The sequence below is a fragment of the Gracilimonas sp. genome, assembly GCF_017641085.1.
Taxonomy (GTDB): Bacteria; Bacteroidota; Rhodothermia; order Balneolales; family Balneolaceae; genus Gracilimonas.
Window position 1 is genome coordinate 115,343 of the sequence record NZ_JAEPPI010000001.1, and the last position, 115,343, is coordinate 230,685.

Genomic DNA, 115,343 nt, shown 5'->3' on the forward strand with positions numbered 1-115,343 from the left:
TCTCCGGTATTGTTTGGGAAACGACTTTGGGCTGAAACCAGGGTAGCCCTATTTCATCAGTCTATTGATACACGGCAGGTGGGAGAACATTTGCGTGATTCCAGCCCGCGTGTGACATTTGGGAACGAATGGTTGCAAGACAGCATACTGGATATCTATAAAGAAGACATCTCCAGGTATCGGGTTATGCTAAGTGCTGAAGTAGAAGAAGAAGTGGAGAAACTAATTGAGGAAGGTACAGCTCCGGAACTTATGGCGCTTAAAGTGCATAATTCTTCAGTGTACAGGTGGAACAGGCCTTGTTATGGTATTAGTAACGGAAAACCTCATTTAAGAATTGAAAACCGAATATTTCCATCGGGACCCACAGTTGTAGATGAAGTGTCAAATGCAGCTTTTTGGCTTGGACTTCTGAATGGTTTTGAAGATGAGTATAAAGATATTACCGAAGAACTTGATTTTGATAACGCCCGGATGAACTTTTTTGCAGCATCCAAAATGGGACTGGATACCAAATTTATGTGGACCGGTGACCGGAAAGTATCGGCGGTTGATTTGATTAAAGATGAACTGTTACCGATTGCACGGAACGGATTAATGAAAGCTGATATCAATTCTTCTGACATTGATACCTACCTTGGTGTGATAGAGGAGAGAGTGAATTCAGCCCAAACCGGTTCTTATTGGGTGGTAAAATCGTATGGAAATTTAGTTAAAGAGAGTAACAGAGACCAGGCACTTACAGCCATCACTTCAGCAATGATGAAAAATCAAAACAAAGGAGAACCTGTTCATAAATGGGGGTTAGCAAAGTTGGAAGATTTGGAAAACTGGAAACCGTCATCCCTGATGGTTGAAGAGTTTATGACTACCGACCTGTTTACCGTTCATAAAGATGATATACTCGAATTTGTTGCAAACCTGTTAGACTGGCGAAAGATCAGGTATTTACCCGTAGAAGATGATCAGAAGCACTTAATAGGGTTGATCACCATGAGGCAGTTGTTACGGGAATACTCAAAAGCTGAAGGGGAAGGCGAAGACACAGGTACCAAAACCGTAAGCAATATCATGCTTCAGAATCCCATTACGATTCACCCGGAAGCATCTATAATGGAGGCTATGAGAATACTGAGGGAGCAAAAGATTGGTTGTCTCCCGGTAGTGAAAAACAGCCGGCTTATAGGAATAATATCGGAGGGTAACTTTATGAAGATTACCATTCGTCTTCTGAAAACACTTGAAAACCAAAAATAATTATCAGCACCGAAGTATTGACCGTCAACTTAATGCACATCGAAAAGGAAACAGAACAAAAAAAAGATGATACAAGCAGGATAATATGGAGTCATGAAGCAGAAGTAGGTCCCATATTTGTGGTTTTTGCGGGAGTGCATGGAAATGAAACGGCAGGGATAAATGCTTGCAAGCAGATTGCCAATTCCCTGGAATCCATGAAAGGTGATATACAGGGTTCGGTGTATATGATAAGCGGTAACAAAACTGCGATAGAAGAAGGGGTAAGGTATATTGATTTTGACCTGAACCGAATTTGGAACGAGCTCGACTCAGGTTCTGAAGAATTGCGTGAATCAGCTGAATGGAAGGAAGCCCTGGAAATAAGGGAGATTATTAAGGGACTGATTGGCAGATACAGTGATGATATGAAGGAGGTTTACTTCATTGATTTACATACTACATCGGCTAAAAGCTGTGCATTCATTCCTTTTAATGATACGCTTGAAAACCGTAGAATTGCTTTACGGTTTCCGGTACCCCAAATTCTGGGAATCGAAGAATCTATACACGGAACATTACTCAGTTATATCAACGATTTAGGCTATCCTGCAATTGGTTTTGAAGCAGGCAGTCACACCGATCCACTATCCATCGAGCGAACCGAAGCCTTTCTTTGGATATATCTCGATTACGTCAATATTGTGAATCTGGGAATTAAGAAGCTAAGGCACCTTGAGGAGAAACTGAGGCCTGAGTCGGATATTCCCATTAAATACTATGAAATCAATCATCATTATATGGTTGAGGATCCTGAGGTATTCAGGATGAAAAAAGGATATGTGAATTTTGACAGTGTCAGAAAAGGAGATTTTCTGGCCTATGACGATTACAAGAGAATACTTGCCCCTGTATCCGGATTCATATTTATGCCTCTATATCAGAAGAAAGGAAATGACGGCTTTTTTATTCTTAAAGGACGTTCACCTTTCTGGCTCGAAATATCTTCTATTTTCAGAGACAGCTTCCTCAACAACTACCTGCACTACCTGCCCGGGGTAGAAGAATTTCAACCCGGTGCTTATTCCGTAAATCTTACCATTGCGCGATTCTTCGTGAAGGAAATTTTTCACCTTCTGGGCTACAGAGTTATCAGAAAGGATGAAAACAGGTTGATTTGCTACAAACGCATTTAATCTTTCACGGTACAGTTTTTTTGTTAGCTCTTTATTAGGCTGTATATTAAAATCTTTGTTAGCCGGCATTCTGTAAAGCCGGCAATTTTGAATTTTATGACCACTTTCGATGAGAAACGATTATGAATTTGTTGATGGCACCCGGCTTTCATCGGTGATTGAAGCCCTGATTTTTGCCAGTGAGGAGCCTATTCCCGGTTCCAAAATCCGGGAAATCATTGTTGATAATGAAGAACAGATTGAAATTACTGAAGAAACGGTATCTGATTTCGTTGACAAGCTGAACGAACGCTATGATGAAAATGGACTGAGCTTTCGCATCCAGGCGCTGGGTGGGGGCTATACTTTTGTCACGCAGAAGAAATATCATTACTGGCTCAGTATCTTCCAGCACGAAAATGCCTACCGGAAGTTGTCGCAATCGGCTATTGAGTCGCTTGCCATAGTAGCTTATCGCCAGCCCATCACCAAGCCGGAAGTGGACCAGATACGAGGTGTTGATTCCGGGTATATCTTGCGTCAGCTAATGGAGAAAGCTCTGATTGAAGTTTCCGGCCGCGCCGACAGCCCCGGAAAGCCGCTCTTATACCGAACTACAAAGCATTTTCTGCGTCATTTTGGAATTAACTCGGTGGATGAATTGCCGAAGCCACGCGAGATCGATGAAATTCTGAAGGATGATGACATGGCTGAGCATCGTCAGTTATTGATGGAGCGCCAGCTTATGATGGAGGAAATGAATGATGAAGATGAAGAAGTAACCAAAGAAGATGTTGCCGAAGAACTGTTGACTGAATACCAGGAAAAGAAGGCAGCCAGAGAATCAGAAGAACATGAAGAGGTTGAGGAAGAACAAGCTCAACCTGAAAATGAAAATGAAGAAAGAGAAAATAACGAGGAAGAATGAGTAACCATAAAGGTGGAAATAAATCAGGAAAGAGAAGACCCAAAAATAAGGCGGATTCTAAAAAAGCAGCCACCGCAGACCAGAATTATTCCAAAGACGAGGAAATCAGGTTAAATAAATTTATAGCCCATGCCGGGTTTTGCTCGCGCCGTGATGCAGACGAGTATATTTCTGCGGGTAAGGTCCAGGTTAACGGGCAAGTGACTACAGAGTTAGGCACAAAGGTCCGGCGCAAAGATTCGGTTGTAGTAGACGGCCAAAACCTGAGTTTGGAACCATTTGTATATCTGCTGCTGCATAAGTCCAAAGATGTAATTACCACAACCGATGATGACCGCGACCGGACAACGGTGATGGACCAGATTGAAGATGCCACCGGTTATCGCGTATATCCCGTGGGCCGGCTGGATAGAAACACCACCGGGTTACTCGTGTTAACAAACGATGGCGACCTGGCTCACCGGTTGATGCACCCCAGTTATGAAGTTCGAAAAACCTATCAGGTTTCCACTGAAAACCCTCTTTCGGAAGGGCAGCTTGAGCAGTACCTCGAAGGTGTAGAACTTGAAGACGGGATCGCAAAAGGATATAACATTACCCAATTTGTGGATGACCCATATACCTTTGAGATGTCAGTTTTTGAAGGCCGGAACCGATTGATTCGCCGCATGGTAGAATTTCACGGAACAGAAGTAACCAAACTCAAACGGATTGAATATGCAGGACTCACGCTAAAAGACGTTCCGATGGGGAGATGGAGATATCTTCGCCAAAATGAAATTAATAACCTGCGAAAATTGGTTAAGCTTGAGACATTAGACTTTAATAAAGGCAAATAAACACATATTACATGGAGATTAGCAGTATTTCGATTTCATCCGGACAGGTAGAATCTAATGAAGGGTTGCCGATCCGTTATGATTTGTATTCACCTATTTCAAGAAACGGACTGAGCTTTCCGGTCATTATTTTCCTGCACGGATTAAAAGGTTTCAAAGACTGGGGGCCATTTCCGGATGTTTGCGAAGAACTGGCACGGGCCGGGTATGGAGTAGTTGCCATGAATTTTTCACTCAATGGAATCGGAGACAACAAGACCGAATTCACTGAGTTGGAGCTTTTCGAAAGGGAAACACTTTCTCAGGACCTGGATGATGTAGGAACTGTAATTGATGCGCTGCAAAAAGGTGAGATTACAGATAACCACTCCAATCTAAATACAGATGTGATAGGATTGTTGGGGCATTCCCGTGGTGGGCAAACGGCTATCGCGGCAGCTGTTGAATATGCTCCTGTACACTGTTTGGTCACATGGTCAGCTGTGGCTGATTATCGAGAGCGCTGGACCGAAGAAATGAAAAAAGATTGGGAAGAACAGGGTTATACTGAAATTGAAAACAGCCGGACCGGACAGAAGATGAAGGTCGGGAAAGTGGTATATGAAGACTCCGTGGATAATGCAGAACGGGTTATAGCGATGGAGCGGGTGAAGGATTTGAGAATCCCCACTCTTTTTATTCATGGCAGAGATGATGAAGCTGTGACTTATACCAACTCTGAAAAACTGCATATTGCATGCGAAGCCCGGGATAAAGAGCTTCGGTTGGTTGCCAATGGCACGCATACCTATGGCGCTGCACATCCTTTTGAAGACCAGGATTTCCCCAAACCATTCGCTGAAGTGCTTGAATGGACCGAAGGCTGGTTCGTGGAACACCTTCGCTGAGAGGGCTCTTTTAATATTTTTACACATCAATTACCCGCTACTACTTGATTAGCAGGCAAAGTAGCCTCACTTTCACCTATCTGATTATTTACCAATTAAGAACTAACGAGGAACCATGAACTACGGAAAAAATACTTTTACCAAACTTGCCGTATTGCTTCTGAGTTTTACCTTTGTATTTGCAGGGTGTAAAACAGCAGAACAAGCAGCAAGTTCTTCAGAAAAATCAACACGAGGAATGCGTGGTGGGCCTGGCAGTGATGACGGGATGAAGAAATACAGTGATGTAATCACCAAAGATGCCGAAACAGACGAAGGTCTGTTTGATGTGCATAAAGTTGACGACAAATATTATTACGAAATTCCCGATGACCTTTTAGACCGCGAAATGCTATTAGTGAGTCGTATTGCTAAAACGGCTGATAACCTGGGATACGGCGGTGAAAAGCTGAACACCCAAATCGTGCGGTGGCAAAAGAAACAAGACAAGATTTTGCTCCGCCACGTTTCCTACGAGAACGTCGCCTCAGATACGATGCCTATTTACGAAGCGGTAAGAAATTCGAACTTCGAGCCCATTATCGCAACGTTTGATATTGCCGCTCTGAACGAAGACTCAACCGGTTCCGTAGTTGAAATCACCAGCCTGTTTACCGATGACATCCCATCTTTAGGATTGGATAGCGGTGACAGACGAGAGTATCAGGTGCGCCGTGTTGATGGCAGCCGAACTTTTATTGAGCACATCAACAGTTACCCTAAGAATATTGAAGCACGGAACCTGATTACCTATGACGCCAGTAACCCTCCTTCAAACTCTTCTACCGGAACCATTTCTCTGGAGTTGAACCATAGTATGATTGTACTTCCGGAAGAGGAAATGAGATCTCGTTCGTACGATCAGCGAGTCGGATTCTTCAGTGTCCAGAAAACCAAGTACACGGATAATGCTCAAAAGGCGAAGCAAATCCGCGATATCACCCGATGGAAACTGGTTCCTAAAGATAAAGAAGCCTACATCGCATGGTTAAACGGTGAAAGTGATGAGCTGGTAGAGCCTGAAAATCCGATTATTTATTATGTAGATCCGGCTACACCTAAGAAATGGAGAGAATATCTGATTCAGGGTGTGGATGACTGGCAAGTGGCTTTTGAGGCCGCCGGTTTCAAAAATGCTATCATGGGTAAACTTCCTCCTACCAAAGAAGAAGATCCTGAGTTCAGCCCTGAAGATGTGCGCTATTCTGTAATCCGCTACTTCGCATCTCCGGTACAAAATGCCTACGGTCCGCATGTACATGACCCAAGAAGCGGACAGATACTGGAAAGTGACATTGGCTGGTACCACAACGTGATGAACCTGCTTCGCAACTGGTTCTTCATTCAAACGGCCGCAGCCAACCCGGATGCCCGCGGTGTGGAATTTGATGATGAAATTATGGGTGAACTGATTCGATTTGTATCTGCTCACGAAGTAGGTCACACACTTGGTTTCCCTCACAACTGGGGTTCAAGTTATGCCTACACGGTAGATCAGCTTCGCGATCCTGAGTTTACCTCAAACCACGGAACCGCACCTTCCATTATGGATTATGCCCGTTTCAACTATGTGGCTCAGCCCGGTGACGGAGTTACAAACTTCTATCCTGCTGTTGGTGAATATGACAAATGGGTGACCAAATGGGGTTATACCTGGTTTCCGGATGACATGAGTGACGAAGAAATCGAAGCTACTCTGAATGAGTGGACTATCGAAAGAGCTGACGATCCGGTTTATTTCTATGGTCGTCAGACAGGAAGTAAAATTGATCCTCGTTCTCAGAATGAAGACCTCACCAACAACGCTATGGAAGCCGGTGAACTTGGTCTTGCCAACCTTCAGGTTATTACTGAAAACCTGATTGACTGGACAGAGAGAGATGGAGCTAACTTCGAAGAGCTGGAAGAACTATACGGCAATGTCCTCAGCCAGTGGTACCGTTATATGGGGCATGCACTCAGCAATATTGGCGGTGTGTATGAGAACCACAAGACCTATGAGCAGGACGGTGCGGTTTACGAGCCGGTACCCGAAGCCACACAACGTGAAGCCATGGAGTTTCTTCAGCAGCATGCATTCAGTTCACCAACCTGGGCATTCAGTGATGAAATCCTGAGCCGCGTGAACCAGTCATCTGCAATTGATAACTTCAGAAACTACCAGGAGAATGTACTTGGTAGTGTAGCAGATGCTCAACGAATTGCTCGTCTGATTGAATTTGAGCGACGAGCTTCCGGTGATGTTTACACCGCTTTTGAAATGATGGATGACCTGCGAAACGGTATCTTCACTGAAGTGCGTGCAAACGAAAATATTGACGTGCATCGCAGAAACCTGCAGCGTGCATACATCGAACAGATGGAATCGCTGATGAACAATGAGCTTCCAAGTATTCCTGCTCAATGGAGACAATTTCTTGGCTGGACCCAGGTTGATGTAAGTCAGTCTGATATCCGACCAATCGTTCGAAATCAGCTTACAATTCTGAACCGCGATATCGCTCGTGCGCTCAGAAGTGGTGGATTTGACCGATCAACCCGTGTGCATCTTGAGGACGCGCAAATGAGAGTTGAAGACATTTTAGATGGTGACGATTAATTTCTAAACCAGCTAAGTAATTTTTTAGCCCCCGCTCATAATTTTGAGTGGGGGCTTTTTTTATGTTTTGATTTTGAAGATCAATCACTGTTTTAGCATCTTTGGCAGGTAGCTAATTATCACTCTGTTTCTATGGAATCATTAATTGAATTTTTTGAAGATGTCCCCACGGTTTTCCGGGCAGGCATGTTGGTGGGCGGAATTTTTCTGTTCTGGATTATTGAAGGTGTTTTTCCGCTCTTCGAGTTTGGATATAAAAAAGTACGCCATGCAGCTATAAACCTGGTGCTGAATGGTTTTTTTGTGGTGATAGGTCTGGGTTTTGCCGGTCTTTTGGTTTGGTCTTCCAATTATGTGACGACTAACGAATTCGGCGTTCTTCAATGGATTGAAATGCCGGTGTGGGCTCAGGCCATAGTTGGGGTTATGCTGCTCGATTTTTTCGGTGCTTACCTGATTCACTGGATAGAACATAAAGTTGTGTTCATGTGGAAATTTCATCTCGTTCACCATAGTGATACTACTGTAGATGTAACCACCGGACTCCGTCACCACCCCGGCGAAGCTGTTTTTCGAATGATTTTTACCATTATTGGGGTGATAGTTGTAGGTGCGCCAATCTGGATTGTCTTCCTTTATCAAAGTATATCGGCATTATTCGCGCATCTAACCCATGCGAACATCAACATGCCAAGAAAGATAGACCGGGCTTTATCATGGGTATTTATCACACCGTTGATGCATAAAGTTCACCACCATTATACGCAGCCGTTAACCGATACTAACTATGGGAATATCTTTGCCGTTTGGGACCGTATGTTTGGAACTTTTGCCCAGGTAGATGAGATGACTGAACTCAAGTATGGCATCGATACGCATATGGATCCGGCTGAAAATGACAACCTGGGCAATCTGCTTAAAATACCCTTTCAGTCTTATCGCCCACCGGTAGGATCTAAGTTTGGGGATGAAGCAGATATCCGTGAATCTGACAATGATTAATCATCAATCATGAAATCCTTTCCCTTCCATGATTTTTGGAATGTATTTCTCAATTCTTCGTTGCCGGGTTGAAGACTGCTTAGCTCCGGAGAAGTGAATGATGTAGCCGCGCTGACGTCCGGGCGTTAACGCCTCAAAAGCTTCTTGTAAAACAGGATCCTCATCGAATTTTACCTGTAGCTCTTCAGGAAAGGGTTCCGGGTTCTTCTTGAATTTCACCTTCTTTCCGGACTTCTCAATCTCAATAGCTTCCCGGATATATTCCTTTATACTGTTCTCAGATTCATTGATTTGTTCAACATTCGTGAACTTAAAAAGGCGGGCTGCCTGTGAATTTTTCCCGGGTTTAACAAGCATCTTGTTTTGATCCTGGAGCAGAGATCCTTTAAAAAAGCTGACCGAACAATAGTTTTTGAAGGCGCTGAGGATAAGTACGTTGCTGCCTTCATAAGTATAGCAAGGCACACTCCATTTCACTTCTTCTGTAAGCCCCGATTCAAGGATGATAAGCCGTAGCTGTTTCAGTTCCTCCTGCCAGTCATGGACTTTGCACTCGGGAGTGCCGCCCAGCGGACAGCGCCCACAGCCGATATCGAGATATTGATCAACTTCTGGGTTCATTTTTCTTTAGTCATGTAATCCTTTTCCCTCCAGAATGTCTGGAATGGATTTTTCTACTCTTCGAGAACGTGTTTTGGATTGTTTAGCCCCTGAAAAGTGAAGAAGGTATCCGCGCTGACGTCCCGGAGTTAACGATTCAAAAGCCTTTTCCAAAGCGGGGTTTTCATCAAGTTTAGATTGAAATTCTTCAGGCACATCAAACTCTGAAGTCTTCTTCATTTTTACTTCTTCTCCGGATTTCTCCACCTCAACTGCTTCATTGACATAAGCCTGAATGATGTGTTCCTGATCTATAATTTCTTCAGCATTGGTGAATCGAAGCTGGCGGGCTGATTGGACATTCTTTGTTTGCTGAACAAGAATGTCCTCAGGGTCTTTCAGCAACACTCCTTTGTGAAACAGAAGAGCACAGTAATCTTTAAACCCATGGATGAGTACTACATTATTTTTGTTAACCGTATAACAGGGACAACCCCATTTCAATTCCTCGGTGAGTCCACATTCCAGGAGGAGCATTCTGAGTCTTTCATATTCTTGTTTCCATTGAGTGTCTTTCTCAAAAAACCAGTCAACCTCAGGATTCATAAGCAAACAGCTTGTATTGATGTGTTATTCAAATAATAACAAAATGAAGAGAAAACTTATGGCAGCAATAATTTTACCTATTCTTAAAAGCTATACTCACTAAAAACCCAACCAGAACAACAACTGCCGTTCCCACGGGATTCAGCCACAGAAACTCAATGGCTTTGGCGTATCCATCAGGCACCTCATTCCAGGGAAAGATGAATGAATAATCAGCGGTTGTGGCATTGTAGAAAAGCCGGTCGAAGGTAAAAACGGAGAGCATCCCGGAAATCAAGCCAACCAAAGCACCGGTTCCTGAAGCTCGTTTCACCCAAAGCAGCAGAACAAAAACCCCAAGGATGGAACCGTAAAAATAACTACCAATCTGGTTCACCAGTTCGATAATAGATTTCGTTTCCCCAAGTAAGAGGGCAGAGACGGTGGCAATGGCTCCCCACATAAAAGTGACTCCACGTGATGATTTTACATAGTGTGCTTCGGTATGAACGTCTCCTTTCAGGCGCTGATACCAATCGACGATTGAAACCGTGGTTAATGCATTCAGTTCACTGTCGATACTACTAAGTGCGGCCGCAAATATTCCGCCCACGATCAACCCGATAATCCCGATGGGCACATGGTTCAGGATGAAATAGGGAAAGATATAGTTAGTGTCGTTTACATCAGCCTGTCTGATTTCAGCTTGCAAAGCGAGGTCGGCATGACGAGCTTCATTCATCTCTTTGTCGGCATTGACAAACGCCTGTTGGGTTTCCGGATTTCGGTTTTGGACGGCTTCAAGTGCCGCATCTTCACGGGCAATATGAGCCAGCTGATACTCTTTCAGGATTCGTTCTTCTGCCAGTTGGTATTCCTGCGTTTCGGCCACCGGTTCGGTAGCACGGAAAGAAGCAGGTGCCGGATTAAAAATGAAGAATACGTACAGCATCACGCCAAGAAGCAGGATAAAAAACTGCATGGGCACTTTGGTATAAGCTGTCAGAAGCAATGATTTTCTGGCATTTTTAACGGAGTCGGTTGTGAGGTAACGCTGAACCTGCGTTTGGTCGGTCCCGAAATAGGAGGCCATCAAAAAGAAAGCCGCAATAACTCCGCTCCAAACATTGTACTTCTCAGAAAGGTCAAAATTCAGGTCGAGGGCGGTCAGCTTATCCAGGCTTCCGGCAAGATAAAGAGCATCATTAAAATTGACTTCTTCCGGGAGGTTGACCCAAATCAACCCAAAAGAAAAAATGAGCCCGAACATCATAATGGCCATTTGTTTCACATCGGTGTTAATAACGCCGGCAATTCCGCCAACAGTGGTATAAGCTGTAGCGATTACCCCGATAATGATAATGGTGACATTCAGCGGAAGTCCAAGCAGCAATGATAAAACATAAGAAGGAGCCGCAATCACAACGCCCAGTGCCAGGCCTCTGGATATCAGAAAAAGCCCGGCTGTAGTTAGCCTCGTTTTCAACCCAAAGCGTTCTTCAAGGACTTCATAAGCCGTAAAATTCTGCATTTTGTTGAAGAAAGGGACCAGGAACATGCAGATGAAAATCATGGCAAAGGGAATGGCCAGGTAGGTTTGTACAAAGCGCATGTCTTCTACATAGGCAATTCCGGTGGTCCCGATAAAAGTGATGGCCGAAGCCTGGGTTGCCATGACCGAAAGTCCGGCCGCCCACCAGGGCATCGAGCGGTTGGCAAGCAGGTAGCCTTCAATGGTGGAGGCATCTTTACCCTGACGGGTTCCATCCCAAACGGTATATCCAAGAAAAGCGATTAAAACCGACCAGTCAATCCAGCTCATAAATCAGGGTAGATTGAAGGTTGTGGTGAAGATCAGAAATAGCAAGATGTAAGCAACGCCCAATACCAGTACGATGGTGTAGTCTTTGAGCCACTTGGGTTCTGAGGTCGGTTTATTTTCCATGCCCGATAATAGCTAATGTGTCTTTCTTTTGAAAGCGGGAGAATATCGAACATTCAACAAGGAACATCGAACATTGAACTATTCCTTACTTGGTTTATGAACTTTAGTTAAAAGTTAAATCTCCTCAAAAACCTTAAAACTTTCTTTCCCGCAGTTCATCAAAAGATCAATGATGGAGCACTCGGGGAGGAAATCATTGCCTAACAGGGGAATATTTAGCTTGGGAGCTCATTCAAGCATATTTAAGGAACCAGAAAAAGTTTTTTGTAACATTTAATAATCACAATACTCTTACTTTTATTAAGCATAATAAAAACAAGAGTTGGCTTATGGGGGAAAAGAGAAGAGTGCGAATTTCAGAGGCAATTCATGTATTAGAAAAAAATTACTTGGATATTTTGACCGTATATGAGTGGGCAGATGCGATGGGATATTCCAGATCTCATTTTTGCCGAATTTTTAAAAAAGAATTTGGTACGAATCCTAAGGATAAATTGAAGGCTTTTCGGCTTAAATTAATTAAAGAAGAGATTAGAAAAAACCCTCAAGCCATTGGGTATGAAATTGCTGTAAATACTGGTTTAACTGATAGTAAGTCGCTCCATAAATTTTTATACACGCATTTTGATAAAAATCTAACGACTCTAAAATACGATTTGGCAGTAGGTTAGAGGTAAAAGCACAGATTGGAGGGGTAAATATTTGTGTGTTTTATTGGGGTGCTACATATTAAAGTATATAAATGCAGTATGGGCACTCTAACACATCACAAGTTGGCAAATTTCTAAATTATTTTCATATGGGTTTAAAAAAATCATTAGATCGGATAGAGTATTTGGATTATTTGATAAGAAGGAAATGCACAGGTACGCCCAAAGAACTGGCTGAAAAATTGGGTATTTCGGAACGATGGCTCTATGAAATACTAAATGAATTGAAGCATGATTTTGATTGCCCTATCAAGTATTCAAGGAGGAGAAGGAGTTATGTTTATACGTGTAGTGGCAGTCTTGTGATTGAGTTTATGAATAAGGAAGAACAAAGTGATTTGAATGCAGGTTTTAAAATTATTTCGAGTTTTTCTGAATTTTTTTCTTTCACTGCTGTATAAGTGCACTGTAAAAAGCTACAATATGATTAAGTAGTAATTTTAACCAATGGAATGAGGTATTAGTTATGCTTAAAATCGATGACTACAATTTTGATGTACTATCGGAAAGAGAGTTAATCAAGGTTAAAGGTGGAAACCCAATAGTAGGTTGGGGTGCCTTAATATGGTTTGGCAATCAAGTAGTAAGCAATTGGGAGGATATAAAACGAGGAGCTATAGATGCTTGGAATGAAATATCATATTAAACATAAATTTAAAATAACATATCATGGAACATATAACTAAAAAGTTATCACTAATAGAATTAACCGAACTTGAGAAAAGTAATATTTCTGGAGGAGAGCCAACACCCGATACCCCTTTTTGGTATGATGTAGCTTGGGTAGTTGTAGCTAGTTTTAAAATCATGGCACCGGTTAGAAAAGCCACATCTATGACAATGACCTATTAATTAAATTTGCGACATTTGATATATCAAATGTCGCTTTTTATATGTATGGCTGATAATAATAAAAGTAAGAATCTAAGTTGGAAAGATATATTCAAGATTGCTTGTTTGTGGTTAGTTCTATCATTTTTAGTACATGAGTTATATCCAATTCTAAAAAAGCTAATATTTGAGATGCTTAAATAGAAATAATTGATTTTAATCATATTCAAACTTTAAAATTTTTTTTGATGCTTTTCCCAAAAGAAATTTTCGAACAAACCACGCAAAGCTTATCTGTACGTCACACCGTCAGCTCCCAAATTTTATACACTGCAACACTTTGTTTTTTGGCAGGTTTATTTGTGTCACTTCCCTTCATTCAGGTAGATGTTAGTGTAAAAAGTGATGGAATGATACGGGCCAATACTGAAAGGCAAGTTCTTAAAACTGCAGTTTCGGGAATAATATCAGAATTTAGAATAAAGGAAAATAATCTTGTACAAAAAGGAGATTTGCTGGTTTCTATTGACTCTGAAGAAATAGAGCAAAGTTTGGAATACAATCGGCAAAGGCAGTCATTACTTCGGAACTATATATGGGATTTGAAATCTATTAAGAGGAAATTGTCTGAGAGTGTAGAAATTTCTTTAAGCACTTCTTTATATCATTCAGAGTGGTTGGCTTTTGAACAGGAAAAAAATGACTTGGAGGCAAGTGTCCACAATATTGAGTCTGAATATAATCGCCAAAAGCAACTTTTCGATAAACAGCTAATCAGTCAAGCCGAATTAGAGCAACAAACATTTCAGCTTGAATCTGAAAAAAGAAGATTAGAATTACTGCATAGATCAAAATTAAATAGTTGGCAGCAGGAATTGGATAATTTTGAACAAGAATTAAAAAGGCTACAAGCTGAGCTTACTCAATTAAAAAAGGAAAAAGAACGACACTCTCTATACGCTCCGGTAGATGGAGTCATTCAAAATGTAGCAGGCATTTCTGAAAACAGCATGATTTACGTAAATGAAAAAATTGCTGAAATTTCACCGAATACGGCTTTAATTGCAGAGCTGTATGTTTCTGCTCGGGATATAGGTTTGCTGAAAGAAGGAATGCAGGCCCGATTCCAGATTAACGCATTCGATCATAATCAATGGGGGAGTTTGTATGGTTCTATTTCAGAGATATCAAATGATGTAATCGTTATACAAGACCAACCTGTTTTTTTGGTGCGATGCAAGTTGAATCAGGATTTTCTGGAGCTACCTAATGGTTATAAGGGCAATCTAAAAAAAGGAATGACACTCCAGGGAAGGTTTACTGTAACTGAAAGGAGCCTTTTCCAACTGTTATATGATAATGTAGATGATTGGTTGAATCCGGCATAAAAGAGAGTAGAAATGAATATTAATAGAGTTGGGGTCAAACAGCATGATATAACCGATTGCGGTGCGGCTTGTCTTGCTTCCGTGGCTGCACACTATGAATTAAATGTTCCTATCGCGAGGATACGGCAATATGCTTCAACGGATAAAAAAGGCACCAATGTTTTAGGAATGATTGAAGCCGCTGAAAAATTAGGCTTCGAAGCCAAGGGCGTAAAAGGTGAAATGGACAGCCTTATCCAAATTCCGTTACCTGCTATCGCCCATGTTGTGGTAAAAGAAGTCCTCCATCATTTTTTGGTGATTTACCAAGTGACAAAAAAGCATGTAGTGGTCATGGATCCAATGGATGGAGAGAGGCACAAGGTCGAACGTTCGGATTTTGAGCAGCAATGGACGGGTGTGCTTATTTTACTTTTACCGTCAGAAGAATTTACCCCTGCTGATGAGAAAGTTTCTGTACTGAGCCGGTTATGGTTCCTGATGAAACCGCACAAATGGGTATTGCTTCAGGCCTTTTTTGGGGCATTAATTTATGCCATAATTGGATTATCAACAGCTATTTATGTGCAGTTGATTATTGATCATGTGCTCACAGGCGGGAATATGAATTTATTGAATTTGCTAAGCGTGGGCATGATCACCCTTCTAATATTTCAAATTTTCATTAGCGTGATCAGAAGTTTGTTCGTACTTAAAACCGGGCAACTTATGGATGCACGATTAATATTGGGTTACTACAAACATTTGATACGCCTTCCCCAGCGATTTTTTGACACTATGCGGACCGGTGAAATTATTTCAAGGATTGGAGATGCTGTTAAGATTCGTGCTTTTATTAACGACGTATCTATTAATCTTGCCGTAAGTGTGTTGACAGTAGTTTTCTCATTTGGCTTGATGTTTACATACTACTGGAAATTAGGTTTAGTGATGCTTTTGATTATCCCTATTTATGGTATCATTTATTTGATTACAAATTACATAAATAAGAAAACGCAGCGCAAGGTCATGGAGAGCGCTGCAGATTTGGAATCCCATTTAGTAGAGTCAATAAATTCTGCATCTACCATTAAGCAATTTGGCCTGGAAGGATTCGCAAACATGAAAACGGAAATCCGTTTTGTTGGTTTACTAAAACATATTTATCAATCTGGATTAAATTCAATCTTTTCTGGGAATTCAACCCAATTTTCATCCAGACTATTTACAATAATTCTACTATGGGTCGGAGGGTACTATGTTTTACAGCAATCTATAACCCCAGGAGAATTGTTGTCATTTTATGCACTGGTAGGGTATTTCACAGGGCCGGTGAGTCAATTAGTTGGAATGAACGTGCAAATACAAGATGCCCTTATTGCAGGTGATCGCTTATTTGAGATCATGGATCTTGAAAAGGAAAAAGAAGGTCAGGAAATAGATATAAATTCAGAAAATATTGGTGATATAGAGTTTAAAAATATCGAATTTAGATATGGAACACGTGTAACCGTATTTGAGGATTTTAATGTTGCTATACCCAAAGGAAAAATTACGGCTTTTGTGGGTGAAAGCGGTTCTGGAAAAACAACGCTAATTAATATTCTCTTGAAATTATATCCTATTAAAGATGGCCAGGTTTTAGTTGGAGATATAAACCTTGACTATGTAAGCAACAAAAGTTTAAGAAAAAATATAAGCGTAGTTCCTCAGGGCATTGATCTTTTTGATGGTAATGTTACTTCAAATATAGCCATTGGTGAATTAAAGCCAGATATGGAAAAGATCATTAGAATCTGTAAGAAATTGAATATTCTTGATTTTATTGAAGAACTGCCAAATAGCTTTAATACGTATTTAGGGGAAAATGGGGCATCATTATCAGGAGGACAAAAACAAAAAATTGCCATTGCAAGAGCATTATACAAAGACCCTGAAATTTTGATTCTGGATGAAGCGACTTCTTCGCTGGACTCTTCCTCAGAGAATTATATCCAAAGAACAGTAGAAGAACTTAGGAAGGAAGGGAAGACCATTATTCTGATTGCACACAGACTTAGCACTGTACTTGGAGCGGACAAAATTTGTGTTTTGGAAAAAGGTAAGCTAATTGAAGAAGGGAATCATGAAAGCCTTTTTTCAAAAAAAGGAGCTTATTATGGAATGTGGAATAAGCAATTACCGATAGACCTAAACAAACTTCTTAAGAAGAACGGTATAAAAGCCTGAGTATATATATCTTATGTGTCTTTCTTTTGAAAGCGGGAGAAAATCGAACATTCAACAAGGAACACTGAACTTTGAACTATTCTTTTCTTTGAGAAAAACTGTTAGTCCCCATCTGAATGTTAATCAGGAGTTTCTACTCCAGTAGGAGATTAAAAGGTGTGCAGAGTGTTTGTCAGGGTTATGGACTTTAGTTAAAAGTTAAATCTCCTCAAAAACCTTAAAACTCTCTTTCCCGCAGTTCATCAAAAGATCAATGATGGAGCACTCGGGGAGGAAATCATTGCCTAACTGAACATATTCGGGATGCTCTTTTAAAGCAGGTTTGGCCTGTTCGCTCAGCCACTGGTAGTTTTTGGCGTCATACTCCTGGTAGAGAATATCGGCTCCGGTTTTTTCCAGAAAGACATCGGGGTTGGGATCGAAGCCTGAAACCTGACTTGCCAGCTCGTACTCAATATTCAACTCCAGGTAAGTCATAATCCGCTCAAAAAAGTAGATGTTGAAATCGAGGAGCTTTTCAAATTCAGCAGCTTGATCAATGTCGTGCTGCAGCTCATCTACAAAAAAATCAAACCAGGTGGCTTCGGAGTAGGAGTGATAGATGGCATTCCAAAACGGCTCTATCCAGTCTTCTCCATGTTCAATACATACTTCACCGATAGCCTTTTTTTTGTCCTCCGTTTTAATAGGGATGTTTATCCACTGTTTGCCTTGTTCCCCTTTAATAACTGCTCTGTGGGTTCGTCCCTTTCTCGACCACTGCTCCAGATCATTCCAGATAACCCGGTCCGCTTTACGCATGGCAGCAAGGTCATACAGGTTAGGCGCAAATTGAGGTTGTACTATTGTAAGTTTCAAGAGAAATAGTGAATTAGGAAAATCATTAACACGTAAGCACTTCTTTTTTTAAAAGTACGAAAGTGTTTACGTGTTAAGGTAGGTTGTTTGAAAATCAACGTCCAAATAGGTACTGTAATTTTCTTATCTTTGAAGACTATAATATTTGAATTTAAAACATTACAAAAAACGAGATACTAAATGAGCGTTCGCGTACGATTTGCGCCATCACCCACCGGATTTTTACACATTGGCGGACTGAGAACCGCACTTTATAACTATTTATTTGCCCGTCACAATGAGGGCACTTTTGTGTTGAGAATCGAAGACACCGATCAATCCCGATATGTAGAGGGAGCCGAGCAGGATATTATTGATTCCCTGGAATGGGCCGGAATGGAAATTGACGAAGGTCCCGGAAAAGGCGGAGAATTTGGTCCGTACCGACAAAGCGAGCGAAAGGATATCTATCACAAATATGCCGAGCAGCTGATTGAAGCCGGGCATGCGTACTATGCTTTCGATACCGTTGAGGAAATTGATGAGATGCGGGAGCGACTGGAAAAATCCGGTAATCCTTCTCCCAAATACGATTCCATCACCCGTCAGTCTATGAAAAACAGCCTGACGCTCTCTCAGGATGAAGTTCAGAAACGACTGGATAACGGCGATGAATATGTGGTTCGCCTGAAGGTTCCCCGAAAAGAGAATATTCGCTTTGAAGATGAAATTCGCGGGCATGTTTCTTTCGATACTGAAGGACTGGATGACCAAGTGCTATTGAAGTCAGATGGAATGCCGACCTATCACCTGGCAAATGTGGTGGACGATCACACCATGGAAATCTCTCATGTAATCCGTGGAGAGGAATGGCTGAGCAGTACGCCAAAACACATTCTTCTGTATAATGCTTTTGGATGGGAGCCACCGAAAATGGCTCACTTGCCTTTGATTATGAGTCCAAGCGGAGGAAAGCTTTCCAAGCGTAAAGCAGAGAGCGAAGGAATTCCGGTGAACACCAAAGATTATATGAAAGGACATTACGAGCCGGACGCCCTGGTGAACTTCCTGGCTTACTTAGGATGGAGCCCCGGCGACGATTCTGAAATTCACGACATGAAAGAATTGTGTGAATTATTCACGCTGGATCGTGTGAGCAAGGGCGGTGCAGTATTCAATTACAAAAAGCTGATGTGGTACAATGAAAACTACATCCGGGAGCATTCGGTAGATGAGCTAAAGCCCAGAGTAAAGGCTCTTTTTGAAGAGTCTAAGTTTGAGATCCCAAGCGATGAGTTTCTGACACACGTGATTGAATTACTCCACGAGCGCGTTTCTACCATCGAGGAATTTGTAAGTATGGGGGCGTTCTTTTTTGAAGCTCCAACTGAGTATGATGAAAATGCACTCAAGAAATGGAAGGATGACAGCCCCGTGATCCTCAAAGCTTATCGTGATAAAATCGAACAGCTTTCCGAAGAAGAGTTTGAAGCGGTTACGCTGAAGGACAAAATCAAAGAAACCATCGAAGAGCATGAAGTTGGTTTTGGAAAACTGATGATGCCTCTCCGTGTGGCCGTCAGTGGTCAGGGTTTTGGTCCGGACCTGACACCGGCGCTTGAGCTCATCGGAAAAGAAGAAGTACTGGATCGGATTGATACAGCCATCGACAAACTGGGGTGATAGAACACGGATTAGCCGGATTTAGCGAATAATCGCAGATAAGTTTATTAGATAAGTCAGTGACTAACAGCAATAGAGCAAGCGTTGCGCTTGTGCGGTGTTGAATTCGGTTTTGTTGGCAGTTTATAAAGTCCAAGCGGACGCTTGAACTATGGCGCACTACACCGTGTTATCTGCATCCCAATTCCATTGAAAAAAATATGATGTAAACCTTTTCAAAGTTAAAACGGGAAGGTTTACACTATTTGCATGAACAACTTTGGATAGGTTGGTTAAAAGCCAAAAAGCCAAAAAGCCAAAAAGCCAAAAAGCCAAAAAGCCAAAAAGCCAAAAAAAGGAGATCGCGGGCCCGGACCCACGATGACTCTCTTTACTTCATTTTATTATTTCTTTCGGGAAACCAGTCCGCCTTTCTTACTATCTACGGTGATAGTGTAATTGTTGCCACGGCTGATAATCCACCGAACCGTTACCGAATCCATTCCGGGGATGTTATCCACGGCCAGTTTCTCGGGATTGTGTTTTTGCTCTATGGTTTGATTCAGGGCTCGGTTCGTAACAATCATACCGGCTTCAACCCGGGCTCCGTCAATACTGATGTAATTCGGAGGGGTAATCTTGTATTTCAGATCCTGGCTGGCATGAGTAGGAATCATGCGGGTGTTGGTAATAACGGCTGTTACTTCCTTAAGGCCACCACCTAAATCCCTTTCAGAAATCTCATCAATAACCAGTTGAGGGGTGTGATAAGCGTGGTAAATGGTGAAGGCCATATTTCGGTGTGCCATCTGCTCAAGTAGAAACCCGGGGTGGGCACGACCGAGGTTTTTCTTAAGCCCGCCTATTTCAATCTCTCCGTACTGAGGGTGATCATAGGGCTCCCATTCCACGAGGGCATCATTGAATAGAAGGTATTTGTTGAATTCATATACTTGTTCGCCATACCGGCCACCGCCATCTTCATTAAACATCTCGTAGGGAGTCCACAGCTCGTTGGTAAAAGTAAACGCTCCACGGCTTCCGTAGAACCAGTCCAGTTCTCCGCCAAACACACTGTAGAGATCTTCAAAAACAACCAGGTAGTCATAGCCGGGCATTAGTCGTTCTCCCATTTCTCCGATGGCGTCATACACCTGAACGTCCGATCGATTGTAGGTATCGCGATCTTCTTCGGCACCCGGTCCGCGCAGCATCATACCACCGGCGTTATGGTAACTCTGTCCGGCCGCGATGTTGGGGTGATCCATCACAAATTCCATCACCGCTCTGTTCTCAGGCAGTGAAAAAGGATATTTGTGCGCTCCGCGTTGAATATAATCGGGTTGCCAGTTCCAGCCCCAGTCACGGTTAGGATCGTAATAGCCTTCGGCATCTTCATTGATGCGACCATCGTTGTCGTTATCCAGCCCTTCTGATCCAAGCAGTTCATATTCGCCGAACTCGCCTTCTCCAACACGCTGCATCAGTTCGGGATATTCAGGGTGAGGATTAAACTGTCCACGCGGATTCTTGCGGCGCATGTAGGTGATGCTTCCGTCGCCATTCAGATCATCGTATTTATCTTCATTAACCTTTCCGTCCAGGTCGTTGTCGATGGGCTTCATTCCGGAACGGGGAGAGCTTGCTGTGTTCGGAGCCTCAAAGAAGTTTTCGCGTCCATCCGGGTTGATGGTTGGTGCGATATAAAACGTCTTCTCATTCAACAGCTGCGTGATGAACTCATTCTTTCCAAACATCTCAGCGAGATACCAGGCGGTGTAAAGCGAGACTTCCGTTCCTTGTATTTCGTTAGAGTGAATGTTTCCGTCTATATACATAGCCGGCTTTCGGTCTGCGTTGCCTTCCCTGAAATTGGTGACGGTCAATAACCAAATGTCACGCCCTTCATAAGACTTTCCAATAGATTCTCGTTTAACGAGGTTTGGATGTGCATCAGTCAGTTCTTTGGTGAAATCAGTGATGGTCTCGTAGGTATAATACCGGTTCCAGCTGGCTTCCACTTTGGGGGTGGCCGGTGAGCCGGCTGCCTGGAAAAATCCATCGGTAATTTGAGCATGAACCGTTGACGGCTGCATCCAGACAAGACCAACAAGGGCTGTAAAAAGTAAAAAGTGTGTTAATTTCTTCATGGCTAACTCTATCGGATGGTATGTTCTTTGGTTGAAATTCCGGTATTCGGGGCTCCGGCTGAGAGGCTGAAAGTACCTTTTCCTCGAACAAGCCAGGTTTTCTGAATGCTTCCGTCTCCTTGAATCGACTCAATGGTATCCAGCCTTTCACCACTTACAAGTTCAAGTCCGTTTGAAAGGCTAATCTCCACAACTACTTCTTTTACCCAGTCAGTGCGTTCTCCCAGTCGGGAGGCTGTCGGTAAAATTCCATCATTGTGGATATCAACGGTGATACGGGTCAGATTCCGGCCGGCTTGTTGTGCTTCAAAATTCACCAGTTTAACGGATGGCTTCATGGAAGCAAGTTCCAGGATGAAGTCGGTATGTTTTTGAGCAAGTGAATCCACCATTTGGTAAGGAGGATTTAACCGTGCATAAGGTTTGATACCACCCACCTCCACGGTTTTATTTGGAAAATCGGGGTGATCAACTTGCTGCCATTCTGCAAAGGCATTCAGGTTATTCTGCTCAGCCCAGGCAAGGAATCGGGCATCTTCGCTGTCAAGTTTAAGAGGTTCTCCTTCCTCATCGGTTACTTCGGGTGTCCACCAACCGGGAGTGCTGAAGCTAAACCGGCCATAGTGGAAATACGCCCACTGGAAAAAGTCGCCGGGCTGTCCGTTCATCTCCGGAGCATTTTTGAGTCCGGTTATGTCGTTGTATTTGTCGGATACGAGTTTATTGATGGCTACATCATCTTCATACCAACCTTTGATCACACGCTGACTAACAGCTCTCCGATTGAACTTAACGGGCGAACTCAGGTTATTGGCCGGGCCAAACGATACAACGGAAAAAACGTTCGGTGCTTCCTCAAACAAGAAGTCTAAAACGGCCCGGGTCTCAATCTGAGAAGCCATATTCTCTCCGGCACCCGGTTCAAAGTAGGGATAGTCGTAGGTGAAGTTCATGTTGATATTGACGCCACCAGGGTTGTCTTCATTGAATGCCCCGTCTCCATCATCGTCGATGCCCTCGGTGAATAATTTATACGAACCTTTTTCCCCTTTGGTGATGTCGGCCTTTTTCAATAACCGCTCATCTTCGGGATGAATCATCCACTTACCGGTTTCGTCCTGCACCCGCATCAAGGTTATAAGGTTATCGTTGTTCAAATCGTTAAACGGATCTTCATCAAAAGCATCGTCTCGGTCTTCGTTGGTGGAGGAGGTGTTTACATCCCGCTCATATTTCAGCGAAGCAAAATACTGCTCGGTGGCATCCGGGTTAATTCTCGGAAGCACATAAAATGTGGTGGTTTGGAGAAGCCGGCTGACTTCCTCTGAAGAAGTATTCGCAAGCAGTTTCTCCGCAAAAGTTAAGGCAAGCTCGCTTCCAAGAAGGTGTGAGCCTTTAGCCCCGCCCACCACTGCAACCGCCGGATGGTTTTGGATATCGCCGGAACCAATGGTAAGCAGCCAGATATCCCGGCCATCTTTAGTTTTGGCAAGAGAGGTAAGTTGGGCAAGGTTTTCATGATTGTCTTCAAGCTCATTCAACCGGTCGGTAAGCGTGTTGAAGTTGCTGTAGCTGTTCTGAGCGACGGTAAACCCCGATAAGCAGAGTCCCCATCCCAAGATAAACAGCATCGATCGCAGTATCCTGTTATTCATATTCCGTAATTAGATTTTAAAGTATAGCGAGATAGTAACCTGTTGAACGCTGCAATTCAAAGGCAGAACTGTTAAAAGTTAATAAGCAGGCCCAACTTAGCATCTTGGTTTTAACTTAATAGATGTTATTTTCTGAGCGGCTTAATAATCAGACACGATAATCACGCATGAAAAAGAAAATAGCAGCACTCATTGGGGTGGTTTCCCTATTCATTTTAGCGTCTCAGTATGCCTGGGCAGATGTACAAACGGCTCAGGCTTCCTCATCCATAGTAGGTAGCTGGCTCAGTATCCTTCCACCACTGGTAGCTATTGGAATCGCCCTGATCTTCCGTCAGGTACTGTTTGCGTTATTTTTAGGGATCTGGATGGGAGCATACCTGGCCGGTGAACTTACCTTTTTAAATGTATTCGACAGTTTCTTTGCTTCACTGAGTGATTACATCGTGCCGGGGGTTTCAGATCCGGACAGAATGAGTATCGTAATTTTTTCCATCCTGATTGGCGGTATGGTAGGTATTATCACCGATAATGGAGGAACCCGCGGGGTTATTAAGGCCATTACCCGGTTTGTACGCACAAAAGTGCAGGGACAGTTAGTGACTTCACTCATGGGTTTTGTAGTATTTTTTGATGATTATGCCAACACCATGGTGGTAGGAAATACCATGCGTCCGCTTACCGATAAACTTCGCATTTCGAGGGCAAAACTGGCATACCTGGTGGATGCCACCGCTGCACCCATTGCCACCATTGCCCTGGTGAGTACCTGGATTGGCGCTATGGTAGGTTTTATTGCCACAGCCGAAGCAGAAATGGCCAATTTTAATGAAGCAGCCTACTCGGTATTTATCAATTCACTGCCATATAACTTCTATGCGTTCTTCACCATTTTATTTGTGATCCTGATTGCCGCTTCCGGGCGAGATTTCGGTACCATGCTGAAGGCCCGGATAGACCTGTATAAGGCCAAACACGATTCCAAGCTGGATAAATACAATCTCTACAAAGATAAAATTGAGGAAGACGAGGCCAAGAAATCTGAATCGCATTGGGCAAATGCGGCCATCCCGATTCTGACGCTTGTATTCGGAACCATTATCGGGTTGTTTGTAACCGGTGAAGGAAACAGCATTCAGGCTATTGTTGAGACGGCAAATTCATATGATGCTTTATTATGGGGATCGCTGGCTTCCGTAGTGGTAGCCATTGGGATGACGCTGGCTCAGAAGCTGCTGGATATCGAAAAAACGCTGGAAGGTATGATGAATGGCATGCATGTGATGTTTGACGGAGTGCTGATCCTGGTACTGGCATGGGGATTGAGTGATGTAACGGTAGCATTGGGTACTGCCGATTACCTGGTTTCTGTTTTCGGAGAAACGCTGAATCCTTATTGGATGCCGGCTATAGTATTGGTGCTTTCGGCGCTGACAGCATTTGCAACCGGCTCAAGCTGGGGAACCATGGGAATTTTGATGCCGCTGGTTGTTCCGTTGGGTTGGGAGATTGGCAATAATACCGGAGTGCCTATGGAAACCACACTGGAGATTATTTATGCAAGTGTGAGTGCGGTATTAGCCGGATCGGTTTGGGGAGATCACTGTTCACCGATTTCAGACACCACTATTTTGAGTTCGTTAGCCACGCAGTGCGATCATGTGGAGCATGTAAATACACAGCTTCCTTATGCGATGATTGTGGGGACGATTAGTATTCTGGCCATGATTGCGGCGATTGTTTTAAATATCTCCGTTTGGATTATCTACCCGGTTGGGGTGGCTATCATTGTGGGGATTATTTACAAATTCGGGAAAATACCTGATCCAGAAACCTACACACCGGAAGGCAAAGAACCGGCCATCACCAGCCTGGATGGATAATATTAGCCTGACAGGTGAGTTTTTGGTTTAGTTAGTAATCAAACAAAACGGGTATGAGAAATCTATTAATTGTGCTTTTGCTAACTGTGCCACTCGGTTGTGATCTATTTGAAAACGAGCAAACCGTTCCGGTAGCAGCCATAGGCAATTGGGAGTGGACCCACTCTGCCGGTGGCTGGGGCCCTCATGTTGATGCAGACTCTGTGGATTACACAATGAAACTGACTCTATACGCACAAGAAGCAATCTGGTACAGAGATGATGAAGTTATGGATGAGTTTTGGGTACAAGAAAAGAAGAAGGGGTGGCAGGAAAACTCATTTTACATGAAATTGAAAGATAAAAAAGGGTGTAATATGAGAGGGATTTATAGCAGCGCCGAGGACCTATTGACACTTAGTAGTGTGGATTGTACGGACACGCCCACCCATTATTTTAAAAAAGCAGGTGATTAAATACTGAAGTGCTGTTCACCTTCAACCTGAGTGGTTCCCGGTTTAAACCTTCGCTCGGTAAAATCGATGGTTCCTTCTTTATCAATTAGCAGAACGGTAGAACAGCGGGAGCCATAGTTTTCGGTTTTGATGAAAATGGAGGAGACCGCTTTTTCTAATTCTTTGGGAATGCCGGTTACAGGAAGTTCAGTATCGGGTGCTTTTCGCTCATCAGCCAGAAGCTTGAACAGCTCTTCTTTATCAAAATTATCTTCAGAAATGATAGTTTTTAATTGCTGATTGGCTCTCTCTAACTTCGGCCAGGGCGTGTCGAGCAGGGCATTGCTCAACCCATGAATACCCGGTTCAATCCGGCTTACTTTTTTATTCTGGTTGGAATAGTGGTAAAAGTCCTTATGATCCCACACCAGTAAATTAAAGCCGTTATACAATTCGGCCTTTTTCGAAAGTCCGGCCAGGTAATCCATTGCCGTTTGCTGGTTCTTCAGGTAATCGAGAACAATTTCCCCTCTGCTGGGTGGGTCTTCTTTTTTGATGGAAGGGTCGCGATAGTTGGTAAGGGCACTCCATCTTCCGTCTTTGTTTACGCCCAGCCAGGTACCGCCCGCTTCAAGGTCTTTACCGGCTAAGATATTTGGTTTACCTTCATCTGTCCAAAATTGTGCTTTACGTGTTGGCCGCCCATAGAACTCATCCCGATTGCCGGCTAAGATAAGGTCGTATTTGGGGTGAGCCTTGTATGCGAAAGTGATTAAGCACATAAATAATACCAACGGGTTTCGATATTTGCCTGAATCTAAGCATATTCATGAAACCTAATACAAGTTTTTCGTAAAGAGATACATGCAACAGAGTAAAAAACTCTTTAGGGATGTTTTGATTTTTCTATTCGGGGTGGCCGGGATAGGGTGGTTCTTCTATTCATTTCAAAATCATCATCCATTTACTATTACCCACACCAAAGTGCCTAAAGGCCACATCATTGAAAAAGCAGATTCTGTTTTTCAAAGCTGGCAGTACCAGGCGCTGGACTTTTATCCTCAAACTGAATTCAACACCGAAGAGGATGTAATTGATTCACTCCAGGTAAAATGGGGAATCAGTGAGTTCAAGAATAAACTGAGGGAATCCGAATTCCTGCAAAACCTGCCACTGGCTAAATGGGAAGTCCGGGAATATAACTTACAAAGTGAAAATAATGATTACTCGGTAGAGGTTGGGCTGACCCCGGATGGTAAAGTGGTGGATTTCCTGGCAACTACCGAATTAATAAACCAGCAGCGACCATTTAACCGTTATGCGGTGCGGACGGTATTTCAAAACCAGGTTGATAATTACTCCCGAGGATTGGAGGACTCATTACTCACCGGCCTCTCGGATTATCAGCATCTGAATACGGAGTCGGGTTCCAACTCCCAGGCACTCACCATTATTGAACGGCTGCGGGAGATTCGCGGAACGCAGGATGAACGTGTTTATGAGATGAGCAACATCTGGAATCTGGCAGATTTCTATCTGGGCAGGACGGCCTGGCGCTCAATGGATCTGCAACCGGATACGGCGGAGTTGGTAGATCAGGCAGGCTTACGTTTTGCCAGGGCAACTTATTCCGCATCAGATTCTGCCACGGGTGTTAATGTTGAGCTGACCATGGAGTTGCTGCCTGCCGGGTCCATGAAATCCATGGCGTACCGGATTTATCCGCGTCTTGAAGAAAGCAGCTCAAAAGTAACCGATATCCTGGAGGGTACGTCCCTGTTTGTGATCCTGGTATTTGCTCTGTGGCTGCTGTTTGTTTTTTATTTAAGGATTAAAGCCCGCGCTATTGATACAAAGCCTGCAATCATCATTGCAGTGCTGGCCGGATTTCTAGTTCCCGGTTTTTGGCTGCTGAACTTCATTGATCAAATGGGATGGATGTACGGGTTCAACGGATCGGTTACCATCTTCCAAAACCTTATGATGCTCGGTATCATGGGGGCGATTGGTGCTGTAGGTTTCTTCGTATTAACGGCGGTTAGTGATTCCATCACCCGGCAATACTGGCCCGAAAAATTGAAAACCTGGGACTTGGTGCGCCGTGGTTTATTCATGAATAAACCTGTAGGATGGGGAATGGTTAATGCAATTGCCATCGGGGGAATTTTAGTGGGAATCGTAGGGCTGTTTTTATCGGTGTTTGATACCACCTACATATCTGCTAATACGGGTTTGATGTCGGATGATTATTTTCTTCCCTCTATAGCAAACCTGATGGTTACCACACTTTTCGTGCTAATGATCGTAGTTCCCCTTTATTTGATTATCGGAAATCAGATCAAAGGCATGGTTGGGCGCGACTGGATTATTCCGATTGTAAGTGCCGTGCTTTTTGCGCTGATTGATCTTCTCCCATTTAACATTGAGCCGGATGAACTGGACCGTTTACTTAGGGGCGTCCTTGGATTTGTGCTGGGTTATTTCTACCTCCGTTACGATTTTTTGACCATCGTTTTCGGAGCCTTTTTGTTTGTCAATTTTCTAACTACTTCCAAGGGCTGGCTACTTGAAGGCTCACCCGATGCAAACACCTTTTACATGTTCATGATGGTGCTTCTGACCTTTGCAGTAGGAGGTATCTATTTTGTGTTTAAAGGAACTGAGAGGGATGAACTTCCCGAATATGTACCGGGCTATATCGAAGATCAGGCGAAGGAACAGCGCCTTAAGCAAGAGCTTTCGATTGCCCGTGTTGTACAGCAAACGTTTTTGCCATCAAAAATCCATCATCTTCCGGGAATCGATATCGCCGGAATTTGTATCCCCGCCCAGGAAACCGGCGGGGATTATTACGACATGATTTCGCTGGGTGATCAGCGCACGGCACTGGCCATCGGCGATGTGAGCGGGAAAGGAATTCGGGCCGCTTTCTACATGACCTTTACCAAAGGTGTGCTTCACAGCTTAAGTGCATTGATCCTGTCTCCGGTAGAGCTGCTCAACCAGCTGAACAGGTTGTTCAATGAAAACGCAACCCGGGGTACCTTTATCTCTATGATTTACGGAATTCTTGAAGCTGACAAGAGGCAATTCACCTTCGCCAGAGCCGGACACAACCCGATGCTTGTGGTACGTGCCAATGGGGATACAGAATGGCTGAAGCCAAATGGGGTTGGCATTGGAGTTGCTCAAAAAGCGGAAGCTTTCATTAAATGTACCGAAGAAGCTACCCTCAAGCTGAAAGAGGGTGATGTGGTGATCATGTACACCGATGGCATTACAGAGATGCTGAATGCCGGCAATCACTTTTATGGAGAGGAACGGCTTGAGCGACTGGTTAAAGGGGTGAGAAAAGCTTCATCCGAAAAAATCATGGAGATTATTGTGGATGATGTAAACGAGTTTAAAGGCGTTGTTAAACAACACGATGATATGACCTTGTTAATTATCAAAGCCGATGCCTCAGTAAATCAGTAAATTTTGTATTTTAGCCACTGCTAAGAACTTCATACACCGCTGTTAAACTTAAACGGTGTTCAATTCCTTAAAAAATTTCATCCATTGCGAGAATCATTAAAAAATAACATGGGCTTAAGTCAGTCTGTAGAAGATTACCTGAAAGTCATTTATGTGTTAGAATCTGAAGGTGAAGGTACTACTACAACAAGAATTGCTAATGCGCTGGACGTTTCTTCTGCTTCGGTAACCAATATGCTGAAGCGCCTTGCAAAGATGAATTTACTGGAATATGAATCTTACAAAGGTGCTAAGTTAACCGATGCCGGAAATAAAATTGCCTTGGAGATCTTGCGGCATCACCGGCTGTTGGAGTTATACCTGAAAGAAGTGATGGGCTATTCCTGGGATGAAGTACACGATGAAGCCGAGAAGCTGGAACATCATATTTCGGAGCAATTTGAAGATCGTATTGCTGAATTACTGAACCACCCCACACACGATCCTCATGGCGATCCCATTCCTTCCAAAGACGGAATTATGCCAACTATGGCCCAGCTTTCCATATCCGAAGCGGAGGAAAATACACCATACATCATCGGTCGCGTGAAAGACCAGGACCCGGAATTACTGCGTTATCTGGAGAAAATCGGGGTGCTGCCCGGGTCAAAAGTAGAGGTTATCGAAAAAGCTCCGTTCGATGGACCGGTTAAAATCCGCCTGGAAGATAACATAGAGCAGATGCTGGGTCAGGCCGTTGCCAGCGAAGTGTATTTAATTGAAGCTGACAACCCTGTATAGACCACAAATCTAAGGCTTCGATTTGATTGCGGAAATGATAATCAGGTTTGCCGTACTTCGATATTAGCAGCCTTCATCTTCTCCTTAAGGTCTTTGATCTCAATTTCTTTAAAGTGAAAAATACTGGCTGCAAGCACAGCATCCGCGTTTCCTTTGGTGATGGCTTCAATACAGTGCTGAACAGTACCGGCACCTCCACTGGCAATCACGGGTATATGGACGATGCCGTTAATTTTATCCAGAATATCGATATCGAAGCCGCTCTTGGTGCCATCGCGATCCATGCTGGTGAGCAGAATTTCACCGGCTCCCCGTTTTTCTGCTTCCTGCATCCATTCAATAGCATCTAAGCCGGTATCTTCGGTGCCTCCTTTGATGTACACATTCCAGCTTTCTCCGTGTCTTTTGGCATCAACGGCGGCTACAATAGCTTGGGCGCCGAAAGCCGTGGAGGCTTCGTTAATGAGCTCCGGGTTCTTCACTATACTGCTATTCAGGGAGACTTTATCGGCACCGGATTTAAGCAGCTCTTCAATTTCAATTACGGTTTTGATGCCACCGCCCACTGTGAATGGGATGTTAATTTCGGCAGCAATTCTTTTAACCAGTTCAACAAGGGTTTTTCTCTTTTCAAGCGTTGCGGTAATATCAAGAAAAACCAGTTCGTCGGCACCTTCCTCGCTGTATCGTTTGGCTAATTCAACGGGGTCACCGGCATCCCTTAATCCTTCAAAATTGACGCCTTTTACGGTTCGTCCGTCTTTAATATCCAGGCAGGGAATGATTCGTTTCGTGAGCATAGAGTTTTGAAAATCTGCTTAACCTCTGCGGGTACACAATTGGGTGTAGGTGATAAATTTCCAGATCCCGCTTGGCTAAAAATTAGATTCAGAATATAGAAAATTCTTAAAACGTGTGTTAGTGAAATAAGGATAAAGATAGACCGGCAATGAACCCAAAGTCCTGATTTTGAGTTACACTGCAAAAGAAATAATGACATGAAGTTTAAAACCACAGACGTTTCAAAACCGGCCGGTGAAATCCTAAGCGAAGTGATGGGGAGTTCGCATTCTCAACTGTTGATTCCACCCAAACTGGCAGACGAAAATCCACCTGCGCAACATCCTGAGTCCGATGAAAAGTATATCGGACTGTTTTCCAGTGGTACAACCGGTTCACCAAAAGAAATCTGGAACAGCTATGAGAACCTGGCCAGGAATGCCCGGTTTACCGCAGAAGTATTTGGGGTGAAATCAACCCACCGGCTTTTGATGATGGCTGCACCCTGGCATGTAGCCGGACTCAGCTGGGGCATTATGGCTGAAGAGCTTGGGTGTGAATATCAATTCATCACTACAAAAAAAGGTGAAGGCGATAAATGGCTGAAGAATGTCAGAGAGTTTAAACCGGATTTTCTGCTTACTGTACCGGCTGTACTGAGGGCACTGTATGACGAAGAGTGGTTTGTGCCGCAAGTAGTGTTCGGCGGGTATTCGTTAGATGAAGGTGAGTTTCAGAAATTAAATCCCCATTGTGATTTCACCATTCAGGGATATGGACAAACGGAGGCCGGTGGATTAATCGCGGCTCACAAACGAAAAAGTACAGCTCCGGTTCAGCCTTTTGGGCATTTGTGCAGCGGACATCCCATTCGGGGAGTTCGGTTGAAGTGTGAAGGGACCCCCGAAAACCCGGCTCCAATATATATTCAATCAGAAACGGCCTTCATCGAACAAGAGTACAACAGCCGGGACGTGGGTTTCATGGATTCGTTGGGCAGAGTGTATGTATTGGGGCGAGCAGGTGAAATTGTTAATAAAAAGTAGAGAAGGACAATTTTCTGTGCGGCTTTTCATTTAATATATTGAGTTGTCTAATTACAGGAGAAGATTATGAATCCCAATCGCTTACTATCGTTTTTATTAATCGCTGTCTTTTTACTTCCGCTAAGTTGTACTACCGATGTTACCGGTCCCAACCCAAACGGTGAATTGCCGAGAGAACTTTCCGCAGCTGAAAAGAAGCTGGTTGAGGACGGGCAGTCATTCGGGTTTAATGTGTTTAAAAGCACAGTGGCCTCCGACTCATCAGAGAATATCTTTATTTCACCGCTCAGCATTTCGGTAGCTCTGGGAATGACGATGAACGGTGCGGAAGGGGAAACCTTCGAGCAGATGCGGGAGACGCTCGCATTTCAGGGGTTGAGCCAGGAGGAAATAAACCAAGGGTATCAGTCATTAATAAAACTGCTGACGGATGCTGATCCCAAAGTGAAAATGCAAATCGCGAACTCGGTGTGGAGCAGAGACGGTTTCCCTGTAGAGGAATCTTTTACCAACACCCTTGGGGAGTATTTTGATGCAACAACCCGTGAGCTGGATTTTAATGACCCGAAGTCTGTCGATGTTATCAACGATTGGGTGAAAGACAATACCAACGGATTGATTGAAAAGATTATTGACGGGCAAATTCCACCCGAAATGGTAATGTATCTGATCAATGCCATCTACTTCCAGGGCGACTGGACCTATAAATTCGATAAAGACCAGACCCGGGAACGTTCTTTCAGTCTTGAAGGAGGCGGAGAAGTGATGGTGGACATGATGAGCCAGGAGCGCCTCTTCAATATCACTATGAATGAGGAAGTCCATATGATTGACTTGCCCTATGGAGACAGCCTGTTCAGCATGACCGTGTTGATGCCCGCCGATGAGGAAAAATCCATTGATGAGTTTATAAGTCAGGATTTAAGTAAAGAAAATTTTGATTCCTGGATTGCCGGTTTGAACGGGCGGGATATGCCGTTAAACCTTCCCAAATTTGAATTGTCCTACAAAGTTGAAATGAAAGACATTTTGAAATCAATGGGGATGGAAGTTCCGTTTGAAGGTGGACAAGCTGATTTCTCCGGGATTAATCCCGATGCTTCTCTTTTCATTAGTGAAGTGAAGCACAAAACGTATGTGAAAGTTGATGAGAAGGGAACGGAGGCTGCCGCAGTAACTTCAGTTGGAGTAGGAGTGACTTCCGTGCCCCAGACCTTTACCGTAGATCGTCCTTTTGTGTTCATGATTCGTGAGCACAACAGCGGGGCCATTCTTTTCATGGGTAAAGTAAAGAACCCTAAATTGTAATCTTCAACTCTCTATACAGGTAATAAAGGCAATAGCGCAAGTGTCCACTTGTGCGGTTTAGGATTCTGTAAAGGGACTTTAGCGGTTGAACTCCGCCATTTCTTCCAGGGTAATTCTGTTTTCGTAATAGGCTTTTCCTACAACGACCGCATCGATGTTTGCATCATTCAGTGTGTGTAAATCATCGAGGCAAGAAACGCCACCGGAGGCAATCAATCGGATATCGGGAAATTGCTTTTGCAGGCTTTCATACAGTTCAAAGTTGGGTCCGGAAAGCGTGCCGTCTTTGGAAATATCGGTGCAGAGTACTTCCTGCAAGCCGTGTTCTATCATCCGGTTAAGGAAAGACTCTACCGATTCTTCCGCTGTTTCAAGCCAGCCGGAGTAGGCAATTTTGCCGTCTTTAAGATCCATGCCCAAAATCATTTTAGCGGGATATTTTGCAAGGGCTTTCAGCCAGTCCTCTTCATTTTTGATAGCCATGGAACTGCAAATCACTTTCGAAAGCCCGGCATCGAGCAACATCTCAACATCTTCGAAAGTGCGAATGCCGCCACCGGTTTGAACCGAAATCCCCAACTCATCAATAATCTCTTTAATGTGAGGCAGATTGATAAACTTGCCTTCCTTTGCCCCATTCAAATCTACCAAATGAATATGCTCAAAGCCGGCTTCTTTAAATTTCCGGGCCTGATTTAATGGGGATTTGTCATAAACAGTAACCTCTTCATATGAACCTTTGTGAAGGCGAACGGCTTGTCCGTTTAGCAAATCGATAGCGGGAATTGTAAGCATAGAATATTTTTTTGATGCAAAGGTAGGGCTTCGCAAACTTCTTTTCTTATAACTTTCTGATATGCTAATGATCTTTTACTCGTTCCCCGCATCTTGTTCGGGCCAACTGCCTTCAAAGAAAGTTGTAATCACATGCAGGGTGAAGTCGGGATTATCAGAAAGGCTTCCTTTATCGGCTTCAGGAACCAACAGTAACCGGCTGTTTGGGATGATTTCCGTCCACCTGCGCTGGCTGGATAGTGCAAGAGTATCCTCCTTTCCGTAAACCACGAGAAGCGGGGCGTTAAAGCCTTTTAGTTTTTCGGTATAATCCCAGTTGCCAAATAATGCCGGTGCAAGCTGAGCGGTATATTGGTAGTAATACTTAACAGCTTCGGACGGTGCATCGCAGGTTGAACCCCGGTGAGAGGCGCGTTCACCCCGCATTATGGCTATTTGTTTGGAAAGCTGTTCATATTCCCGGCATGTTGAAACGGGATTATCAGCACTTCCTTCCAGCAGGCTTGTTAAAAGGGCAGAAGTCCGGCTGGTAAGTGATGTATCAGAAATAGGAGATGCTTGTTGAGCTTTAGCCCGGTAATATTCCCCCATTTCTGCCCGTACCGGTCCGGTGGATCCGTGAAAGACAACACGGTTTAAGTGTTGAGGATATTTGGTGGCATATTCTGCTAACACAATAGATCCGAATGAATGGGTAAGAACATTCATGGAATCGAGGTTGAAATACCGGCGCACAGCTTCAAGGTCTTCCACAAAATATTCGGGTTTTAATCGGGTGGTATCTTTCGGGAGCGTAGATTTTCCTCCACCTCGTTGATCATAAAAAATGAGTGTGAAATGATTAGCCAGGGGCTTTGCAGAAGGTAAAAAAGAGTTGATGCCTGCTCCGGGTCCTCCGTGAATGATCAGTAGTGTGTCACTGCCCGAGCCCAATACCTGATAGTAAAGCTCGGCTCCGTCATTCGTTTGCACAAACCCATCTTGTGTTTCAGCTTCCTTTTCAATTTGGCTACAGGAAATGAAGCAGGTGAAGATAATCCCAATAAAAAGGAGCCGGTTCAGGTGCATGGGTATTTGGGTTTGGGAGTCAGATCAATAAAAAGTAATCAATTGAGCGGTTTTAAAAATGCCCCACGTATGTAAGAACGAGAGACAGGACTAAAATACTCAGTTCTGCCTGTCACCATAAACATTAACCAATTTAGTGCAAATGAAAACACGAGATACAAATCATAAAAATTCAATCAATGAGAGAAAAGGATTTACACGAGGTAAAAGCTTTAATTACATTTTTTCGGCCATACTAACGCTTCTTATAGTTGCAGCTGCTCCGTATCAGAGTTGGGCACAACAGGGGAGCCTGACGCTGGATGGCGATGGTGATTATGCCTCGGCCGGAGATAATGCATCGTTAGACATATCGGGAACATCCATAACGTTAGAGGCCTGGGTTAAGCATGACGGAAATAGTAATCAGGATGCGTATATTATTAACAAAGGTACCAATGATGATGGTTACCGTCTTCAGTTATTAGGTGACGGGGATGAAACTTATGTTCGTTTTGTCATCGGTGATCTAGACTACAGCCGACCGGATGTTGTGTCAAGTAAAGGAGTACCTGCAAATCGCTGGACTCACATTGCGGGGACGTATGACGGGCAGTTTATCAAGCTCTATATAAATGGAGAACTTGTTGGCACAACCCAGGAGGGCAGGACAATCGGGGCTAACAATTTTAATCTGAATATAGGATCCAATGCCTCGCTCACCGGGAACTTCTATAGTGGTGAATTGGACGGAATTCGAATCTGGAATACAGCCAGAACCGCTACTGAAGTTGCAGAAAATTATTTCAAACAACTAACAGGAAGTGAAGCAGGCCTTGTAAGCTTATATACCTTTGGAGGTACAGGAACAGCCGATGATGCAGGTGCAAATGACCTGACTCTAACCGGAGATAATGCAGGTGTAGCTTCACCAGGTGTTGTACCTATAGCCCCTGATTTATATGGCCACAGTGGGAATGAGGAAGTCAGCCTGAATTGGGATGAAAGGTTAGGACCAAATGATGAAAATCAGGCATCATCATTTAAGATTTACCGTTCCGAATCTATTGGAGGCACCAGAACAGAGGTCGCAACTGTAGCCGCAGGAGAATCAAGTTATACGGATGATGGGTTAGTGAATTTAACTCCATACTTTTATGAGATAACAGCCGTGGATGGTTCAGGCAACGAGAGTGATTACTCAACGCCAATAATGGTTACCCCGTATAAAGAAATGGGCGGAAGTAGTCTGACCCTGAATAAAAATGCATACGGAGTATTAACAGATCGCCCTTCTTTGGATATTAGTGGAACAGACATGACCGTTCAGGCTTGGATTAAGCATGACGGGGAAAGTGATGATGATGCCGTAATCCTTAAAAAAGGCACCACTGATAAAGGCTATGTCCTACGGTTTGACGGAGGAGGACAAGCTCCGGGTGTGGCTTTTGCTATTGGGGATATCGACTATAGTAAGCCCACCATATTTTCTAGTTCCAGCATCCCTGCTAATCAATGGACGCATGTGGCGGCCACCTATGATGGAAATGATCTTAAACTATATATAAATGGTGAACTAGATGCCACAGAAGCGGCTACCCGAAATATAGGTGAAAATGATTTTGACCTCTATATAGGTTCTGATGCAGCTGCTTCAGATTATTTTTATAGCGGACATATAGACGAGTTAAGCATTTGGAACAAAGCATTGAACAGGGCAGATATTGAAAACGGCTACAACAGGCCCCTGCAGGGTAATGAAGATGGTTTGCAGCTTTATTATACCTTTGAAAGCAGTGGTGCGAATGTAGCAGTTAAAAGTATGGATACCTTTCATACCGAAATGAATCTTGTAGAACTAAGCGGATCTATTGAGATAGCAAGTCCAGGGGTGTTCCCAATGGCTCCATACACCTATGCTAAAAATATCAACGGTACTGTCAGAGTTGAGTATAAAAATCGACAGGACTACAATTTGGCTTCAGACATCGAAACAGGTAACAAGCTCTATGTTATGCAGAACGGTTCACGTTCAGATGTGTCTGGTCAGGCCTCTAGCGTAGGTGCTTTTAATATTGATGTAAGTTCTCATGATGACAGCACCAATTTTTACCAAACCATACTGATAAATGATGAAAGGCAGGAAAGTGATTTTAGTAAAGCTGCGCCTGTCAGGATTTCCTCCTATGAAGCAGGTAATGCCCTCAAACTGGACGGGGATAATGATTTTGTTCGCCTTGATGATAGAAACTCATTAGATGGAAACGAACAACTTTATTCCAATTTCGAAGAAACCATTACCGTAGAAGCTTGGATTAATCATAATGGAAACAGTGATGAAAATGCAGTGATTCTTCAAAAGGGTACCAGTGATAAAGGGTATTTGTTTCGATTAGAAGGGATGGGTAATGCCGCCAATGTATCTTTTACTGTAGGTGATATTGATTACAGCAGACCTAGGGTCGTAACCAATACAAGTATCCCTGCCAATCAATGGACACATGTTGCTGCTACTTATAACGGGGCTGATATGAAAATCTATGTGAATGGAGCATTGGATAACTCTAAAAGTGTAACCCGAAGTGTCGGTTTGAATGCTAATGATTTATTAATTGGCGGTCCTGATGCACTTAATGGAAATTTTTATAGTGGTGAGCTGGATGAAATTCGAATTTGGAATGCGGCGCGAACCGATGCAGAGATTGCCGATCATTTTTATACGGAATTGTTAGGCGATCATGAGGATCTGATTGCTTATTTTCGGTTTGATGAATCGGCAGGTTCTTCTTGGACATACAGCTCTGCAACAGAGGTAATGAGTGGAAAGCTCAATGGAGATGCCACTTTTGTAAACTCCAATGCATTGAGCAGTCAACCGGTGGTAGTAAATCAGATTTCTGAAATTACCCTGGATGAGGATTTCGGAACCTTTGTTGCTGCTGATCTGGACACGGTATTCCAAGACGATGACACGCCAAATCTGAGTTACTCAATCGTTGTGCCATGTCATATTGTGGAAGCGGAAGTTCAGAATGATACCAGCTTGGTTTTCACTTCTCTTGAAAACATCTTCGGAACAGATACGCTAACCGTGGAAGCAACCGATGGAGCTACAACAGCTCGTCAGTCTTTCATTGTGAACGTGGAGTCAGTGAATGATTTACCGGAACTGGCCGGGTTTGAAAATGACCTTCAGGTTCCGATAGACGGAGAACTTACAGCTGATATGTTTGCCCGAACAGCAGACGTAGAATCGGCTGATACGGCACTGACGTTTACGTTTGCGGTAGATACTTCCGGAATCAACGTCGATTTTGACGGGCAGATGCTCACGCTATCACCAAATGGTGATTTCGATGGAACAGGGACACTCGATATCGAAGTGACCGATGAGGACGGAGGGGTGACCTCCGTAACGGTTGGCGTTCAAATGGTAACTGATACCGACATCACGGATGAGAACGGAGTGCCGGAAGCGTTTGATCTGGCTCACAATTATCCGAACCCGTTCAACCCAACTACCACCATAAAATATGCACTTCCGGAAGCAGCGGATGTTCAATTGACGGTGTTTAACTCAATCGGACAGAAAGTAGCCGATCTGGTAAATACCCGACAGGCTGCCGGTACCCATCAGGTAGATTTTGATGCAAGTCAGCTGCCAAGCGGGATGTACATTTACCGATTGAAAGCCGGGGAATTTGAGCAAATACGCAAAATGACGCTGGTGAAATAAATTCACTCTAAAAATCTAATCTCCCTCAAAGCGTCTGCTTAACCGGCAGGCGCTTTTTTTATGAGAAACAGTTAATTCACGATTCTTCAGGAACACTGGTTCAGGAAGTGATGTTAAGCACGAAATTAAATGATCCGAAACGGCTTAATTAAAAATAGATGCCAAATACATCACATATTCAGTTACAAAATCTGACTAAAAGTTATCAGGAAGGAGATAAAAATCGCTCTGTACTCGACCGCCTGAACCTGTCGGTAAAAGAAGGAGAGATGATTGTGCTGCTTGGCCGGTCCGGATCAGGAAAAAGCACCCTTCTCAACATGGTCAGTGGAATCGATAAGCCTGATGAAGGTAAAGTGATAATCGGCGGAACCAATCTGGCCGGTCTTGACGAAAAGAACCGGACTCTTTTCAGGCGCAACAATATCGGCTTCGTGTTTCAATCGTTTAACCTGATTTCGACACTCACAGCTCATGAAAACGTGCTACTGCCCCTGAAGCTGAAAGGAGCAACGGATGACGAAACTTTGAACAAAGCTCAGAATTTTTTAGACAATGTTGGTCTTGGTGACCGGGGCAACAGTTATCCTGATCGGCTCTCCGGTGGAGAGCAGCAGCGGGTAGCTATTGCCCGTGCCCTGGCTCACGAACCCATGCTGATTTTAGCTGATGAGCCCACCGGCAACCTGGATTACGAAACCGGCCAGCAGATACTGGATATCCTGAATAACCTGGTTCGTAAAAATGGCCGCACCATCATCCTTGCCACTCACGACCGTGATATCTGTAAAATAGCTGATCGCGTGTTAGAACTTCGGGGCGGGAAACTACGCGAAGTGGAAGACGCAGCTGAGATGTTGGCGTCATGAGCAGTTCAAAGAAATCAAATCTACTGTGGCTGTCCAGCCTTAGGTTTTTATTGCGCCATCCCTGGCATTTTGCGCTTTCCATTCTAGGTGTTGCATTGGGTGTAGCGGTAGTGGTATCCATCGACCTTTCAAACAGCAGTGCTGAAAAAGCATTTGAACTGTCAACGGCTGCTGTAACGGGTAAGGCCACTCATCAGATTCGCGGGGCTGCGGAAGATCTTTCAGATCAAACGTATCTGGATGTACGGATCAAAGCCGGAGTCAGAAAATCAGCCCCGGTAATTGAAGGGTATGCTCAGGTAGAAGGGATGAACCGAACGTTTCAGGTGCTTGGGGTTGATCCGATTGCGGAGGCTCCATTCCGCGATTATGCCAGCCAGCAGGCCGGCATCGAATTATCCGAGTTTATAAGTGGCACTAACACAGGGTTGGTTGCGCAGCAAGTGGCTGAACAATTGAATATAGAAGTCGGTGATTCACTGCGTGTTTTTGTAGGAGGCCGGCCATTTGATGTTCAGTTAATCGGATTGATTGAGGCAGAAGATGACCGCAGCCAGCAGGCATTGGAAAGCCTTTTAGGTGTAGATATAAGCACGGCTCAGCGCTTGTTTGATATGCCGGGTAGCCTAACTCGAATTGATCTGATTCTGCCTCAGAATGAACAGGAAGCGATAAAAGATAGCCTTCAGGCTGTATTACCTGAGGGAGCCTCAATTGTACGTTCAGAATCGCGAACGGAAACTGTGGAGCAAATGACCCAGGCTTTTGAATTCAACTTGCAGGCCCTGAGTATGCTCGCCCTGCTGGTGGGGATGTTTTTGATTTATAATACCATGACCTTTTCGGTAGTACAGCGTCGTCCTTTAATCGGCCGACTTCGGGCATTGGGTGTAACCAAATCTGAAATCTTAACAACCGTACTCAAAGAGGCATTACTCATTGGCTTTCTGGGAACCGTAGTTGGAATTGTGGCGGGAATATTCCTGGCGCAGGTATTGGTGAAGCTGGTTACTCAATCTATTAACGATCTATACTTTGTGCTGTCTGTGCAGGAATTGTCTATTGGGTTGTTCCCGTTGGCAAAAGGAGTGGTGCTTGGATTAGGAGCCACAATGATTGCCGCATTCTGGCCGGCAAGAGAGGCTTCGGAAGCTGAAGTATCCACAGTGTTGAGGCGATCTTCCAATGAGTCAAAAATCTCGTCCCGGATATTTCCCATTGCATTATTAGGAGTGATGATTGGCTCCGGTGGAGGATTAATCCTCCTGATTCCAAATGGAGGGATAGCGGCCGGCTATTCTTCTCTGCTTTTTATGATTGTAGGGTTTTCACTGCTTGTCCCACTGATTATCGTTGGGTTAGCAAAACTGCTGCGCCCGATTCTTGGAAGCATAAGCGGGTTGATCGGGAAGATGGCAGTACGTGGTGTAGTCACAGAACTGAGCCGGACATCGGTAGCCATAGCTGCGTTAGTGGTTGCTGTAGCGGCAACCGTTGGGGTTGGGGTGATGGTGGACAGTTTCAGAACCACCGTCGTTTCCTGGCTGGAGGCTCAGCTTCAGGCCGATGTATATGTGCAGCCGCCAAGCTCGGTAGCCCGGAAAGCCGATGCCACACTGGAGCCTAAATTAGTAGATCTGCTCCGCGAAACAGAAGGAGTTGGAGATGCCAGCACCGTCCGAAGTGTTGAAGTTCGCACCAATAATGGAACCGATAATTTGGTAGCTATAGATCAGGGAGAAAAAGCAAGACAAGCTTATCAGCTAAAGTCAGGTGTCGATGATTTTTGGCAGCAGTTCACACAGGAAAACATCGTGATGGTTTCGGAAGTCTATGCCTATCGGAATAGCGTGAACCTTGGAGACACGCTGACTATTGAGACCGATGCAGGGAATCAGCACTTCGCGGTTCAGGCAATAAATTTTGATTATGCTTCAGATATAGGCACAATCACAATAAGCCGAAATATCTATAACCAATTCTTCGATGATGATGCCGTCTCAGGTCTGGCATTGTATGCGGAATCGGGAGTGGAAATAGAGGCTTTGGTAGAGCGGTTGAGAGAGAATTCCGCCGGCATGCAGGAAGTCTTTATACGTTCCAATAAAGGTTTGAGAGAAGCTTCCATCGAAATTTTTGATCGAACATTCACAGTAACGATTGTCCTCAGAATGCTGGCTATTTTGGTTGCTTTCATAGGGGTTTTATCAGCATTGATGGCACTTCAACTGGAGCGTTCAAGGGAACTGGCTGTATTGAGGGCCAACGGAATGACACCCGGACAGTTATGGAATTATGTGGTCACACAAACCGGGGTGATGGGAATAATGGCGGGGCTGCTCTCAGTACCACTTGGTATCCTCATGGCTTACGTGTTGGTGTATGTAATAAACCTTCGCTCTTTTGGCTGGACGCTCCAGTTCATGATTACCCCCGAAGTTCTGCTTCAGGCCGTAGGTCTTGCGGTGGTAGCTGCTCTGCTGGCAGGGATATACCCATCCTGGAAAATGGCACAGGCAAATCCTGCAGATGCCCTCAGAAATGATTAATAAAGATTAGTTATGAAGAAAATTATTTGGATAGCAGCATTAACGATACTTCTTGCCGGAGGTAGCTTTTATTTTTTATCTCAGGATGATAAAGAGATTACCGCAACTGTCTCGGTTGCAGAAGCCATGGGAGGTGGAGATGAGGAAGGATACCTGAGAGCTACCGGTCCCCGGGAGTTTATTTTTCCGGATGATCATGGCCCGCATCCCGGTTATCGCAACGAGTGGTGGTATTACACCGGTAACGTATTCACGGAAAAAGGCCGGCAGTTTGGCTACCAGTTTACCATTTTCAGGAGCCAGCTTAACCCGCCCGATAGCGGTGAAGCAGGAACCGCACAGGGCGAAGACTGGAACACGGATCAGCTTTATCTGGGCCACTTTGCCATTTCGGATGTGCAAAATGAAAATCATGTTTTTGATGAGCGATATAGTCGTGGTGCAGCCGGCTTAGCCGGCGCTCAAGCCGATCCATTCGAAATTTGGCTGGAGGACTGGCAAATTACCCGGGAGAACGAAGAAGGTAGTGACGACAAGAATTTCCCAACCCGTATTAAGGGTACTATGGAAGATGGTTCAGCAATTAACCTGATTGTGACACCGACCAAGCCACTGACCCTTCAGGGAGAGAAAGGGTACGACAAGAAAGGGCCCGGTGAGGGAAATGCATCCTATTATATGTCCTTTACCCGGATGGATGCTCGTGGAGTCATCACCATGAATGGCACAGAGTATGATGTAAAAGGGCAAAGCTGGATGGATCACGAGTGGAGTACTTCAGCTTTGGGGGAAGATCAGGAAGGCTGGGACTGGTTCTCTATTCAGCTTTCAAACGGCTATGATTTGATGTATTACCAGTTGCGCAATGCCGATGGCTCGGTGAGTACATTTACCACCGGTTCGCTGATTGATCCCGAGGGAAATAAGACCACCATCAATCCGGGCGAAGTAAATTTGGAAGTATTTGACCAATGGGAAAGTCCGCACAGCGGAGCTGAGTATCCTTCTGAATGGATGCTGGAAATTCCCGGAAAAAACCTTCGGCTTGAATTGGCCACGCTCTTCGACGATCAGGAAATGGATGTTTCGGTGCGATATTATGAAGGGACTCTATCCGTAAACGGCGCCATGAACGGGGAAGAGGTAAGCGGACAGGGGTATATTGAGATGACGGGGTATGGGGAGGAATAGGGGTTAAATTCCAATGACCAGTGACCAGTGACCAGTGACCAGTGACGAATTCAAAATATGAATTGAAATTTGAGGCTTTGAACTTGGAACTTGGAACTTGGAACTTGGAACTTGGAACTTGGAACTTGGAACTTGGAACTTGGAATTTTAAATCTTTACCTCAGTATTAAATTTTAGAAAACCCGTTGTTTAGGTGGCATAAAATGGTGAACTTCACACCCGCAAATAAAAGCATACATGAGTTTAGAAATGGCTGATATTAAAACACTGACAAAAAAGGACTTAAAATTTCTGATCGAGCTGGAAGAATTACTGTACGACAGAAAGTCTGAAATGCCGGATGGTTCCTATACAACCTCCATGTATAAAAAAGGCATTGATAAAATTGCTCAGAAAGTAGGAGAGGAAGCTGTTGAAACCGTAATCGCTTCAAAAAATACGAAAGACAAAGAGACGATAAACGAAGCGGCTGATCTGATTTTTCACCTGATGCTGTTACTTGCCGAAAAAGAAATCCCCCTTCACAAAGTCATTAAGAGGCTGCGTAAACGTCACGACAAAGGTACTCATAAGCACATCGGAGAGTAATTTCGTTAATCGTTAGCCGTTAACCGGCTGAATTTATTGGCAGAGAACGCTTCATTTTTTAATGAATGCAAATAGCGATTAACGAAATTTTAACAGCTCCTGCCTTCTTTGTATCTTTATTGTTTAAAGTGAGACGCACCGAATTCCGCACATGAATAACATTCGAAACTTTTGCATCATTGCCCATATTGACCATGGGAAATCAACCTTAGCAGACCGACTTCTTCAGCTTACCGGCGCCATCAGCGAACGGGAGATGAAAGAGCAAATGCTGGATGACATGGATTTGGAGCGCGAGCGTGGCATCACCATTAAAAGTCACGCCATCCGAATGGATTATAAAAGTCCGGACGGCAACAGCTACATCTTCAACCTGATCGATACGCCCGGACACGTGGATTTTGCCTATGAAGTATCCCGTGCCCTAAAAGCATGTGAAGGTGCTATTCTCGTTGTTGATGCCGCCCAGGGAATTGAAGCCCAAACCATTTCAAACTTATACCAGGCAATCGATCAGGATCTGGAAATAATTCCGGTGCTGAATAAAATTGATCTGCCCGGCGCTGATCCTGAAGGTGTGGGCCAGCAGATTGTGGATATGATCGGGTGTGAATATGAGGACATTCTTCATGTTTCAGGGAAAACCGGTGAAGGAGTGGATGCGCTTCTTGAGGAGATTGTAAAGAAAGTGCCGGGTCCCAAAAGAGAAGAAGAAAAACCGCTGCGGGCACTTATTTTTGATTCCGTATTTAATACCTACCGTGGTTCAGTAGCATATGTTAGGGTGATGGAAGGTGTGCTTCGAAAAGGAGATCTTTTCAAATTCATGTCTAACCATGAGGAGTATAATGCCGAAGAGATCGGCTACCTGAAAATGAAGCAGGAGCCCACCAAAGAATTGCATGCCGGGGAAGTAGGCTACGTGATTGGGAGTGTAAAATCACTGCAGGACGTTCGTGTAGGTGATACCATTACCAAAGTAGATAATCCCGCCAAAGAACCTATTCCGGGTTACCAGGAAGCAAAACCTATGGTGTTCAGTGGAATTTTTCCCACGGACTCCGACGACTTTGAAGACCTTCGCGCTGCCCTTGAAAAGCTTCAGTTGAACGATGCCTCCCTGACTTATGAACCGGAAACATCCAAAGCTCTGGGTTTTGGATTTCGGGCCGGATTCCTCGGACTTCTGCATATGGAAATTGTTCAGGAACGTCTCGATCGTGAGTTCGATATCGATATCATCACCACGGTTCCCAACGTTCAGTACGAAGTGGAGCTGGTTGAAAGCGGTGACCGGATTGAGGTAGATAACCCAAGCCAGATGCCCGGTGCCGGCGACATCGAAGCTATTTATGAGCCGTACATTAAGGCAAGTATCATTACCCCGGCTGATTACATCGGCCCGATTATGAAGCTGTGCCAGGAGCGGCGGGGGATTTATGTAAACCAGCTGTTTATGCAAAATAATCGGGTGGAAATTACGTATGAACTGCCAATGGCTGAGGTTGTTTTTGATTTCTATGACCGGTTAAAATCCGGAACCCGCGGATACGCCTCTCTGGATTACGAATTTATCGAATACCGAAAAGGTGATCTTGTGCGTTTGGACATCATGCTGAACGGCGACCAGGTTGATGCATTGTCAAGCATCACCCACCGCGATAAGGCCTATTACCTCGGACGTAAAGTTTGTGGGAAATTAAAGGAACTTATTCCTCAGCAACAGTTTGAAGTAGCTGTACAGGCGGCTATCGGAAACCGGGTGATTGCTCGTGATACCGTTCGCGCGATGCGTAAAGACGTTACCGCGAAATGTTATGGTGGCGATATCTCCCGTAAACGAAAGCTGCTTGAAAAACAGAAAGAAGGTAAAAAACGAATGAAACAGGTAGGTACGGTTGAAATACCTCAGGAAGCATTCCTCGCCGTACTATCTATGGACGAAGACGACAGATAGGTTTTATGCAACGATTGACGAAACAATTCTTTTTCTTTTTTGTAATGATGGTGATGATATCCACGGCTGCCCAGGCGCAGTTCGAAGAACCGGATATCAAAAAAGTGAGTAAGGAAGACCGGGCTGAATTTCAGTCTCGCTTTGCAGATATAAAATGGACCGGACAGGGATTTAATTATAATGAACTGGACCGAATGCCGGCTATTGAAATTCGTGCCGTTCTGCAAGGTGCATATGGAGATCCGACGCAGAAAGTGGAAGATATCATTGAAAAAGATGGATACTTACGGGATGGAAAATCCATACAGTTTGAATATTGGTTTATCATTGATGGATATATTCCGATGATGGTGCTGGACCTGGAAGGTCCGTTTGATGATGGGCTGGTGTATGTAGGAGCCAGCCGTTATGTGGATTTGATGCCGCAGGTGAAGCGAACGCTAACCAAAGAGTTGCGGGAAACATCACCCAAAGAATACGTTGACTACTTTTATTCACCGGAAAGGGGACAGTGGTATAAAGTTTCCTATGAGGCCGGAGAATACAAGAAAGAGGAAATCAAGAAGCCCTCTCATATCAAAACAAAATAAATACCCGGAACTTGGAAGAAAATAAAAACCCCGAAGAGCAGGGATTAAGCTCATACTGGAAGAAAAGGAAGGACAAAAAGGAAGAAGAAAATAAAAAAGCCAAGTCATGGCTTCGTGAGTGGGTTGACGCCATAGTGTTTGCTTTTATTGCAGCAGCTATTCTTCGTGCATTTCTGTTTGGGTCGTACAAAATTCCCACCCCTTCCATGGAAAAAACCCTGATGACGGGTGATTTGCTCATCGTATCGAATGTAACTTACGGCCCTCGAACCCCGATGGGACTTTGTGTTCCGTTTTTGCAGGGATGGTGCGTGCCCGGCGTTCAGCTTCCGTGGACCAGACTGCCCGGTTTCCGGGATGTAGAACGAAACGACATTTTCGTATTTAATGTGCCCTGGGAAGTAAAGCCCGTTTCACAAAAAACCAATTACATCAAAAGAGCGGTAGCTATTCCCGGCGATACCATTTCGATACAGGATAAAATTCTGTACATCAACGGAGAAAAATCGGTTCAGCATGAAGGTGTACAGCGACATTATGTGGTACGAATGGCAGAGCGAGTCCGCCTCAGTAACGCCAAAATGGAATCGGTTGGCGGAGAGTTAATTGGCTACACCAATAACAACACCTATGTAGTGAATATGACCGATGATGTGGCTGCTACAGTGGGTAGTTGGGCCGAAGTGGATACCATGTTCCTGAATGTAACACCGGAGGGAAGTGTAGACCGGAATTATGTACAAAGCCAGGGTGATTTCTCAAGGGCGTTCAACAATTCAGATCAACTCCCTGAAATCGTTATTCCGTTTGAAGGGCAGGAGATTCAGATCAACAATGACAACTGGTTTATCTATAAAGACATCATTGAACGGTACGAGAAGAACGAACTGAGAAGAGAGGGCGGAACGATCTTTATCAACGGGGAAGAGACGAATTCTTACACCATTAAACAGGATTATTACTTTGCGATGGGTGATAACCGGGATAACAGCCAGGATTCCCGTTTCTGGGGCTTTGTGCCCAGCGATCATGTTATCGGGAAAGCATCCATTGTATGGTTCTCAACCGATAATTGGGTGCCACGCTTCGAGCGAATTTTTACGATGATTGATTAAAGAGGGAGGAGTCAGTACTCAGAATCCTGCATTCTGAAGTCCCACTCTTTTAAAACTATTACTCTCGTTCCGGACGCTCTGCGCCGGAACGGATGGTTGCCAAGGAAAAGCCCCTTAATTCTTCGCCATCGTTTTACCTTTGGGAGCTCCTTCCCGGATAGCAAGCTGACCGCAACCGGCATCAATATCATCGCCGCGGCTTCTTCGGACGGTTGCTCGGACATCATTTTTAATCAGTTCTCGCATAAAGTTGTCTAGCCGATCTTCTCTTGCACGCTGAAGCTCCACACCGGCTACATTGTTGTACATAATGATGTTCACCTTGCTGGGTGCCCATTTCACAATTTTGGCTAAATCACGGGCATCCTGCGGACTGTCATTGAAGTTATCGAAAAGCAGGTATTCGTAGGTGATGGGCCGCTCAGTGGCTCTGTAATAATATTTAACAGCATCTTCCAGGCTCTCCAGGTTCATAGAGCTGTTAATTGGCATGATCTTATCACGCTTAACATCAGTGGGCGCGTGCAGGGAAATAGCCAGGTTAAATTCTTCCTGATCATCGGCCAGTTTCTTAATCTGCTTGGTAAGCCCGACAGTAGAAACCGTAATTCGTTTAGGGGAAAGTTCAATACTCAGCGGATCCGAGATAATGTGGGCTGAATTGGTGATGGCTTTATAGTTGTGCAGCGGCTCGCCCATCCCCATATACACAACATTGGTGATTTTCTTGCCATACTTTGCTTCGGCCAATTCATTGATGTATTGCACCTGGTCCACAATTTCACCATGCGTAAGGTTGCGGAATAGCCCCATTTTCCCGGTTGCACAGAAAGCACAGCCGAATACACAACCCACCTGTGAAGACACACAAACGGTAAGTCGGCGAGCGGCTCCGTCAGCAAAAAAGTCCGGGATTAATACGGCTTCAACTTTATAATCTTCTTCAGGATCGTTCAGCTTAAAAAGAAATTTAATGGTGCCGTCTTTACTTTCCTGCTGTTGAACCGGTTTAATACGGTTGATGGTAGCAATCTCCCGCAGTTTCTCTCTCAGGTCTTTAGACAGGTTGGTCATGTCTTCAAAATCAGACACTCCTTTTTGGTAAAGCCATTGGAAAATTTGATCGGAGCGAAAGCTTTGCAAGCCCAGCTCTTTACAAAAATGGGTAAGCTCTTCTTTGGTTAATGCTTTAAGGTCGGTTTTTTGGGCGGTTTCAGTCGTATTCATAGGCTTCTAAGATACGCAATAATCGTCCGAACATCGACAATCGATTAGCCTACCGGTTTCTATGCGGCATTGGCATATTATCACCTTTTCGGTCATGAATAAAAGTCTCCCTCATCAACTGCTCAAAGCGCTCCTGCTGCTCGCTGTTGAGTATTTCCTTCATGTCCGTCATATGCGTATAAAACATATTTTCAATAAGGCTGTATTGGTTGGTGAGTTCGGTTAGAATAGAGTCTCGCTTTTGGTCATTATTGGCTTCATCGCTCATTATAAAATCGAAATAGGCACGCCGATCCACGTTAAGTTCCTTTCGTAGTACACGCATCTCCTGGAAATGAGATTTACGCAGGGCCGATAAGGAATCCGCCTGGGTATCGGTGAGCTGTAGCTCTCGCTGCATGTATCGATGAATGACATTCGGGTTTCGGTCATTGTCACGATAACTCCTTCCGTCACGATTACCCGACTTTTTTATCCAGATAGTGGTGAGCAGTGCGGCGTTGAGTAGCACCATCACAAGAAAACCGGTTAACGCCCACTTAAATTTGGTTTCAATTTTCATGTCACTCTTCCTCAAAGGTTTGGTAATAATTATTGTCAAAGGATTGATAATCGGACGCCAGCTGTTCAACAACTTGGGTTCGGGTAGTGGCAGTAGTATCAGTAGTTGAGGTGTATTGGGAAATCGAAATCAGGTTTAACACCAGCATGATGAACACAGCCGCAGCGGCAAAGGCTACACCAAAGCCGGAAGATTCCCTGACCTTGCTACGCTTTTCAAGCCGTGCTGAAACCCGGCTGTAAAAGAAATCATCGGTGGTGGCGCGTTCTATACCGTCCAGCGATGCCAGGGTTTTCTCTACTTCCCGATCTGTTTGCTTTTGATTTTTCATGATTCAATCCATTTCATTTTGTTGATAGTAGTCATACAGCTGCTTCTTCAGGTTTTCTTTTCCACGATGAATGAGTGATTCAACCGCCGGAACACTTACGTCCATCACATCGGCTACTTCCTGGTAGCTTAGTCCTTCCACTTTCTGTAAAGTGAAGGCCACCCGCTGACGTTCAGGCAGCTTTTCAATTTCATTAAATAAAGTCGCAGCCCGTTCTTTGTTTTCGAGCTTTACACCGGGATGCATGTATCCGGATACATCCTCCTGCTCGTCCGGCTCATTGAAAACAGAACCAATAGCTTTAAAGAAACCGGATCTTTTTTTTCGTTTCCGATATCGAATCAACTCCAGTGATTTGGTAACGGCTATGCGATATATCCAGGTTGAAAGCGCCGCATCTTCGCGGAAATCGCCAATAGAATCGAACACCTGAATAAACACTTCCTGTGCCACATCTTCCGCATCATGCGGATTTCGTAAAAACCCTAGGCAGGTGTTATACACCTGGTTTTTATGCTCGTTCACCAACTGCTTAAAGGCAGATTCATCCCGACGGTTAAGCCGTTCAATATATTCAGAATCTTCGATGGAACCGGTTTTAGGGTTTTTATTTGATGGTTTTGATGCCTGCATTATAGTTACCAAAAGGCTTAAATAAAATGCAGGGAAATCAATCCCCGCATTCAAAGCTACTTACTAACGGTTTGCTCCCATGCGGGAAAATCGTTTTTGCATGCGCAGATGCAGATTATCAAACTTTACGCGCTGATCATCGGTGAGTAGTTCGCGGATTTGTTGCCGGTGTTCTACCCGGTTTGTGAGCATGGTTTTGTTCAGGTCAGAAATTTCACTAATTACTTCCTGAACTTCGGTCTCATCATACTCATTAGCTACGGTAAGTGTGCGAAGCTTGGCATGAGCTTCCTGAAGCTGAGTTTTCAGCGGAAGCATTTCTTTTTGTCCATTCAGGTGAATTCCCTGAATCTGTTCTTTTTGCTCATCACTGAGGTCAAGCATGGCCATGACCCGCTGATGTTGCTGGCCTTGGGCATTTCGTTTTTGCTGAAATCGTTCTACGCGTTCTCCACGATCTCGGTCAGGATTCTTAAATCGTTGTTGCCCGATGGCACTCACCGATAAGCTCAACAACAAAGCAGTAATAGCGAAAGATTTAACTAAGGTTTTCATGATATATCTCCTGATATAATTTTGGGTTCACTTACTTAGATGCCAGCAAGTGAAAAAACCTTCGAAAAAAATTCAGCCTGCAAAGAGTTTAGCAATCCGAGATTTGAGACTTGCCATTCAGTTCGTTTTTAAGGGATTTCCAGTTGGGCAAGAAACGGCTCATGAAACCGTAAAATCGTTTGTTGTGCAGGCGTTCCAGCAAATGCACCATCTCATGGACAATTACATACTCCAGCAGTTCCGGCCTTTTTTTGGCTAACTCCAGGTTTAACCAAATTCTGCGGGCACGAATGTTACAGGTTCCCCACCGGGTTTTCATGAGCTTCACTCCAAACTCTTCCACCTTTACACCCATTTCAGGCTCCCATTTCTCGATAAGCTCAGGAATTTTTTGCTTTAATTCCTCCCGGTACCATTCTTTCAGTACAGAAGCTCTCTTTTGTTGAACGGTGCCGGGGCGGACGAATAACTTTAGTTTAGTACCATCCACCAAAACCTCCGGTGGTTTATTTCTTTCAACTACAACCAGCTCAAGGTTCTTTCCCCAAACAGGGTGTAGCTCACCGGTGGTATAGTCTTGCGGTCGGGGCTTAGGTTTTTTCCGGTAGTTGGACAGGTGTTTATGAATCCATGGAAGCTTGTCTTCAACAAAGGTTGCTACTTCCCAATCAGAAATACGCCGGGGGACGGAAATCCTTACCCGGCGTTCGGCAGGATAAACCCGAAGGTTTAAGTTTTTAACATTTTTCCGAAGTACAACAACCTTAAGGCCGGATACCTCCAATTCACTTTTACTGTACAGTTTATGCCCGGCCATTCAACAGTTGCCTTGCTTATTCTTCGTAATAGGCTTTAGCTGCGGTAAGTAATACATCGCCATCAATACGCTCTTTGTAATTTGGATTCACATAATTGAACCGGACTATCCCATCGGTATTTACAATGTAAACAGCCGGGGCCGGTAGCAGATGGTGATCATACCCTGAATCTCCTTCAAGGTCAATACCTACAGACTTATATCTCTCAACAGTTTCAGGATCAACCTTAAAAGCTAAACCGAAGGCTTTGGTTGCATTCATAGGGCTGTCGGAGAGCAGGGTATATCCCAATTCGTTTTCATTGAGCGTGGCCCTCAGTTTTTCGGGACGATCCGGGCTGATAGCTAAAATCTGATACCCGATTTCATATAAATCATCTTCAATTTTTTTAAGGTCAGCAAGATGTCGGCTGCAATAAGGGCACCAGCCGCCTCGGTAAAAAACCAATATGGAAGGCTGTTCGTACACTTTATCACGGAGACTGACAGTCTCGCCATCAATATTCTTGACGGTGACATCCGGGATTTCTGAGCTGATCAGCAGTGGTGTTACTGCATTGGCGCTGGCGGCATAATCCTGAGCCTGAAGAAAAGGCACGAATAGAAAAGATATAATGAATGCTGCGAAGGTTGTTTTAAGGTAAAAATTCATGAACTACCGTTAGTTGGGTTAATATTTCTTTAAAGACGACCTGAATGGAACAATTTCTTACTCAATCTCCTTCATGATAGCATAAGATCATAACAGAAAACAAGTTAGAACAAATGGAAATAGGAAATATTTACGAATTAGTAACCGGAAAAGTAGAAGAATGGTTGACTACCATCATCGAGATGCTGCCAAACCTTGCAGTAGCGTTACTGGTCGTCATCGTTTTTTATGCCATAGCCAAGGGGATACGGAAATTTGTTGGCAAAGTACTTTCCAAAGTTACGACCAACAAAACTGTAACTGGATTAGCCCAAACCGTATTGGGAGTTTTGGTAATTGGTATCGGGGTATTTATTGCGCTTAGTATTCTGAACCTGGATGGTATGGTAACCAGCTTGCTTGCCGGTGCAGGTATTATTGGACTGGCTTTAGGTTTTGCCTTTCAGGATATCGCCTCGAATTTTATTTCGGGCGTATTGTTATCGGTTCGCCACCCATTTGGAATAGGTGATATCATAGAAACCAACGACCTATTTGGAACCGTAGAGAAGTTAAATCTGAGAAATACGGTTATACGCACCCCACAGGGACAAATAATTTATGTGCCCAATAAAGTGGTGTACGAAAACCCATTTGTAAACTATACCAAGAACGGAGAGCGAAGAATAGACTTGGCCTGCGGTGTTTCCTATGGAGATGACCTTGAAAAAGCACGGGAAGTAGCCATTGAAGCCATCGAACAACTGGATATGAGAGACACATCAAAAGATGTTGAGCTCTATTTTGATGAGTTTGGCGGTAGTTCGGTAAACTTTAAAATTCGCTTCTGGATAGCATTCGAAAAGCTGCCTCAATATTGGGGTGCTCAAAGTGAAGCGATTATTGCGCTGAAAAAAGCATTTGATAAGAACGACATTATGATTCCATACCCGATCCGAACGCTGGATTTCGGAATCAGAGGTGGAGAAAAACTGAATGCCTCCATGGTTAACAATGGAAGTAACGCTTAGAAGCGTGGGTTAATCACGTTGTTATAAACAGAGCCGAAGTTGAACTCAAACCCGAATGAGCCACCGTATTCATATGAGGTGGCTTGTTGGGATAAATTAAGCAGTCGTTCTTCCTCGGTTAAATCGCCGGCGGGCAGACTCAGCTGATCGTTGATCAAAGAGTATCGTGCGGAAAAGAAAATGGAGAGCCCACGTACGATTCTCATATTTACCCGGAACCCCATATTGACTCGGTTTTTGCTGAAGTCGTGCATGTAATTTCCGGCATCAAGCCAGCCATAAATACCACCCCAGGGCTGCGTGAAATCTGTTCTGATCGTCAGCTCCTGTCTCCATAAGAACTCCTCGTCTTTGTTGAAAATGGTGGTTTCGCTGTAATCATAATAAGATCCGAGAATACCATATCGGAAGGTTACCTCTCGTCGGTTATGCTCTCTGTAAGGGAACAGGCTGTACTCGATGGAGGGTGTTGCCCCAATACTTAAATCAATGTTATTCTGGGTTGATGACTCGGCCCGCTGATAGGCACCTACCGTCCAGTGATCCCCTAAGCTAAAGGCCTGCAAGCCAAAAAACCTTTGGTTCTCTGTGATGTAAATATCCGTTGTTTCTTTTCCGGTGCTGTCTTCAGAAGTAAAACTGCGACGCCGGTAATTCTGATTATAATTGAAATTGATTTTCCACTGGTCGGTAATACGGCGTGCATCAACATTTCCGTTTAGCCTGAGGTTGCCCTGCGACTGCTCACCGTCAAAGTCGGTGCTGGCTCTCACCCGAAACACCCAACTGTTCCAGGGATCGGCTTCACTTATTACGGTACTTTCGCTTAAGGATCCGGAAAAATTTACGTTCAGATCAGAAAGAACTTCACGTCCGGCAAGGAAATAAACCAGTCCCAGTTTCACGTGCTTTACGAGGCGTCGGCGCATTTCGTCGTTAGTATCTGATTTAGGGCTCACAAAAGTGAGGATTTGAGATTTATCCTCGATAAAACCCTGCCCCATAAAATTCAGGGTATGCTCCCAGCCGCCGCTTCCTGTTTGCTGAAGGGTTACCAGAAGGTGAACTTCGGCATCCGATTGATCGCGCACAAAATTAATGAAATTCACTTCAGAACGAACATAACTTCCGTTACACCCCCGGCAATCTAAATACACATTGAGGGTTTGCTTCTCCTCAGGAACGTCAGTGGTCTCCGATTGTGCGAGTGAACATATGGGGGTCAGTAAAAAAAGTAAGAGCAGGGTGTGCCTAAAGTTCAATGTCTTAAAGAAAAAGCTTGAAAATTTATTTCATCTAAAATACGAAATGAACAATTCAGGCTTTGAAAAAAACTTAAAAAAGAATGTAAATGAAATTTACGGATAAGTGATCCTTAGATAGTAACGGAAGGCTGTTCAAGGGCTGTTATTCAATGAAAACTAATGGCCGATTAGAATCTGGAAAGCACTCATGGCAAGGATAGCCAGTGTAACCCAAAGCCCAACTTTTTTGGGAGAACACTGTTCAAGTGCCTCAGGAATCAGGTCAGCAAAAACCATCCAGATCATGGCCCCGGCGGCAAAGCCCAGGCCGAAGGGAAGGTATTCTTTAAAAACCTCAACAAACAGGAAAGCGGGGATAGCCATTAACGGTTGGGGCAGGCTCGAAAAAATACTCCAAAGCACAGCCTTAAAAGCTGAAGTTCCCTGAGGAACCATAACCAGGCTGATAGCCAATCCCTCCGGGATGTTATGCACAGCAATAGCGATAGCGATGAAGACTCCAAACTCCATCGTGTTGGCAAACGAAACGCCCACACTCACTCCCTCAGCAAAGGAGTGAACGGTCATGATACCCAGGAAAAGCAGCATCTGTTTGCGCTTTCCGGTAAGAAGATCTTCAACGCCGACCTCCGTTCGGCCCTCCATCCATCGATTGGCTAATACCACCAAAATCACGCCGCCCAGCATCCCGCCTAGTGTCATCCATTGGTCGATGTCATACCCTTCCATGATAAGGCTGAAACTGGCGGCGAGCATCAACCCGGAAGCAGCGGCATTGGATTTACCCAACAGGGAAGGAGAAATATCCTTGATAAAAAAGAAAGGCAGAGCTCCCAAGCCGGTAGTAACCGCCGTGAGCAGCGCATACAAAAAAACTTTGGTGATGGGGAGCGAGAGTAATTCCATAATTCTATATTAGGACGGCAAAGATAGAAATCAGGCCATTGATTCCCTAGGCAACCTTGTAATTCCTGACAGTTTAAAGACAGTCAAAATAAAGATAGTGGGGTGGTGAATGATCAATCCACTAATCACATTGAAAAAGATGATTCTTCAAAAGTTCACAAACCAGCAAAAAGCTTGATTACTCAACTAGCATCTCTCGGCAAATCCGGATTATTATTCACTCTTATTTTATTTCTGCAAACGGCAGGAATATTTGCTCAACAAGCAGAAGAGAATGCGGCCAGTCCGTTTGAAGTCAGTGTAAGTTACACCGGAGATTTATTCGGAAATGTAGCCGGAGGGAATGAGACCGGTATCCGTTATTTTGATAACATTGATGTAAACATGCAGGTAAACTTCGATCAGCTTCCGCTTGGGCTTTCGGGCACAACCTTTTATGTGTACGGTATCGGGAATCAGGGCGGAAGCATCAGCGGACTCGCCGGAGACCTGCAGGGGATAAGTAACATTGAGGCCGAAAACTCCTGGCGTATTTTTGAAATATGGGTGCAGAAAAAATTCTTTCTCGCCAACAGCTCCATCCTCTTAGGGCTGTATGACATTAACTCCGAGTTTAACGTTCTGAACAGCAGCCTTTTATTCCTGAACAGCTCACATGGCTTAGATCCTACCATAGCGCTAAGCGGAGTGCTTGGCCCATCCACTTTTCCATACACCTCACTTGCCGCTCGTTTAAAAATAAATCCCTTTAGTGGGTTGTATATGCAGGCGGCTGTTTTAGACGGAGTGCCATCCGATCCGGGCAATACCAGAGGAACAAAAATTTACCTCCGGGAACGGGATGGAGTTTTTGTGATTGGGGAAATCGGGTTTCAGTCGCTGAGAGATAACAGCCTGCAGATGCGAAACCGGGTTACACGCCTTCAGAACATGCTGGATCCTGGTGTGGTCGGTAATAATAAAATTGCGATAGGGGGATGGTTTTACGGTAATGAGCGAAGTACCTGGGAAGTGACCGGTTTTAGGGAGCAGGAGTTTGGGTTCTATGCACTGGGCGAGTACGAGATATTTTCAAATACATCAACATCACCACGAAGCCTGAGGGCTTTTTTCAGAGCCGGTGCAGTGAATCCGGACATTAATATGCTGAATGGATTTTTAGGTGGTGGATTTGTTTTTGACGGGTTGATACCGGGTCGCCCGGGTGATCAAACCGGTTTAGCGGTAGCTCATGCAATGGCAAGCCCTGAATACCGAAGCGTTACCTACCTGAATAGCTATAAACCTGAAAAAGCAGAAACCAATATTGAGTTTACGCATCAATTCGCGTTAAATGATTATGTTCAGGTTCAGGGAAACGCCCAATATGTTCTTAATCCCGGCCTTGATGCAACGCTGGATGATGCCGTTGTTGTTGGGGCCCGCCTTGTAATTGGGTTTTAACCGATAACCAACATCTATTATGAAACCTTCAAAAAAGCTTTTTCCAACTCTGTTGCTGGCTGTAACCTTCAGCCTGTTAAACTTTTCAGCTGTGGCACAGGACGATTCATCTTTTATGGACGAACTTCGAGAGTTGTTTAAAAATGAATCACTGTCTGTGGGAGCCTTGGTTCAGGTTCAGGGTTTGTATGATTTTGATGATCAGTCACCTGCTTCATCCCGTAGTTTCTCACTTCCTACCGCACGAATAAAGCTAAGCGGAAAGCTGGACGGTGGCTTCAACTATGTAGTTCATTTTGATGCAGCCGACAATCCCATTCTGTTGGATGCTACCGCTGGATATAGCTTAAACAATGCATTTAATGTAACCGCCGGCGCCCAAAAACCGGGGATTAGTGCAGAGTTTCTGAAAGGTCCTCAGGATCTCGATTTTGTGAGCCGCTCGCAGGTAGTTAAGGCGTTGGCAGAAAACCGGGATATCGGAGTGAGGGTGCATGGCCGCTTCGATCAGGGTTTGGGCTACTCTCTTGGGATGTTCAATGGAAACAACCTGCAGCCCAATGACAACGATGCCTTCTACTATGCCGGCCGGTTATCTTTTAATGCTGAATTTAATGACGGGACCAACCTAGCTTTAGGGGCAAACGGATCCTATGGTGAGCAAGATAATAAATCCATAGCCGCGGGTACGATCCCTTTCATAGATGGAGAGTATGCTATTTTCGGAGGAGATTTACGGGTTGAGAACAGCGGATTTATCATGGGTGGAGAGTTCCTTTCTGCATTGATTGACTACAATCAGTCCGGCGAATTTGATGATACGATAATGGGGTATCAGGTAACGGGCGGGTTTAAATTTCTTGAAAAAGCACAGTTTTTAGTGCGCTGGGATAGTTTTCAATCAGAAGATATCCCTGCCCTAAACAGCGACGAGATTGTGATCGCATTGAACTATCTGCCCACAGAGCAAACGAAAATCAGGCTGAATTATATATTTCCACCAGAACAAGCTGAGCTGGAAAATCACCGTATTGCCATGAATTTCCAGATTGGCTTCTAAGGATTTGCCGGAGACGTCGAATAGCTGCTCCAGTCCACTCTTTTAAGCACGATGTATAAACCAATCAAAACGAGGGGGATGCTGAGAAGCTGTCCCATGTTGAAGATCCAATCGCTGGCAAAATTAGCCTGTGGAATTTTGGTGTACTCCAGGAGGAACCGACCGGAGAACAGCAGGATTAAAAACATCCCAAACAATGAACCTTCGGGTGGATGCGCTTTATACTTTTTGTAGATGTACCAAAGAACCGCAAATACGAGCAGGCAAAGAATAGCTTCATACAACATAGTAGGGTGGCGTGGAATGGTACCGGCAGGTCCGGGAAGGTTGGTGAAAACAATACCCCAGGAGACGTCGGTGGCATGTCCGTAAATTTCAGAATTGAAGAAATTTCCCGTTCTGATAAAAGCACCGCCCACGGCTGTGGGAATTACAACGCGGTCAGCCAGCCACCAGAAACTCATTTTCGGGGCTTTTTTACTCTGGTAATACATGGCCACAATAATACCGATGGCTGCACCGTGGCTTGCCAATCCGCCATTCCAAATAGCCAGCACCTGATCTAAATTCCGCAGATAATAGGAGGGATCATAAAAAATAACGTGGCCGAGGCGAGCACCAATCACGGTTCCCACTAAAATCCAGGTGAGAATACTTTCCATTTCCTCGACTTTACGACCACCGTCTTTCCACAATTTCACACCAAAGAAATAGCCGGAAACAAAAGCTCCGGCAAACATCAACCCATACCAACGGGGTGCAATAGGGCCAATGGAAAAGATTTCAGGGTCGATGCCCCATGTCAGGTTTTGCAATAATGCGATGATCATTAAGTCAGGTTTAAGAAAGTTCAGCAGAAAATAACAGCACTGACGGGAAAGTGAAACTAAAAGCTAATTTATTAACTCATTTTTTACACCAAATGCCTATACTTGATTAAAGACAAAACAGGGAACAAAAAGGGAAGTTAGTTTGCAGGAAGATCGCAGATTTGTCCGGCCAAGAAAGCAGTTGGTAGAAACGCTACGCAAAAAAGGTATCGAAGATGAGCGTGTGTTAATGGCTATCGGGAAGATACCGCGGCATAAATTGATTGACACCGCCCTGCACACCAAAGCCTATAACGACACTGCTCTCCCAATCGGGATGGGCCAAACCATCTCTCAGCCCTTCACGGTGGCAGCTCAAACCGAATTGCTGAATATTGAGAAAGGCGAAAAGATTTTAGAAATCGGAACGGGCTCCGGCTACCAGTGTATGGTTTTGTGTGAACTTGGAGCGGATGTATATAGTGTAGAACGCCACAAAGAGCTCTATCACCGGGCGAAGGAAGCTCTTCACGAATTAGGTTATCGAGCCATGCTGAAAGTGGGTGATGGAACATTGGGTTGGTCCACCTACGCGCCTTATGATGGTATTGTTGTGACTGCAGGAGCTCCCGTTGTGCCGGACGACCTCGTACAGCAATTGGCCATTGGCGGCCGGTTAGTAATTCCGGTGGGGGACGACACCAAGCAGATGATGTTGCGCATAACACGGGTTTCCGAAAATGAATATGAGCGTGAAGAACTGGCTGATTTTAAATTTGTACCGCTTATCGGCGAAAAAGGATGGGGTGGCTCGTAGTGACTGAACCGGAGCAAACGTCAACCCCACCCAAAGACACCACCACTTTTAAAGAAGCACCGTTTTTAGCTCTCAAAGGCTTTTTGATGGGATCGGCGGATATTGTGCCGGGCGTAAGTGGCGGAACCATGGCCCTGATTGTGGGTATTTACGAACGCCTGTTGAATGCCATTAAAAGCGTGAACGGTAATTTCATAAAGCTTTTTTTCACGCTGAAATGGAAAGCGGCGTTTAAAGAAATCCATATCTTTTTCCTGGCATTTCTGTTTTTGGGGATCTTTTCAGCGTTGGCCTTTTTCACCAAAGTAGTGCCGCTGCAGGTGTATATGTTTACCCATCCCGAAATTGTGTATGGACTCTTTTTCGGGTTGATTGTAGGCTCTATCTACATTTTGATTAAAGCTCTTGAGCGGTTCACTAAAACAGAACTATTGATGCTGGTGCTGGGTATGGCCTTTGGAATCTGGATCGTATCTCTGGTTCCGGCCGATACGCCTGAACATCCGGCCTTTGTATTTTTGAGTGGCAGTATCGCCATTTGTGCCATGATTTTGCCGGGTATCTCCGGTTCGTACCTGTTGCTCATTATGCGGAAATATGATTACCTGCTTTCTGAAATTGGGAAGTTGGGCGGTGTGGAAACAGTGGATGGTTTGATTGGCTTGCTGCCTTTTGTGTTAGGAGCTGTTGTTGGTTTAGCTGCTTTTTCGAGATTTCTTTCCTGGTTGCTTTCAAAATATCATTCCCAAACCATAGCCGTGTTAATCGGCTTTCTGATTGGTTCCCTATATGTGATTTGGCCCTACCAACACAGGGATTTTGTGCAGCGCGCAGAAGTAACACAGGTGGAATATATGAATCACCCCAAAGTGCAGGAGCTGATGGAAAATCCACCAAACACAAACCTGCCGGAATATGAGCGCATCGGAGAAATCAGGAATGCTGATTCTACTTTTGAGGAGATGAAACAGGTAGAGATTGAGACAGTTAAAAATAAGCTGATCAAATCAGAACCGTTTATCCCGGGCTGGTTGGGTGCCAAACCCGGCGACGACCCCAATGTGTGGGGCGGTATCATCGGGATGTTGGTTGGAGTTATTTTAGTGGGAGGCCTGGACCGGCTCCGCGATAAATAAAGATGGAACATTACAGGGCGCTAACTTATTTTATTATTAGAGTTAGTTATTCAACAAAAAAGGAGTAGCTATGAATGTGGAGCGCGTGTTAATTCCAACCGATCTTTCCGAGAAATCCAATGCGGCATTAAAGTCAGCAGATCTCTTTATAGATAAATTCGACTGCACTGTTGATTTGATGCATGTCATACCTTTGTCAAAATATTTAGGCGACAGTTTTGATAAAATCGGGGTGCCACTGAGTATGGATAAAGACGTATATCCCAAACTCATTGAAAACCAGCGGAAGGAACTCAGTGCCTTTGCGAATGAGCACATCAAAAAGAAAGATAAGCGCGGAGAGTATATTGTAAATATTGACCGCAAGCCATCAGACTCCATTCTCCGCCAAATTGAGAAAGGGAACTATGATTTGGTCATAATGAGTGCGAAGGGGGATCATTTCGCTGATTTCTTCCACGGCAGTGCTACCGATAAAGTAATTCGTCGCTCCAAAACACCGGTACTTACGCTATCCAAGAAAATGGTATCGGATCATATAAATACCATTGTTGTGCCGTGCGACTTTTCCAGCCATTCACTGGCTGCCATCCCATTGGCATTTGATGTAGCCCAGAAATTCGGGGCCAAACTTGAGCTGCTGAATGTGATCGAAATGTATGCTCACGATGTGCACGGTGTTGAACCCACCACCATAGGTGTAGATGAAGAAGCTGTTTACGGTGGTCTTAAAGGCCGCTTAAAAAGCTTTTTTGATGATTATGATGAGTATAACTTTTCGGTGGAAGATGGTGAAACCGACTTTCAGGATGTATTAGTGCATCACGGAAATGGGGAAGAAAATCGCATTGGGTTTAAGACCATTATTCTGAAATCCATCGCTGCTCACCACGAAATCATCGAATACGCAAACGAAAATGCCGACCTGGTGGTAATGAGTACCCACGGCCGCACCGGACTCTCCCGCATGCTGCTGGGTTCCACCACCGAACAGGTAATTCAACACCTGGAGAAGCCGCAGATAACCATTAAGCCGGAGTTGAAGAAATAGGGTGTTTTTTGATAAAACTGATTCTTAGTTAAATGAAGCAACTATTCATCATCCGACACGGAGAGACGGATAACAATAAACAGCATATTATTCAGGGAAGGAGCCTGGATGCATCCATCAATGAGTTGGGGCAATTGCAGGCAGAGGCTATTCGTGATGCCCTTGAACCCTATGACTTACATAAAATTGTAGCAAGCGGATTGCGCAGAACTCACGAAACGGCACAACCTTTGGCATCCCAAAGAAAGCTGGATATACATAAATACCCGGAACTCGATGAGATTAATTTTGGCGTTCTCGAGGGAAAGGTTTTTACCGAAATTAAAGATGAGGTCATGGAAGTGCATGAAAAATGGAAAAGCGGAAATGTAGATTATGCTCCTGAACATGGAGAATCTCCCCGCGAAACCTATGCAAGAGCCAATGCCAAAGTAGAGGAGGTCCTGGAGTCATCAACCGGGGAAAGCATTGTGTTTATGATTCATGGTCGACTAACCCGTATTTTATTATCCGAATGGCTGGGGTACGGATTAAAGAACATGCACAAAATTGAACATCAAAACGGCGCCATCAACCATCTTACCTGGCACGATGGAAAGTTTAAAGCCGTGGAGCTCAATAAAACCGACCACCTGATGGAGTTGGTCTGACCGGTTTATTCTTATCATCCTGCTTCCATTATTTCCTTATATTCAAAGTCTGTAAAAGAACCATTTCAGCCTGCTTTGGGTTTTATGATCGAAAGCAAAATTAACTGATATTTATGAGTGAAAAAGTAAGATCCATGTTTGCCGACATTGCCGATGATTATGATCGGGTGAACAGCGTATTGTCATTTGGGGTGCATCACGCATGGAGAAAAAAAGCGGTATTGGAAAGCGGAGCTCACGAAGGGGATCACGTTCTTGACTGCGCGACCGGTACCGGTGATTTGGCGATCGAATTTAAAAAGGCCGTGGGGGAATCCGGATATGTATTGGGAACCGATTTCTGTGCGCCCATGATTGAACCGGCTCCTGAAAAAGCAGAAAGTGCCGGCTTGAAAATCGATTTTGAAGTCGCCGATGCGATGAATCTTCCCTATGAAGACGACAAATTTGATATCTCCAGTATCGCATTCGGTATCCGAAATGTTGATGACCCGGTAGTTGCCCTGAAAGAACTGGCACGTGTGGTAAAACCGGGAGGAAGAGTTACGGTGCTGGAATTCGGGCAGCCCAAAGGGCTCATGAAATATCCATACGAACTCTACAGTCAGCACATTATGCCGGCTATTGGCGGATGGCTGAGTGGAAACCGGGAAGCCTATACCTACCTGCCACGGACAAGCGCTGAATTCCCGGCCGGTGATAGATTTTTAGCTTTGATGGATGAATCAGGTTCTTTCAAAGAGAAGCGGGCCGTTAAGCTAACCGGTGGCATCGCATACGTTTATGTAGGAGTGGTTCAATAATTGTATATTCCAAAATTCATTCAGGCCACTAAATCTCAAAAGCGCTAGAAGAGAACAGAACTTTAACATTTCGCGATTTAGAGTTTTTGTGGCGGATTAACAAACCCAACAAGTTTTATGAAAATAGAAGACATTAAAAAAGTTCTCCCTCACCGATATCCATTTTTACTTGTAGACCGGGTGCTGGAGGTAGAGGAAGAAAAGATCAAAGCCCTGAAAAACGTAACGGCTAACGAAGAGTTTTTTAACGGCCATTTTCCCGGTCAGCCTATCATGCCCGGGGTTTTACAGGTTGAGGCATTGGCTCAGGCCGGCGCTATTATGCTGATGACCCAGAAGGCGGAAAACCCTGATGAGACCCTGATGGTATTCACCGGTATCAATAACTGCAAGTTCAGAAGACAGGTAGTTCCCGGAGATCAACTGATCCTGGAAGTGGAAATGGGTTCTATGCGGCGCAATTTTGTTACCATGAAAGGCAAAGCCACTGTTGATGGTGAAGTAGCCTGTGAACTGGAAGCATCGGCAGCATTGGTACCAAAGGATAAAGCATGAGTACTCAAAAAAATTCAGATCGCCCGGTAAAGATTACAACCCAGACGGTGGTTGATATGAAAAGAAAAGGCGAGAAGATTTCCATGCTTACCGCCTACGATTTTACCATGGCTCAGATTATTGATCAGGCCGGAATTGAGATCATTTTGGTGGGAGATTCAGCTAGTAACGTAATGGCAGGCCACGAAACAACGGTACCCATGACGCTGGATCATATGATCTACCATACCTCGTGCGTAGTTCGGGGTGTGGATCGGGCTTTGGTTATAGCTGATCTGCCTTTTATGAGCTATCAGGTAACCACGAAAGAGGCTTTGATCAGTGCCGGACGCATGATGAAAGAAGCTGGAGCTCATGCCATTAAAATGGAAGGCGGTAAACCGATCATAAATTCGGTGAAGAAAATTGTGGAAGCAGGTATCCCGGTGATGGGTCATTTAGGCCTGACCCCACAAAGCATTTATAAATTTGGAACGTACAAAGTTCGTGCCACCGAAGAGCAGGAAGCTGAAGAGCTGATCCGGGACGCCAAGTTACTCGAAGAAGCCGGATGTTTTTCAATCGTGTTGGAAAAAATTCCTGCAAAACTTGCGGCAAGGGTAACAGAAGAAATTTCAATTCCAACCATAGGAATCGGAGCCGGAGCCGGTTGTGACGGGCAGGTTCTTGTTATCCATGATATGCTCGGGCTGAATAAAGAATTTAATCCTCGGTTCCTGAGAAGGTATGCGGATTTAAATACAGTAATGACTGACGCTGTTCAGAATTATATCAAAGACGTTAAGAGTAAAGATTTTCCAAACGAAGAAGAACAATACGGCGGATGAGCGATTCAAAAGAGCGACCTTTTATTTTAGTAAGTAACGACGACGGAATTTTCTCACCCGGTATTAAAGCGCTCGCTGAAGTAGCTGCCGAATTCGGGGATGTTTACATCGTAGCACCTGATAAAGAGCAAAGCGCGGTAGGACATTCCATTACCATTCAGGTTCCGCTTCGGTCAAGTAAGTTCACTGTGGCAGATAAATATGAAGGAGAAGCCGTAAACGGGACTCCGGCTGATTGTGTGAAATTGGCTCATGGCCAGCTTTTGGACAGAAAGCCTGATTTAGTGGTTAGCGGAATTAATCATGGAAGCAATGCAGGAATCAATATCATGTACTCCGGGACTGTGAGTGCCGCGACTGAAGGAACCATTTTGGGTTATCCATCCATTGCGGTAAGCTGTACGGATTTTAATGAAGATGCCAATCTTCGAGGTTGTCAGGAAGCCGCCCGTCGGGTGATAAAGCATGTGCTGAAGAATGGGTTACCAAGAGGAGTTACGCTGAATGTAAACGCCCCGGCCGGTGAATTTACCGACATCAAATGGACCCGCCAGGCCGACAGCCGCTATGTCGAAGAATATGAAAGCCGAACTGATCCATTCAACAGAGCTTACTACTGGCTGACCGGCAAATTTGAATTACTGGACGAAGGAAAAGACTCGGATATTCATGTGCTGAATGAAGGGCTGGCTTCGGTTACGCCTATTCAGTATGACCTTACAGCTTATGATTTGTTAGAGGGAAAAGAAGACAGCGACCTGCAAGGGTAGTAAGCACTCCCGACCGGATTTAAAAAAAGTCGGTTACGACGCAGAGCGTCCTAACCAGAGAATGTTTTGAAATAATAGAAGATCATTTACTGAACCTCGTTCTGACGCTCCGCGTCGGAACAAATATGGTGTTCGGTACCTGTAATCAATACCGATCAAAAAAAGATCAGTATCAGTGCCCGCTTTTAGCCAACCGTTTCAGCAGGTTCAACCAAAACTTCTCGTAGATCTTTTGTGATTCCTTATTCATTTGTAAGTGCATCTGAGCCAAATGGGAAAGAGGAACCGTTTCAAGGTGTGTTCCCCATTTTGCGCTTTCAACAGAAACAAAAGCATCATTTTCGCCTTCTTTTTCAAAAATCTGGCTGTTCTGAAATTTCAGCATTGGGTTGATAGAGAATTTGGTGCCCTTTCCAACAGCTGCGGTGTAAGAATAGTAAGCTACATCTTCGGCATCGGGGTGTTCCGGATTGAAAACATCGGTCACATAACCACACGTAAGTTGCTCCAGCGACCCGAGGGCGTCACTTTTTGTTTTTGGATACATGTTATCTCCAAACCAATCGAACATTTCACTCAGTTTTTCAGTAACCAATTCCGGGGCTTTCAAAACCAAATCTGCCAGGCTGGAACCATGGTGGGGAGTAGCAATAGTGGTGAGGCTTGCAACCCGATGGGCAATATCCAACTTGGATAGGGCACAACGCATATCGAGTCCGCCCATGCTGTGAGAAACCACATTAACCTTTTCACACCCATACTCTTTGCAAAATTTTTCGATGAGTAAAACCCAGTTTTCAGCCCGCGTTTCGATCCGGGCATAAGGCACTACATTAGGGGCGATAGCCGGTACTCCATGAGCCCTGATTTGCATACACGGGTCGTGCATAGGGCCTGACTTTATCACCGAACCAATAGCTCCGTAGCCGTGGCACATAAACACAGGGTATTTAAGCTGTACCATATCCGGCTGTGGAAACTCCTTCAGCTCAAATCGTTTTAAAAGGGTGGATCGGTCGGGCATGTTATTCTTTTGGGGTAGCTAAACTGTCCAGTTCAGGGTTAGTGGTTAAACGGATGGATCTCAAAACGGTTCCCTGATCATAAATATAAATATCCATATCATGGGAAGGAAAATGCACTTTAGCCGGCGCCTGCATATCATACTTGAACAAATCCTTATGTAAATCTACATGAAAAAGCGTTTTTGAAAATCTCGATGGCACCTCAATACGATATTCCTTTCTGGTGAAGATGGTATCAATTCTTATGCTCGTTACTCTTATTTGCTCAGCCTTGATTTGGGCGTCCTGAATATGAACATTCAGGAGCGAGTCGAGCTCATGAGCGTTTTCAATTTGATAGTTCTTGTAATCAGGCGAAGCTGCCAGAATAATTCCGCTTACGATACATGACAGCACCAGCAACACTGTGACTAACTTCTTTCCGTTTTTCTTATCCAGCATAAACCGGGTTGGGTTCTTAACTTCTTAGATTTACCTTAGGCTGAATCTATAAACTTCTGCTGAAAAAAAGATATGTCTTTTCAGATTCAAAAAATTGAAACACAACAACATATAAACGATTTTCACCATCTACCCGAACGGCTGTATAAAGATAACAGCTGGTATCGGCCGCCTTTTCGGTTTGAGGTTGAAAATGTATTCAATCGGGAAAAAAATGAACGGTTTCGGAAAGGGGGAGAATGTGAGCGATTTCTGGTTCTGGAGAATGGTGAAGTTGTCGGCCGGTTTGCTGTATTTATCGATCCTGAAAAAGATGAGCGATATGACCCAAAGCTTGGGGGAATTGGTTTCATGGAAATGGAAAATATTCCGGGCATAGCTGAGTCTGTCATCAAGTTTGCAAAAAAATGGCACCAGGAAAGGGGATATGCTGGATTTCGTGGTCCCATTAATTTTGGCGAAAACGATACTTTCTGGGGCATTCAAACCGAAGGGTTTGAGGATCACAACGTGTACGGCATGATCTATCATCATACATATTACGAAGAGCTGATAGAAGAAACGAATCCCGAAAAATTTGACGATGTGTACATGTATCAGCTGGATTTAGAACAGCCTTTGCCCGAACGATTACTCAGAATAACAGAGCGGCTGAGATCAAAAGATCACATTGAAGTTCGTCCGATTGATAAAAAGAACCTGGAACGGGACGGGGAAATGATCCGCCAAATTTACAACCGGGCATTTAGTGATCAGGTGGTGCAGGAGAGGGAAGAAGAGTTTATTGGGATCTCACGGGAAACCATTCGGCAGATGATTAAAAAGCTGAAACCGGTGTTGATGCCGGAAACATCTCCTATTGCCTTTGTAAATGGTGAACCGGCTTCGTTCCTGGTCAGTGTTCCGGATCTTCATGAAATATCAGCTAAGACCGGCGGGACGTTAAAATGGTGGCAGCTGTACCATTTGATTGGTTTTAAAAGAAGAGCCGAAAAATTCCGCCCGCTGGCTTTTGGAACCGATCCTCGCTTTCGGGGAAGGGGACTGGAAGCGCTGGTGTTTGCTGAGGGCTTCAAGTGGACCCGAAAGCACTATCCAAACCTGAAGGTACTGGAAGGCGGTTTCGTAAGCGAAAAGAACTGGATTATGCGCCGAAGCCTGGAAGCACTGGGCTGCGAAATCGCTAAAACGTACCGGGTGTACAAGTGGATGTGTGGGTGATTAGGTGATGAAGTGATGAAGTGATGAAGTGATGTGGTGATGAAGTGATGAAGTGATGTGGTGATAAGGTGATATTAAGAATTCAAAAATCGAATTTGGTATGCTAATCTGTTCAAGGGTAAATGGCGAAAATGACCACTTGTGCGATGTTGTATCAAAACATTTGTAGCTAAAGTTCCATCCTAGCGGACGCTTGAATTAGGTCGAGGTGTCCTCAAGATGACATCACTCATCACTTCATCACCCTATCAATTAATCACTCTCCACTTCTAAAAATCGTATTCAGGATCTCAATCGAAATGTCTTTTTTACTTCCCTGAAATTTTTGCTCAGAGTCTTTGCTCAGCAGGTGGACTGAGTTGGTATCAGCTTCGAAGCCGGCGTCTTTGTCGTTTAAAGAATTGGCGATAATAAAGTCGGCGTTCTTCTTATTCAGCTTGGTAGTCGCATTTTCGATCAGGTTTTCTGTTTCCATGGCAAAACCGATCAGAATCTGTCCTTTTGGTTTATGCTCACCCAGCCATGAAAGAATATCCGGGGTTTGCTTAAGCTTAATCTCATTGCCGGCTTTATCTTTCTTCACTTTATTTTGGTGCACTTCTTCGGGGGTGAAGTCAGAAACAGCCGCAGCCATGATGATCACATCTGCAGCAGCATATTGCTTAACGGCATCAAATAAATCGGCCGTACTGGTTATTTTAATAGAGTGGATGCCTTCCGGTGTGGGAATTGAAAGGGGGCCGTGAATCAACGTTACGTCTGCACCCAGGCTTTGAGCAGCCTCCGCCATAGCCACGCCCATTTTTCCGGAACTTGGATTTGAAATAAATCGAACCGGGTCTATGTGTTCGCGGGTGGGACCGGCAGTTACAACCACTTTTTGCCCTTCCAGCGGCCCTTCAACAGATCCGATGATTTCAGAAGCTTTTTCAAGAATGGCTTCAATTTCAGGCAAGCGACCTTTTCCTTCCAATCCACTGGCCAGGTAACCGGATTCCGGCTCTAAAACATGATATCCGTTTTCTTGTACCTTTTTCAGGTTATCTGAGACGCCCGGTGCTTCATACATCTCTCCGTCCATGGTTGGACAAATTAGAATGGGGCATCGCGCAGCCAGAACAGTGCTGGTGAGCATATTGTCAGAAAGACCGGTAGCGATTTTGGCGAGCGTGTTGGCCGTGCAGGGGGCGATTACAAAAAGATCGGCCCATTCGCCCCAGTTAATGTGGCGGGTCCAGTCGCTGGAGTCTCCTTCATCGGGGAAAATATCTACGGCCACTTCATGGCCGGACAGGGAAGCAAAAGTCTCTAAACCAACAAAGCGGGTGGCTGAAGGCGTCATAGTGACGCGGACTTCGGCTCCCGCTTTTTGAAATTCTCTGAGTAAAAAAGCAGCTTTATAGGCTGCAATTCCTCCGGTAACACCAAGAATGATGCGTTTACCGGAGAGCATGATTAATCCTCTTTTTCAGGATGTCGGTAATAAATTTGGTCTTCCTGCATTTCCACAATAGATCGCTGAGTAGCGTGTGGAAGCTTTTCGAAAGCTTTGGAGATGTTCTCCTGCTCTTCGTTGAAAGAAAACTCGTCTTCTTCTTCAAATCCTTCGAAATACTGGAGTTTTTCGTCCAGTTCTAATTTCTCCTGAGCTGCAATCTGTCGGGCTCTCTTGGAAAGGATCACAAGTAACTCATATTTGTTACCTGTTTTGAATTTCAGTTTTTCAATGTCTAATGTTTGGACTGCCATGGATGGTATCAGTTTTGATTCATGAATTCGACAACGGCTTTTTTAACCTCTGCATAAGCCGTATCCAAATTGTCATTTATAATAACCTGATCGAACTGATCAGCATATGTAAGTTCTTTTTCAGCGCGTTGGAGCCTCAAGGCCAGTGTTTCATCATCTTCGGTCCCGCGGGCGATCAGGCGCTGTTTCAAAACATCTATAGAAGGCGGCTTAATAAACAAACTGAGACTTTCGTCTCCGTAAATCTTTTTGATATTGACCGCGCCTTTTACTTCGATGTCAAGCAGAACAAAATAGCCTGAATTTAGTTTTTTATCAACTTCTGAACGCAGTGTGCCGTATTTCTTTCCCCCATAGAATTCTTCCCATTCCAGGAATTCGCCACCGGCTGTTTTTTGGTCAAAATCGTCGTCAGTGAGGAAATAATAGTGTTTTCCGTCCACTTCTCCTTCCCGGGCAGGACGGGTAGTTGCCGAAACAGAAAACTTAAGCTCTTCAAATTCTTTAAAAAGCCGGCGCGCGAGGGTCGTTTTTCCTGCTCCGCTGGGTGCAACTAAAATGATGACTTTACCTTTTTTCATAGTAGTACTGAGACATAAGACACAAGATGTAAGATAAATTTTCTTCAATCTTACATCTTGTGTCTTAAATCTACTTTATTCGACGTTTTGGACTTGTTCACGGATTTGCTCCAGCGCTTCTTTGCATTTTACTACATACTGGGCAATGTCGGAGTTGTTAGCTTTGGAACCGATGGTATTCAGCTCGCGGTTGATCTCCTGGGTCAGGAAGTTGAGTCTTCGGCCGGCCGGTTCAGGTTGTTCAACGGCTTCAATAAAAAATTTCAGGTGTGAGCGCAGACGAACGATCTCTTCCGTAACATCCATCTTATCAACTAGAATGGCTACTTCCAATTCCAGTCGTTCGGGGTCAATTTTGTCTTCCTCAATCAGGTTGTTGATTCGCTCCATCAGCTTATCCCGCGCATCTTCAGCTCGCCCGGCTGTTTCTTTGGTGATGATTTCCAGGTTTTCATCAATAAACTCGATGCGGTCCACCAGGTCGTTTTTAAGCTGACTGCCTTCCTGGGTTCTCATTTTCAGGAGAGATTCCACCGCTTCTGAAAGTGCTTTTTCAGCCACCTTCCATTTTTGTTCCAGCACTTCCTCGTCTTCTTCCTCATTAATAAACACATCGCCGAACTGGGTTATGTCTTTGATGGAAATGGGATCTGAAATGCCGGCTGCTTCCCTGAGATTATCCAGAATTCGGGAATAACCTTTTACTTTCTTTTCATCCACCCGGATGGAAGGCTCACCCGTTTCTGATTCCGACAGGTAAACGGTAATATTCAATTTACCACGATTAATCGTTTTCTGAACCAGCTCTTTGACTTCAAGTTCTTTGTCTTGCAAACGCTGTGGCAGGCGAATACTCAGATCCAGATAGCGACTGTTTAGTGATTTAATTTCAACCGTGGCCGTGATGCCGTTTTCAGAGGCTTCTCCGCGACCAAAGCCGGTCATTGATATAATCATGATAATCTTGATGATGAAAATTGAGCGAGAAAATACGAAAGTATATCCCCTTTAAAAACTTTACTCGAATTGGGAGTTAAAGGTGATGAAGTGAGGAGTGATAAAGTGATATGTTGATATGGTGATATGAAAAATTCGTAAATCGAACCTGACATGGTGAGTAGATCAGGTATGGATCTTTCGGAGGTATCCTCAAGATGACCCCACTCCTCACTTCATCACCCTATCACTTTATCACTCATCACTATTCCATTCAATGAAAGCGAAGTTTTGTTATCTTGGCAGCCACTCAATTTTTGATATGACTATTTTAGGAATCTCAGCTTTTTATCATGATTCGGCGGCTTGTATAATTCAGGATGGCAGAATTGTAGCCGCAGCCCAGGAAGAACGGTTCACCCGAAAAAAACATGAGGAAGGATTTCCGTCTAATGCCATTCGGTTTTGCCTGGATTTTGCTGACATTAAGCTCGGGGACCTGGATGCCATCGCTTTTTATGATAAGCCGTTGCTGAAGTTTGAACGCCTGCTGGAAACCTACCTTTCTTTTGCTCCGCGCGGTGTGAAGTCTTTTATAACCGCCATGCCCGTCTGGTTAAAGGAAAAAATGTTCATGAAGCGGGTGATGCACGAGGAGCTTGCTAAAATCGGTGATTATGACCGAAAAGAGCTGAAGCTGCTGTTTCCCGAACATCATCTGAGTCATGCAGCCAGTGCCTTTTATCCATCTCCTTTTGAAGAATCAGCAATCCTCACCATCGATGGAGTGGGAGAGTGGGCCACCGCTTCCATTTGCTCTGGTAAAGGTTCTGAAATCACCATTTACCGGGAGTTAACTTTTCCGCATTCGCTGGGACTGCTCTACTCGGCCTTTACCTATTATTTGGGATTCAGGGTCAATTCCGGGGAGTATAAACTTATGGGGCTGGCACCTTATGGGAATCCGAATTCCAAAATGGTAGAGGAGTATATCTCTAAGATTAAGACAGATTTGATGGAGCTCAATGGCGATGGTTCCATTTATCTGAATCAGGATTACTTTGATTATGCTACCGGACTAAAAATGGTGAAGGAAAAGAAGTGGGAAGAACTCTTTGGCTTCCCAAAGAGGGAAGAAGAAGCGGAGCTGCAGCAGCATGAAGCGAATCTTGCCCTCGCCATTCAGAAAGTAACCGAAGAAGCGGTGCTGAAAATGGCAAAGGAAGCCCGGCGTTTGACGGACTCAAAGAATCTCTGCCTTGCCGGTGGGGTGGCACTGAACTGTGTAGCCAATGGGGCTATTCAGAATGAGGGGATTTTTGATGACATTTATATACAGCCGGCGGCGGGAGATGCAGGTGGATCGGTAGGGGCAGCACTTGCAGCCCACCATATTTATTTTGGGAAAGTCAGGAAGCCCCAGCAACCTGACGCCATGCAGGGCAGCTATTTGGGGCCCGATTTTCACGAATTTGAAATCCTGCAGCAGACCAAAAAATTCAAACCCGTTTATGAGAAATTGGATGAATCAAAGCTCTATCCCAAAGTAGCGGAATGGCTGGATGAAGGGAATGTGGTTGGGTGGTTTCAGGGGCGGATGGAATTTGGCCCCCGTGCCTTAGGTGCACGATCCATTTTAGGTGATCCCCGAAATCCAAAGATGCAGAAAAAGCTGAATCTGAAGATCAAATACCGGGAATCGTTCAGGCCATTTGCTCCATCGGTGCTTGCAGAAGATGCAGGACAATTTTTCGAGTTGAAATCAGACTCACCGTATATGCTTTTGGTGCAGGAGGTGAAAGAGGAGCATCATAAAGAGTTGCCGGAAAACTATCACCAACTACCACTCAGAGAAAAACTGGCCTTTGAGCGTTCTGCTTTTCCTGCCATTACTCACATCGATTTTTCAGCTCGTATTCAAACGGTCCATCAAGAAACGAACCCAAGATACTGGAAGCTGTTAAGTGCATTTAAGGAACGTACCGGAGTGGGGATGGTGGTTAACACCAGCTTTAATGTTCGGGGTGAACCGATTGTATGTACTCCGGAAGATGCATATCGGTGTTTTATGAATACGGAAATGGATTATCTTGTGATTGGCAATTATGTTTTTGATAAAGCTGAGCAGCCTGAGTGGGAGAAGGATATTAGATTTGAAAAGGATTGACAGCATAAATTGTAAATTCCGACGCAGAGCGTCAGGAACCAGTTAGTTTATTAATAAAGTTGAGATGAATGCACATACAGAAACTGAATAATTAATCACTCTGGATCAGAATATTTACATAGTAGTTTTGTAAATGAATCTCGTTCCTGACGCTCTGCGTTGGAACGAAAAAATGTTGGATAATATGGAAACACTGAAAGATTTATGGAACTTCATGAAGCAGCGGAAGAAATTCTGGCTGGCTCCGGTTATCATTGTGCTGCTTTTACTCGGTTTTCTAATTGTGATTGGAGGCGGTTCATCCATCGCTCCATTCATTTATACCCTGTTTTAATATGCTGGAACCTCGATCTCTCGAATTTATCAAGGAAGATCCGTCAACACCCAAAACACAGTTGGTGATTGTAACCGGGCTTCTGGTACTGGCCGCTATCTTTGATAGTGAAGTCATCGCCTACCTTGCATTAGTAGTTGGGCTGTTGTCTTTTATCCCGCCTATTGGCAATATAATGGTTTGGGGATGGTACAAGCTGGCCGAAGGACTGGGTTGGTTCAATTCCCGGGTATTGCTATCGCTGGTTTATTATTTCATCGTGACGCCCATTGCCCTGTTGTTTCGATTGTTCGGGAATGATCCGCTGCTGCTGAAAGACACTAAAGGAAGTATGTATAACTGCCGCGAACATACTTACACGAAAGAAGACCTGGAAAACCCGTGGTAAAGAGAATAGTTTTAGTTGCTGTACTTGCGCTTATAGGTATCAGTTCCGGATTTGCACAGCATAAAATTGGGCTGAACATTGAAGCAGGACCGAATTTTGGCAACATCATTCAGAATGAAAGCAAAGAATATGAATCAAATTTCGGTTCAGGATTTCAGGGAGGTGTGGGGCTGACTTACCGGATCTATTCCAAAGTTCACATCCAGACAGGTATTGGGTTTTCGCAGGTGAATTTGAGCAGAGATTATGATTCAGATCCATATCAAGGGCAGGGAGGACCTCAACTTCCGGCAATCATCCCTATGAAGTACGAATTTATGCTGATTGATGTGCCGGTAGAAGCCGGTTACTCGTTGTTGTTTGGTGATGTTGAGGTAGGTTTTCATGGGAGCCTTCGTCCCACATTTGTAACTGCGGTAAATAACGAACGTTACTTTTTCCAGGATGAAGACGGGGTTGCACAATTAGAGCTGGATATCTCGGATGAAATGAAACCTTTCATTTTGGTGGGAGAAGCCGGAGTTCAAATCCGCTATAGCCTGGACGAAAATACATCGGCTTTTGGTGGTTTTAAAGCTGGCTATGATCTAACCGGTATTCAAAAAAATAACGCCGGTAACGGACACCTGTTTCGGGCCGGATTTACATTAGGCCTGGCAATCAGCCTGAATTAACTTTCTTCCTCTACTTTCTCCAGGCTGACGGCATTCATGCAATAGCGAAGGCCGCTGGGCTCAGGTCCGTCGGGAAAAACATGCCCCAGATGCGCATCACACACATTGCAAAGAGCTTCTATCCGTACCATGCCATGTGAGGAATCCATTTCATACTTGACGGCACTTTCTTCTACAGGTTGGGTAAAAGAAGGCCATCCGGAGCTGCTTTCGAATTTAGAAGTCCCGTCAAAGAGTTCGGTACCACAGCAAACGCAGGCATATAAGCCGGGATCAAAACGGTAGCACATGTCGCTGGATCCGGGGCGTTCCGTCCCTTTCAACCGTGTGATGGCGAATTGTTCATCCGTGAGTTCCTGTTTCCATTCTTCCTCGGTCTTCTCAACTCTGCGGCTTGGATCGGGATTACCGTTTTTTGCAAATTCCTTTAGGTCTTTCCAGGTAAGCATTCTTAAGCGTGTTTAAATCAATTTATAGTATCCACCGGACGTGCAATCATGATTCCGGTATTTTTTGAATTTGGTTTGAGGAAGGAACTCAGCGGCTCATCAGAAACTTCAACCTTAAGATTCGATTGTGAAGCATGCATCAGGTGGAGTTTGCCGTCAACTTCTACCAGAACACCAACGTGAGCTACATCCAGACCTTCAATGCTGGTTGTAAGCCCTATGATATCCCCCTCACGTAACAGATGCATTTTGTCTTCAATTTCTTCCTTGGGGATATAGAAATAATTTTTACCGGAGATTTCCTTCTCCTGATCAGCAACAACAGAAATGAAAGCAGGGTTTCGTTGAAGGTGCTTGTAACTATCAGGGTGCGTTGACATAAAATTAACTTCCACATCAAGCGGAGCACCAAAACTGTCGGCCGGGGTGGTAACAAGATTGTTGGCTGCATTATTATAAATCCAGTCGCTGAAATAGTGCAGACGGGTAGGGTAATCTCCTTTCTTCCCATCACGATACCGGATTTTTTCAAGTTCCTGAGTGTATCGTTCAAAGGTTGCCTGATCAGATTTTAAGGTTCGAGCCAAAGCAAGGAGGTTTTCTGCATAGGTAGTGCAGTCCAAATCCCTCAAATTGACAATCAGCTTTTCTTGGTCGGTTACTTCCATGGCATGTGCTACATACTCATTCCCCAAAAAATACCGCCCGATATCCGGAATCAGCTTATGGATGGGCTGATCTTTTTGGGGCTCAAACTTTTGGATGATGTCCGAAAAGATGGCAACATCCTGCTGCGTATATACAATATCATCAGGCAGTTTTTGCTCTAAAGTATCGGTATTCTGGGCATAAGTATGGCCGCTTAAAGCGACAATAAGCACTACCAGGGAAGTCAGGTTTGTTTTCACAACTATGGGATTTGATTTCGCTGTTCTCACCAATAGTAAGAATTAATTTGGTAACAGATTATTGTGTTTTGTTTGATTCAGACTTCTCAAGCAACTCATCTACTTCTTTACCTGAAATCTCCTCTTTTTCGAGAAGCAGATTGGCGACTTTATCTAATACTTCCCGGTTTTCTTTAAGTGTTTTCAGGGCACGGTTGAATGCCTCTTCTGATATTTTCTGAATCTCTTCATCAATTTCGCGGGCGGTGGAATCGCTGTATTCCCGCTGGCGACTCATATCCCTTCCAAGGAACACTTCCTGTTCTTCGCTCCCGAAGGAGACGTGTCCGAAACGGTCGCTCATGCCTAAGTCCAGTACCATTTTTCGGGAAAGTTTAGCGACCTGCTTCAAATCATCCTGAGCTCCACTGGTGGATGTTTCAAAAATGAGGTCTTCAGCAGCTCTTCCACCCATTATTACCGCTAATCGGTCAAGGAGATATTCTCTTTTATAAATGTATTTCTCTTTCTCGGGCAGCTGCTGGGTTACGCCCATTGCTTTACCCCGGGGTATGATTGTGACCTTGTGGATGGGATCGGAGTGGGGCAAAATAGCAGCCACCAAAGCATGACCGGCCTCATGATAGGCCAGCATTTTCTTCTCGTCGTCATCAATGGTGATTCCATCTCGTTCAAGTCCCATAAGGACTTTATCACGAGCCTGGTCGATATCATTCATCACAATTTCCTTCCGTTTATTTCGGCCGGCATACAGCGAGGCTTCGTTAAGCAGGTTTTCCAGATCGGCTCCGCTGAACCCGGGTGTACTCCGGGCAATCTGCTCTAAATCCACGTCTTCTGCGAACGGCTTTCCTTTGGCGTGAATTTTAAGGATCTCGTGCCGGGCCGATTGCTTGGGCAAGTTTACGGTGATTCGCCGGTCAAAGCGTCCGGGCCGAAGCAGCGCTTTATCCAGAATATCCGGACGATTAGTTGCGGCCATAACCACCACGCTTTCGGTAGGCTCAAAACCGTCCAGCTCGGAGAGTAATTGATTCAGGGTCTGCTCGCGCTCATCGTGTCCACCGCCAAGACCGGCACCGCGTCTTCGGCCAATGGAGTCAATTTCATCAATAAAAATAATGCTGGGAGAGGTTTTCTTCGCTTTTTCAAACATATCGCGGACCCGCTTAGCTCCAACCCCAACAAACATTTCCATGAAATCGGAACCGGAAATACTGTAAAAGGGAACATCGGCCTCACCCGCTGCGGCTTTAGCCATCAGGGTTTTACCGGTACCCGGAGGCCCCACCATCAGCAAACCCTTGGGCAGTTTGGCTCCGATTTCCTGAAACCGGTCCGGTTCTTTTAAAAACTCTATAATTTCCTGAAGCTCTTTTTTGGCATTGTCGAGGCCTGCCACATCATCGAAGGTGGTGTCTTGTTTCTCAGGTTCCTGTAGCTTGGCTTTGCTTTTCCCGATGTTGAAAATTCCCTGGCTTTGAGATTTCATCCGCTGGTAAAACATGAAGCCCATAAATAAAATGAACAGTATGGGAAGGGTGATCAGGACGATATACCACCAGTCGTAGTCAGATTCGGGTCGGGCGGAAACAGCTACGTCATATTTCTCAAGTTGGGCGTATAAATTGTCATCACCAAAAGAGGGGATGTAGGTGGAGAAGTTTTTTGACTGAAGGGTATCATCCGCAGATACATTCAAAACCTGCGGAGACTTGAATTCTCCCTGTATATAGTCTCCCTGAACCCGGACGCGTTCTACATTTCCATTATTAAGTTGTTTTCTAAACTCGGAATATTCTATTTCAGCGGAGCCAGTGAAGCCATCTCCAGACATATACCAGTTATAAAGCAGTGCAATAACAATCAGCCAGAGCAGGGCGCTGGTCCAGCTGAAATTACCCGGTCTTTGTTGGGGAGACCATTTCCCGGTTTTCTTTTTCTTTTCTCTCTGCTTTTCCTGTTTTTCTTCAGACAAATCAGGTGTTGTTTGATGATTGTTCCAGTAAAAAGTAAAAGGTGTTGTATTTGCACCATTTAGAACAATGAAAGAGGCCGGTTTAGTTTCTTTAAACTATAACAGCCTCGATTTATCCGAACCGGGTAATTAAATATCAGTTTATAACCTGCCGGAGCCGGCGATCACTTCAGTAAATCAAAAATCTTCCCGGCAAATGCTTTGGCTGCTTCCGGTGATTTCCCCTCTGAGTAAATACGGATAATAGGTTCGGTATTTGATTTCCGAAGATGAACCCAGCCTTCTGCAAAGTCTATTTTCACCCCGTCAACGGTGTTGGGATCCAGGCTGGAGAAGTGTTCCTTAACCATTTCGAGCACTTCATCAGCATCTTTGCCAAGCTCATCCAGCTGGATTTTATTCTTGCTCATGAAGTAATCCGGCAGCGTGGCTCTGTATTCGGATGAACTCATGTCTTTTTCGGTAAGCAGCTGCAGCACCATGGCTATTCCGACCAGTGCATCCCGCCCGTAATGCAGATCCGGACAAATAACTCCGCCGTTTCCTTCACCACCAATAACGGCATCTTGTTCCTGCATCACTTTTACTACGTTAATTTCACCTACTGCAGAGCGGTAACAGGTTTGGTCATACTCGCGGGCAACATCATCAGAAACCCGGGATGAAGACAGGTTGGTGGCACAAGGGCCGGGCTTTTTGTTTAGTATAAAATCAAAGGCTGCGGCTTGGGTATATTCTTCTCCAAAAAGCTTCCCGTTGTTATCTACCAGGGCAAGCCGGTCGGCATCGGGATCGGTTACCACTCCCAGATCAACCTGTTTCTCTTTAACCAAATCACAGATTTCGGTGAGATGTTCGGGCAATGGTTCCGGGTTATGGGGAAACAAACCGTTAGGGGTGCAGTGGATTTTATGAACCGTTTTCACTCCCAGTTTTTCTAACAGCCTTGGGATGGCTTCAGAGCCGGCGCCGTTTACTGCATCAACGGCCACAGAGAAATCCCTGTCAGCAATTTTGTCAGCATGGATGTATGGTAGGTCTAATATCTTTTCGATATGGTGATCCAGTAAATCTTCGTCCTCCCGAATAACGCCAATTTTATCGTACGGCTGATATTCAAACTGCTCACTTTCCGAAATGCGAATAACTTCATTCCCCTGATCGGCATCGAGGAATTCACTTTTGCTGTTCAATAATTTGAGGGCATTCCACTGAGCCGGATTATGGCTGGCAGAAATAATGATTCCACCGGCGGCTTTATGTTTCAGGACGCCCATCGCAACTGTAGGAGTAGGCACAACGCCTACTTTGATCACATCGCAACCTACGGAAGCGAGGGTGGCCGCGATAATGTCTTCACAAATTTTACCTGTCACGCGGGAATCTCTTCCCACAACAACGGTTCCGCCTTTCAGCCAGGTACCGTAGGCAGCTGTAAATCGGGTTAAGTTTTGCGGGGTGAGATCGGTTCCAAAAATGCCCCGGATGCCCGAGACGGATATCATTAATGCCATGATGAATTAGTTTCTTCTTGAGTTTAAAATTCGTTCGAGTTGCTGCTTCCACTGCTGAATGCCGGGATAGTTGGGATTGAGTTCAATTAACCGGTTCGCAATTTCCAGCGCTTTATCAAATTCACGATTGGTTCCATAAGCCCCGGAAAGATTATACAACATTTGCGGGTCTTTGGGATTAATTTGCCGGGATTCTTCCAGGAAGCGGATAGCTTCTTCCGCATTACCCTTGTTCAGCTCAATAGAGCCCAGCATTTTGGTGATGAAAGCCTCACGGGGAGCCAGTTCATAAGCTTTCCTCAGATAAGGTTCTGCATCAGTAAAATTATTTTGATTAATCAGCAGCCGGGCGGCAAAAACGTAAGGAGAGTCGTTCCAGGGTTGATTTCGAATCAGCCCTTTGTATTCAAGCAGCGCTTTGTCAATCTTGCCCTGATTTTGATAGTAATTGCCCAGCTCCACCTTGGCTGCATCCCACCGAGTGTTTTTATGAACCACTCCGAAGGCGAGGCTGTCAACCATTCCTTCCGGCTCATAATTAAACTGGTAGGGAGTTTCTCTGCCGTCAATCACAAAAGGAAATCCTTGCTTAAGAGTTCGAAGCCGGTGGTGCACAATTCTGTTGTCGAAGTCCGAGATATACATCTCATCAAAGTAAGAATCGGGGTTTAATTTCTCCGGTGAAGCAAATCCCTGTTCTGCCAAGTCACCCAACAGGGATTCCGCAAAACTTTTTCCCATCAAAAAATATCCTCTTTGGTTGGGATGAAGGTGTTCCAGCATCAGGCTGTTGCCAATGATGCCATCCGGAGAGGCTTCTTCAAAAGCACCATGAACCGGAACCAAAGTTGTATTGGGATAAGAAGCGGGCAGTGAGTTTATGATCTTGTTGATATCCGAAGGAGCCCTGAATTTAAGTCCGTCCAGATCTTTGGCGTACTCAAACTGCTCTTTGGCTGCAGTGGTATCTCCGCTTTGGTACAATGAGGTTGCCTTCCTGTAAATATCGTTTGCGGGAGGATTTTGATCCTCTTCAATTGAAACAAAAGGCGACTGGTCTTTTACGTTACTGGAAATGGTTGAGAGATAAACCGGTACATCCGCATCGGCAAACTTTTGAACGATCGCTTCCATGTTACTCCGAAACTGAATCATAGCCAGTTCATATTCGGGTCCGTTCAGCTCTATGGATTGATCGCTTATTATCCGCTCCATAAGCGTGCCGGTGGTTGGCTCCTCATCACTTAATGTTGTTGCGATCCACTGTCCGAAATTCACAATCATTTCCCGCAACAGCATGAAAGTTTTGTAACGCTGAAGTTTTAAATAAAAACGAACAAAACCCGGAAATGCACCCAGGTTTTCGTTGGAACCTACACCAAGAGCCCCGTAAAATTCATTATGGCCGGCATAAATCATTACAGCATCCGGTTTCTGTTCCAGGATTTCATCCACCTGATCGAAAAGGGTGTACGTGCTGATGGCTGAGGTTGCCACGTTCACAACTTCCACTTTGCGGTCGGGCATGGCGTCGGTCAGCATGTCGTTTACAACCCTGGAGAAGGTTCCGTTATATCCATAAGGATATCCCGCTGCACTTGAACCGCCCATGGCAAAAACCCGAAAAGTATCCTCCGGTTTTTCCTGAAGAAATACATCGGAAGAGGGATTTGGAATGGTTTTGGTGTAAAAGAAATAGCGGGCCGCAAAATTCGGATTGGGTATATAGTATTCATCCTGTGGAATGTTCGGGTCAATGAACAGTTCCGTATTGCCCATGTAATCAACTCCGCGCAAAACGACTTCTAAAATGATAAAGAAGAGAACAGGGATGGATAACGTGATGACGTAGAAAGCGGCTTTCTTTTTAAACGGAAGAGGCTCGCTGATTTCATCGATATAAGACTGAACGTCTTCCTCACTCTGATTTAATTTTTCAGCAATATCGGCAGCACTTTTCTTATTGTGATGCTTCCGGATGTATGCTTTTGCCTTATTGGTCAGGGACATGCTTATCGGGCTGGAATCCAGGTTTTTTCTTCTGTTCCGGCTTCTTTGTTTTCAAACCGAGCCAGCACAAACAGGAAATCAGAGAGGCGGTTAATGTACATAATGGCCACTTCTGATATTTCTTCCTCGTGCCGGCATTCTACCGTAATACGCTCAGCCCGGCGACAAACGGTTCGGGCAAAGTGAAGAGTAGAACCGGCTTCAGCTCCACCCGGCAAAATAAAATTCTTGAGTGGCTCTAAGGTTTCTTCCATTTCATCAATGGCTTTCTCCAGAAACTCAACTTCAGATTGGCCAATTCGTTCAATCCGTACTTCTTTGGATTGTGGGGTTGCAAGATCGGCACCCAACACAAAAAGCTGTTGCTGAACAGTTACGATAAGTTCAGCGCCCTTCTCAGATAAACCGTAAGCTGCCGCCATTCCTAATATTGAGTTCAGTTCATCCACAGTGCCGTATGCATCTATACGCTTAGAGCTTTTGGAAACACGCTGCCCGCCAAAGAGGGAAGTGTTGCCGCTGTCGCCTTTCTTGGTGTAAATTTTCATAACATCCTTTTTTTAGAAAATAGGGGTTTGATTGGTAAGGTGCATTAATTCGGAAAAAGTGATAGCTTCAATTTCAAACTTACAGAGAGTAGGGACAAAATGAGGTATGCATTAATAGTTTTCTGGTTTCTCATTGTTTTCCATTCAGCTTGCCGGGCTCAGTCACAACAAAATTATGAAAAGCTCATATCCGTAAATGGTACAGAGCTATATGTGAAGGTGATGGGGGAAGGGGAGGCCCTGATGGTGCTACATGGAGGTCCGGGCTTTAATCATGATTATTTTCTTCCCTATTTAACTCCTCTGGCAAAGCACTTCAGGCTTATACTATTTGATCAAAGGGGAATGGGCAGGTCGTCTACGAATCTGGATTCAACCTCTTTTTCGATAGACTACCTGGTTGATGATATTGAAGCCCTGAGAACCGAACTGGATCTGGATGCAATACATCTGCTGGCTCACTCCTGGGGAGGAAAATTGGCCATGAAATATGCCATTAGGTATCCGGCTTCGCTGAAGTCATTGATTTTAAGTAATACCGTTGCACCCTCCTCAGAATTTAATGAGGCTACTTTTGCTGCTTTTTCAAAGCTAAATGAACGCCAGAATTTAGAGGAGTTAAATGCCATTCTAGATAAGATAAGGGGAGGCAACCGGGAAGTAGGGGTGTTTGAGAAATTTACGAAACTTAATTTCAGACCCATGTTTTATGATACCAGCCGGGTTCATGAATTAACACTTAATTTCTCCCAAACCTATTTTGAAACCCAAAGCTTACTGAGTTTACTTCCTCCCCCAAACCAAAGAGAAAACCTGTTTCCTGATTTGGCAAGTGTTGATGTACCCGTTCTGATTATAAGGGGTGAACTTGAACCGACACCTATTCAATCTGACCAAAAATTAGTGGACACTTTTCCTGACGCCCGGTTGATTAATTTTTCTAAAGCCGGCCATTTTCCATTTATTGAAAGGCCTCAAGCTTTTAAGGACAGTTTAACGGAGTTTATCAATAAAGTTGAAGCTGGACGATAATTGCTAACCGGCTACATAGCTTTCTTTGCCCTTTTCAAAACGGATATTCAAATGTTCTCTTCCTTCAAGTTCTTCTTCAAAAGGCAAGGCTGAGCCTATCGGGCATGCCACCTTCAGGGTGATGTGTTCCAGGTATTCAGATTCTCTGATATGCAACTCATACCGGCTTATGAGTTGTTGAATTCCATTTTCTTCCGAGTAGGGATAACGAATAGTAAATAGCCGGACCGGTTTAATTGAAACTAAGGAGGCTGCTTCGAGACACTGCCTGGCGGCCAGTCCGTAAGCTTCAATTAATCCGGACTTCCCAAGCTTAGTGCCGCCATAATACCTGACCACAACAATTCCTGCATTTATAACCTCAAATGATTTAAGATGATTCAAGATAGGGAGGCCTGCGGTACCGGAAGGCTCACCATCGTCGGTGCTGAATTCTTTGGGTTGAGCCGGGTTCATTCTCCAGCCATAACAGTGATGCGTGGCATCCGGGTATTTGGATTTCAGCGTATCCAACTGATCTGAAAAGGCGTCTTCCGTTTCGGCCGGAAACAGAAAGCCGAGGAACTTGGAACCTCGCTCACGAAAACTGCTTTCAATGGAATTTTTTATGCTAAACATGGTCTTGGCTTAATGTGCAGCAAAGGTAGCAGGTGTATAGGCGAAAGTCATGTTTCAAATGCAAAATCCGCGAGCGGAGTCAGAGGTTCACGCAAACAAGTGGGCTTTATGGTATTAGAAGATTATGCAACCAATGAAGGGTTTATTTAGAAGTAATCTGCCTTGTTATTCAGACTGGAAAAAGCGATTTTCACGGCGCAGTCAGGCTTTGTTGAAGTTTCACTATAAATTGAAACTAAGCTCAGTCAGCCGCTGTTTTATTAGCACAAATTGAAATTATCTAAGACGCAATTACATGCCTTCTCTTATTAAAGCACTGAATTCTCAGGTGGGCCGAAAAATCATGACCGGTATCACGGGTATCGGGCTTATGTTGTTTTTGATCGGACACCTTGTTGGTAACCTCACAATCTTTGGGGAATCTCAAGCATTTAATGTTTACACCTATACACTGGAAAGTTTAGGGCCTCTCCTTTACGTAATTGAAGCCGGCCTGGCATTCTTTTTTCTTTACCATGCAATTTTAGGTATTTCGATTTGGCTTCAGCGCAGAAAAGCCCGGCCGGAAGGATATGATAAGTATCAAACCAAAGGCGGCCCCAGCCATCAGTCGCTGGCTTCCAGAAGCATGATCTGGACAGGAATCATCATTTTGGTATTTCTGGTATTTCATATCATGCATTTTAAATTTGGATTATTCAGTCCTGACGAAGGCACAGTAATTCTTGAGTCGGCTGGTGGGGTTGAAGCAAGAAATTTAAGGGCATTGGTTATTGCAGAATTCCAGAAACCACTGGTAGCATTTGGCTATATAGCGGTACTTGCGCTGGTTATTCTTCACCTGTCTCACGGAGCCTGGAGTGCATTCACATCCCTGGGGATGAAACACGGTGAAACTTCCAAGAAAGTTCAGCTTGGGGCCTACATCTTTGCCATCGTGCTAATGTTGGGCTTCATTTTTATCCCGCTGTACATTTTTCTGACTGGCGGACAAGGATCACTCATCGCTTATTGAGGGCCACAAAACACTAAATCACAAAATTTTAATGTATAGTTTACAAGCAGATAGAATTACCCCGATTCCTGACCGACTTGAAGAAGTTGGAAGAGAAGTGGTAGATGCTGCTTACAAAGTGCACAAAAATTTAGGGCCTGGTTTACTGGAAAAAATATACGAAGCTTGTTTAGTACACGAGCTTGGGAAGAAAGGATTGAAAGCCGAAAGGCAAGTTCCTGTATCTATTACATATGATAATATAAAATTTGATGAAGGACTCAGATTAGGTGTTTTAGTAGAGGATGAAATAATTTGTGAATTAAAGGCTGTTGATAAAGTAAATCCGGTTTGGGAAGCACAAATTATAAGCCATCTGAAATTGACAAAAAAGAGATTAGGCTATTTGATAAATTTTAATGTTAAAAATATCGGAAGAGGTATAAACCGTTTTGTTGTGTGACTTTTAAAACATACAACATTCGAGTTTTAGAGCTTTCGTGGCGAAATAATCGATTATGAAATTAGATTCAAAAGTACCCGGCGGACCGTTAGAAGAAAAATGGGATAAGCACATCAAGGACATCAAATTGGTGGCGCCCAACAACAAGCGGAAATTTGAAATTATTGTTGTAGGAACCGGATTAGCTGGTGGCGCTGCAGCAGCCAGTTTTGCTGAGCTGGGCTACAATGTAAGAAGCTTCTGTATTCAGGATTCAGCCCGGCGTGCCCATAGTATTGCTGCCCAGGGTGGAATTAATGCTGCCAAGAACTACCCGAACGACGGTGACAGTATTTGGCGGCTTTTTTATGATACCATTAAAGGAGGCGACTATCGTTCTCGCGAATCTAATGTGTATCGCCTTGCCCAGGTATCCAACGAGATTATTGATCAGGCCGTCGCTCAGGGTGTTCCATTTGCCCGAGAGTATGGGGGTAACCTGGCTAACCGTTCTTTCGGTGGAGCACAGGTGTCGCGAACATTTTACGCACGTGGACAAACCGGACAGCAGCTGTTGCTTGGCGCTTATCAGGCGATGATGCGTCAGGTACACAATGGAAATATCAAATACCACCCACGCCACGAAATGCTGGATGTGGTTGTGATTGACGGACAAGCCCGCGGAATCATTACCCGTGATCTGGTTTCCGGTGAACTAAACAGATATGAAGCCGATGCAGTTGTACTTGCAACCGGCGGTTACGGAAACGTATTCTACCTTTCCACGAATGCAAAAAATTCGAACGTAACAGCCGCATGGAGAGCTCACAAACGAGGAGCTGCTTTTGCAAACCCATGTTACGTTCAGGTTCACCCAACCTGTATTCCGGTTTCCGGCGACTATCAGTCAAAACTGACACTGATGAGTGAAAGTTTGAGAAATGATGGCCGGGTGTGGGTGCCGAAGAAGAAAGGGGATGATCGCCATCCGAACGATATTCCTGAAGACGAACGATATTACTATCTCGAAGAGCGTTACCCAAGTTTTGGTAACCTTGTGCCTCGGGATGTGGCTTCCCGTAATGCCAAGATGGTTTGTGATGATGGATTGGGTGTTGGTGAAACCGGCCTGGCTGTGTATCTCGATTTCCGTGATGCCATCAAGCGTGACGGTCGTGACACCATTGAAGCCAAGTATGGTAACCTTTTTGAGATGTACGAAAACATCGCCGGTGAAAACCCATACGAACGGCCCATGAGAATCTATCCGGCTGTTCACTACACCATGGGCGGCCTTTGGGTTGATTACAACCTGCAGACAACCATTCCGGGACTTTACGCTGCCGGTGAAGCAAACTTCTCCGACCACGGCGCAAACCGACTCGGTGCAAGCGCATTGATGCAGGGACTTTCGGACGGATATTTCGTTCTGCCTTATACCATTGGTGATTACCTGGCCAAACAAGAGCCGGGCAAACGATATGGAACCGATCACGAAGCTTTTGAGGAAGCCGAAAATGCAGCTCAGTCTCAAATTGACAAGCTCCTGAATATTGATGGTGACCGTACAATTATTGACTTCCACAGATCATTAGGTAAGATCGTTTGGGATAAAATTGGAATTGCCCGAAATGCCGAAGGCTTGAAATCTGCCATTGAGGAGATTCGAGAACTCCGGGAAGAATTCTGGAAGAATGTGAAAGTACCCGGAGAGAAAAACAATTATAACAAATACCTGGAATTCGCCGGTCGTGTAGCCGATTTCTTTGAATTGGCAGAGTTGATGGCTGAAGATGCGTTACAGCGTGAAGAATCAGCCGGATGTCACCTCCGCGAAGAGTATCAAACCGAAGAAGGGGAAGCCTTGCGTAATGATGAGGATTTTTCATACGTGGCTGCCTGGGAATACAAAGGCCTGAATGGCAAACTGGAAGAAACCCTTCATAAAGAGAATCTTGAATTTGAATTCGTTGAGCTAAAACAACGCAGTTATAAATAGAGCCACTAAATCACGAAAACACAAAATTTAATGTTAAACCGGAAGAGCAATAACATGATTCAAGGTATGATTTCTTACAGATTATACCCTTCGTGTTTTAGAGCTTTTGTGGCAAAAATTATTGCACTATGAGTAAAGAAATGACCATTCATCTTAAATACTGGAAGCAGAACGGCCCGAATGCACAGGGACATTTTGAAGAGTACACGCTCGACAATGTCAATGAGCATATGTCTTTTCTGGAAATGCTTGACGTGCTCAACGAAGAGCTGATGCTGGAAGGCAAAGAGCCGGTTGAATTTGACTACGACTGCCGCGAAGGGATTTGCGGGTCCTGTAATCTGGTAATCGACGGACGTGCACATGGCCCGAAACAACGCGTGGCTGCTTGTCAGTTGCACATGCGTAATTACAGCGACGGTGATCATATCACTATTGAACCACCAAGAGCTGCTTCCTTCCCTGTTATTAAGGATTTAGTAGTAGATCGAAGTGCTTTTGACCGGATCATTGAAGCCGGCGGATATGTATCGGTGAAAACAGGTTCTGCCGCAGAGGCGAATGCCATTCCGGTTGAAAAGGAAAAAGCGGATGCCGCCTTTGACTACGCTACCTGTATTGGTTGCGGAGCTTGTGTAGCGGCTTGTCCAAATGCTTCCGCATCGTTGTTTACCGGAGCCAAAATTGCTCACCTCAACAAACTGCCACAGGGCGAAGTTGAGCGTAAAGATCGCGTAGTGGCTATGGTTGACCAAATGAAAGAAGAAGGCTTTGGCGACTGCTCGAACTTCGCAGAATGTGAAGCCGTTTGTCCGGTAGGCATCTCCATTTCAGCAATCGCCGAAATGCGCCGCGATTATATGAAAGCGGTGATGAGCGGAGATTGATAAGTCTCTTTCCAAAACCGATTATATAATATTGAAGCCGGCTAAAAACGCCGGCTTTTTTTATGTCAGGATATCAATGCATTTACAATCCTATCAAATTCCTCGGGTGTATTGTACACATTAGGTGAAACCCGGATGGAATCGCCCCGGAAGGAAACCAGGATATTTTGCTCCTCGAAGGCAGATTTAATCTGACCAATATCATGTCCTTCCCCTAAACGAATTCCAAACAAGTGAGACGCTCTGTACTCAGGATCTTCAATTTTAAAGCCCGCAGATTTTAGTTTTTCAACAGGCCCGGCAATCAAATCCCGACAATACTGTTGGATGTTCTCCACGCCCCATTCATTCAGTTGCTGAACGGCTTTAAGCATCATCGGCACCAGTATGAAGTTACTGTGTTCGCCCACTTCGTAGCGCAAGGCTCCGGGCTGATATTGATCGTTGTAATTAACCAGGTTTGCAAAGTTTTCGCTCTCGTACCGATTGATCCAGTTTTCTTCAACCGGTTTTCCTTCATCCAGTGCAGGTCCATAATAGGCAAGCCCGATAGAATAGGGCCCCATCAGCCATTTATACCCGGCGCAGACCAGGGCGTCAGGTTGAATTTCGGAGACATCGAAAGGCAGTGCACCTACCGATTGTGTTCCGTCGATGGCCAGCCAGGCACCCACTTCACGGGTTCTATCCCGGATCGCTTTCAAATCAAACAAGGTGCCATCGGCCCAGTGAATATTTCCCATAGCCACCAGTTTGGTCCGGTCGTTGATGGCATTTAAAACTTTTTCATTCCAAACTTTACCCCGGTTCTCCTGTTCTTTAGGAGGAGTGATGGTGATGATTTCACCGCCTTTTTCCTGAACCACCGACCGCCACGGATATACATTGCTCGGAAATTGCTCACCAACTACAATGATGTTGTCTCCTTTGTTTATGGGAACATTCCGGGCAACATTGGCCATCCCGTAAGAAACAGAAGGTATAACCACGATGCGCTTTGAATCCTTTGCATTAATAAGCTTGGCATATTGTTCTCTAAGCTGATCCGTTTCTCCGAAAAACTCTTCAGGTGAAATCTTAAAGGGGTTACGTTTACGCTGTACTCCCCAAATTCCGGCTTCTTCAACAACTTTTAGCTGTGGCGACATGTACGCACAATTAAGGTAAGTAACGGCTTCATCGAGTTGGAAGTGAGATTTTTTACAGTCCATAGGTGGCTATTACAATTAGTTTGATTTAGGTTAGAGAACGTCGAAATTTCAGCTGTCAATTACCAAATTTTTTTGTTGATGAATATCAGACATGCTAAAAAAGAAGATCTTCCGGCAGTTCTCACTATGAACAATAACGCAGTCCCTCATGTAACAAGTGAAGAGATTTCAGACATGGAGTATTACCTGCAAGAGGCAAGTCCCTTTCTGATAATAGAAGAAGAGGACGAGCCGATGGGATTCATGATTGTGCTTCAAAAAGGGCTGGACTATGAAAGCCTGAACTACAAGTTTTTCTGTAAGAATTATGATGATTTCGATTATGTGGATCGGATTGTTATTTCGGAGAAGTTCAGAGGCAGAAAGTTAGGCACAGCTCTATATCGATATCTTGCCGAAAACTCTGAGCAAAAGTATATAACCTGTGAAGTGAATCTTGAACCGCCGAACCCAAACTCGTTGGGATTTCATAAAGCGTTGGGGTTCAATAAAGTAGCCGAGCAGGAAACGGAAGGTGGAAAAAAGAAGGTAGCCTTGATGGTTAAAAGGTGGTAAAAGAGAAAATTTCTTTCTTTCAATTTGGAATGAAAGTTCTGGTTATAGGTTTATGAAGCTGACTATTCAATCATAATAAACCTAAAACACTATGAAATTCATGAAGAGAGTATCCGGAGTTTTTGCACTAATTTTTGCAATGCTCCTTTCAACTAATATAAAGGCACAGGACAGTGACATCGTTGATCTTGCTGTTGCCACCGATGAACTTTCAACCCTTGTTACAGCTGTACAAGCTGCCGGGTTGGTAGAGACGCTTAAGAGTGACGGACCATTCACCGTTTTTGCTCCGACAAATGCAGCATTCGAAGCCCTGCCGGAAGGCGTACTTGATATGCTATTGAAGCCGGAAAACAAAGATAAGTTGACGGCCGTACTTACCTATCATGTAGTACCTGCAGAAGTAATGTCTGGCGACCTGGAAGATGGTATGATGGCCGGTACGGTTCAGGGAAGTGAAGCTAAAATTACCCTTATGAACGGCAAAGCCATGGTTGACGGAGCTACAGTAATTATGGCTGATGTGAATGCCAGCAACGGTGTTGTTCATGTAATTGATCAGGTAATTTTACCGCCAAGCATTAAGGAAGCCCTGGCATCTGCTGAGAAGCAAAAGAAAGATAAGAAAGACAAAGACTGGTAAGTTAAAAACCAGACAGGACCATCCGGGCCGGAGTCGAGAGACGCCGGCCTTTTTTTGTTTGGCAATTAATCAGTTTTCATCGGGAAGTGATTCAAACTCCTGCCGTTTCTTTTCCATCCACTGCTGCATAGCTTCCGGGTCGTTCATCATTTCAGACATCTCTTGCATAGCCTGAAGATGATCAACATCACCTTGCTTAAACATTTCAGTTCCGTGCTGCCGACTTAACTCAGCAATTTCTTCAAAGGTTTCTGCGGTAAATTCCTGATCACAGGCCCCGCCCAGTTGTTTACAGGTCATGGTTTTCATAAATAAATGGGATTATACCTTATTCCTGAAGACTTAAACTTTCACGGGTTTCTCTGAGTCTGTCAACCAACTCTTTGATTTGAGCAGGCGGATGACCGTAATCGAAAGTGACTTTTTTCACAAGGCCGGGACTTTGGATTTCTATCCACTCGGCCCCTCCATCGGCACAATCAGGGCAACCAATTACTTTAGGTAATGCAGTAATGGCCTCCTGATTAACAAGCGACTGAATTTCACTCCACTCCTGAGGAGAGACGGCGCGCTTATTTTCCACTTTCAATTCAGAAAGTCCGCCTTCACCCTTGTTCTCCCTTATTCTCAAAACAGCCTGGGATTCGTTTACTGAAACCTCCTGAAAACAAGGTCCCACACACATGCCAAATGAAGAACCGGATTTGATGGTGTAGTTTGACTCGATGATATCACCCTGGGAGCATCCGGTGATAATCATGAATGCCATAAAAAGTATTGCTGGAATGAAGTTCTTCATAATAGTAGGTTATTCGTCCTGATTATATAGGCTACTTTAAAATTCTCTTTAAAACCAGTGTTTATTCAAAAAACTCAAACCCGTCAATAATATCAAGATAGACGCCATCAAAGCCGGCATCGAGTATTTTTTGAAGGTAGGAATCTTCGTTTCCATAAATGATGGACTTCCACTCGGGATGCCAGTACATCACCTTGAAGTTACCTTCCCAGTTCGGGTTCTCCTGAACCAGCCACTCGGGATTACCGGTACTCCAGCCATCCTGCCAGTAGTAGCGATAGTCCTCAGCTTCCCCGATGCTCATATAACTGATAACCATTCGTTCCCCGCCATTCTTTTTCTGCCGAAGCTGATTAACTTCCGACACTGTCAACATCCGGCCGGCATAAAAAGCATCTATCACAATAACATCATAATTGGTGTTCTGAATGGCAGTTATAAAATCCGACCGGGTTTCAAATTTAGATTTATTCAGCAGATAAAGGAAATTGTGAGCTTCAGATAAATTTGATATCTGCTCGTCGTTAACACCGGGAATAGGATTTGGTTGATCCGGGATTTCGGTTAGGTCACGTTCAGGTGCCGCAAAAGAAAGGTATCCCAATGCATTATTCTGGTTATAGGAATTGTTTACTTTAAATGATGTAGAGCAGTAGTCGGTAACCAGGATGGTTTTGCCGGCTTCCTTACCGATGTTGAGCAGCCTAAGGAGCTGATTGGTCTCGGTAGCCGGTGTAGGCTGATCATCGTTACTATACCCGAAAAAAAGACTTTCCTGGGCCAGGCCATCCACAGCGTTGAGGTAATCAATCGCAACGTTTTCGTTTTTTAGAAGGAGGGGATGTCCGTTCTGGGGGATAACGGCAAAGCCGGGATCCTGATTTTTAGCGTACTCAGAAATTTCCTGAACAAAACTTCGCATCTCTTCCCGATAATCAATACTGTCGTTGTTGAAGACAACACCGCAGGAAAACAAAGTGGAAATAATTAAAAACAGGAATAGAAATTTTGTTCGCATTGGTTTGTATTTTGAAGTAAAACAGAGAAAAAATCTAACAGGCTAAAATTGCAGGATTATTTTCAGAAAGCAGAATTAAATTTAAAAAAAATTTGGGGGTTCGACGGATTTCGTCCCGGTCAGGATGAGGTAGTCCGTTCTGTTTTTGATGGGAAAGATACACTGGTACTTTTCCCAACAGGTGGGGGGAAATCGCTATGCTATCAGGTTCCCGCTACTGTTTTTGAGGGAATGACCCTGGTAATATCACCACTTGTGGCCCTTATGCAAGACCAGGTTCAACAATTAAAAGCGAAAGGAATTTCAGCTACGTTTATTAACAGTACCATCCCGTCTTATGAGGTTGAGCAGCGTTTAGTGAATGCCCGAAATGGAATGTACAAGCTGCTATATTGTGCCCCGGAGCGATTGAAAACCAATCTTTGGGAGGCGGAATTACCCCGTATGAATATCGACCTGGTGGCGATTGATGAAGCACATTGCATTAGTGAGTGGGGGCATGATTTCCGACCCAGCTATCGGGACATAAGAGAATCGCTGGAATCTATTGCTGATCAAACCCGGTGGATTGCCTTAACGGCAACAGCCACACCGGAAGTGCAAAAAGACATAGTAGATTCGCTGGGTTTCGAAGATGCAAACGTCATTTCCCGGGGTTTCTCTCGTCCGAATTTAAAGTGGTGGGTGGTTAAATCCCCCAATAAAAAACAGAAGCTGGAAGAGTCGGTAAAGAAAGGGGCTCAAAAAGGAGATGGACTTATCTATGGCGGAACTCGCAAGAACTGTGAGCTACTTGCGGAGCGGTTTTCACGCTTTGGAATAAAAACGGAAGCCTATCATGCGGGGGTAGAATCAGAAGAACGAAAAGCTATACAGCAGCGATGGATCTCCGGGGAAACACCATTAGTCTCTGCTACCAATGCATTTGGCATGGGCATCGATAAACCCAACTGCCGGTATGTGATTCATGAGGAAATGCCGTATTCGCTGGAGGCTTACTATCAGGAAGCAGGTCGAGCCGGCCGGGATGGGGAAGAAAGCTTTCCCATTTTATTGTACCGGGAATCGGACTACCACAAAGCGGATGAGCGTATTGATCAGGGATATCCGACCCTGGATGAATTAGATCATGTATATCAGGTTTTATGCGACAGCTTTCATTTGGCGGTAGGTTCACAAATGGAAGAGTCTATGTCGTTTGATATCGAGCAGATTAAAAAGAGAGGAAAGGTTAAATACGGAAAAGCGCGGGCAGCTATGCGTTTGCTTGATCAGTTTGATGTGATTGCCATGCAGGAAGAAGTGAAGCCGGCCGTAAGCGTGCAGTTTACCCTCAGCCAAAATGCGATGAAAACCTTCCGGGAAAAGTGTAAGAACGATGAGAAGGCTGAATTCACCGATAAGCTGGAGCGAATGTTTGGGAGTTTGGCTTTCAAAGAAATGATTCAGCTGGATGAGGAGTATGTGCTGGATAAATTGGGGATTCAAAGAAACGCATTGGTTAAAGCATTAAACGTGCTGATGCAAAACGATCAGGTGCTGGTTTTTGAGATGCATAAGCAACGAAGCCTGGTCAAAGTACTGGAAGCCCGCTCCAAAAAATTACCGCTGACGAAGAAAGAAGTAGAGTCGCACCGTAATAACCTGTTCAGGAAGCTCGAGCATATGCATGGTTATATCCTGACCGACCGTTGCCGGGAAGTATATCTTCGAAATTACTTTGGTGATACCGATGCAGAGCCCTGCGGACATTGTGACAATTGTTTGAAAACGGCGGCTTCAGAAGAGGTAAGCCCAACTGATGAAGAGATTAAAGCTGTTTATGATGAACTTGAATCGGAGGAACGGACTGTTTCTCAACTATGCAGTTCAACCGGCCAGTCTAAGCGAAAAGTGCAGCAAGCCCTTCAGTTTTTAATCCGCGAAGACAAAGTGACTACCATTCCCTCAAAGCCGGGATACTATTGTTTGTTATAGGTGGGTAGGTGTTAGGGGCAAGGGGTTAGGTTTTAGTCGCAAGGTTTTAGGTGTTTGGGGTGGGGTTATTTCTTTAGAAGAGTGTGAAGCATTTTCTGGATTTCGGTGTTGTGTTCTAAAGCAGAATCAAGCTTTTGCCCATTCATAATTTGATTTTCTTTCAACAAGAGTAATTGGGTTTCAAGCTCAAAACTGGAGCCAAGTGAGATCCTCAGAAACCGTTTAAAATCTTTTCTGCTTTCTCTGCTGCATGCTTCTGCAATATTGGAGGGAACCGAAATGGATGACCTTATAATCTGATCCCGATAGGTATATCGTTCGGATTTTGGCAGTTCTTTTATAATGGCATGTACAATAGAAGTCATTTCCATGCTTCTCTTCCAAACGATAAGCTTTTTAAAATTTTTCATCAGATATACTCTTTTGGCTTTGTTCACCAGTAAGAGCTCTGAAAACCCAATTCCTTACAAAATTAATGAACTATTACCTCGACAAGAAGCCCTTGCCACCCCACCCCTAACACCTTGCGACTAAAACCTAATACCTAAAAACTATCCCCCGTTGAATCTCGCCTCGCTGCTTTAACCGAATCAATATGCGCCTGAATATACTGCTCTTCGTTTTCCAGCTGACGGATCACTTCCTGAACCCGTATTAATTGCCTTTCCACTTGTTTTTGGTAAAAGGTGTGGGAGGCTAAAAACTGCTCTTCGGTAACGCCAAACTTGTCGTACACCAACGCTTTCAGCGAGTCAGCATTAACGCTGTCGGGTTGGGCATCGCGATAGGTAGAGATATGCTGCATCTCAATCAAAAGGTCGATGTAATTCTGTTCGCTGATCAGGTTTTCAGGCTCCGGAGCTTTATCCGGGCCCATGCAACCATAACCGACTATAACTGCCAAAAGAAGAAGAACAGCCTGCGTGAGTAACCTTTTCATGTGTCGCTTCCTAATTGGTAGGATCTTTGGGGTTAAGCGGACGCATTGTGATCTCATTGATCAGGAAATTGTCGTCCGTTTCAAGAAGGAATTTTACTGTGCTTGATATGTCGGTTGTTTTCATCATATTCGGATGATTGTCGATGCCGTCAATTTTTTCGAAAAGCTCGGTATCGATAGAGCCCGGAAATACGCAGGTGACCTTGATGCCATCATAGCGAAGTTCCTTAAACAATGCTTCACTGAATCCACGTACGCCGAACTTACTGGCGTTATATCCTGAGATGGTTGGGTTTCCTAAAAGACCAGCAATGGAAGAAATGTTAATGATGTGGCAGGTATTCTCATTGTTTTTCATCAGGGGCACGATGAGTCGGGTGAGGTAAAAAATTCCATTGAGGTTCACATTGATCATGGTATGCCACTCGCTCATGGAAAGGTCATCCACATTCGCTGAGTACATCACACCGGCATTATTAATCAGAATATCAGGGATGTGATTCAAATCAAAGGTATCATCCACCCATTCTTCCAGAGCTTCCGCATTGGTGATGTCCATTTTCACGGGATGAAATTTATCGCCCAGTGATTTTTGAAGGTTCTTCATCTTATCGAGGCTGCGCGCAAGTCCATACACTTCAGCTCCGTTTTCGACAAGCATTTTACTGAATTCAGCTCCAATGCCGCTGCTGGCTCCGGTAACGATGGCGATTTTTGAATCAAGGTTCATTGTAAAAATGGTATTTTGTTTACATTCAATAGTTTAAAAGTACTACAAAAAGATGAGCAAAATCGATTCCAATTCATCAAAAAAAGCCCTCTACCTCGATGCCGGAAATTCTTCCATCAAAGGAGCCTATAAAAAAGGGGTGAACTGGGAAGCTATTCACACCCAAAAAAACTATACGGCTTCCGAGTTGGTACAGTGGATTGATGATCATCCTGAGTCGTTTTCACATATCGTTTTATCGAGTGTGCGGGATGATGTTCGGAAGGCGATCCGCTCAGAACTAAGTCATGTAAATCTTCTTGAACTTACTACAAGCGATATCCCGCGGGAGTTGCTTGACTATGAGACGGTTGAGACGCTGGGAATCGACCGGTTTTTGGCTTGCTATGGAGCCACCGATCAGGTTAGCGATGCGGTTGTGGTGATTGATGCCGGAACCGCACTCACTATCGATTATATGGATCAGGACGATGTGTATCATGGGGGGTTGATAGCCCCGGGATTGTCAGCCTTTGGGGGAATTCTGCCTCAAAAAGCCCCCGCCTTGCCAAATGTAGAAATGGATATCCCCGAAATCTGGCCCGGTAAAAGCACCATCGACTCACTTAAATGGGGGCAGGCCGGATTCTATAAAATGGCCATCCAGGGAGTATTAAAAAAATATGAAGACACTTTCGGGCATTATGAATTATTTGTAACCGGAGGAGATGCCTCTTTGGTTGAGTTGTTAACCGATCGTGAGTGCAAAGTTCGGCCTTTCCTGGTATTTGATGGTATGAAAAAGATGGAAAGTAGTGGGAAGAGAAAAAAAGGAGAAGGATAAGGCATTTAAGTTTTGTGCCGACTTGCAGGGTAATCCATTTTCATATAAAGGCCGCCCTTTCTCAGTTCATCGAGCATCTGATTAAGACGTTTCAACCTTGTTTTTTCCTGTTTTGCACGGCTAATCCACCCAATATAATCGTTCTGTTGGTATGCCGGTCTTTCGTAGTATAATTCCAGCAACTGATGCTCTTTAAGGGCATCTTCTACAAAATCAGGCATGGGATAAATATCCCGGCTGAGTCCGGATTTCTCTTTCCTTTTCATAGCATGAGCTCCGCTTTATGGTATGGTAGCCAATTAATAAAAAGGTGGTCAAAAAAGCGAATGTAGATAACTAACTTGGCTCTCTCATTTTGCCGCGAATAAGGGCAGAAACCATTTCCAGAGCCACTTTATTCTTTCCGCCCCGGGGGATGATGATATCTGCATACCGCTTGCTGGGTTCTACGAACTCAAGATGCATTGGGCGAACGAACTTTTCGTATTGGGTAAGTACTCCATCTACCGAGCGACCCCGTTCCTGAATATCCCGTTTTAGTCGTCGCAGCAAGCGGACGTCATCATCTGTATCCACAAAGATTTTAACGTCCATCAGGTTTAACAGGTCAGGTTCTGAGAAAATGAGAATTCCGTCAATGAGGATTACTTTTGAAGGAGTAGCCGTGATGGTTTCATCCTTGCGGGTGTGCTTTTCAAAATCATAAACCGGAACTTCCACCGGGTAACCTTCCATTAAGGCTTTGATGTGGCGGATCATAAGTTCGGTTTCGAGGGAGGCCGGGTGATCAAAATTTTGTTTTATGCGTTCCTCAAAAGGTAGGTGATCCAGCTCCCGGTAGTAGGAGTCGTGCTCAAGCCGCAAGATATTATCCTTGGCAAATTCCTTGCAGATATAATTGATAACCGTTGTTTTTCCAGAACCGCTTCCCCCGGCTACGCCAATAACTAAAGGCTTGGATGACATGCTTACTTTTGATTTGAAGATGAAGGAGTGGTGTTATACGCCTGCTTTTGATCGTATTCCACTTTGTAATCCCGGATGGCCCTAAACATTGCTGAAGCCATGATGCTTTGGCCATAGTCGCTGGTGAGGAATCGCTGTTCGGCCGGATTGGTGATAAAACCTAATTCCACCAAAACAGCCGGCATGGAGGCCTCAAAAAGCACCTGGAAACCTGCTTGTTTTACCCCACGTGATTTCCGCTGGGCCCGGTTTTTGAACTGATCCTCAATCATATAGGCAATTTTTTCACTGGTAGCGATGTATCCGCTATGGGCCAGCTCATACACCAATAAATCCTCTTCAGTGAGTTCTTTATTGGTTTCGTTTTTGAATACGCTGTTCTCCCGCTTCATTACTTCGAAGGAAGCATCACTTGCATGAAGCCCGAGAAAATAAACTTCGGCGCCCCGCACATACTGATTACGGTATGAATTACAGTGAATGGATACATATAAATCAGCCTCGGCAAGATTGGCAAAATGCCCAAGTTCAGCCAGGCCGAGATAGGAGTCATCGGTTCGGGTGTAAACCACTTCTACATTGGGGAGATGCTCATTGATATAAGCCCCTAACTTTTTGGCAACCGCGAGAGTGATTTCTTTTTCCTTCACTCCTTTATACCCGATAGAACCGGGGTCCCAGCCACCGTGTCCGGGATCAATAACGATCTTATCAAACCGAAGTTTATCTTTTACATCGTAATAGAAATCGTTTTTTGGAGCTGTATCAGGTGGGGCGACTTCCAGGGCGCTTTCATCCACAATCTCTTCGTACCAGTTCCGGGCTAAAAACTGTTGGGAATACCGCTCCACTTCCCGCTGATCAGCAACTTCCAGGTTCACCAATATATCAGAACCGTTCTGATCCAGGTAGGCATTTGATTTGTAATAAGCTCCGTTTCCAAGGTAAATATCTACCCCGTAGCCATATTTGAGTTTGTATAGACGAACTTCCTTCAGCTTTTCGCTTTCCTCAGGTAGCTCTAAACCTGTAGTGTCGATCTCCTCATCATATAAAATCATTTGAATGAGATCGGGGGCAGGTTGCAGAATATCAAACGAATCGACCGGTGCGGTAAGGTGGTACCGGACTACATAGCCCATTCCATCGCTGCGAGCGGTATTTGAAACCCGGTAAAGCTGGGTTTGGGCAAAAACGCTGGCGAAAGAAAAAAGAAATATGAACAACAATGGTAGCGCTCTATAAATATGAGGTATGCGCATATTGAGCCCGGAGTTATGATTTCGGTAAGTCATTTGCCTTGTAGATGATGATTGTAATGTAAGATATTCTCCAAACCATTGAAAGAGTTCCAAAAAAAGGATAAAGTGTGAAAATTCAGTTTTAATGATACCTTCCGCACACACAATAGATATATTGTTTTCAATTAATAACGGCTTAGGAACAGGCTGCACCAAGAAATCCATTTAACCTTTATGAAATCCGACTATTCCCGGGATACAATCTTAGAACAGCTTCGCAATGAGTGGCTTTCTGAAATGAAAGCTAAGCTGGAGAGCGGGCTGGAAGCAGAAGTTCAGCAGCTGCAAGATTTACTCAAACAAACTCAGTCGGGCATTGAAGATGGTGATATTGAAAAGGCATTGCGGAAATTTACCGAAAAGGTTCAGGCTGACATTGAAGAGGAAGAAACTGAGGACAAGCCTGATAATAAGATTGAATGGCTTGAAAACCTGAAGCCGGTGCTTTCTCAAATTCAGGAAGAGGTAGTGTTACCTCAGCAGGAAAGCCGGTTTAAGTCCCAAGCTGATGATTCCGGGATGACAAAGATCGGAAAGCTTTTTAAGCGCTCGGCAAGGGGAATGCAGCTCGGTGTGAACACTACGGCCAATGGAGTTCGTAAATTATTTGGTGGTTCTGAAAAGAAACCACCGGTATGGAAACAAACAATTCCCCTGCAATTTGTGGTCAGGATTCATCTTCTCCGCTTGGACAAATGGGCGCGAGAATGGAGCAATGAAGTTCAAAAGCTGAAAGCCGAAGTTTTGATGGAAGCAGACGCCTGGACGCTGCATTCCGGAGGGTTAATCACCTATGAAAAGAAAGAAGGTGCTGGAGAAGAGTCAGCACCCGGGGAACCGGCCGAAATCACTCCTACTCAAAAAGATCTGGAGGTATTTTTTCAAGAAGCCCTGCAGAAACTGGATCAACTGAAATCGGTTCACACCCAAAAACTGCAAGAGCACCTGCAAAGCGTTGGTGATGAAATCGAATACGCGGTTTCTTTGACAGGTACCTTTGAGCGACCGGTAAGTGAATACACCAAAACAAAGATCGTTCACCGCCAAAACAGCATACAGACCCGACGACAGAATGACGACAAAGTTTGGGGCGAGCTGCTGAGTGTGTTGGTGCAGCGGGTGTTCTTGTCCATGAAGTTTATGCAACTCCATGAAATGGTGGAGGAAAGGACAGGAGGTTTTAGTGAGGCGATCACGGAGTTCTTTGAGGGCCATATTGAATCGCCCGGCAAGCAATTGATGGAACAGCTTGAGGAAGCTATTTCCATTTTTGATGAATCAGAAGACCGGACGATAAAACAGGTGAGACAGCTAAGCAGTGAGCATCTGGAAAAAATGATCGGATTTATAGATCAGCAGATTTTGGAGCCCCTGGGTGAGTTTACCGAAGATGCCGTATTAGGCACAAAGTTTGAACGGTTTACATCAGCCATTCCGGAGTGGACAAACGAGCAGCCTGAAAAAGCAACGCTCATCGAGAAGCTGGATTTGACGCATCTACCTCCGGGTTATGAATTTGAGAAAGTTGATTGGCAGGTGCTGGTTCAGCGTGTGATAAGTAATCATCTTGTTAAAGAATTCATGCCCAAGGAGATCAAGGCTGAACAGTTTTTAATGAAGGTGATGCAAAGCCTGCAGGAAATCTCACAGATTATATATACCAATCTGGAGATTGCGGATGAGGTCAAAAAGTCGGATGAAGAAGAACCCATTCAGGTTGCCCGTGAAGGATTAGAGCGAGCCAAAACCAAGCTCGAAGAACTGCAGGAGGATGTACGGGAACAAAGAGAATCGCTGGAAGGCAAGCTTCAGGAAAAACAACACGCAGCGTTTGTGAAACTGGCCATGCTGCTGGAGAAGCAGGATGTGAGTGAAGTCCGACTGGCCGGCGCAGAATATAAAGCCAAGCAGGCCGCTGTGGACTGGAAGACGAAGCTACAGGTTTGGTGGGCGCGAGTTTCGGAAAAAGGGGAGCTGTTCGGCCGGTTTGTTTGGAAAAAAATTAAACAGTACTCGGAAGCAGTCCGAAAGTTTCTGGGCTTTGCTGAAAAGGAAAAACTGGAAGGCGATAAAACCGATCTGGCTACTTTCTTGTCAGAGACGGATGAGCAGATCGCCGGACTTCCATTTATCTATCGCAGGCTTTTTGATTTCAATAAAGAAATAGACGAGCGGTTTTATATTCGCAAGCCCGAACAATTTGACCGGTTTAAAAAAGGGTATGAGCTGTGGCAGAATAATTTCCCTTCAACCTTTGCCATTGTGGGGGAGAAAGGAAGTGGAAAAAGTTTGTTCATCTCTTTGCTGATGGAAGAAGTGCTCACCAAACACGATGTGATTGAAATCAATTTTGAGGACACGATTTGGACAGCTGATGAAATCACAGAACAGGTAAGTGATGCTCTGAAGCTGGATGAGACGCAGAGCATAGAGGATCTCATTGCCGCCATTAAAAGAAAGAAAAAGCGGATTGTGATCATCCTTGAGAATATCCAAAATTGCTACGTCAGAAATATTTCTGGTTTTGAAGCAATGGAGCAATTGCTGCTTCTGATTTCCGAAACGAACAAGGAAATCATGTGGATAGCCAGCACCACCCGGTATGGCTGGTTGTTTTTGGATAAGGTGCTGAATATTGCTGACTATTTTACCCACGCGGTAGAAACGGATAACCTGAATGCCCAGCAGATTGAGGAGCTGATCCTGAAAAGGCATCGGGCGAGTGGATATCAGCTTAAATTTTTGCCGGATGATGCCACAAAGAAAAGCCGTAATTTCCGCAAGCTGATGGATGACGAAGAAAAAACCCAGGAGTATTTACAAGACCGGTACTTTGAAAAACTGGCAAAATTGAGTGAAGGCAATTCTTCCATTGCTATGATATTCTGGATTCGGTCGATACGGGAATATGACGACAGCCATTTCTACATCGACCCTTTTGACTTTACGGCCATTAACCGAATTGATGAACTCGACAGTACCGAGTTATTTGCCCTGGCCGCTTTTGTGCTGCATGACTCACTGATGCCTGAACACCTTGCAAAAGTGCTCAATCAGCCATTGAGAGACAGCAAACTGCTGGTTTCCCGGTTAACATCCCGCTCTATTTTGTTCAAGACTGAGCATGGATATATGCTGAATCACCTGATTTACAGGCAGGTAGTTCGGGTTTTGAAAGAAGCTAATTTCATACATTAAACTATGGCACTGCATAAATACATTTGGACGCTTTTGGTTCTGTTGCTGTTGAATGGCGGCTTAGTGAGTTCGTTGTCAGCCCAAAATACAGTTCAGCAAAATACTGCCTCAGCCCGGGCTCAGGATACTACGCTTACCCAAAGAATAGATTCTCTGATAAATGAGCGATTGTCAAGGCTCGATTCCTTAACCATGAGGTTAGAACAGCAGGCCGGACTTTCAGAAGATACCACCCAGGTTTCCGGAGATGCGGAGCAGGCGCTGGCTCAGCTTGAACAGGTGATATCGTGGCCGAAGGTCCTCACAATAATCCTGTTTTTTATTGCTACTTATTATGTGACATCGTTCATCAGTACTATTCTGGGGAATTTTTCCGAACGTATTTCAAAATACAGGCTCCGTATAAAACGGATGGTCCCCATTGTCCGCGTGGTGTTATGGACCCTTGCTATTTATGTAGCAATCGCGGGTATCATTCAGCCGCCTTATGCAACCATAATCACGGTGATGGCTTCGGTGGGTATTGCGGTTGGGCTTGCTTCGCAGGACGTGCTCAAGAATTTATTTGGCGGGGTGATGCTGATTCTGGACCGGCCGTTTCAGGTGGGCGACAAAATCCAGTTTGCAGACCATTATGGGGAAGTACAGCAAATCGGGCTGCGATCAAGCCGCATAGTCACTCCCGGTGATTCTGTGGTTACCATTCCCAATGGGGAACTGATTCGAACCGCCGTATCAAATGCCAACACCGGCGCCCTCGATTGTTTGGTGGTTACAAATATTTATCTGCCGGCTGAGTGCCCTGTCGAGGAAGTGAAAGAAGTGGCATATAAGGCCGTAATCGCTTCCCGCTTTGTTTTCTTGAAAAAGCCCATCAGCATTATGACGGAAAATGAAATGCACGAACGCCGGTTTGTGCTGAAGCTTAAGGTGAAAGCGTATGTACTGGATATTCGGTATGAATTCCCTTTCCAAAGTGATGTGACCGAACTCATTCTCACCGAATTGAAGAAAAGAGGGATTATCCGGGATGAGACACTGCACCAGGAGTTGGTTGGGGATTGAACCCCGTCATCGCGGGCCCGGACCCGCGATCTCCTTTTTTGACATCCCAAGTAAGTTAGGGAGATCCCGTATCTCCGCTCCGTTTCGTACGGGATGACGGGGGTATGTTGAGTGGGGTAGATTACAACACCAAGAAATGGATCACATTCAACATTAAAAACCGTCATCGCGGGCCCGGAACAGCGATCTCCTTTTTTGACATCCCAAGTAAGTTAGGGAGATCCCGTATCTCCGCTCCGTTTCGTACGGGTTGACGGATAGGATTAAGAAGGGTAGCAATTGCACTAGCAAGGAGCGAATAAATTCCTGCACAAAAATAAATTGTAAGGATTACTTCTGAACCTGCTCATACTAGCTAAAAAAAGTATGGCAAAATCGGGTTACATATATATTCTTTCGAATAAACACCGAACCGTATTTTACACAGGGGTAACTTCAGATCTTTTACAGCGTGTGTACCAACACCGGAATGGTGAAGGCTCATCTTTCACCAGGAAATACAATATTTATGAACTTTTGTTTTATGATGAATTTCCTACAATGTATGAAGCAATATCTGCAGAAAAGAGAGTAAAGAAATGGAAAAGAGCCTGGAAAATTGATCTAATCAAAACAATAAATCCTGAAATGAAAGATCTTTGGTCTGAGATTTATTGTTAACTAACTCATTCGTCATCGCGGGACCAGACCAGCAACCTCTGTGGCAGGTATCCCAAGTGAGAAAAAGAGATTCCGTATCTCCGCTACGCTTCGTACGGAATGACGAGCAGTGGTAGGATTTGTGTAAGTATGGAAATTCTGATATAGGTGCGCTTTTATTCTAAAACACCGTCATCGGGGGGCGGACCCGCGATCTCCGTTATGGGTATCCCAAGTTGTTCTGGAGATCCCGTATCTCCGCTACGCTTCGTGCGGGATGACGGGTTAATTCATGGGTTCAAGCTTTGCAACGCTTTGATCCGGGCTGTAGATGATCCGGATATCCGTATCATTATCTTCATCAAACACTTTAATGGAGATTTCCTGACTGAATTCAATCTCATCGATTTCGTGGGGTTTGATCATGAGTGGTTCCAGGAATTCGGAATCCAGCCCACGCATGGTCTTGAGTTCTTCATTCAGAAAATCCATGTACTCCAACTTCAAATTTCCTTCACGAATATAGGTTACTATCAGCGAGTAGGCGACCTGCCCCGCATAGGAGAAGCGTTGCTGTAATTGCGAATTAAGCTTACGGACATCTTGTTGTCGAGTATAGAAGTAGAACTTCAATGCTTTTTCGAACAAAATTTTGTCTCGATCATTCAATATCTTTGTAATGGATTTCATGCACTGAAGTTAAAACCATTAATCGACAAAAGTCAGGAGCATTATGTCTGCAACACCATCAACCATGCTGGAAATAGGAACTGAGGCACCGGATTTCACGCTACCAAGCGTGAACGGCGGGAAACTCTCGTTAAGCTATGCCGATCAAAGCAAAGGGTTTGTGGTAATGTTCATTTGTAATCATTGTCCGTATGTACTTCATATTGAAGATGAATTGGTGAATGTAGCTAACGAATATATAGCCCGCGGAATAGGTTTTATTGCCATAAGCTCGAATGATGTAGAGAAATACCCGCAAGACAGTCCGGAGAAAATGGCTCAGAAAGATTATCCTTTCCCGTATTTGTATGATGAAAGTCAGGAAGTGGCCAAAGCATATAAAGCGGCCTGTACACCCGATTTCTTTGTATTTGACGAAAACCGTAAGCTGGTTTACAGGGGGCAATTTGATGACAGTCGACCATCTAAAGACACTCCTGTTACGGGTGAAGATCTTCGAAATGCCTTAGATGCCTTGTTATCCGGCGAGCAAATCCCCGAAGACCAACAAGTACCAAGTATGGGATGCAACATTAAATGGAAACCCGGCAACGCCCCGGATTATTTTGGATGATAAATAAGAAATGAAAAACGAAAAATTGCAGAAACTGCGAGAAGACTATTCGAAGCATTCACTGGATGAGTCGGACGTACATAAAAATCCATTTAAACAATTTGAGCGATGGATGGAAGAAGCAGTAGAAGCGGAGGTTCCCGAGCCCAATGCCATGACCCTTGCCACCGTAGATGCTAATCAAAAACCACATACACGCATTGTTCTGTTGAAGGGATTGGAAGACGGCAGCTTCATCTTCTACACCAACTATGGCAGTGATAAAGGGAAGGAGCTGGAGCAAAATCCGAATGCCTCCCTTTGTTTTTTGTGGCTACAGCTGGAGCGGCAGGTTCGTATTGATGGAACTGTTGAGAAGATCCCTAAAGAAGAAAGTGAAGCATATTTCAAACAGCGGCCGTATAAAAGTCAGCTCGGTGCACTGGCTTCCAATCAAAGCGCGGAAGTGCCAAACCGCGAATTTCTGGAAAAGAAGTTTGCTGATCTTGAAGCAAAATATCCGGAAGGAGAAGTGCCAATGCCGGAAAGCTGGGGTGGATATCGCGTAATTCCCGAATCTGTAGAATTCTGGCAGGGCCGAAGAAGCCGGCTTCATGACCGTATTAAGTATCAGTTGACAGGAAATAAGTGGGAAATAAAAAGACTTTCGCCTTGAGATGATATCAAAGGTGAGTTATATGGATTTGGTTTTAAAACAGATACCAAAAATGACTTGATTGCTTCATCAATAAGACCCCTTTCTGTCTTTCCCCTTGGCAAGGGGAAAGGACTCCTGTACTGGTAGATATATGGTCAAACTTGATAGATTACAAAAGTCTGTGAAGCGATATTAAAGGATCATGTGCTTGTTTTCATAGAATGGTCGGTTATATGATTTTTACTGCCGTTTCGTTACTTTGGATAAAAGAATGCATAGTGAAAAATGGAAACGATAAAGGTTCAAATAAAAGACAATAAAGCGTTAAAGATTCTAAAAGATCTTGAGGATTTGGATATTCTTAAAATTATGGAGAATGATGGTGAAGATCTGCATCAAGGTGAAAAGCTATCAGTGAAATATGCAGGGGCAATATCATCAGAGACCTCCCAGAAGATGAATAATTACGTTAATGAAAGTCGAGAAGAATGGGAAGATCGGAATATCTGATCGACAGTAATGCCATAATCGATTTCTTAGGCGGAAGGCTTCCTGATTCTGGAATGGAATTTTTAAGTCAGGTTATTGATGATAAACCAAGCATATCGGTTATAACTAAAATTGAAGTACTGGGGTATAACGGAACGGATCAGGAAGAGCTGATTTTTAAGTCTTTTGTTGGGGATTCTGAAGTACTCGGTTTAAGTGAGGGAATCATTGATTTATGCATTCAGATTAGAAAAAGCTACAGGATTAAATTACCGGATGCACTAATAGCAGCTACAGCTATTAATAATGATTTCATTTTGGTAACTAGAAATATCTCTGATTTTAATTTCATAGAGAACTTGGAACTGATAAACCCGCACAAGATTAAGAAGTCTAATTAGTAAGTTAAGTTTAGAATAGTACCTGCTATGCCCAAGATTAAAGAAGAGCGGATGGAGGAGCTTCCCAAGCTCGAGAACACGCTCGTTTATACCGATTTTGATGAAGATAACCCGGCTCCGAAGGGGAAGTGGAATTCAGAAGTTTTTGATAAGGATCAACCTATTGTTTTAGAACTGGCTTGCGGGAAGGGGGAGTATTCGGTTGGTCTGGCCCAGCTTCACCCTGATAAAAACTATGTCGGACTGGATATTAAAGGTAACCGGATGTGGGTGGGAGCTACTGAAGCTCTGGAAAAGAATCTGGACAATGTTCGATTTCTTAGATGTTATATCGATCACCTCGACCAATTTTTTGGCAAAGATGAAGTGGATGAAGCCTGGATTGTGTTTTCCGATCCCTATATCAAGAAAGAGAGAAAACGGCTGACGGCTCCCAAGTTTCTGGAAGTATATCGAAAAGTGATGAAGCCCGGCGCGGTCATTAACCTGAAAACGGACAGCGATGTACTATATGAATACACCAAAGAAATCATTGACCAAGAGGGACTGCAACTGCTGGATGATGAGCCTAATGTCCATAAAAACCGCCCGGATGATCCCGAACTCTCCATCATTACCTACTACGAAAGCATGCACCTGGAAAAAGGGAAGACGATTAAGTATTTGAAGTTTAGGGTTTGAAAAGCTGTCAGCTTTCAGGAGATAGCTGTCAGCTGACAGGATACAGCTTTTAGTTGTATGTCCAATTTACCAACAAAGTCATCGCGGGCATAGACCCGCGATCTCCTATATAGGCATCCCAAGAGGGAAAAGGAGATCCCGCATCAAGTGCGGGATGACATGCAACAAAAACCTGTCTTTGTGAGGAACAAAAGTGACTAAACAATCCCATTTGTGCGGTAGTTGCTTGGACAAGTTGTTTTCTGTCAAAGAACTTAAACAAAGATTATTTGCCTTAGCAAAAGACCTTTTTCTGTCTTTCCCCCTGCCTACCGCAGGCAGGCTTCAAAAGAGGAAAGGACTCTTTATTAGCTACCTCATCAAATATTAAAAAATCGAGTCATCCTGAGGGACCGAAGGATCTTTGCCAGAAAATGTTTAGGATCTGTTATTCCCAAATTGGTGCTTTACATAACAAGTATTGATTTGCCCCGAGACTTCGGGGATGGACCGAGCGACCGATTTGCGAACTATCCTGTCTTATTACCCCGTCATCGCGGGCCTGGACCCGCGATCTCCCAAATTGATATCTCAAGCCATATAAGAAGATCCCGCATCTCCGCTACGCTTCGTGCGGGATTAAAACAGCATATCTTGATTTTCGCTGTGGAATGTTTACATTACGGAAGTTAACACCGTTAACCTAAGGAGGCGAATGAGCGAAGAAGTACCTTTACGTGATCAGATTTTAGAGATAAGCAGGCATTTATTATACGAGGAAGGATATAAGTCACTTTCGATGCGGAAAATTGCCAAACAAGCTGATGTCTCCGCAACCAGTATCTACCTCTATTTCGAAAACAAAGATCATTTACTGCATACGCTGATTGAAGAATCGGTGGAAGATTTAAGCCGGTTCATCGAATCGAAGGCATTAACTAAGACCGATAGCATTGAGCGATTTAAAGCCATCACTAAAAGTTATGTGGAGTTTGGCCTTCAGAACCCGGAGAAGTACGAGATTATTTATAAAGTCCGGTCTGATTCAATGGCGCGTTATCCCAAGGAGAAATTTCGAAAAGCCCGGCGTGCCTATGAGCTTCTGGTGAAAACCATTGAGGAAAGTGTAGGTCAGGGACTGATGGAAGTGGATCAGCCGGTGGTTGCCGCTTATTCAATATGGGCACAATTACACGGTGTGGTTTCGGTTGTACTCAACAAGAGATTGGACAGCCGCATTGACAGAGAACAATTTATTGAGGAATCCATTGAGCACGTGGTGCAGGGATTTCTGATTCGAACAACAGTATCATAAACGAGGAAAAGTTATGGAAGCAATAATGGAATTAATTGGGTTTTTTAGTGAGATCCCGCTGTGGGCATCGATAGGATCTGCGGTACTGCTGATGCTGATTTTAGGCTACACCGGGGCTCCCCTCTGGCTGTGGGCCGTAGCCGGTTATACAGGCTTAGTGGGATTGGATGCTCCCACCTGGCTGTATATTACCTACACCGTTTTAGTGCTGGTTTTCAATATCAAACCCATTCGAAGAGTGGTTCTGAGTGGCCCGATTATGAAGCTACTGGATGCGTTGAATTTTCTTCCCAAGATATCCGAAACTGAGCAGACAGCTATTGAAGCAGGAAATGTATGGGTAGAAGGAGAACTGTTCTCCGGAAAGCCTGATTTCAAACGTATTCTCGATGAAGATTATCCCGACCTGACCGAGGAAGAGCAGGCGTTTATGGATGGACCTGTTGAGAAGCTCTGCGAGATGGTCACCGACTGGGATGTAATGGTTCGAAAGGGATTCACTGAAGAAGTCTGGGACTTCATGCGAAAAGAGAAGTTCTTTGGTTTGATTGTTCCCAAAAAGTATGGCGGACTCGAATTCTCTGCGACGGCTCACAGTGCTATTGTGGCTAAGCTGGCATCACGCTGTGGACCATTAGCTACAACGGTTATGGTGCCTAACTCCTTAGGTCCGGCCGAGTTGCTTCTGCACTATGGAACCGAAGAACAAAAAGATCATTACCTGCCCAAACTGGCCAGCGGAGAAGAAATGCCGTGCTTTGGCCTGACTGAAGCAAATGCCGGGTCTGATGCCGGAAGTATGCGCTCGGAAGGTGTAGTATTTAAAGGTGATGACGGCGAGCTGTATCTGCGAATGAATTTTGAGAAGCGCTACATTACATTGGCCGCTATTTCTACGGTAATTGGGCTGGCCTTCAACCTTAAAGACCCCGATCACCTGATCGGAGAGGAAGAAAATCGGGGCATTACCTGTGCCCTCATTCCATCCGATACCGAAGGCGTGGTATTGGGCCGCCGACATGATCCGTTAGGAATTCCATTCTACAACTGCCCGATAGACGGCAAAGATGTGGTAGTACCTATAGATGCCATCATCGGTGGAAAAGAAGGAGCCGGAAATGGCTGGCGCATGCTGATGGAGTCACTGGCTGTAGGTCGGGGAATCTCCCTGCCGGCGCAAAGTGTGGGAGGAGCGAAAGTAGCCACCCGCGCCATCGGGGCCTACACGGCTATTCGTAAACAGTTTGGACTGAATATCGGGAAGTTTGAAGGTATTGAAGAGCCAATGGCCCGAATTGGAGGTTACACCTACCTGATGGAAGGCGCCCGCAGATATACCACCGGCGGACTGGATAGCGGACAAAAACCGGCTGTAGTCACGGCCATTGCCAAGTACAATTTTACCGAACTGGGAAGAGAGATTGTCAACGATGCGATGGATATTGTGGGAGGAGCCGGGATTTCCCGTGGTCCCCGAAACATCTTTGCAAGCAGCTACACGGCCATGCCGATAGCTATAACGGTAGAGGGAGCCAACATCCTTACACGTACCTTGATGATTTTTGGTCAGGGTGCCATTCGATGCCATCCCTATGCCTATAATGAAATCGATGCTCTGATGAACAAAGATGTGAAGGCTTTTGATGATAATTTCTGGAAGCATATTGGTCATGTAGCCCGGAATAAATCAAGGGCGTTCCTGCTGAGTATCACCAGAGGCCGGCTGGCAAGTTCACCGGTAAGCGGACCTTCAGCAAAATACTTCCGCAAGCTGGCGTGGACATCCGCTTCCTTTGCCTTCTTCGCAGATATTGCGTTGGGATCGTACGGCGGAGCCCTGAAGATGAAAGAAAAAATAGCCGGTCGTTATGCCGATATCCTGAGTTATATGTATTTGGCTTCCGGTGCCCTCAAGCGTTTTGAAGCCGAAGGAAGAAGAGAAGCGGACAGACCGTATTTTGAATGGGCGATGGAATACAGCTTCTGGAAAATTCAGCAGGCCTTTGAAGGCATACTCCGCGAAATTAAAGTGCCCGGTTTGAGCTGGGTATTTCGCCTGGCCGGGGTGTGGGGTCGGTTGAACCCCATCGGCACCTATCCTTCTGACAAGCTGGGTCATAAAGTTGCACAAGCTATGCAAACCCGCGGGGAAGACCGGGATCATGTAACCGACGGAATTTTCCTTCCCAAAGATGATGAATCCGCCATTGGTCGATATGAGCAAACCATGGAATTGGTTGAAAAAGCCTGGCCTGCATTCAAGAAGCTGTACAAAGCCATCAAAGCCAAAGAACTACCGAAAGAACCCTATCTCGAAATTGCGGATTTAGCCGTCGAGAAAGGAGTTCTGACTAAAGAAGAAGGTGAGCTGGTCAAGAAAACCGAACAAGCCCGAAACGATGCTATTCAGGTGGATGAGTTTACCCTGGATGAATACATGAATGAGACGCCGACCAAGCCGGCCGGGAATGGTCAAAGACCGGAAAAAGCTCCCGAGGCGATGGTTTGACTGATAGCTGTCAGCTGACAGGCTTCAGCTATCAGTGAACCCAATCCCTGTCCCTTGCCCTCCGGCTCATCGATTTAAAAAGCTTGGCTTTTACTAACGCCGCAGGGTAAGGGAACGCGTTGTAGGATTTGGGAGGCTGGTATTAACTTATAGAATATAAAAAGGTCGGTCTTTGCGAGGAGCACAAGTTGCTGAATGTAGGTTGAGGTGGGGAACGACAAAGCAATCTCCCTGAAATAGCAATATCCTGATAAGCACTCACATCCCTTAGCTTCCGACCTCTTTCTGTCTTTCTCCTTCGCAAGGAGAAAGGACTCTTTGGTAGCATTCTAATCTTTCTTAGAAAAAAAGTCCATCCTGAGCGCAGGAACGGTTAATTAAGCTCGGGACGGTTGGCGCGAAGGATCTCAGCCAGGAAATGTTTGGGATTTAGAATTTAGCATCCGTGCCTAACGCAGAAAAGATTGAATTGCGATTGACCGAGTGACCGAGTGACCGATTTGCGAACTGCCCTGCCTAAATAACCCGTCATCGCGGGCCGGGAACCGCGACCTCCCTGAATGGTAACCAAATAGAACTACTCCCACTTGCCATTGCAAACAAAACCCAATCCCTGTCCCTTGCCCTCCGGCTCATCGATTTAAAAAGCTTGGCTTTTACTAACGCCGCAGGGTAAGGGAACGCCTTGGTGAACTTGGGTTGTGTTTTATATGGAATCCTCATCGCGGACCCGGACTTAAAATCTTCTTTATCGGCTTTCCAGGTAGTTCAAGGAGATCCCGCATCTCCGCTACGCTTCGTGCGGGATGACGACTCAATAAGGAGAGCTGCAAAGGTAACCCGCAACGCATTCACCCGAATCCCGCAACCCGTTAAATACCTCTTTTTCCTCGTTGCGTTGCTCTGCTGTGCAATGCCGGATGGAGGCTCTGCCTCAAACTTCGGTGGTACAGGCTGCAAATCCCGGATTGAATTGCGATGAACCGAGCGACCGAGCGACCGATTTGCGAATTTTCCACCTGTGCGGTGGTGGTTTAGGCTTGGGTGCCCACTAATACATCAAGACATTTCCAACAAAACCCTATCCCTGTCCCTTTCCCTAACGCTCGCTTGCTTTACGCCGCTCGCGCCAAGGGCAAGGGAACGCCATGGTGGGTTGGGAGGCGGAATTCGGATTGGAATGCGCATGACCGAAGGACGGAGCGAACGATTTGCGATGTTCACTTTGATTAAACCCCACAACCCGTAACCCTCCAACCCGACTCCCGCAACTCGCCATAAAAACCTCTTTAAATAGAAGCCCAAACTTCGTATCATCATTGCTTAACAAAATTTGGCAGAAAGTGAGCGAAGAGAACAATTCAAATCAAGAACATGGGGACAATAAGCCGGGAAAGAAAAAAAGCCCGGAAAACTTTCCCATTCAGGAATATCGATTAGTCCCGGCAGACCATGGCCATGAAGGCTACGAAGAAGATGAAATTGACCTGATTGAACTGGCTAAAACCATCTGGGATAACCGGAAAGTAATTTACCGCTTTGTAGCGGTGGGTGTGGTTTTGGGAGTATTGGTAGCTTTACTCAGCCCCAAAGAATATGTAAGTGATGCCACATTGATGCCGGAATACAGCACCGAAAGTATGGGAGGTGGGAGTGCATCGAGCTTATTGCAGCAGTATGGTGGACTTATTGGTTTAAGTGGTGGAACTTATAACTCGGCAAGTAATGCCATTAGGGTAGATCTATATCCTAAGATCGTTCAGAGCTTGAGCTTCCAGGACAAGCTCGCAAGACAGGAATTCTATTTCCCGGATTATGATACCACCGCTTCTATATATGAGTATTATTTAGAAATTATGTCGCCCGGAGTATTTGGTTATGTAATGCAATATACGGTTGGACTCCCCGGTACCATTATTAGGGCATTTAAAGCTGAAGGTGAGACTTTTAGTACAGGGGTTAGCAATGAAGATGAAATTGTAGAGTTGACCAAATTGGAAATGGAGGTTATTGATGATCTTCGTTCACGGGTATCAGCCAGTCTGGATGAAGAATCGGGTGTTGTAACCGTGAGGGCGCAGATGTCTGATCCGAAATTAGCGGCAAGTGTAGCTAAATATACTATTGACGAACTGACGGAATACCTGGTAGAGTACCGTACCGAAAAAGTAATACGCGACTTGGAGTTTATCGAAGAGCAGTTGAATGATGCACGCGAACGATTCAGGGAAGCTCAACTGGAGCTGGCTGATTTTGATGACAGCAACCAGGGCAACCTGACCGCGCGGGCCCAAACCGAACGGCAACGGTTGCAGTCGGAATATGATATTGCCTTCAACCTCTATAATACCTTGACCCAGCAGTACGAAGAAGCCAAACTGAAAGTACAGGAAGAAACCCCGGTCTTTAAAGTTCTTCAGCCGGTACAGGTTCCGGTTAATGATGAAACCAGCGGGGCGATGGTCCTGATTGTATTTGTGATGCTGAGTGGTATTGCATCTATTGGGTGGATTTTTATTCGACAGTTTTTGGCCAACAACCCATTCTCTTCCAAAGAGTAATTAGTACTACGGTCTGGCCGAGCCACTGAATGCTTAGATAGACTTTGCATTTTTCAAATATCGCGAAGCCCTGAACGGCTTCGCTTGTGTAGTGGAAGTGTCTTTAGCTGTTAGCTGACAGGTTTCAGCTATCAGTGGACCCAATCCCTGTCCCTTGCCCTCCGGCACATCGATAAAACTAATAAAACCTTCGCCACCGCCGCAGGGTAAGGGAACGCCTGATTAAAAGTCCGTCTCGCGAGGACCGGATGCGACGAAGCAATTTCTAAGAATAGGTTTAGGATCTCAAACAACGCTCCACTTGTGCGGAGGTGGATTGAGCTTGGTTGCCCGAATCTTCGACCCCTTCTGTCTTCCCCTTCGACAAGGGGAAGGACTCTTGTTAAAAGTTCCTCTCTCAATCCAACCACCGGGTCATCCTGATCCGCCGGCTGGCGGAGAAGGAACTTCACGAGGTGATATAGATTCAGATATCGGAACAACCCGTCATCACGGAAATACTTTATCCGCGATCTCTCTTATCGATATCAAAAGTTTGTCAAGGAGATCCCGCATTTCCGCTTCGCTTCGTGCGGGATGACATGCAATAAAGCTTGTCTTTGCGAGGAGTTCGTGTTGCTGAATGTAAGGTTGGGATGATTAACGACGTGGCAATCTCCCTGAAATGGCAACTTATTTTAATAACGTTTAATTGCCCTTGACAACAAAACCCTATCCCTGTCCCTTTCCCTAACGCTCGCTTGCATTATGCCGCTCGCGCCAAGGGCAAGGGAACTCCTAATTAAACAGCCCGACTTTGCGAGGAGCGGATGCGACGAAGCTGGATGCCAAATGCAGGATTGGGATGGATGGCGATGAGGCAATCTCCGAGAATTAGTTTGTGATCTTCAACAGCGCCTGTGAAAGAATTGATTTACCCCGAGACTTCGGGGATGGACCGAACGACCGATTTACGAAGTACTGAATGTAGCTCTTTAAAAAATCCCAATACATTCATTGATCGTATAAAATATCCTGCGTATTATTGAGTAACAGAATTACTCGCTTAACTACAACGCGGTGCGAAATTCAAAATGAAAAATTTAAAATTAAAAATGGGGTAATCAGCTGTTACAGGGGTATTGCATCTTTGGTACCAGATAGATGAAGTACTCAGCAATGATCATTGTAACCACACCGACACCCATTTTTAATTTTAAATTTTAAATTCTTAATTCCCGAAAGGGTCCAATGCTCGATACCCTCATACAATCCAAAACCCGACTGAAACTTCTGCTTCGCTTCTTCCTGAACCCGGACAGCAGCGCATACCTGCGCGGACTTGCACAGGAGTTTGATGAAAGTACCAACTCGGTACGGGTGGAATTAAACCGCTTTGAAGAAGCCGGTCTCATTGCCGGACATAAAG

The 115,343-nt window shown here is 44.7% G+C and carries 108 protein-coding genes and 1 pseudogene (2 of these 109 running past the window's edge); 65 read left to right on the forward strand and 44 right to left on the reverse strand.

Annotation, left to right across the window (positions count from 1 at the left end; all coding sequences use genetic code 11):
• The 7 genes from JJ941_RS00405 to JJ941_RS00435 form a co-directional block, all read left to right on the forward strand.
• Positions 1-1,257, forward strand: the 3' portion of a protein-coding gene (locus tag JJ941_RS00405) for a CBS domain-containing protein (protein WP_290960803.1). The gene continues 663 nt to the left of window position 1, outside the view; the window shows 1,257 of its 1,920 coding nt (coding positions 664-1,920); its start codon lies beyond the left edge, outside the window; its stop codon occupies positions 1,255-1,257.
• Positions 1,258-1,289: 32 nt separating this feature from the next.
• Positions 1,290-2,432, forward strand: coding sequence for a succinylglutamate desuccinylase/aspartoacylase family protein (locus tag JJ941_RS00410; protein ID WP_290960806.1), 1,143 nt, complete (start codon positions 1,290-1,292; stop codon positions 2,430-2,432).
• A gap of 109 nt (positions 2,433-2,541) precedes the next feature.
• Positions 2,542-3,339, forward strand: a complete 798-nt coding sequence (gene scpB / locus JJ941_RS00415) for an SMC-Scp complex subunit ScpB (protein WP_290960808.1) — start codon at positions 2,542-2,544, stop codon at positions 3,337-3,339.
• Entirely contained in the window at positions 3,336-4,178 is an 843-nt protein-coding gene (locus JJ941_RS00420) for a pseudouridine synthase (protein ID WP_290960811.1), read from the forward strand. Before scpB ends, JJ941_RS00420 begins: the two co-directional genes overlap by 4 nt.
• Positions 4,179-4,189: 11 nt before the next feature.
• Positions 4,190-5,065, forward strand: coding sequence for an alpha/beta fold hydrolase (locus JJ941_RS00425; protein ID WP_290960815.1), 876 nt, complete (start codon positions 4,190-4,192; stop codon positions 5,063-5,065).
• 115 nt (positions 5,066-5,180) lie between these two features.
• A complete protein-coding gene (locus JJ941_RS00430) occupies positions 5,181-7,703 on the forward strand; it encodes a zinc-dependent metalloprotease (protein WP_290960819.1) in 2,523 nt (840 codons plus the stop codon).
• Between the two features lie 132 nt (positions 7,704-7,835).
• A complete protein-coding gene (locus JJ941_RS00435; RefSeq protein ID WP_290960822.1) occupies positions 7,836-8,705 on the forward strand; it encodes a sterol desaturase family protein in 870 nt (289 codons plus the stop codon).
• 3 nt (positions 8,706-8,708) lie between these two features.
• On the opposite strand, the gene JJ941_RS00440 is transcribed toward JJ941_RS00435, so the two are convergent.
• From JJ941_RS00440 to JJ941_RS00450, 3 genes are all read right to left on the reverse strand, one after another.
• Positions 8,709-9,326: a DUF1801 domain-containing protein gene (locus tag JJ941_RS00440; RefSeq protein WP_290960826.1), complete on the reverse strand. Its 618-nt coding sequence runs from the start codon at positions 9,324-9,326 to the stop codon at positions 8,709-8,711.
• Between the two features lie 6 nt (positions 9,327-9,332).
• Positions 9,333-9,911: a YdeI family protein gene (locus JJ941_RS00445; protein WP_290960828.1), complete on the reverse strand. Its 579-nt coding sequence runs from the start codon at positions 9,909-9,911 to the stop codon at positions 9,333-9,335.
• Between the two features lie 73 nt (positions 9,912-9,984).
• On the reverse strand, positions 9,985-11,712 hold the full coding sequence (locus JJ941_RS00450; protein WP_290960831.1) for a sodium:solute symporter: 1,728 nt from the start codon (positions 11,710-11,712) through the stop codon (positions 9,985-9,987).
• A 452-nt stretch (positions 11,713-12,164) separates the two neighbouring features.
• On the opposite strand from JJ941_RS00450, the gene JJ941_RS00455 reads away from it, so the two are divergent.
• The 6 genes from JJ941_RS00455 (at position 12,165) to JJ941_RS00480 (ending at position 16,972) form a co-directional block, all read left to right on the forward strand.
• Positions 12,165-12,506 carry an AraC family transcriptional regulator gene (locus tag JJ941_RS00455; RefSeq protein ID WP_290960834.1) on the forward strand — a complete coding sequence of 114 codons (342 nt, stop codon included), beginning with the start codon at positions 12,165-12,167 and terminating at the stop codon, positions 12,504-12,506.
• Between the two features lie 128 nt (positions 12,507-12,634).
• Complete coding sequence (locus JJ941_RS00460) at positions 12,635-12,946, forward strand: hypothetical protein (RefSeq protein WP_290960837.1); 312 nt, start codon at positions 12,635-12,637, stop codon at positions 12,944-12,946.
• 65 nt (positions 12,947-13,011) lie between these two features.
• Positions 13,012-13,191, forward strand: coding sequence for a hypothetical protein (locus JJ941_RS00465; RefSeq protein WP_290960840.1), 180 nt, complete (start codon positions 13,012-13,014; stop codon positions 13,189-13,191).
• A gap of 23 nt (positions 13,192-13,214) precedes the next feature.
• Positions 13,215-13,397 carry a hypothetical protein gene (locus JJ941_RS00470; protein ID WP_290960844.1) on the forward strand — a complete coding sequence of 61 codons (183 nt, stop codon included), beginning with the start codon at positions 13,215-13,217 and terminating at the stop codon, positions 13,395-13,397.
• Between the two features lie 227 nt (positions 13,398-13,624).
• Complete coding sequence (locus JJ941_RS00475; protein ID WP_290960847.1) at positions 13,625-14,764, forward strand: HlyD family efflux transporter periplasmic adaptor subunit; 1,140 nt, start codon at positions 13,625-13,627, stop codon at positions 14,762-14,764.
• 12 nt (positions 14,765-14,776) lie between these two features.
• Positions 14,777-16,972: a peptidase domain-containing ABC transporter gene (locus JJ941_RS00480; protein WP_290960850.1), complete on the forward strand. Its 2,196-nt coding sequence runs from the start codon at positions 14,777-14,779 to the stop codon at positions 16,970-16,972.
• Between the two features lie 198 nt (positions 16,973-17,170).
• Here JJ941_RS00480 and JJ941_RS00485 read toward each other — a convergent pair whose 3' ends face one another.
• The gene (locus JJ941_RS00485; RefSeq protein ID WP_290960853.1) at positions 17,171-17,830 is read right to left on the reverse strand and encodes a WbqC family protein; all 660 of its coding nucleotides are present in this window, start codon (positions 17,828-17,830) and stop codon (positions 17,171-17,173) included.
• A 180-nt stretch (positions 17,831-18,010) separates the two neighbouring features.
• Between JJ941_RS00485 and gltX the strand changes: the two genes are divergently transcribed.
• On the forward strand, positions 18,011-19,492 hold the full coding sequence (gene gltX / locus JJ941_RS00490; RefSeq protein WP_290960856.1) for a glutamate--tRNA ligase: 1,482 nt from the start codon (positions 18,011-18,013) through the stop codon (positions 19,490-19,492).
• A gap of 383 nt (positions 19,493-19,875) precedes the next feature.
• Here gltX and JJ941_RS00495 read toward each other — a convergent pair whose 3' ends face one another.
• On the reverse strand, positions 19,876-21,567 hold the full coding sequence (locus tag JJ941_RS00495) for a M14 family metallopeptidase (RefSeq protein ID WP_366069237.1): 1,692 nt from the start codon (positions 21,565-21,567) through the stop codon (positions 19,876-19,878).
• A 62-nt stretch (positions 21,568-21,629) separates the two neighbouring features.
• Entirely contained in the window at positions 21,630-23,276 is a 1,647-nt protein-coding gene (locus JJ941_RS00500) for a M14 family metallopeptidase (protein ID WP_290960862.1), read from the reverse strand.
• A 167-nt stretch (positions 23,277-23,443) separates the two neighbouring features.
• Here JJ941_RS00500 and JJ941_RS00505 point away from each other — a divergent pair, with 167 nt between their 5' ends.
• The gene (locus tag JJ941_RS00505; RefSeq protein WP_290960865.1) at positions 23,444-25,159 is read left to right on the forward strand and encodes a Na+/H+ antiporter NhaC family protein; all 1,716 of its coding nucleotides are present in this window, start codon (positions 23,444-23,446) and stop codon (positions 25,157-25,159) included.
• A gap of 53 nt (positions 25,160-25,212) precedes the next feature.
• Positions 25,213-25,614, forward strand: a complete 402-nt coding sequence (locus tag JJ941_RS00510) for a hypothetical protein (protein ID WP_290960869.1) — start codon at positions 25,213-25,215, stop codon at positions 25,612-25,614.
• On the opposite strand, the gene JJ941_RS00515 is transcribed toward JJ941_RS00510, so the two are convergent.
• Entirely contained in the window at positions 25,611-26,375 is a 765-nt protein-coding gene (locus JJ941_RS00515) for an NRDE family protein (protein ID WP_290960871.1), read from the reverse strand. The two genes, JJ941_RS00510 and JJ941_RS00515, sit on opposite strands and share 4 nt — an antisense overlap.
• A gap of 82 nt (positions 26,376-26,457) precedes the next feature.
• Here JJ941_RS00515 and JJ941_RS00520 point away from each other — a divergent pair, with 82 nt between their 5' ends.
• Together JJ941_RS00520 and JJ941_RS00525 are read left to right on the forward strand one after the other, a co-directional pair.
• Entirely contained in the window at positions 26,458-29,070 is a 2,613-nt protein-coding gene (locus JJ941_RS00520; protein WP_290960874.1) for a PP2C family protein-serine/threonine phosphatase, read from the forward strand.
• An 84-nt stretch (positions 29,071-29,154) separates the two neighbouring features.
• Complete coding sequence (locus tag JJ941_RS00525) at positions 29,155-29,850, forward strand: metal-dependent transcriptional regulator (protein WP_255134687.1); 696 nt, start codon at positions 29,155-29,157, stop codon at positions 29,848-29,850.
• A 41-nt stretch (positions 29,851-29,891) separates the two neighbouring features.
• On the opposite strand, the gene hisF is transcribed toward JJ941_RS00525, so the two are convergent.
• Positions 29,892-30,650, reverse strand: coding sequence for an imidazole glycerol phosphate synthase subunit HisF (gene hisF, locus JJ941_RS00530; protein ID WP_290960881.1), 759 nt, complete (start codon positions 30,648-30,650; stop codon positions 29,892-29,894).
• A 198-nt stretch (positions 30,651-30,848) separates the two neighbouring features.
• Between hisF and JJ941_RS00535 the strand changes: the two genes are divergently transcribed.
• On the forward strand, positions 30,849-31,676 hold the full coding sequence (locus JJ941_RS00535; protein WP_290960884.1) for an AMP-binding protein: 828 nt from the start codon (positions 30,849-30,851) through the stop codon (positions 31,674-31,676).
• 66 nt (positions 31,677-31,742) lie between these two features.
• Positions 31,743-32,984 carry a serpin family protein gene (locus JJ941_RS00540; RefSeq protein WP_290960886.1) on the forward strand — a complete coding sequence of 414 codons (1,242 nt, stop codon included), beginning with the start codon at positions 31,743-31,745 and terminating at the stop codon, positions 32,982-32,984.
• Between the two features lie 78 nt (positions 32,985-33,062).
• Here JJ941_RS00540 and hisA read toward each other — a convergent pair whose 3' ends face one another.
• Together hisA and JJ941_RS00550 are read right to left on the reverse strand one after the other, a co-directional pair.
• The gene (gene hisA / locus JJ941_RS00545; RefSeq protein WP_290960890.1) at positions 33,063-33,779 is read right to left on the reverse strand and encodes a 1-(5-phosphoribosyl)-5-[(5-phosphoribosylamino)methylideneamino]imidazole-4-carboxamide isomerase; all 717 of its coding nucleotides are present in this window, start codon (positions 33,777-33,779) and stop codon (positions 33,063-33,065) included.
• A gap of 75 nt (positions 33,780-33,854) precedes the next feature.
• Entirely contained in the window at positions 33,855-34,847 is a 993-nt protein-coding gene (locus JJ941_RS00550; protein ID WP_290960893.1) for an alpha/beta fold hydrolase, read from the reverse strand.
• Between the two features lie 142 nt (positions 34,848-34,989).
• On the opposite strand from JJ941_RS00550, the gene JJ941_RS00555 reads away from it, so the two are divergent.
• The 8 genes from JJ941_RS00555 (at position 34,990) to lepB (ending at position 47,421) form a co-directional block, all read left to right on the forward strand.
• Complete coding sequence (locus tag JJ941_RS00555) at positions 34,990-38,562, forward strand: LamG-like jellyroll fold domain-containing protein (protein WP_290960896.1); 3,573 nt, start codon at positions 34,990-34,992, stop codon at positions 38,560-38,562.
• A 158-nt stretch (positions 38,563-38,720) separates the two neighbouring features.
• On the forward strand, positions 38,721-39,431 hold the full coding sequence (locus tag JJ941_RS00560) for an ABC transporter ATP-binding protein (RefSeq protein WP_290960899.1): 711 nt from the start codon (positions 38,721-38,723) through the stop codon (positions 39,429-39,431).
• A complete protein-coding gene (locus tag JJ941_RS00565) occupies positions 39,428-41,980 on the forward strand; it encodes an FtsX-like permease family protein (protein ID WP_290960902.1) in 2,553 nt (850 codons plus the stop codon). The genes JJ941_RS00560 and JJ941_RS00565 overlap by 4 nt, the downstream gene beginning before the upstream one ends.
• Positions 41,981-41,992: 12 nt before the next feature.
• Positions 41,993-43,171 (forward strand): lipocalin-like domain-containing protein, encoded by a 1,179-nt coding sequence (locus tag JJ941_RS00570; protein ID WP_290960905.1) that lies wholly within the window; start codon positions 41,993-41,995, stop codon positions 43,169-43,171.
• 237 nt (positions 43,172-43,408) lie between these two features.
• Positions 43,409-43,759, forward strand: a complete 351-nt coding sequence (gene hisE, locus JJ941_RS00575) for a phosphoribosyl-ATP diphosphatase (protein WP_290960908.1) — start codon at positions 43,409-43,411, stop codon at positions 43,757-43,759.
• A gap of 151 nt (positions 43,760-43,910) precedes the next feature.
• Positions 43,911-45,716: a translation elongation factor 4 gene (lepA, locus tag JJ941_RS00580; protein ID WP_290960911.1), complete on the forward strand. Its 1,806-nt coding sequence runs from the start codon at positions 43,911-43,913 to the stop codon at positions 45,714-45,716.
• Positions 45,717-45,721: 5 nt separating this feature from the next.
• Positions 45,722-46,306, forward strand: coding sequence for a hypothetical protein (locus tag JJ941_RS00585; protein WP_290960916.1), 585 nt, complete (start codon positions 45,722-45,724; stop codon positions 46,304-46,306).
• A gap of 11 nt (positions 46,307-46,317) precedes the next feature.
• Positions 46,318-47,421, forward strand: a complete 1,104-nt coding sequence (gene lepB, locus JJ941_RS00590) for a signal peptidase I (RefSeq protein ID WP_290960919.1) — start codon at positions 46,318-46,320, stop codon at positions 47,419-47,421.
• A 114-nt stretch (positions 47,422-47,535) separates the two neighbouring features.
• Here lepB and rlmN read toward each other — a convergent pair whose 3' ends face one another.
• From rlmN to JJ941_RS00625, 7 genes are all read right to left on the reverse strand, one after another.
• Positions 47,536-48,648 (reverse strand): 23S rRNA (adenine(2503)-C(2))-methyltransferase RlmN, encoded by a 1,113-nt coding sequence (rlmN, locus tag JJ941_RS00595; protein ID WP_290960922.1) that lies wholly within the window; start codon positions 48,646-48,648, stop codon positions 47,536-47,538.
• 49 nt (positions 48,649-48,697) lie between these two features.
• Positions 48,698-49,210, reverse strand: coding sequence for a periplasmic heavy metal sensor (locus JJ941_RS00600; protein WP_290960925.1), 513 nt, complete (start codon positions 49,208-49,210; stop codon positions 48,698-48,700).
• Position 49,211: 1 nt separating this feature from the next.
• Entirely contained in the window at positions 49,212-49,541 is a 330-nt protein-coding gene (locus tag JJ941_RS00605) for a hypothetical protein (protein ID WP_290960928.1), read from the reverse strand.
• A gap of 3 nt (positions 49,542-49,544) precedes the next feature.
• Positions 49,545-50,174: an RNA polymerase sigma factor gene (locus JJ941_RS00610; protein ID WP_290960931.1), complete on the reverse strand. Its 630-nt coding sequence runs from the start codon at positions 50,172-50,174 to the stop codon at positions 49,545-49,547.
• Between the two features lie 63 nt (positions 50,175-50,237).
• Complete coding sequence (locus tag JJ941_RS00615; RefSeq protein WP_290960934.1) at positions 50,238-50,729, reverse strand: Spy/CpxP family protein refolding chaperone; 492 nt, start codon at positions 50,727-50,729, stop codon at positions 50,238-50,240.
• Positions 50,730-50,817: 88 nt separating this feature from the next.
• Positions 50,818-51,546, reverse strand: a complete 729-nt coding sequence (locus JJ941_RS00620; RefSeq protein ID WP_290960937.1) for a SprT family zinc-dependent metalloprotease — start codon at positions 51,544-51,546, stop codon at positions 50,818-50,820.
• A 16-nt stretch (positions 51,547-51,562) separates the two neighbouring features.
• Positions 51,563-52,198 (reverse strand): peroxiredoxin-like family protein, encoded by a 636-nt coding sequence (locus JJ941_RS00625; protein WP_290960939.1) that lies wholly within the window; start codon positions 52,196-52,198, stop codon positions 51,563-51,565.
• 113 nt (positions 52,199-52,311) lie between these two features.
• On the opposite strand from JJ941_RS00625, the gene JJ941_RS00630 reads away from it, so the two are divergent.
• Complete coding sequence (locus JJ941_RS00630; protein ID WP_290960942.1) at positions 52,312-53,208, forward strand: mechanosensitive ion channel; 897 nt, start codon at positions 52,312-52,314, stop codon at positions 53,206-53,208.
• Here JJ941_RS00630 and JJ941_RS00635 read toward each other — a convergent pair.
• Together JJ941_RS00635 and JJ941_RS00640 are read right to left on the reverse strand one after the other, a co-directional pair.
• Entirely contained in the window at positions 53,205-54,317 is a 1,113-nt protein-coding gene (locus JJ941_RS00635; protein WP_290960945.1) for a hypothetical protein, read from the reverse strand. The genes JJ941_RS00630 and JJ941_RS00635 overlap by 4 nt on opposite strands.
• Positions 54,318-54,629: 312 nt before the next feature.
• Entirely contained in the window at positions 54,630-55,379 is a 750-nt protein-coding gene (locus tag JJ941_RS00640) for a ZIP family metal transporter (protein ID WP_290960948.1), read from the reverse strand.
• Between the two features lie 174 nt (positions 55,380-55,553).
• Between JJ941_RS00640 and JJ941_RS00645 the strand changes: the two genes are divergently transcribed.
• Both JJ941_RS00645 and JJ941_RS00650 read left to right on the forward strand, forming a co-directional pair.
• Complete coding sequence (locus JJ941_RS00645) at positions 55,554-56,822, forward strand: carbohydrate porin (RefSeq protein ID WP_290960950.1); 1,269 nt, start codon at positions 55,554-55,556, stop codon at positions 56,820-56,822.
• Between the two features lie 19 nt (positions 56,823-56,841).
• The gene (locus JJ941_RS00650; RefSeq protein ID WP_290960953.1) at positions 56,842-57,882 is read left to right on the forward strand and encodes a porin; all 1,041 of its coding nucleotides are present in this window, start codon (positions 56,842-56,844) and stop codon (positions 57,880-57,882) included.
• Here the strand turns inward: JJ941_RS00650 and lgt are convergent.
• Positions 57,879-58,712 carry a prolipoprotein diacylglyceryl transferase gene (gene lgt / locus JJ941_RS00655; protein ID WP_290960956.1) on the reverse strand — a complete coding sequence of 278 codons (834 nt, stop codon included), beginning with the start codon at positions 58,710-58,712 and terminating at the stop codon, positions 57,879-57,881. The two genes, JJ941_RS00650 and lgt, sit on opposite strands and share 4 nt — an antisense overlap.
• Before the next feature lie 142 nt (positions 58,713-58,854).
• Here lgt and JJ941_RS00660 point away from each other — a divergent pair, with 142 nt between their 5' ends.
• From JJ941_RS00660 to surE, 8 genes are all read left to right on the forward strand, one after another.
• Entirely contained in the window at positions 58,855-59,508 is a 654-nt protein-coding gene (locus tag JJ941_RS00660) for a protein-L-isoaspartate(D-aspartate) O-methyltransferase (protein ID WP_255134715.1), read from the forward strand.
• Positions 59,493-60,644, forward strand: a complete 1,152-nt coding sequence (locus JJ941_RS00665) for a DUF368 domain-containing protein (RefSeq protein WP_290960960.1) — start codon at positions 59,493-59,495, stop codon at positions 60,642-60,644. Before JJ941_RS00660 ends, JJ941_RS00665 begins: the two co-directional genes overlap by 16 nt.
• A 70-nt stretch (positions 60,645-60,714) precedes the next feature.
• Positions 60,715-61,695, forward strand: coding sequence for a universal stress protein (locus JJ941_RS00670; protein ID WP_290960963.1), 981 nt, complete (start codon positions 60,715-60,717; stop codon positions 61,693-61,695).
• A 32-nt stretch (positions 61,696-61,727) separates the two neighbouring features.
• The gene (locus JJ941_RS00675) at positions 61,728-62,345 is read left to right on the forward strand and encodes a histidine phosphatase family protein (protein WP_290960966.1); all 618 of its coding nucleotides are present in this window, start codon (positions 61,728-61,730) and stop codon (positions 62,343-62,345) included.
• Between the two features lie 113 nt (positions 62,346-62,458).
• Positions 62,459-63,148, forward strand: a complete 690-nt coding sequence (ubiE, locus tag JJ941_RS00680; protein ID WP_290960969.1) for a bifunctional demethylmenaquinone methyltransferase/2-methoxy-6-polyprenyl-1,4-benzoquinol methylase UbiE — start codon at positions 62,459-62,461, stop codon at positions 63,146-63,148.
• A gap of 117 nt (positions 63,149-63,265) precedes the next feature.
• Positions 63,266-63,703, forward strand: coding sequence for a 3-hydroxyacyl-ACP dehydratase FabZ (gene fabZ / locus JJ941_RS00685; protein WP_290960972.1), 438 nt, complete (start codon positions 63,266-63,268; stop codon positions 63,701-63,703).
• Positions 63,700-64,530 carry a 3-methyl-2-oxobutanoate hydroxymethyltransferase gene (gene panB / locus JJ941_RS00690; protein ID WP_255135230.1) on the forward strand — a complete coding sequence of 277 codons (831 nt, stop codon included), beginning with the start codon at positions 63,700-63,702 and terminating at the stop codon, positions 64,528-64,530. The genes fabZ and panB overlap by 4 nt, the downstream gene beginning before the upstream one ends.
• Entirely contained in the window at positions 64,527-65,300 is a 774-nt protein-coding gene (surE, locus tag JJ941_RS00695) for a 5'/3'-nucleotidase SurE (protein WP_290960976.1), read from the forward strand. The genes panB and surE overlap by 4 nt, the downstream gene beginning before the upstream one ends.
• Positions 65,301-65,472: 172 nt before the next feature.
• On the opposite strand, the gene JJ941_RS00700 is transcribed toward surE, so the two are convergent.
• Both JJ941_RS00700 and JJ941_RS00705 read right to left on the reverse strand, forming a co-directional pair.
• Complete coding sequence (locus JJ941_RS00700; RefSeq protein WP_290960978.1) at positions 65,473-66,324, reverse strand: alpha/beta fold hydrolase; 852 nt, start codon at positions 66,322-66,324, stop codon at positions 65,473-65,475.
• A gap of 1 nt (position 66,325) precedes the next feature.
• The gene (locus tag JJ941_RS00705; protein ID WP_290960981.1) at positions 66,326-66,766 is read right to left on the reverse strand and encodes a hypothetical protein; all 441 of its coding nucleotides are present in this window, start codon (positions 66,764-66,766) and stop codon (positions 66,326-66,328) included.
• 72 nt (positions 66,767-66,838) lie between these two features.
• Between JJ941_RS00705 and JJ941_RS00710 the strand changes: the two genes are divergently transcribed.
• Positions 66,839-67,987, forward strand: coding sequence for a hypothetical protein (locus JJ941_RS00710; RefSeq protein ID WP_290960984.1), 1,149 nt, complete (start codon positions 66,839-66,841; stop codon positions 67,985-67,987).
• A 256-nt stretch (positions 67,988-68,243) separates the two neighbouring features.
• Here JJ941_RS00710 and coaBC read toward each other — a convergent pair whose 3' ends face one another.
• The 4 genes from coaBC to JJ941_RS00730 all read right to left on the reverse strand — a co-directional run bounded on the left by coaBC (position 68,244) and on the right by JJ941_RS00730 (position 71,274).
• Complete coding sequence (gene coaBC / locus JJ941_RS00715; protein ID WP_290960986.1) at positions 68,244-69,440, reverse strand: bifunctional phosphopantothenoylcysteine decarboxylase/phosphopantothenate--cysteine ligase CoaBC; 1,197 nt, start codon at positions 69,438-69,440, stop codon at positions 68,244-68,246.
• 2 nt (positions 69,441-69,442) lie between these two features.
• Positions 69,443-69,736: a DNA-directed RNA polymerase subunit omega gene (locus JJ941_RS00720; protein WP_255135224.1), complete on the reverse strand. Its 294-nt coding sequence runs from the start codon at positions 69,734-69,736 to the stop codon at positions 69,443-69,445.
• Between the two features lie 8 nt (positions 69,737-69,744).
• Complete coding sequence (gene gmk / locus JJ941_RS00725; protein ID WP_290960991.1) at positions 69,745-70,317, reverse strand: guanylate kinase; 573 nt, start codon at positions 70,315-70,317, stop codon at positions 69,745-69,747.
• Positions 70,318-70,392: 75 nt separating this feature from the next.
• Entirely contained in the window at positions 70,393-71,274 is an 882-nt protein-coding gene (locus JJ941_RS00730; protein WP_290960994.1) for a YicC/YloC family endoribonuclease, read from the reverse strand.
• 301 nt (positions 71,275-71,575) lie between these two features.
• Between JJ941_RS00730 and JJ941_RS00735 the strand changes: the two genes are divergently transcribed.
• From JJ941_RS00735 to JJ941_RS00750, 4 genes are all read left to right on the forward strand, one after another.
• Positions 71,576-73,420 carry a carbamoyltransferase gene (locus tag JJ941_RS00735; protein ID WP_290960997.1) on the forward strand — a complete coding sequence of 615 codons (1,845 nt, stop codon included), beginning with the start codon at positions 71,576-71,578 and terminating at the stop codon, positions 73,418-73,420.
• A 184-nt stretch (positions 73,421-73,604) separates the two neighbouring features.
• The gene (locus tag JJ941_RS00740; RefSeq protein WP_020403364.1) at positions 73,605-73,754 is read left to right on the forward strand and encodes a DUF5989 family protein; all 150 of its coding nucleotides are present in this window, start codon (positions 73,605-73,607) and stop codon (positions 73,752-73,754) included.
• A 1-nt stretch (position 73,755) separates the two neighbouring features.
• Positions 73,756-74,142 (forward strand): SxtJ family membrane protein, encoded by a 387-nt coding sequence (locus JJ941_RS00745; RefSeq protein WP_290961001.1) that lies wholly within the window; start codon positions 73,756-73,758, stop codon positions 74,140-74,142.
• Complete coding sequence (locus JJ941_RS00750; RefSeq protein WP_290961004.1) at positions 74,136-74,816, forward strand: outer membrane beta-barrel protein; 681 nt, start codon at positions 74,136-74,138, stop codon at positions 74,814-74,816. The genes JJ941_RS00745 and JJ941_RS00750 overlap by 7 nt, the downstream gene beginning before the upstream one ends.
• Here the strand turns inward: JJ941_RS00750 and msrB are convergent.
• The 6 genes and pseudogenes from msrB to JJ941_RS00780 all read right to left on the reverse strand — a co-directional run bounded on the left by msrB (position 74,813) and on the right by JJ941_RS00780 (position 82,223).
• A complete protein-coding gene (gene msrB / locus JJ941_RS00755) occupies positions 74,813-75,265 on the reverse strand; it encodes a peptide-methionine (R)-S-oxide reductase MsrB (protein ID WP_290961007.1) in 453 nt (150 codons plus the stop codon). The genes JJ941_RS00750 and msrB overlap by 4 nt on opposite strands.
• 17 nt (positions 75,266-75,282) lie before the next feature.
• Complete coding sequence (locus JJ941_RS00760; RefSeq protein WP_290961011.1) at positions 75,283-76,173, reverse strand: N-acetylmuramoyl-L-alanine amidase-like domain-containing protein; 891 nt, start codon at positions 76,171-76,173, stop codon at positions 75,283-75,285.
• 88 nt (positions 76,174-76,261) lie between these two features.
• Positions 76,262-78,151: pseudogene (gene ftsH, locus JJ941_RS00765) on the reverse strand (ATP-dependent zinc metalloprotease FtsH); the annotation flags it as partial.
• Between the two features lie 164 nt (positions 78,152-78,315).
• Positions 78,316-79,665, reverse strand: a complete 1,350-nt coding sequence (gene glmM / locus JJ941_RS00770) for a phosphoglucosamine mutase (protein WP_290961017.1) — start codon at positions 79,663-79,665, stop codon at positions 78,316-78,318.
• Positions 79,666-79,671: 6 nt separating this feature from the next.
• Positions 79,672-81,675: a tetratricopeptide repeat protein gene (locus JJ941_RS00775; protein ID WP_290961020.1), complete on the reverse strand. Its 2,004-nt coding sequence runs from the start codon at positions 81,673-81,675 to the stop codon at positions 79,672-79,674.
• A gap of 2 nt (positions 81,676-81,677) precedes the next feature.
• Positions 81,678-82,223 carry a cob(I)yrinic acid a,c-diamide adenosyltransferase gene (locus tag JJ941_RS00780; protein ID WP_290961023.1) on the reverse strand — a complete coding sequence of 182 codons (546 nt, stop codon included), beginning with the start codon at positions 82,221-82,223 and terminating at the stop codon, positions 81,678-81,680.
• Positions 82,224-82,322: 99 nt separating this feature from the next.
• Here JJ941_RS00780 and JJ941_RS00785 point away from each other — a divergent pair, with 99 nt between their 5' ends.
• Positions 82,323-83,255: an alpha/beta fold hydrolase gene (locus tag JJ941_RS00785; protein ID WP_290961026.1), complete on the forward strand. Its 933-nt coding sequence runs from the start codon at positions 82,323-82,325 to the stop codon at positions 83,253-83,255.
• A gap of 3 nt (positions 83,256-83,258) precedes the next feature.
• Here JJ941_RS00785 and JJ941_RS00790 read toward each other — a convergent pair whose 3' ends face one another.
• Positions 83,259-83,873, reverse strand: coding sequence for a YigZ family protein (locus tag JJ941_RS00790; RefSeq protein WP_290961029.1), 615 nt, complete (start codon positions 83,871-83,873; stop codon positions 83,259-83,261).
• Between the two features lie 295 nt (positions 83,874-84,168).
• Between JJ941_RS00790 and JJ941_RS00795 the strand changes: the two genes are divergently transcribed.
• From JJ941_RS00795 to JJ941_RS00810, 4 genes are all read left to right on the forward strand, one after another.
• Positions 84,169-84,888 carry a succinate dehydrogenase cytochrome b subunit gene (locus JJ941_RS00795; RefSeq protein WP_290961032.1) on the forward strand — a complete coding sequence of 240 codons (720 nt, stop codon included), beginning with the start codon at positions 84,169-84,171 and terminating at the stop codon, positions 84,886-84,888.
• A gap of 31 nt (positions 84,889-84,919) precedes the next feature.
• Positions 84,920-85,330, forward strand: coding sequence for a GxxExxY protein (locus JJ941_RS00800; protein ID WP_290961034.1), 411 nt, complete (start codon positions 84,920-84,922; stop codon positions 85,328-85,330).
• Positions 85,331-85,385: 55 nt separating this feature from the next.
• On the forward strand, positions 85,386-87,308 hold the full coding sequence (locus tag JJ941_RS00805) for a fumarate reductase/succinate dehydrogenase flavoprotein subunit (protein WP_290961037.1): 1,923 nt from the start codon (positions 85,386-85,388) through the stop codon (positions 87,306-87,308).
• 128 nt (positions 87,309-87,436) lie between these two features.
• A complete protein-coding gene (locus tag JJ941_RS00810) occupies positions 87,437-88,195 on the forward strand; it encodes a succinate dehydrogenase/fumarate reductase iron-sulfur subunit (protein WP_290961040.1) in 759 nt (252 codons plus the stop codon).
• Positions 88,196-88,260: 65 nt separating this feature from the next.
• Here the strand turns inward: JJ941_RS00810 and JJ941_RS00815 are convergent, their stop codons facing one another.
• Positions 88,261-89,406, reverse strand: coding sequence for an aminotransferase class V-fold PLP-dependent enzyme (locus tag JJ941_RS00815; protein ID WP_290961042.1), 1,146 nt, complete (start codon positions 89,404-89,406; stop codon positions 88,261-88,263).
• Between the two features lie 78 nt (positions 89,407-89,484).
• Here JJ941_RS00815 and JJ941_RS00820 point away from each other — a divergent pair, with 78 nt between their 5' ends.
• The gene (locus JJ941_RS00820) at positions 89,485-89,961 is read left to right on the forward strand and encodes a GNAT family N-acetyltransferase (RefSeq protein WP_290961044.1); all 477 of its coding nucleotides are present in this window, start codon (positions 89,485-89,487) and stop codon (positions 89,959-89,961) included.
• 91 nt (positions 89,962-90,052) lie between these two features.
• Complete coding sequence (locus tag JJ941_RS00825; RefSeq protein ID WP_290961047.1) at positions 90,053-90,604, forward strand: fasciclin domain-containing protein; 552 nt, start codon at positions 90,053-90,055, stop codon at positions 90,602-90,604.
• 69 nt (positions 90,605-90,673) lie between these two features.
• Here the strand turns inward: JJ941_RS00825 and JJ941_RS00830 are convergent, their stop codons facing one another.
• From JJ941_RS00830 to JJ941_RS00840, 3 genes are all read right to left on the reverse strand, one after another.
• Positions 90,674-90,913 (reverse strand): DUF1059 domain-containing protein, encoded by a 240-nt coding sequence (locus JJ941_RS00830; protein ID WP_366069214.1) that lies wholly within the window; start codon positions 90,911-90,913, stop codon positions 90,674-90,676.
• 19 nt (positions 90,914-90,932) lie between these two features.
• Complete coding sequence (locus JJ941_RS00835) at positions 90,933-91,373, reverse strand: hypothetical protein (RefSeq protein ID WP_290961054.1); 441 nt, start codon at positions 91,371-91,373, stop codon at positions 90,933-90,935.
• A 91-nt stretch (positions 91,374-91,464) separates the two neighbouring features.
• Entirely contained in the window at positions 91,465-92,421 is a 957-nt protein-coding gene (locus JJ941_RS00840; protein WP_290961056.1) for an endo alpha-1,4 polygalactosaminidase, read from the reverse strand.
• A gap of 48 nt (positions 92,422-92,469) precedes the next feature.
• On the opposite strand from JJ941_RS00840, the gene JJ941_RS00845 reads away from it, so the two are divergent.
• Positions 92,470-94,398, forward strand: a complete 1,929-nt coding sequence (locus JJ941_RS00845; RefSeq protein WP_290961059.1) for an ATP-dependent DNA helicase RecQ — start codon at positions 92,470-92,472, stop codon at positions 94,396-94,398.
• A 65-nt stretch (positions 94,399-94,463) separates the two neighbouring features.
• Here the strand turns inward: JJ941_RS00845 and JJ941_RS00850 are convergent, their stop codons facing one another.
• From JJ941_RS00850 to JJ941_RS00860, 3 genes are all read right to left on the reverse strand, one after another.
• Entirely contained in the window at positions 94,464-94,808 is a 345-nt protein-coding gene (locus JJ941_RS00850; RefSeq protein ID WP_290961062.1) for a four helix bundle protein, read from the reverse strand.
• A 134-nt stretch (positions 94,809-94,942) separates the two neighbouring features.
• Positions 94,943-95,338, reverse strand: coding sequence for a DUF4296 domain-containing protein (locus JJ941_RS00855; protein WP_290961065.1), 396 nt, complete (start codon positions 95,336-95,338; stop codon positions 94,943-94,945).
• A 10-nt stretch (positions 95,339-95,348) separates the two neighbouring features.
• Positions 95,349-96,068 carry an SDR family oxidoreductase gene (locus JJ941_RS00860; RefSeq protein WP_290961069.1) on the reverse strand — a complete coding sequence of 240 codons (720 nt, stop codon included), beginning with the start codon at positions 96,066-96,068 and terminating at the stop codon, positions 95,349-95,351.
• A 52-nt stretch (positions 96,069-96,120) separates the two neighbouring features.
• Between JJ941_RS00860 and JJ941_RS00865 the strand changes: the two genes are divergently transcribed.
• Positions 96,121-96,891: a type III pantothenate kinase gene (locus JJ941_RS00865; RefSeq protein WP_290961072.1), complete on the forward strand. Its 771-nt coding sequence runs from the start codon at positions 96,121-96,123 to the stop codon at positions 96,889-96,891.
• A gap of 5 nt (positions 96,892-96,896) precedes the next feature.
• Here JJ941_RS00865 and JJ941_RS00870 read toward each other — a convergent pair whose 3' ends face one another.
• The 3 genes from JJ941_RS00870 to JJ941_RS00880 all read right to left on the reverse strand — a co-directional run bounded on the left by JJ941_RS00870 (position 96,897) and on the right by JJ941_RS00880 (position 99,086).
• Positions 96,897-97,157: a YdeI/OmpD-associated family protein gene (locus tag JJ941_RS00870; protein WP_290961074.1), complete on the reverse strand. Its 261-nt coding sequence runs from the start codon at positions 97,155-97,157 to the stop codon at positions 96,897-96,899.
• 70 nt (positions 97,158-97,227) lie between these two features.
• On the reverse strand, positions 97,228-97,857 hold the full coding sequence (gene udk / locus JJ941_RS00875) for a uridine kinase (protein WP_290961077.1): 630 nt from the start codon (positions 97,855-97,857) through the stop codon (positions 97,228-97,230).
• A 2-nt stretch (positions 97,858-97,859) separates the two neighbouring features.
• Positions 97,860-99,086, reverse strand: coding sequence for an N-acetylmuramoyl-L-alanine amidase (locus tag JJ941_RS00880; protein ID WP_290961080.1), 1,227 nt, complete (start codon positions 99,084-99,086; stop codon positions 97,860-97,862).
• A 246-nt stretch (positions 99,087-99,332) separates the two neighbouring features.
• Here JJ941_RS00880 and JJ941_RS00885 point away from each other — a divergent pair, with 246 nt between their 5' ends.
• The 3 genes from JJ941_RS00885 to JJ941_RS15270 all read left to right on the forward strand — a co-directional run bounded on the left by JJ941_RS00885 (position 99,333) and on the right by JJ941_RS15270 (position 104,081).
• Complete coding sequence (locus JJ941_RS00885; RefSeq protein WP_290961084.1) at positions 99,333-102,356, forward strand: AAA family ATPase; 3,024 nt, start codon at positions 99,333-99,335, stop codon at positions 102,354-102,356.
• 3 nt (positions 102,357-102,359) lie between these two features.
• Positions 102,360-103,421, forward strand: coding sequence for a mechanosensitive ion channel domain-containing protein (locus JJ941_RS00890; RefSeq protein ID WP_290961087.1), 1,062 nt, complete (start codon positions 102,360-102,362; stop codon positions 103,419-103,421).
• 366 nt (positions 103,422-103,787) lie between these two features.
• Positions 103,788-104,081 (forward strand): GIY-YIG nuclease family protein, encoded by a 294-nt coding sequence (locus JJ941_RS15270; RefSeq protein ID WP_290968058.1) that lies wholly within the window; start codon positions 103,788-103,790, stop codon positions 104,079-104,081.
• 264 nt (positions 104,082-104,345) lie between these two features.
• Here JJ941_RS15270 and JJ941_RS00895 read toward each other — a convergent pair whose 3' ends face one another.
• Entirely contained in the window at positions 104,346-104,750 is a 405-nt protein-coding gene (locus JJ941_RS00895) for a hypothetical protein (protein ID WP_290961090.1), read from the reverse strand.
• Positions 104,751-104,793: 43 nt separating this feature from the next.
• On the opposite strand from JJ941_RS00895, the gene JJ941_RS00900 reads away from it, so the two are divergent.
• From JJ941_RS00900 to JJ941_RS00940, 9 genes are all read left to right on the forward strand, one after another.
• Entirely contained in the window at positions 104,794-105,363 is a 570-nt protein-coding gene (locus JJ941_RS00900) for a thioredoxin family protein (RefSeq protein ID WP_290961093.1), read from the forward strand.
• Positions 105,364-105,373: 10 nt separating this feature from the next.
• Positions 105,374-106,018, forward strand: a complete 645-nt coding sequence (gene pdxH / locus JJ941_RS00905) for a pyridoxamine 5'-phosphate oxidase (RefSeq protein ID WP_290961096.1) — start codon at positions 105,374-105,376, stop codon at positions 106,016-106,018.
• A 267-nt stretch (positions 106,019-106,285) separates the two neighbouring features.
• Positions 106,286-106,510: a hypothetical protein gene (locus tag JJ941_RS00910; protein ID WP_290961099.1), complete on the forward strand. Its 225-nt coding sequence runs from the start codon at positions 106,286-106,288 to the stop codon at positions 106,508-106,510.
• Positions 106,489-106,890 (forward strand): type II toxin-antitoxin system VapC family toxin, encoded by a 402-nt coding sequence (locus tag JJ941_RS00915; protein WP_290961101.1) that lies wholly within the window; start codon positions 106,489-106,491, stop codon positions 106,888-106,890. The genes JJ941_RS00910 and JJ941_RS00915 overlap by 22 nt, the downstream gene beginning before the upstream one ends.
• Positions 106,891-106,917: 27 nt before the next feature.
• Positions 106,918-107,571, forward strand: coding sequence for a tRNA (guanosine(46)-N7)-methyltransferase TrmB (gene trmB, locus JJ941_RS00920; RefSeq protein ID WP_290961103.1), 654 nt, complete (start codon positions 106,918-106,920; stop codon positions 107,569-107,571).
• A 694-nt stretch (positions 107,572-108,265) separates the two neighbouring features.
• Complete coding sequence (locus JJ941_RS00925) at positions 108,266-108,865, forward strand: TetR/AcrR family transcriptional regulator (protein WP_290961107.1); 600 nt, start codon at positions 108,266-108,268, stop codon at positions 108,863-108,865.
• Between the two features lie 13 nt (positions 108,866-108,878).
• A complete protein-coding gene (locus JJ941_RS00930; protein ID WP_290961110.1) occupies positions 108,879-111,374 on the forward strand; it encodes an acyl-CoA dehydrogenase in 2,496 nt (831 codons plus the stop codon).
• 1,343 nt (positions 111,375-112,717) lie between these two features.
• Positions 112,718-113,935, forward strand: coding sequence for a Wzz/FepE/Etk N-terminal domain-containing protein (locus JJ941_RS00935; RefSeq protein ID WP_290961112.1), 1,218 nt, complete (start codon positions 112,718-112,720; stop codon positions 113,933-113,935).
• A 1,230-nt stretch (positions 113,936-115,165) separates the two neighbouring features.
• Positions 115,166-115,343 carry the start of a hypothetical protein gene (locus tag JJ941_RS00940; protein ID WP_290961115.1) on the forward strand. It continues 347 nt past the right edge of the window, so only the first 178 of its 525 coding nucleotides appear in the window; its start codon is at positions 115,166-115,168; the stop codon falls past the right edge of the window.

What these genes read in the sequence shown, in the direction of transcription:
- pdxH (WP_290961096.1), top strand. Translation starts at nt 105,374, where the DNA reads ATGAAAAACGAAAAATTGCAGAAACTGCGAGAAGACTATTCGAAGCAT.
- JJ941_RS00640 (WP_290960948.1), bottom strand. Translation starts at nt 55,379, where the DNA reads ATGGAATTACTCTCGCTCCCCATCACCAAAGTTTTTTTGTATGCGCTG.
- JJ941_RS00480 (WP_290960850.1), top strand. Translation starts at nt 14,777, where the DNA reads ATGAATATTAATAGAGTTGGGGTCAAACAGCATGATATAACCGATTGC.
- JJ941_RS00515 (WP_290960871.1), bottom strand. Translation starts at nt 26,375, where the DNA reads ATGTGCTTAATCACTTTCGCATACAAGGCTCACCCCAAATACGACCTT.
- hisF (WP_290960881.1), bottom strand. Translation starts at nt 30,650, where the DNA reads ATGCTCACGAAACGAATCATTCCCTGCCTGGATATTAAAGACGGACGA.
- JJ941_RS00670 (WP_290960963.1), top strand. Translation starts at nt 60,715, where the DNA reads ATGAATGTGGAGCGCGTGTTAATTCCAACCGATCTTTCCGAGAAATCC.
- JJ941_RS15270 (WP_290968058.1), top strand. Translation starts at nt 103,788, where the DNA reads ATGGCAAAATCGGGTTACATATATATTCTTTCGAATAAACACCGAACC.
- JJ941_RS00560 (WP_290960899.1), top strand. Translation starts at nt 38,721, where the DNA reads ATGCCAAATACATCACATATTCAGTTACAAAATCTGACTAAAAGTTAT.
- JJ941_RS00730 (WP_290960994.1), bottom strand. Translation starts at nt 71,274, where the DNA reads ATGATTATATCAATGACCGGCTTTGGTCGCGGAGAAGCCTCTGAAAAC.
- JJ941_RS00735 (WP_290960997.1), top strand. Translation starts at nt 71,576, where the DNA reads ATGACTATTTTAGGAATCTCAGCTTTTTATCATGATTCGGCGGCTTGT.
- JJ941_RS00820 (WP_290961044.1), top strand. Translation starts at nt 89,485, where the DNA reads ATGAATATCAGACATGCTAAAAAAGAAGATCTTCCGGCAGTTCTCACT.
- fabZ (WP_290960972.1), top strand. Translation starts at nt 63,266, where the DNA reads ATGAAAATAGAAGACATTAAAAAAGTTCTCCCTCACCGATATCCATTT.
- JJ941_RS00540 (WP_290960886.1), top strand. Translation starts at nt 31,743, where the DNA reads ATGAATCCCAATCGCTTACTATCGTTTTTATTAATCGCTGTCTTTTTA.
- JJ941_RS00570 (WP_290960905.1), top strand. Translation starts at nt 41,993, where the DNA reads ATGAAGAAAATTATTTGGATAGCAGCATTAACGATACTTCTTGCCGGA.
- JJ941_RS00810 (WP_290961040.1), top strand. Translation starts at nt 87,437, where the DNA reads ATGAGTAAAGAAATGACCATTCATCTTAAATACTGGAAGCAGAACGGC.
- JJ941_RS00430 (WP_290960819.1), top strand. Translation starts at nt 5,181, where the DNA reads ATGAACTACGGAAAAAATACTTTTACCAAACTTGCCGTATTGCTTCTG.
- lgt (WP_290960956.1), bottom strand. Translation starts at nt 58,712, where the DNA reads ATGATCATCGCATTATTGCAAAACCTGACATGGGGCATCGACCCTGAA.
- JJ941_RS00885 (WP_290961084.1), top strand. Translation starts at nt 99,333, where the DNA reads ATGAAATCCGACTATTCCCGGGATACAATCTTAGAACAGCTTCGCAAT.
- JJ941_RS00455 (WP_290960834.1), top strand. Translation starts at nt 12,165, where the DNA reads ATGGGGGAAAAGAGAAGAGTGCGAATTTCAGAGGCAATTCATGTATTA.
- JJ941_RS00445 (WP_290960828.1), bottom strand. Translation starts at nt 9,911, where the DNA reads ATGAATCCTGAGGTTGACTGGTTTTTTGAGAAAGACACTCAATGGAAA.
- JJ941_RS00860 (WP_290961069.1), bottom strand. Translation starts at nt 96,068, where the DNA reads ATGAACCTTGATTCAAAAATCGCCATCGTTACCGGAGCCAGCAGCGGC.
- JJ941_RS00555 (WP_290960896.1), top strand. Translation starts at nt 34,990, where the DNA reads ATGAAAACACGAGATACAAATCATAAAAATTCAATCAATGAGAGAAAA.
- JJ941_RS00775 (WP_290961020.1), bottom strand. Translation starts at nt 81,675, where the DNA reads ATGTCCCTGACCAATAAGGCAAAAGCATACATCCGGAAGCATCACAAT.
- hisE (WP_290960908.1), top strand. Translation starts at nt 43,409, where the DNA reads ATGAGTTTAGAAATGGCTGATATTAAAACACTGACAAAAAAGGACTTA.
- surE (WP_290960976.1), top strand. Translation starts at nt 64,527, where the DNA reads ATGAGCGATTCAAAAGAGCGACCTTTTATTTTAGTAAGTAACGACGAC.
- JJ941_RS00780 (WP_290961023.1), bottom strand. Translation starts at nt 82,223, where the DNA reads ATGAAAATTTACACCAAGAAAGGCGACAGCGGCAACACTTCCCTCTTT.
- JJ941_RS00440 (WP_290960826.1), bottom strand. Translation starts at nt 9,326, where the DNA reads ATGAACCCAGAAGTTGATCAATATCTCGATATCGGCTGTGGGCGCTGT.
- JJ941_RS00870 (WP_290961074.1), bottom strand. Translation starts at nt 97,157, where the DNA reads ATGAAAAGGAAAGAGAAATCCGGACTCAGCCGGGATATTTATCCCATG.
- JJ941_RS00675 (WP_290960966.1), top strand. Translation starts at nt 61,728, where the DNA reads ATGAAGCAACTATTCATCATCCGACACGGAGAGACGGATAACAATAAA.
- JJ941_RS00410 (WP_290960806.1), top strand. Translation starts at nt 1,290, where the DNA reads ATGCACATCGAAAAGGAAACAGAACAAAAAAAAGATGATACAAGCAGG.
- JJ941_RS00450 (WP_290960831.1), bottom strand. Translation starts at nt 11,712, where the DNA reads ATGAGCTGGATTGACTGGTCGGTTTTAATCGCTTTTCTTGGATATACC.
- ubiE (WP_290960969.1), top strand. Translation starts at nt 62,459, where the DNA reads ATGAGTGAAAAAGTAAGATCCATGTTTGCCGACATTGCCGATGATTAT.
- gltX (WP_290960856.1), top strand. Translation starts at nt 18,011, where the DNA reads ATGAGCGTTCGCGTACGATTTGCGCCATCACCCACCGGATTTTTACAC.
- JJ941_RS00890 (WP_290961087.1), top strand. Translation starts at nt 102,360, where the DNA reads ATGGCACTGCATAAATACATTTGGACGCTTTTGGTTCTGTTGCTGTTG.
- JJ941_RS00915 (WP_290961101.1), top strand. Translation starts at nt 106,489, where the DNA reads ATGGGAAGATCGGAATATCTGATCGACAGTAATGCCATAATCGATTTC.
- gmk (WP_290960991.1), bottom strand. Translation starts at nt 70,317, where the DNA reads ATGAAAAAAGGTAAAGTCATCATTTTAGTTGCACCCAGCGGAGCAGGA.
- JJ941_RS00865 (WP_290961072.1), top strand. Translation starts at nt 96,121, where the DNA reads ATGAGCAAAATCGATTCCAATTCATCAAAAAAAGCCCTCTACCTCGAT.
- JJ941_RS00720 (WP_255135224.1), bottom strand. Translation starts at nt 69,736, where the DNA reads ATGGCAGTCCAAACATTAGACATTGAAAAACTGAAATTCAAAACAGGT.
- JJ941_RS00460 (WP_290960837.1), top strand. Translation starts at nt 12,635, where the DNA reads ATGGGTTTAAAAAAATCATTAGATCGGATAGAGTATTTGGATTATTTG.
- JJ941_RS00585 (WP_290960916.1), top strand. Translation starts at nt 45,722, where the DNA reads ATGCAACGATTGACGAAACAATTCTTTTTCTTTTTTGTAATGATGGTG.
- JJ941_RS00815 (WP_290961042.1), bottom strand. Translation starts at nt 89,406, where the DNA reads ATGGACTGTAAAAAATCTCACTTCCAACTCGATGAAGCCGTTACTTAC.
- glmM (WP_290961017.1), bottom strand. Translation starts at nt 79,665, where the DNA reads ATGGCATTAATGATATCCGTCTCGGGCATCCGGGGCATTTTTGGAACC.
- JJ941_RS00785 (WP_290961026.1), top strand. Translation starts at nt 82,323, where the DNA reads ATGAGGTATGCATTAATAGTTTTCTGGTTTCTCATTGTTTTCCATTCA.
- JJ941_RS00835 (WP_290961054.1), bottom strand. Translation starts at nt 91,373, where the DNA reads ATGGCATTCATGATTATCACCGGATGCTCCCAGGGTGATATCATCGAG.
- JJ941_RS00610 (WP_290960931.1), bottom strand. Translation starts at nt 50,174, where the DNA reads ATGCAGGCATCAAAACCATCAAATAAAAACCCTAAAACCGGTTCCATC.
- JJ941_RS00465 (WP_290960840.1), top strand. Translation starts at nt 13,012, where the DNA reads ATGCTTAAAATCGATGACTACAATTTTGATGTACTATCGGAAAGAGAG.
- JJ941_RS00605 (WP_290960928.1), bottom strand. Translation starts at nt 49,541, where the DNA reads ATGAAAAATCAAAAGCAAACAGATCGGGAAGTAGAGAAAACCCTGGCA.
- udk (WP_290961077.1), bottom strand. Translation starts at nt 97,857, where the DNA reads ATGTCATCCAAGCCTTTAGTTATTGGCGTAGCCGGGGGAAGCGGTTCT.
- scpB (WP_290960808.1), top strand. Translation starts at nt 2,542, where the DNA reads ATGAGAAACGATTATGAATTTGTTGATGGCACCCGGCTTTCATCGGTG.
- JJ941_RS00840 (WP_290961056.1), bottom strand. Translation starts at nt 92,421, where the DNA reads ATGCGAACAAAATTTCTATTCCTGTTTTTAATTATTTCCACTTTGTTT.
- JJ941_RS00520 (WP_290960874.1), top strand. Translation starts at nt 26,458, where the DNA reads ATGCAACAGAGTAAAAAACTCTTTAGGGATGTTTTGATTTTTCTATTC.
- msrB (WP_290961007.1), bottom strand. Translation starts at nt 75,265, where the DNA reads ATGCTTACCTGGAAAGACCTAAAGGAATTTGCAAAAAACGGTAATCCC.
- JJ941_RS00805 (WP_290961037.1), top strand. Translation starts at nt 85,386, where the DNA reads ATGAAATTAGATTCAAAAGTACCCGGCGGACCGTTAGAAGAAAAATGG.
- JJ941_RS00505 (WP_290960865.1), top strand. Translation starts at nt 23,444, where the DNA reads ATGAAAAAGAAAATAGCAGCACTCATTGGGGTGGTTTCCCTATTCATT.
- trmB (WP_290961103.1), top strand. Translation starts at nt 106,918, where the DNA reads ATGCCCAAGATTAAAGAAGAGCGGATGGAGGAGCTTCCCAAGCTCGAG.
- JJ941_RS00850 (WP_290961062.1), bottom strand. Translation starts at nt 94,808, where the DNA reads ATGAAAAATTTTAAAAAGCTTATCGTTTGGAAGAGAAGCATGGAAATG.
- JJ941_RS00900 (WP_290961093.1), top strand. Translation starts at nt 104,794, where the DNA reads ATGTCTGCAACACCATCAACCATGCTGGAAATAGGAACTGAGGCACCG.
- JJ941_RS00855 (WP_290961065.1), bottom strand. Translation starts at nt 95,338, where the DNA reads ATGAAAAGGTTACTCACGCAGGCTGTTCTTCTTCTTTTGGCAGTTATA.
- JJ941_RS00790 (WP_290961029.1), bottom strand. Translation starts at nt 83,873, where the DNA reads ATGTTTAGCATAAAAAATTCCATTGAAAGCAGTTTTCGTGAGCGAGGT.
- JJ941_RS00665 (WP_290960960.1), top strand. Translation starts at nt 59,493, where the DNA reads ATGGGGTGGCTCGTAGTGACTGAACCGGAGCAAACGTCAACCCCACCC.
- JJ941_RS00475 (WP_290960847.1), top strand. Translation starts at nt 13,625, where the DNA reads ATGCTTTTCCCAAAAGAAATTTTCGAACAAACCACGCAAAGCTTATCT.
- JJ941_RS00470 (WP_290960844.1), top strand. Translation starts at nt 13,215, where the DNA reads ATGGAACATATAACTAAAAAGTTATCACTAATAGAATTAACCGAACTT.
- JJ941_RS00700 (WP_290960978.1), bottom strand. Translation starts at nt 66,324, where the DNA reads ATGCCCGACCGATCCACCCTTTTAAAACGATTTGAGCTGAAGGAGTTT.
- JJ941_RS00600 (WP_290960925.1), bottom strand. Translation starts at nt 49,210, where the DNA reads ATGAAAATTGAAACCAAATTTAAGTGGGCGTTAACCGGTTTTCTTGTG.
- JJ941_RS00500 (WP_290960862.1), bottom strand. Translation starts at nt 23,276, where the DNA reads ATGAATAACAGGATACTGCGATCGATGCTGTTTATCTTGGGATGGGGA.
- JJ941_RS00925 (WP_290961107.1), top strand. Translation starts at nt 108,266, where the DNA reads ATGAGCGAAGAAGTACCTTTACGTGATCAGATTTTAGAGATAAGCAGG.
- JJ941_RS00650 (WP_290960953.1), top strand. Translation starts at nt 56,842, where the DNA reads ATGAAACCTTCAAAAAAGCTTTTTCCAACTCTGTTGCTGGCTGTAACC.
- JJ941_RS00745 (WP_290961001.1), top strand. Translation starts at nt 73,756, where the DNA reads ATGCTGGAACCTCGATCTCTCGAATTTATCAAGGAAGATCCGTCAACA.
- JJ941_RS00550 (WP_290960893.1), bottom strand. Translation starts at nt 34,847, where the DNA reads ATGCACCTGAACCGGCTCCTTTTTATTGGGATTATCTTCACCTGCTTC.
- JJ941_RS00625 (WP_290960939.1), bottom strand. Translation starts at nt 52,198, where the DNA reads ATGAATTTTTACCTTAAAACAACCTTCGCAGCATTCATTATATCTTTT.
- JJ941_RS00705 (WP_290960981.1), bottom strand. Translation starts at nt 66,766, where the DNA reads ATGCTGGATAAGAAAAACGGAAAGAAGTTAGTCACAGTGTTGCTGGTG.
- JJ941_RS00420 (WP_290960811.1), top strand. Translation starts at nt 3,336, where the DNA reads ATGAGTAACCATAAAGGTGGAAATAAATCAGGAAAGAGAAGACCCAAA.
- lepA (WP_290960911.1), top strand. Translation starts at nt 43,911, where the DNA reads ATGAATAACATTCGAAACTTTTGCATCATTGCCCATATTGACCATGGG.
- JJ941_RS00895 (WP_290961090.1), bottom strand. Translation starts at nt 104,750, where the DNA reads ATGAAATCCATTACAAAGATATTGAATGATCGAGACAAAATTTTGTTC.
- JJ941_RS00830 (WP_366069214.1), bottom strand. Translation starts at nt 90,913, where the DNA reads ATGAAAACCATGACCTGTAAACAACTGGGCGGGGCCTGTGATCAGGAA.
- coaBC (WP_290960986.1), bottom strand. Translation starts at nt 69,440, where the DNA reads ATGCTCTCCGGTAAACGCATCATTCTTGGTGTTACCGGAGGAATTGCA.
- JJ941_RS00825 (WP_290961047.1), top strand. Translation starts at nt 90,053, where the DNA reads ATGAAATTCATGAAGAGAGTATCCGGAGTTTTTGCACTAATTTTTGCA.
- JJ941_RS00740 (WP_020403364.1), top strand. Translation starts at nt 73,605, where the DNA reads ATGGAAACACTGAAAGATTTATGGAACTTCATGAAGCAGCGGAAGAAA.
- JJ941_RS00565 (WP_290960902.1), top strand. Translation starts at nt 39,428, where the DNA reads ATGAGCAGTTCAAAGAAATCAAATCTACTGTGGCTGTCCAGCCTTAGG.
- JJ941_RS00425 (WP_290960815.1), top strand. Translation starts at nt 4,190, where the DNA reads ATGGAGATTAGCAGTATTTCGATTTCATCCGGACAGGTAGAATCTAAT.
- JJ941_RS00630 (WP_290960942.1), top strand. Translation starts at nt 52,312, where the DNA reads ATGGAAATAGGAAATATTTACGAATTAGTAACCGGAAAAGTAGAAGAA.
- JJ941_RS00510 (WP_290960869.1), top strand. Translation starts at nt 25,213, where the DNA reads ATGAGAAATCTATTAATTGTGCTTTTGCTAACTGTGCCACTCGGTTGT.
- rlmN (WP_290960922.1), bottom strand. Translation starts at nt 48,648, where the DNA reads ATGAATACGACTGAAACCGCCCAAAAAACCGACCTTAAAGCATTAACC.
- panB (WP_255135230.1), top strand. Translation starts at nt 63,700, where the DNA reads ATGAGTACTCAAAAAAATTCAGATCGCCCGGTAAAGATTACAACCCAG.
- JJ941_RS00800 (WP_290961034.1), top strand. Translation starts at nt 84,920, where the DNA reads ATGTATAGTTTACAAGCAGATAGAATTACCCCGATTCCTGACCGACTT.
- JJ941_RS00910 (WP_290961099.1), top strand. Translation starts at nt 106,286, where the DNA reads ATGGAAACGATAAAGGTTCAAATAAAAGACAATAAAGCGTTAAAGATT.
- JJ941_RS00495 (WP_366069237.1), bottom strand. Translation starts at nt 21,567, where the DNA reads ATGCAGCCGTCAACGGTTCATGCTCAAATTACCGATGGATTTTTCCAG.
- JJ941_RS00435 (WP_290960822.1), top strand. Translation starts at nt 7,836, where the DNA reads ATGGAATCATTAATTGAATTTTTTGAAGATGTCCCCACGGTTTTCCGG.
- JJ941_RS00535 (WP_290960884.1), top strand. Translation starts at nt 30,849, where the DNA reads ATGAAGTTTAAAACCACAGACGTTTCAAAACCGGCCGGTGAAATCCTA.
- JJ941_RS00615 (WP_290960934.1), bottom strand. Translation starts at nt 50,729, where the DNA reads ATGAAAACCTTAGTTAAATCTTTCGCTATTACTGCTTTGTTGTTGAGC.
- hisA (WP_290960890.1), bottom strand. Translation starts at nt 33,779, where the DNA reads ATGCTTACAATTCCCGCTATCGATTTGCTAAACGGACAAGCCGTTCGC.
- JJ941_RS00795 (WP_290961032.1), top strand. Translation starts at nt 84,169, where the DNA reads ATGCCTTCTCTTATTAAAGCACTGAATTCTCAGGTGGGCCGAAAAATC.
- JJ941_RS00710 (WP_290960984.1), top strand. Translation starts at nt 66,839, where the DNA reads ATGTCTTTTCAGATTCAAAAAATTGAAACACAACAACATATAAACGAT.
- JJ941_RS00930 (WP_290961110.1), top strand. Translation starts at nt 108,879, where the DNA reads ATGGAAGCAATAATGGAATTAATTGGGTTTTTTAGTGAGATCCCGCTG.
- JJ941_RS00620 (WP_290960937.1), bottom strand. Translation starts at nt 51,546, where the DNA reads ATGGCCGGGCATAAACTGTACAGTAAAAGTGAATTGGAGGTATCCGGC.